Genomic DNA, 111,667 nt, shown 5'->3' on the forward strand with positions numbered 1-111,667 from the left:
CGAGGCTATGCAGTCGAAGTGAAGATACCGCTCGGGGAGTTGCCCGCACCGGTCGATCCGGCCGAGTTCGCGATGAACATCCTGGTCTACGACTCCGATACCGACGATAAGACCGGCCGAACCCGGCTGGCGTGGTCGCCATTCGGCAGCGCGCAAGCAGACCCCTACGTGTGGGGAACCGCAACACTCGCCGACTATCGACCGCTGGCCGACTCGTCGACGACCGACACACCCCCCGTCATACCGCAGACCGCAGCGCGTAGTGCCAGTTCGGCTGCCTCCCTGGCGCAGGCCGGGCGTATTGGGGTCCCGATCGCAGGCAGCCCGCGACCTAGCTCCTCCCGCTACAGCGTGTCTCCCAATCGGTGAGATCGGTAAACACCGTCCTCCTCGGACGTCCTGCACTCACACCAGTACGGCGTGAGTGTCGGTTCCCGCGTCATCCGGGCCGGTTTCACCCACACAAATGTGTGGGCCAGCGCCTTCCCGTCGGCGGACATTGATAACCGGGGCTCGCACTTCGGGCTCCCGAACCTGGGGGTGATGATGGTGCTCGCCCCAGGCGGCGAGGTTGGTAGCGGCGTTATGGTCGCGGTCGAGTTCGTGTCCGTTCCCGCACCGGAACACCCGGTCGGCGAGGGTGAGTTCGCGGTTACGGGTATCGCAGCGGGAACACATCTGACTCGATGGGAACCAGCGATCAGCCAACACGACGGTGCCGCCATGCCAGGCTTGCTTGTAGGAAACCATGCGGGCGAGCTCGGCCCACCCGGCGTCACTGATCGCGCGTGCCAAACACCGGTTGCGCAGCATGCCTGCGGTGTTCAAGTCTTCCAACACGAGTCGGTCGTGGTTTTTGACCAACTCGGTGGAGACCTGATGCAGGAAATGGTGGCGAATGTTCGCGACCCGCGTGTGATGGCGACCCAACCGGGCAGCGGAGTGTCGTCTGTTGTTGGAGCCCTTCATCTTTCGTGACACTGATCTGGCGAGGCGGCGTTGCTTACGCATCCCGGCCGCTAATGCTTTCGGTGGATCAGAGATTCGGGCGACTTCACAGCCATCGCTGGTCGCGGCGACCAGGAACGCCGACAACCCACGATCCACCCCCACCCAACCACCACGATCGGTGGTCTGGCGGGGCTGATGGTGCAGGCCCGGGTGCAGGTCGGCGGCCTCCACATTCAGCGTGACCCACCAGCGTCCGCCCCGCTGACCGAGGGTGGCGAACAGGATTTTCGCGCTCCCGGTTCCGAGCATCCGCCGCAACCGGCGGGTGTCGTCATGCACCTTGACCGTTCCGACCTTGGGCAGTGTCACAGACCGTGGGCCGTCATCGCCTCCTACCCGGATTACGGGGCGTTTTCCTCGGGAATGCTTGTTGCGCAACCGGAACGACCGAACGGCTACGGTCTTCTTCTTGAATCGAGGAAACCCGACCCGACGGCCTTTGCGGGTGCCACGCCGTGACTCCGCCCAACCCGTCAACGCCCGCCCGCAATCGATGGCTGCTTCCTCGAACACCTGTTGAGACACCCGATCACGCCACACCAAACCTGTCACCGACACGGCGACGGTCCCAGCCTGATCGACGACGAAGACCCGCCCGGCGTCCTCGGTTTTCTTCCATCGGTTGAAATGGTTTATCAGATCGAACCCAGACCACGGCACCACCACCGACGCATCCGTCTTGCGGGCGGTCAACGCCGACTTCACCGTATGCAGGCACTGGTTGAACGCGAACCGTGCCGCCCCAGCATGCCGCGACAGCACTACCTGTTGCTCGACCGTCGGGTCCAAGCAGAATCGGAATGATGTGTGCCGCACCACCACAGGAGCATCTCATCAGCCACCGACAAGAATGGCCCGCGTTGACTTCGCCGAGCAAGCTATTGGGAGACACACCCTAGCCTTCACCGATGTGATGGTCCGTTCCAACGGGAGTATCTAGGCTCGCTGCCCCCCAGCCAGGGCTCAGGGGAGTGGCGGTGGGCGGTCGGGGACCAGGAGCGTGGCGATCGCGGTGCCGATCGGGATGGCGTTTGACTCAATCAACGTGCCGTTACCTATTGAACGTGCCGTTATATAGCGGTATGGTGGGCCGCACGGGCTCTTCTCCGCTGAGGACATCGACGTCGGGCCCGCCGACTCGCGGAAGAACCCGGGTCGTCGATTGCCAAATGAACGATTCGTATCGAAATGAGGAAGTTCCGATGGATCGAGATAACCGCACAAACCGTGGGTGGACAGCCGTTGCCCGTATCGCAGTGGTGTCCGCGCTTGCGCTGATGCCGATCGCCGCCGTCGCGGCCCCCGCATTCGCCGAGGCACTGCCGCTGACGGAGATGGATCAGGTCGACGTGGCCCGCGGTGGCCACGGCCATGGGCATGGCGGCGGCGGCTACCGCCACGGTGGTGGCTACGGCCACGGTGGCTATGGGAACGGTTTCTGGAACCAGCCGCGTTTCCCGAGCTTCCCGAGCTACCCGCGTTACCCCAGCTACCCGCGTTACCCGAGCTACCCCACTTTCCCGAGCTACCCGGGATACGGCGGCTGGGGCATGCCGGGCACCGGAAGCGGATCCGGAAGTGGCGTGTTCTGAACAACGCCCCAAAAATCTGGCGATTGGCACCGCAGCGAAACCTGTCGAGCACCGGGCCGAACGGCCTGGTCCGGTGGGCTCGCTGTGGGGCGCGCGGGTGAGGTTCGTTTAGGCTCCTGCTCTTATGGCCCTCAGCGCAACGATGCACAACTTCGCCGTCCAACTGGCTGACGTCGATCGCAATGTCTACGAGGACCTGGAGTTGCGGATAGCGCGTCACCCGTCCGAAACCGCCGAGTTCATGATGACCCGTCTGCTGGCCTACTGCCTCGAGCACCAGGAAGGCATCGCCTTCAGCGAAGGCATTTCGACCACCGACGAGCCCGCGGTGCTGGTGCGCGATCTCACCGGACGCCTCACCGCTTGGATCGAAGTCGGCGCGCCGGATGCGGAGCGCCTGCACCGAGGCAGCAAGCTGGCAGGCCGCGCCGCCATCTACACCCATCGCGACCCGGCCAAAGTGCTGGCACAACTCGCGGGCAAGCGGATTCACCGCTCCGAAGCGATTCCGCTCTACAGCTTCGATCGTGCCTTCGTCGACTCCGCCGTCGCCGCGATCGAGCGTCGCAACACCGTCACGCTGTCGATCACCGAGCGCCTGCTGTACCTGGACATCAACGGCACCAACCTGAGCGCACCTGTCGAAGAGCACACACTCGGATAGCCGGTGTTACCGGCCGCCGCGCCGATACCGCCGCCCCGCCTCGATCGCTGTGCCGGTCCGAAGACCGCTCATCGGTCGGGGGACATGGCCAGCCTTCGAGCCAGTCTGTGGGTCCGAATGTCCAACTCGCGGCGGCTGGATACCGCGATGGCCATCGGGCGCATCGGGATGGGTTCTGTCCGGGGGAGTGGCGTAGTCGGCACGGTGGGCGGCACGCCGTGGGCGGATGCGGTGGACAGGAAGACCGTCATCGAGTCGGAGGTTGAAAGGTGGTGCGCACCCTGTCGTGCGCAGATCCCGGCCACCGCCGCCTGCGTCACCGCGACAGCGTCGACCACGCTCGGGGAGTCGACGCGGAAGGTCACGTAGGCGACGTCTTCGGCGCGTATCGGGTGTAGCCGCTCCTCGCGAGCGACGGCTTCGGAGGAAGATCGGGCGAGTTCGCGCTGGAATGCGGGGTCGTTGAGCATCAGCCACTGTGCTGAGCCGCGCAGGTTGCCCGCGCCCGCTGTCAGGCCGATCGCCGGCTTCCAGTCGGCAAGTAGTTGCGTGACATGTTCGGCGGCGGTGTTCGTGTCGACCACGATGAATCCCGCGCCGGTTTTGGCGACGGCCCACATCGCCGACACCGCCTCGATCGATGAGCCGATCGCCAGCGCGACGAGATCCCCTGGGCCGATGCCACGTTCGATCAGTAGTCGAGCCAACCGCGAGGACGCGCCGTCCAGCTCGCGATAGCTGAGCTCGGAGCGGCGGCACGACACCGCGGTGCCATCGGGATCGGCCTCGACGGCCGCCGCCAATAGTCGCGGCAGGTTGATCACCCGAGGTCGTCGCGAACGAGTCGGACGTACGCGTGTCGGTTCGCTCATCGGCCGCTGCTCAACGGACTACTGTCCATCACCATCGTTTACCAATCCACCGATATCGAAATCGGTCGTCTCTGCTGCCATTCCAGGCGTACCTCCGCCTTCGCTCCGGCCATGCGCGGTGCGAGGACGGTCTTCGTCCGGCTGCGTCTATCAGGCGTACCTCCGCCTTCGCTCCGGCCATGCGCGGTGCGAGGACGGTCTTCGTCCGGCTGCGTCTATCAGGCGTACCTCCGCCTTCGCCCCGGTGCGAGGACGGACTTCGTCGGGCTGCGCCTACTTGGCGTAGCTCCGGCCATGCGTGGCCTGGGACGGACATCGGTCGGCGCGCCCACTGGGGGAGTTGCTTCGCTGTTGCCCCCACTCTAGGTAAGGCCACTCCTGCCGTCGGCGCGTGGTCGCCCGCGTGTCGTCTCGATAGCTCGGTCGACCGGAGCAGTCCGGCGAAGATGATCGCGTTCCGGCGGCGATCGTCCGGGGCTGCTGGTCGAACCGGAAGTCGTTATCGGAGGGGGAGATCGATGCTGTCGCGCCGACGATTCATCACCCTTGCCAGGGTTGGTGGTGCGGTGACCGGGCTCGGGGTATCGGATGCGGCCGCCGTGGAACCGAATGTGGTCGAGGCGGGCTACCTCGAGTATCTGCCGTTGATCTCGCGCGGATACAACGGTCGGTTCTCGGCGCGTCCGGAGTAGATCTTCTTCCCGCGACAGCGGGGGACGCGCGGATCGCGGTCGCGCGTTCGATGGCCGAAGGTTTGCCGATCGCAGTCCGTTCGGGCGGGCACTGCTTCGAGGACTTCGTCGATAGCGCGCAGACGCAGTCGATCATCGACGTGACCCGGACGAACGAGGTGCGACGGGATGAGAACTATCGCGCGTTCTTCGTCGGTGCCGGAGCCGACATAAGCGCCGTTTACCAAGCGCTGCACCGTGGTTGGGGCGTGACGATGCCGCGGGTATTTGCTCCGGCGTCGACGTGCACATCAGTGGCGGCGGTTATGGTCCGTTGGCGCGGCGGTTCGGGCTCGTCGTCGACCATCTCTACAGGGTGGAGACTGTATGCGCCACTGAGTATTCGGACCGTCATCGATGGGTTCGCCGAAATATTGATCCTGTTCGACGCCGACAGTCCCGATGCGCGAGCGCGATTCGACGAATTCGTCGAATCGGCTCTCGATGGTGTTGTGCCAGGACCAGTGTTGCTGCCGGTGACCAAAGCAGCGTTTCATGCGGCCCGGCGGCTGCCCACCGACGAGCGGCATCTGGCGCGGGCGCGCGGCATGTATCGAGATGTCTACGCGGACACCGGCGGTGTGCCCGTGCCGAACGAATTCAACGGCGGCAGCCACATCAACTATCCGGACCCCGACCAGCCCTATTCAGCGGTGGGTTGGAGTTCGTCTTCGGAAGCAGGGGGCGGGGTTGTCGCCGCATCGATCTGCTCGCCGACGTAGCGGACCGTCACCGCGACGACCGCCGCGAACGGGACGGCGAGGAACGCTCCGATGATGCCGTAGAGCGATCCGCCCGCGGTGATGGCGAGCAGCACGATGACCGCGTGCAGCTTCATGCTCCGGCTCTGTAGAACCGGTTGCAGGACATTGCCCTCGAGCTGCTGCACGGCGATGATGATGCCGAGCACGATCAGCGCGGTGGTTAAACCATTGGCTACCAATGCGACAAGGACCGCGAGCGCGCCGGCGACGAACGCGCCGACGATCGGTATGAAGCCGCCGATGAAGGTGATCACAGCCAGCACGAGGGCGAGCGGCACCCCGAGGATCACCAGCCCGGCTCCGATGAATACCGCGTCGATCAGGCTGACAAGTGCTTGGGTGCGGATGAATCCGCCGAGGGTGCCCCAGATTCGGTTCAGCACTTCCTCGAGGTGGCGGCCGGTGCGGTTGCCGAGCGTGTTGTGCAGCCACGGCAGGAAACGTGGACCGTCCTTGATGAAGAAGAATGTCAGCGTGAGCACAAGCACCAGCGCGACTATCGCCGAGGTCGCCGTGCTCACTCCGCTGAAAACGCCGGACGCGATCCGGTCGGTGCTCGATTGCAGCCGCTGCACGATCGCGTCGACCCCTGAATCGAGTTGTTCCTGGCGGATATTCAGCGGCGGACCCTGGAGCCAGTCGCGCACCTGATTGACGCCCGCGGTCGTCTTTTCGGCGAGTTCGGGAGCCTGGTCGACCACCGAGGGCACGATCAGCGCGATGACGCCCGCGAGCACGCCGAGGAAACCGATCAGGGACACCGAAGCCGCTGCGGCCGGATGCAGACCGTGCTTGGTGAGCCACCGCGTCGGCGGCCACAGCACGGTGGTGACAACGATCGCGAGCAGGACAGGCAGCACCGCCACCCACAGCTTCGCGAGGATGTATCCGATCACCCACGCGCCCGCCGCGATCGCGACGATGCACACCGCCCACTTGGCGAGCCACAGGACTCCGGTGCCGATCACATCGCCGCGATCCGGCGTCGATTTACCTTCGTTCAGCTCGCTCACGGCCCCAGTCTTACATGTGGTCGATGGTCTAGCAGTGATTGTGCGGGTCGGTCGGTCGTAGGCCGTCGAGGACGAAATCCAGGCAACGACGCCAGGCCGGACCGGCGGACTCCCCGAGCAGCGACAGCGCCCAGAGCAGATTGACCACGTCTTCGTCCCGCGCGTCCGCGCGCATGGCTCCGGTTCGGCGAGCCCGGTCGAGCAGGGTCGACAGCTGTGACATTCCGCGATGGCATGCCTGCGTGAGTTGTTCGGCGGCGGGATGGTCGCCGGTGAAGGCCTCCAGCAGCCCGCGGTCGGTGGTGAGCTGGTCGAGCATGGCTTCGGCGAACCCGGTGAACGCGGTCCACGCGTCCGGCTCGTTCGCGGCGCGAGTGGCGAATTCGTCCAACGCGGCCAGCCGCGACGGGAGTAGCGCATCGATCAGTGCGTCGCGGTGGGGGAAATGGTTGTAGAGCGTCCCGATGCTGACGCCCGCACGCCGCGCGATCTCCTCCAGGGATCCATCGAGCCCCTGTTCGGTGAAGACGCCGGCGGCCTCGCGCAACAGCTTCTCGCGGTTGCGTACGGCATCGCGGCGCAGGGGTTTGGTCATGTACGCATTCTACAAAGTCGAGGGGGGCCTCGGTTTCATGCTAATTTTGAAAGCTGAGGCACCCCTCAATCTCTGAAAGGAATCCCATGTCCATCACACGAACAGCGGCGATCATCGGCGTAGGGCCCGGTCTCGGAATGTCCATGGCGCACCGTTTCGGCCGCGAAGGTTTCCGCGTTGCCCTGATCTCCCGAAGCGATGCCCGCCACGGCGTCTACCTGCGAGATCTGGCGTCACACGGGATCGATGCCACCGCGCACGTCGCCGACGTCACCGACCGTGAGCGGCTTCGATCGGTAATCGCCGAGATCGGGAACGACGGTGGCATCGAGCTGGTCTACTACGGGACCGGCGCGACGGTGCAGCCGGTTTCCATCACCGAAATAGACTCCGCGGCAGCGCGATCCGCATTCGAGTGGGTATGGCCCGCGATCGATGTGGTGAGTGACGTGCTGCCGGGAATGCTCGACCGCGGCGACGGCGGACTGTTCTTCGCCGGCGGCTTGTCCAGCGTGCGCCCGATGCCGATGCTCGGCCAACTCGCCCTGGCCTCGGCCGCGGTGCGGAACTACGCACTGACTCTGCACGCCGCACTCGCCGACCGAGGCGTCTACGCGGGAACGCTCACCATCGGTGGTCTGATAGAACGCGGCGATATCCACGCCATGGTGACCGCCGATCCCGAGCGATTCGGCGCATCGGACGGGCATACCCTCGACCCTGATCGGCTCGCCGACACGGCGTGGGAGATGTACAGCACGCGTGACCGCGCCGAGGAAGTATTCGATGTTTTCGGTAAGTGAGTTCGGCGGCCTCAGGTGCCTACGATGGCGTTCATGATGGTGCCCGCACTGGTAGCTACGATGCCGCCAATCATGGCTCCGGCGAGCATTTTCGGTGAATCGAGGGTGCCGCCGCTCCACTTCTCCCACGCGAACCTGCCGCCCGCATAGGTGATGCCGGTGACCCCCGACAGCAGCACGAACCAGGTGAGGTAGCTCACCATCTTCAGTACCTTCTCCGAGCCAGGAGGGGCTTCGGGGGAGGGGTCGTCGATTTGGGCGAAGACGATGTCATAGGCGGCGGTCAGGATCATGGATGTGCTCGTTCCGTGTCGATGTGGGCAGGAAGGGGCGAGCTCGAGCGAGTTTTCCAGATGATTGCCAGATCTATACCGGACAGTATGTGCGGCCATCGCCGTTCCCGTGGCGGGATCGCGCGACCTGTCGGGAATGTCCGATCCTGTCTAGGGGGATGAATAGGCAGGACAAGGCTATTCAGGTCGGGGGAACAGGTTTCGCAGTGCTGGGACGGCTTTGAATCGATCTTGACGACCATTGCCGATTACGATCCGGATGCGGTTTTCGCCCGATCTGACCGGCCGAATTGCGTGGGCGATGCGACCGAATAGCGGGGTGAGTGCTGTGATCGGGCCAGGCGTCGGCGGACCTGCTGCTGCCGGTCGCGCCGCCGCCCAGTTCGTGAGCCGCGCAATTGCAGAATTAGGAAGGGGCGCAAGCACGCAGATGCGGGCCATCTCGGGCGGTCTGCGAGAAAGGGGTGCTGTCCACTCTGATACCGACCGGCGGATCGCGATGGCGGTCGACCGCCATGGCCAGGTGTTTCACGAACATGTGGGCGAGGTCGGTGATCCGTACTCCTGCTGGATGCGGGAATTGAAAGGCCAAGGGGTTGATACGGATCGGATGATGTCCGACATGACGACGATCTGGGATTTCCTCCGACGTGATCCGAAGTGGGAACTCGATCGCGATCACAGCTATGGCGGGGTCGTCTTATTCGGCAGCGAGGACACCGGCGGTTCTGCTGTTGTCGTCAACCTGATGCGCGACCTCGAGTCGAGCGACATCCCGCTGGTGTGCTCGGGTTCGTATGGCGAGGCCGCGAAATTCAGGGTGGCCGTGGAGAAACTGGGCCTGGACTCCAACCGGATCATCGAGGAGCCGCTCGCCACGAACACCGAACAAAATGCAGTGAATTCCACCGAGCTGCTGAAACAGCGCGGTCATGATGTCGAATCGATCATCGCCGTCTGCACGCCGCAGCACGTGCGGCGCGTGGAGAGCACGATCAGGAAGCATTGTCCCGATGTGCGGCATATCGCCATGGTCGCGAAGGACATCCCTGTGGATACCTACATCCGCTACGGCTATCGGATGGTCCCTGAAGAGGCCCGTGTTCCGGAAGATGTGGTGTCGGCCATCCTGGGTGAGATCAAGCGACTGGATGAGTATCCGCTCGAGGGGCACATATTAGAGCAGGAAATACCGAGCGATGTGCGCGAAGCGTATGGCCGATTGACACAGACATTCCAGCCCACCGAGAAACGGTATTAGCAGGCGCACTGTGCCGGTGCCCTCCGCCCGAGCCGGACTTCGGTCACCCGAGGTAGTGAATGTCGGTGAGTTTCTCGGATACCTCCCACAGGGCGGCTTGCCGCTTGCGGTCATGGGAGTGGGTGCTGGATTTCACCGGGGCGGGGTAGCCCTGGATTTCGAATAGGCCTGCGGGGCCGTAGTACTGGCTGCCCGTCGCGTGGGGGTCGGTGGCGGCTCTGAGGGTAGGTAGAGCTCCCATGGCGGGGGTGCGGCCGAACAGGTGGGCGATGGCGAGGTTGGGGAGTCGGAATGCGGCAGGGGAGTAGCGGAATACCTCGGTGCTCGCGCCGCCGGGGTGGGCGGCGATGGCGATGGCGGCGGTATGCGCCAGGCGGTCGTCCAGTTCGTAGGTAAACAGGAGATTCGCGAGTTTCGATTTGGCGTAGGCGTTTCCGGTGGGGGCGGCGGGGTTGTCGGGGTCGATGCGCCCGAAGCGGTGGCCGATGCTGCTGACCGTGACGATGCGCGCGGCGGGTGCGGCGGCAATGCGGTCGAGGAGCAGGCCGGTGAGGGCGAAGTGGCCCAGATGGTTGATCCCGAACTGGACTTCGAAGCCGTCCTCGGTGACGCCGGACAGGCCGGTGACGCCCGCGTTGTTGATGAGTAGGTCGATGCGGTCGTGGCGGCCGCGAATCGCCTCGGCGGCGCCGCTGATGGACTCGAGGGAGTTCAGGTCGAGCTGTGCGGTTTCGATCGCGGCGCTCGGTGTGTTCTGGATGATGCGGTCGGCCGCGGCCTCGGCCTTCTCTCGACTTCGGCATGCGAGGACGACGGTCGCGCCGTGCTCGGCCAGTGCCCTCGCCGTTTCGAAGCCGATGCCGGTATTGGCTCCGGTGACGACGGCGACGCGGCCGTTCTGTTCGGGAATGTCTGCTTCGGTCCATTTGCTCACGCGCTGCTCCTAAGATGAACTACTGGTTCACAATTAAAGTGAACCAGTAGTTCATGTTCTGTGCAAGGTGGCCGAGAGGATCAGAGATGACCGGAAAACCCCGACTGCGCGCGGACGCTCAGCGCAACCGGGAGGCGATCCTCGACGCCGCACGTGAGCTCGTGGTCGGCCGCGGTCCTGCTGTCGGCATGGACGAGATCGCCGCTGCGGCGGGTGTCGCGGTCGGCACGCTCTACCGGCATTTCCCGACCAAGAAGGACCTTGTCGAAGCGATCGTCGCCGAATTGGCGGCGGTGGTCGGCGAATCTCTCGATTCGGCGCTGTCCAGGGTCGCGAGCGGTGCGAGCTCGGCCACGGACGAAATCATCGCCCTGCTGCGCAGCGTGGTGATCGACATGCGGCAGGAACGCGTGCTGAGGTTCGCGGTCACCGGGTTGGCCGACGATTCATTGCGCGAGCTGCGGCGTCGTGGCCGTAACGCGGTCGAGCAGCTGGTCACCGCGGCGCACCGAGACGGTGCGCTCTACCAGGACGTCACCGTCGATGACGTAATCCTGCTTCTGGCAACCTCGCCCGCCGATGCCGTGCCGGAGACCGAACAGCGCCGGTGGCTGGCCCTGGCGCGGCGCGCACTGTCCCCGACTGCCGAACGTGCGTGATATTCGTGGGGTAATCAGATGCCGGTGCCCTCAGCGCAGGGCGAGGGCGAGGAAGAAATCGACGCGGTCTTCCAGCCGGGAGAGGTCTCGGCCGGTGAGCTCTTCGATGCGTTGGATGCGGTAGCGCAAGGTGTTGACGTGCACGTGCAGCAGGTCGGCGGACTTGGTCCATGAGCCGGAGGCCTCGAGGAAGGTCTCCAAGGTGTGGACCAGGTCGGAACGGTTGTCCTGGTCGTAGTTGGTGAGAGGGTCGAGCAGGCGCAGGCGGAACATGCGACGGACCTCGTCGGGAACGCTGGCGAGCAGCAGCATGTGGGTCGCCAGTTCGTCGTGGCCGACCACACTGGTCGGCTGGTGCCGGTCGGCGGCGAGCCTGCGGGCGTAGCGCGCCTCCTCGACGGCACCGCGCAGGCCTTCGCCGTCGACGACTCCGCTGACACCGACCGACAATTGGCTGCCGCGCAGCCCGGGCTCCAAAGCGGCTACCGCACGGTGGATTTCGTCGATTACCGACCCGTTGGTGCCCGCGGGGATCAGTGCGATCGCCTCGCCTTCGACGACACCGGCGGCAGGTCCTCTGCCGTACAGGATTTCGCGCAGCAGGACGCGTAATTCGCCGGGGCGCAACGTATCCGCCTGTGCGGCCGCCACCACCGCGATGTAGGACTCGGCGGGACCGAGGCCGGTCAGTTCGAGGCGGGAGATGATCTCGGCGGGTTTGGCGTCGGAGACGATCAGTTCGATGAGTTCCTGCGCGAGGCGGCCCTCCGCGCTCTGACGGTCGTCCTGGCGGGCGCGTTCGAGGGAGACGACGGCGGCCAGTTCTCCGGTGAGAGCGCGGCGCTCTTCGGGCCAGTCGCCGACGTCGCCCTCGAAGACCAGGAACCAGTCCGCCGCCCGGGATGTGCTGTGCTCGTCGACGGCGAAGAGGGAGTAGCGGGTGCCGTCGTCGGTCAGCACGTGCGGTAGTCGCCGGGCATTGAGGAAGGCGGCCGTCACCTCGGTAGGCGGTGGGGGTGGACCTGCCACCACCCGCCCCGTCGAGGACATGACCCAGCAGCGCATGCCGAGGTCGCGCTCGATGAGCTCGAGCACCGAGCCGAGGCCGGTGCCCGCGACGAGTTGGCGGTGCCGGTCGAGGATCGCGGTCAGGTCTGCGGCGCGGCCGGTCGAGAGGTTTCTGGTGATTTGCTCGGTGACTGTCGCGAACGCGATTTTCTCCGGAACGCGGAACAGCGGTATGCCGTACTTGGTACATGCCTCGACCACGTCCGGGGGTGCGCCGCCATACTTCGCATCGCCCGCGGCGAGCCCTGCCACGCCCGCTCGAGCCAGTGCGCCGACGAATACCTCGCTGTCGGCGGGACCATCGCGCCATTGCAGGCCGGTCAGCACGAGCTCGCCGCCGGAGAGGTAGCGGCTGGGGTCGAGCATGTCCGTGGTTACCGCCCAGCGCACGAATCGATCGAGCTGATCCTCGCCGGTGACGAGCTCCAGCCCCAGGTCGGTCATGGTGAGTAGGGAACGTAGGCGCACGGTGTGGACGCTAACAGTCGAGGGGCTTGGACATACCTACAAAGAATCCGCTGTGAACTGGCGCACAGTTCGGATTTATCGTTTCTAGCTGCACAGATCCCCAGCGGGTGTACTAACCGGACACGTTGAACCCCCGATTGGAGACCGGATGTCAGGTGAGATCGGATGGCTCAACTCACTGCCTCTCGACCAAGCGGAGGCGGAGCTGCTGACCTGTTGCGCGTCCCGAAGGTGGGCGCGGAAGGTGTTGGCGCGCAGTCCCTATCAGAACAGCGAGAGCCTGATCGCGGCCGCGGTGACCGGAGTATGCGAATTGAGTTGGTCGGATGTCGAGGAGGCGCTCTCCGCGCACCCGCGGATCGGTGCGAGAGCCGAAGTGGCAGCGGCAGTGGGCCTTTCGGCCACGGGCGCGGAACAGGCGCGGCGCGAGGCGAATTGGTCGCGCAACGAGCAATCCGCCGCCGCGACCGCCGACCCCGCGGTGCTGCGAGAAATCGCCGAAGGAAATTTTGCCTACGAAGAACGGTTCGGGCATGTCTTCCTGATCCGCGCGACCGGCCGCAGCGCCCAGGAAATGCTCTCCGAACTACGTAAACGGCTGGATAACGGTGTCGAGGACGAACGCGTGGTGATCCAGGCGGAGCTCGCCGAGATCACCAGGCTGCGGGTCCGCAAGCTGCTGGAGGACCGATGAGCCTTTCCACCCACGTGCTCAACGCGGCCACCGGCCGCCCTGCCGCCGGATTACTTGTCCGGCTCGCGGTGGCCGACGGGACCGTGCTTGCCGAACATCGCACCGACGACGACGGCCGCATCAAAGACCTGCCTGCCGCTACGGCCGGTGTGCACCGTCTGACCTTCGAGACCAGCGACATCAGCCCGTTCTACCCGTCGGTCTCCATCGACTTCACCATCGCGGACCCAGCCGAGCACCACCACGTGCCGCTGCTGCTCAGTCCGTATTCCTACTCCACCTATCGAGGTAGCTGAACAATGTCGATCAAGCTAGGCCCCAATAGATATGGCAAGTCGGAGAACCGCGTCGTCAGGGTGACGAAAACCGGCGGTGTCCATGAGATCCGAGATCTCAACGTCAGCGTGGCGTTGTCCGGCGACATGGACGACACCCATATCACCGGCGGCAACGCCGCGGTGCTGCCGACCGACACCCAGAAGAACACCGTCTTCGCCTTCGCGAAGGAACACGGCATCTCCTCGCCGGAGGCGTTCGGCCTGCTGCTCGCCGAGCATTTCGTCGACTCGCAGCCGACCATCGACCATGCCAGGGTCTCCCTCGAGGAATACGCCTGGGAACGCATCGTGGTCGGTGCAGGCAACCAGCAGCACTCCTTTGTGCGTTCCAACCAGGAGATCAGGACCGCGCGCGTCCACAACAACGGCGACAACGCCTGGGTGGTCACGGGACTGAAGAACCTGGTGGTTCTCAACAGCACCGGCTCGGAGTTCCACGGCTATATCAAGGACAAGTACACGACCTTGAACGAAGCCTACGACCGTGTTCTCGCGACCGAGGTCAACGCGGAGTGGCGGCACAACACCATCCCCGATGACTGGGACAAGTCCTACCTCGATGCCCGTCGCTGCCTGCTGGAGGCATTCGCGCAGACCTACAGCCTGTCGTTGCAACAGACTCTCTACGCCATGGGCAACCGGGTGCTCGACACCTGCCCGGAGATCTGTGAGGTCCGGCTTTCGCTGCCCAATAAGCACCATTTCGTGGTGGATCTGTCCCCGTTCGGGCTGGAGAACGACAACGAGGTGTTCTGGGCAGCCGACCGGCCCTACGGCCTCATCGAAGGTTCGGTCCTGTGCGAGGACGCCCCCGACGCCGGGCCTGCCTGGGACTGAAGCGGGAGTGACAATGGAATTTCTACGACCAACCACCTGGGCACAAGCCCTCGAGCTGAAGGCCGACCGTCCGGAGGCCACCCCGATCCAGGGCGGCACCGACATCATGGTCGAGCTCAACTTCGACAAGGGCCGCCCCGCCGCATTGCTCGACCTCAACCAGTGCCGCGACCTTTTCGAATACGAGGAGCGCGACGGCAAGATCCGGATCGGGGCGGGCGTTCCCTACGTGCGGATCATCAACAGGCTCGGTGACCGGCTGCCCGGCCTCGCCCAGGCTTCCCGCACGGTCGGCTCGCCGCAGATCCGCAATCGGGGCACGGTCGGCGGCAACCTCGGCGGCGCTTCCCCCGCCGGTGACGCTCATCCCGCGCTGCTCGCCGGTGACGCGGTGGTCGAGGTGGAGTCTGCCGCGCGCGGCAGCCGCATGATCCCGATCGACGACTTCTACGTGTGGGTGAAGAAGAACGCGCTCGAGCCCGACGAGCTGATCCGCGCCGTGTGGCTGGCGCCGGCGCGGGGGCCGCAGTACTTCGCCAAGGTCGGTACCAGGAACGCCATGGTGATCGCGGTGTGCTCGTTCTCCGTCGCGCTGTATCCCGAGACCCGCTCGGCGCGGACCGGTATCGGTTCGGCAGGCCCGACCCCGCTACGTGCGAGACCGGCCGAGGACTTCCTCGCCACCCAGCTGAACTGGGACAGCCCGGCCCCGCTCACCGAGCGGGTGCTGCGCGAGTTCGGCGCCCTTGCCGCCGCTGCCGCGAAACCGATCGATGACGTCCGCGGCACCGCGGACTACCGCAAACATGCGCTGTCGGTGCTGGCGCGCCGCACCCTGACCTGGGCATGGAACGACCATCTAGCAGAGAGGAGGGCGGCCTGATGCGCGTGACCTTCGATGTGAACGGCTCGACGGAAACCGTCGACGACGTATGGGAGGGTGAGAGCCTCCTCTACATGCTGCGCGAGCGGATGGGTCTTCCCGGCTCGAAAAATGCTTGTGAGCAAGGCGAATGCGGTTCGTGCACAGTCTATTTGAATGGAACTCCGGTCTGCTCCTGCCTGGTGGCGGCAGGCCAAACGGAGGGCTGTTCGGTCCGGACGGTCGAGGGCCTCGCCACGGGCGACAAGCTCGACCCGATGCAGCAGGCGTTCGTCGAAGTGGGCGCGGTCCAGTGTGGTTTCTGCACACCGGGTCTCATCGTCCAGGCGCACGACCTGGTCGAGCACAACCCGGACCCGTCCGATGTGGAGATCCGCGAGGCGCTGGCCGGAAACCTGTGCCGCTGCACCGGTTACGAGAAGATCCTCGACGCGGTACGACTCGCGGCACGACGTAAGGCGGCGAAATGACCAGGGTCGTTATCGAGAACGCCTACATCGCACCGGTAGTCGGACCGGAAATCCGCTCGGGATACCTGGTCGTCGACGACGGCAGGATCGAGTCGCTCGGCGCGGGGCCCGCGCCCGTGACACCCGGTGCCCAGCGCATCGACGGCACCGGCTGCCTGATCACCCCCGGCCTGGTCAACACCCATCACCACCTCTATCAGTGGGCGAGCCAGGGCCTGTTCCAGGATTCGACGCTGTTCGAATGGCTGACCGGGCTCTACCGCACCTGGGCGCGTATGGACGCGGAGGTCGTCTACGGCGCTGCCTCGGCGGGCCTGGGCTGGCTGGCGCTGACCGGCTGCACCACCAGCAGCGATCATCACTACATCTTCCCCAAGGGGCGCGGCGATCTGTTCGAGGCCGAGGTGCGCGCCGCGCGTGAGATCGGCCTGCGCTTCCACCCGTGCCGCGGTTCGATGGACCGCGGGCAGGCCGACGGTGGCCTGCCACCGGACGAGGTGGTCGAGGACCGCGACGAAATCCTTGCCCACACCACCGAAGTCATCGACACCTACCACGATCCTTCCTTCGATTCGATGCTGCGGGTCGCCGTCGCGCCCTGCTCGCCGTTCTCGGTCAGCGAGGGTCTGATGCTCGATGCCGCCACCCTGGCGCGGGCCAAAGGCGTTCGGCTGCACACCCATCTCGCCGAGACCCTCGACGAACAAGAGCACTGCGTCGAGCAGATGGGCTGCACCCCTGTCGAATACATGGAAAAGCTCGGCTGGCTCGGTGAGGATGTCTGGTTCGCTCATGCCGTACACCTGCACGACGCCGACATCCGCCGGTTCGCTGAAACCGGTAGCGGCTCTGCGCATTGCCCCAGCTCGAATGCCAGGCTCGGCGCGGGAATCGCGCGCGTCACCGATCTGCTTGCCGCGGGCGCGCCCGTCGGCCTAGGTGTCGACGGTGCGGCGTCGAGCGAGCTGACCTCTCTTGCCGGAGAGATGCGCCAAGCCATGCTGTTCCAGCGGGCGGTGCACGGCCCGACGGCCTTCACCGCGCGGCAAGCGCTGGAGATCGGAACCCTCGGCGGTGCACGCAATCTCGGCCGCCACAACGAAATCGGCAGCCTGGAGCCCGGCAAGCTCGCCGACATCGCCATGTGGCGGGTCGACGGCTTCCGCGCCGCGGTCGAGGATCCCGTTTGCGCCCTCGTCTTCGGCCCGACGCCGCCACTGGTGCGACTGCTCGTCGGCGGCAGAACCGTCGTGGAGAACGACGAGCTGCGCACCGTCTCACACGACGCGGTCGGCAGGGCAGGCGCGGCGGCGCGGAAACGGTTGATGGGAGGAAAGTCTCGATGACTGCGGCACCTACTACCCGATTCCCTGGCGAGATCGCCGCGCCGGGCAAGGGCGGCATCGGCGAAAGCCCGCTGCGTCCGGACGGCACACTCAAGGTGAAGGGCGAATTCGCCTACTCCTCCGATCTGTGGATGGACGGCATGCTGTGGGGCGCGACCCTGCGCAGCCCGCACCCGCGCGCCAATATCCGGAGCATCAATATCGCTCCCGCGCTGGCCATCGCCGGTGTACACGCGGTACTCACCGAGCAGGATGTGCCCGGTCGCAAGAAGTACGGCCTCGACCACACCTGGGATCAGCCGGTCCTCGCCATCGGCGAGGTACGCCACCAGGGTGAACCCATCGCCCTGGTCGCCGCCGACCATCCCGAGATCGCCCGCCGCGCCCTCAGTGCCATCGAAATCGATTGGGAGGTATTGGAACCCATCACGGACCCGATGGCGGTGGTCTCGGCTCCGAAGCGGCTGAAGGTGCAGGAGCGCGGCGGTATCGCCCGGCACCAGCCGGTGCGCGTCGGCGATATTACGGTGGGACGCGCCATGGCCACTGTGGTGGTGACCGAGGAGTACGAGGTCGGCATCCAGGACCAGGCATTCCTCGGGCCCGAATCCGGCATGGTCATTCCGGCCGAGGACGGCGGCCTCGAGTTCTACGTCGCCACCCAGTGGATGCACAACGATCTCTCCCAGATCGGCCCGTGCCTCGGCCTGGCAGACGACCAGATCCGCATGACCATGGCCGGTGTCGGCGGAGCCTTCGGCGGCCGCGAGGACCTGTCCATGCAGATCCACGCGGGCATGCTGGCCATGCGCACCGGCAAGCCCATCAAGATGGTGTACAACCGCGAGGAGTCGTTCTTCGGGCACGTACACCGGCATCCGGCGAAGATGCTCTATGAATACGGTGCCAATGCCGCCGGAAAGCTCACCTACGCAAAGGTTGTCATTGTCCTCGACGGCGGCGCGTACACCTCGGCGACGCTGAATGTCACCGGTAACGCGTCCTCGCTCGCGGTGGGACCGTACGAGATTCCGCATATCGAGATCGACGCATACGGTGTCTACACCAACAACCCGCCGTGCGGTGCCATGCGCGGATTCGGCGCTGTCCAAGCGTGTTTCGCGCACGAATCGATGATGGACAAGGTCGCGGAGGCATTGGAACTCGATCCGGTGCATGTGCGCCAGATCAATGCCGTCTCGCAGGGTTCGAAGTTGGCGACCGGACAGGTGGTGCACGCGCCGGCACCGCTGGCGGAGATGCTCGATCAGGTGCGCGCGATCCCGCTGCCCGAGGCATTGGACGCCTCCGACATCAGGAACCTGCCTGGCGGGGCTTCGCAGACCACCCACGGCGAGGGCGTGGTGCGCGGCATCGGCTACGGCGTCGGCATCAAGAACATCTGCTTCTCCGAGGACTTCGACGACTTCTCCACGGCCCGTGTGCGTTTGGAGGTCATCGGTGGCGAACCGGTCGCTCTCGTGCACACCGCCGCGGCGGAGGTCGGCCAGGGCCTGGTTACCGTGGAAGCGCAGATCGCCCGCACCGAACTCGGCATCGAACGGGTGGTCATCCACCCTGCTGACCTCGGTGTCGGTGACGCCGGCTCCTCCTCGGCCTCCCGGCAGACCTACATGACCGGAGGTGCGGTCAAGACAGCGTGTGAGGCGGTGCGAGCGCGACTGCTCGAGCTCGCCGTCGCACAGGGCTACGGCACTGCCATACAGCTCATCGGCGGCAAGGTCGTTTCGGAGACGGGGGAGGTGCTCGCGGCGATTGTCGATGTCCTGAATGAGGGGGTCATCGAAGAGACCCGCGAGTACCACCACCTCCCGACCACCGGGATGGACCCGGTCACCGGCCAGGGCAACAGCCATACCCAGCTCGCGCTGTGTGTGCACCGCGCGGTCGTCGATGTCGATACCGAACTCGGCCTCGTCAAGGTCGTCGCTCTGGACGCGGTCCAGGACGTAGGCAAGATCATGAACCGCCTGTCGCTGGAGGGCCAGATCCATGGCGGCTCCGCTCAGGGCCTCGGCCTGGCAGTTATGGAGGAAATTCAGCTCGAGAACGGAAAAGTGCTGAACCCGTCCTTCACGGACTATTTGATTCCCACCATCCTCGATATGCCTCCGCAGAAGCTGGAGATTCTCGAAAACGCCGATCCGCATGCCCCGTACGGGCTGCGCGGCGCGGGAGAGCCGCCCACGCTCTCTTCGACCCCGGCGATCGCATCGGCCATTCGTGACGCGTGCCGATCGCAGGGCGGAAACGTGCACATCAACCGTGTGCCGGTGCGACCGGAAGACATCATCCGGAGCAGTTGATCAACAGGGGCAGCCTGCCTTCGAGGACAGACCCCACAACAGCAGTACCCGAACCGAGCGGTCCGGCAATACGGACCGTAGGTCGGCTACGCCCCGAGGAGGGCACGCCATGACCCAAATTCAGACCAAGCCAAGCGCACCAGATCCGGTTGCCGGAAGGTCCGCGCTAGACCGGTTCTTCCGGCTGAGCGAACGCAAGACCACGGTTTCCCGGGAAATCCGTGGTGGCATCACCACTTTCGTCGCGATGGCCTACGTCATCCTGCTGGTCCCGCTCATTCTGGGCGGTGTCGCGGATGTCAACGGCGATAAGTTGAGCATCGCTCAACTCACCACGGCCACCGCGTTTTCCGCTGGACTGAGCACCATCTTGATGGGCGTTGTCGGCAATGTGCCGCTGGCGCTCGCCGCCGGACTCGGTGTGGTTCCGGTGGTCGCCTTCCAGGCCGCGCCGCACATGAGCTGGCCACAGACCATGGGCTTGGTCGTGCTGATGGGCATCATCATCGTGGTGCTCGCCGCGACCGGTCTGCGGACGATGATCATCAATGCCATCCCGCTCAGTCTCAAGAACGCCATCGGCGTCGGGATCGGCATGTTCATCGCGATGATCGGCCTGGTCTCCGCCGGGGTTGTCGGACACGGCTCGCAGACCGGCCCGCCGGTCACGCTGGGAGCCAACGGTCACCTCTCGGGTTGGCCGGTGGTGATTTTCGCGGTCGGATTGCTGGTAATGCTGGCGTTGTTCATCCGCAAGGTGCCCGGCGCGATCCTGATCAGCATCGTCATCGCGACGGTGCTCGCCATCACGGTCAACTCGCTGGCGAAGATCGACCCTGCCACCTGGGGCCCGGTCGTGCCGGAGTCGCCGAAAGGCTTCTTCTCCGCGCCCGATTTCGGTCTGATGTTCGATCTCGACCTGTTCGGCGGATTCGCCGAGGCGGGCGGGCTCGTCGCGGGAGTCGTGCTGTTCACCCTGGTGCTGACCGGCTTCTTCGATGCCATGGGCACGGTTTTCGGGGTCTGTGACGAGGCGGGTCTGCTCGACGAGAAGGGCACCATGCCCGGCATCGGCAAGGTCCTCACCGTCGACGGGCTCGCGCAGATCGTCGGCGGGGCCAGCGGCGGCGCGGGGAACACGGTCTATGTCGAATCCGCGACGGGTGTCGGTGAGGGCGCTCGTACCGGATTGACCAGCATTGTGACCGGTGGACTGTTCTGTCTTGCAGTGTTTTTCACCCCGCTGGCCGCAGTGGTGCCGATCCAAGCCGCCGCTCCGGCGCTGGTGTTGGTCGGCGCGCTGATGATGACCCAGGCCCGCAAGATCGACTGGGCCGATCTGGAGGTGGCGGTGCCTGCCTTCTTGACGATCGTGCTGATGCCGTTCACGTACTCGATCACCAACGGTGTCGGCGCCGGCCTCATCGCCTACGTGGTGATCAAGTCCGCGCGCGGCAAGTTCAATGAAATCCATTGGCTGGTTTGGATTGTCGCGCTGGTTTTCGCGGGCTACTTCGGCATCTCGGCCATCGAACTCCTGTTGGGCGGATAAGACGATGCGCGACCTCGCGACAGAACTCCTGCAGTGGCATACGGCGGGTAAGTCCTACGCCATCGCCACCGTCATCGGTGTCACCGGCAGCGCGCCCCGGCCGGCCGGGGCCACCCTTGCCGTCGACGCCGAAGGTGTTGTCATCGGGAGCATTTCCGGTGGCTGTGTCGAAGGCGCGGTGTACGAGCTCTGTCGCGAGGTACTGCGCACCGGAGTAGTGCTGCGCGAAACCTTCGGATACAGCGACGAAGACGCCTTTGCCGTCGGCCTGACCTGTGGCGGTGAGATCGAGGTGTTCATCCAGCCGATCACACCAGATGAGCACGGGACCATTCAGGCGGTCCTGCGATCGACCGAGGCTGTCGCGCTCGTACGGGACCTGAGTACCGGTGCGGCAATGGCGCTCGGCACCTGGTGGACCCTCGGTGCGGCGTTCGACGAGGCGATCGTCGCGCAGGCGCGTGCGATGCTCGACACCGGATCGACGGGCCAGCGGGTCGTCGGCTGTGGTGCCGGTGAGCGCGTTCTCTTCGTCGAGTCCCACGTGCCGGCTCCGCGCATGATCGTCTTCGGCGCAATAGATTTCGCCGCTGCCGTCACTCGCATCGGACGCTTCCTCGGCTATCGGGTCACGGTCTGCGATGCCAGGCCGGTGTTCGCCACCCGTGCGCGCTTTCCCGACGCCGATGAGATCGTAGTGGACTGGCCGGACCGCTATCTCGCTCGTACCCAAGTGGATTCGCGCACCGTCCTGTGTGTGCTCACCCATGACGCCAAGTTCGACATCCCCCTGCTCGAAGTGGCGCTGCGGCTTCCGGTCGCGTATGTGGGGGCGATGGGTTCCCGTCGCACCCATGAGGATCGCAATGCCAGGCTGCGTGCGGTGGGGGTGTCGGAAGACGAACTCGCCCAACTACATTCGCCGATCGGCCTAGATCTCGGCGGGCGCACGGCCGAGGAGACCGCGGTGGCCGTCGCCGCCGAGATCGTCGCGGTTCGCCGTGGCGGCTCGACCCGACCGCTTGCCACCAGTGACGGCCCGATCCACCGGGAGCTCGTCCCGGTCCGGTGAGGGCTCCCCACCGCACACCCCGTGCCGCCGCCGTACACCCATCGCACGGGGTGTGTGGTGTGCCCGTGGCAGGTGTGGCGACAAATGAATTGCGCGGGCTGGAGCATCCTACGAAACGCGCTCCGAAATCCGCGAACAGCTCGGTGCTAATCGCTTCTATTCCAAGCGAACTGCTGCCCACATACTTGACGAAGTTTCGAACAAAGGACCCGAATAATGCCGTTGATATTTCTGAACGGTTCCGCGATGCGTGGCGGGCCGCTGAATCATCTACTCGGCGGTGCGCCGTTCGCAGGCGAAGTGAAAACTGCGCCGCGCTACCGATTCTTCTCGGTCGGAGACCGGTTTCCCGGCCTCGATCCCGCCGCGGACGGCGGCGACTCGATCGCGGGAGAACTCTTCGATGTGCCGCTCGACGTGCTGCGCAGCCGGTTGCTGCCCGCCGAGCCACCCGAACTCGAGCTCGGCGCCATCGAACTGGAGGACGGCCGTTCGGTCTTGTCCATGGTGCTGCGCCGCCCCCCTACGTCGTATCCGGAGCTGATCGACATCACCGCGATCGGCAGCTGGCAGAAATATCGCCGAAGGAGCTGAATGAATAACTACGCAGGGGGATCGAACCTCCCGAAATTCGATGTCAATTGTTCGATACTCTTCACCGACCTCCCGCTGCTCGAGCGCCCGGCCGCGGCGAAGCGGGCCGGATTCGACGCGGTCGAATTCTGGTGGCCGTTCGGAGGAAACCCCGCGCCCGGCGACAAAGAGATCGATGAATTCGTCCGAGCCATCGCTGATGCCGGTGTCGAGTTGGTCGGCCTGAACTTCATCGATCTGATCCCGGCGGGTCGCGGCCTGGTCTCGGTCCCGAGCGAAGTCACCAAGTTCAGGGACAACATCGATGTGGCCGTCGGGATCGCCGACAGCACCGGCTGCCGTGCGCTGAATGCCCTCTACGGGAACCGGATTGCCGGTGAGTCTCCGGAGAAGCAGGACGAACTCGGGTTGGAGAACCTGCGCATCGCCGCGCGGGCGGCGCACCGCATCGGAGCCACTGTGCTGCTGGAGGCGCTCAATTCCTTCGAGTCGCCGGACTATCCGATCGTGAGCGCCGAGCACGCCGTGCGGATCATCGAGCAGACCGGCGAGCCCAATGTGCGGTTCCTCTGCGACCTCTACCACCTGGCCAGGATGGACGAGAACCTGATCGAGGTGATCGAGACCTACGCGCCGCACATCGGCCACGTGCAGATCGCCGACGATCCCGGCCGCGGCAGGCCTGGCACCGGCGAGCTCGACTTTCCCAGGCTCTTCGACACCCTCGCCGCGAGTGGCTACGACGGCTGGATCGGCCTCGAATACAAAGACCCCGAGCTGGATTGGAACTGGATCAAATGACCACGATCGGATTTGTCGGACTCGGGATCATGGGCAGCCCGATGGCGGGCCACCTTGTCGAGGCCGGACACGATGTCACCGGTTACGACGTCGGCCCAACGGGCCTGGACAAGTTGAAGGCGGCAGGCGGCGCGGCCGCGGCGAGCGCGGCGGAAGCGGTGCGCGACAAGGACATCGTCATCACGATGCTGCCCCAGGACGAGCACGTCGAGCAGGTTTTCCGTGACGTCCTCGAACACGCGAACCCGGGGACGCTGTACATCGATTTCTCCACGATCACCCCGCAGACCGCACGATGGACCGCGCAAGAGGGCACGAAGAAGGGCCTGCGGGTCCTCGACGCCCCGGTGAGTGGAGGGGAGACCGGGGCGGTCAACGCGGCCCTGTCGATCATGGTCGGTGGCGCGGAAGCCGACTTCGAGGCCGCGCGGCCCATTTTCGGCGCGCTCGGCAAGACCGTCGCGCTGGTCGGCGGCAACGGTGCTGGTCAGTGCGTCAAGGCGGCCAATCAGCTGGTGGTCGGAGGCACGTATGCCCTTGTCGCCGAGGCGATCCTGCTGATGGAGAACCTCGGCGCGGACGCGGCGAAGGGCCTCGATGTGCTCGCGGGCGGTCTCGCGGGCAGCAAGATTCTCGAGCTCAAGCGCGAGTCGATGCTGGCGCGCAACTTCGTGCCGGGATTTCGAATCGACCTGCACCACAAGGACATGGGCATCATCTTGCAGGCCGCCCGTCAGGCCGAGGTGTCCATCCCGATGGGTGCGCTGACCGCCCAGTTGATCGCCGCGGCACGGGCCATGGGCTACGGCTCGCTCGACCATTCGGCGCTGCTGCTCGTCGCGGACGCGCTGTCCGGGCGGGCCGAGACAGACGGAGAGAGCTGACCATGGCACGCATGCGCACCGTGGACGCCGCCGTCCTGATCTTGGAAAAGGAAGGGGCGACACAGGCTTTCGGCTTGCCGGGTGCCGCGATCAACCCCTTCTACAGCGCGATGAAGGCACACGGCGGGATCAAGCACGTGCTTGCCCGCCACGTGGAAGCCGCGTCGCATATGGCCGAGGGCTACACCCGCGCCACCGCGGGCAATATCGGTATCTGCGTCGGCACGTCGGGTCCAGCGGGCACCGACATGATCACCGGGTTGTACGCGGCCAGTGCGGATTCGATTCCGATTCTGTGCATCACCGGTCAGGCGCCGGTGGCCAAATTGCACAAGGAGGACTTCCAGGCGGTCGACATCGCCTCCATCGCGGCACCGGTCAGCAAGTGGGCGGTCACCGTCCTCGAACCGGCGCAGGTGCCCGGCACGTTCCAGAAGGCGTTCCGGTTGATGTGTGAGGGTCGTCCGGGGCCGGTGCTGATCGACCTGCCGATCGATGTGCAGCTCGCCGAAATCGAGTTCGACATCCAGACATACACGCCGCTGGAGGTGCATCGGCCCGCCGCGACGCGGGCGCAGGCGGAGAAGGCGATCCGCATGCTGAACGCGGCGCGGCGTCCGCTGATCGTCGCGGGCGGCGGCATCGTCAATGCCGATGCCGCCGAGTTGCTCGTCGAATTCGCGGAACTGACCGGCGTTCCCGTGGTGCCGACCCTGATGGGTTGGGGCACGATTCCCGATGATCACACACTGCACGCGGGAATGGTCGGCCTGCAGACCTCGCATCGCTACGGCAATGCCACCCTGCTGGAATCCGATTTCGTGCTCGGTATCGGTAATCGGTGGGCCAACCGGCATACCGGCGGTATCGAAACCTACACCGAGGGACGCACTTTCGTGCACGTCGATATCGAGCCGACGCAGATCGGCCGGGTGTTCGCCCCCGACTTCGGTATCACCTCGGATGCGGGCGCCGCGCTCGCGGTGTTCGTCGAGGTCGCCCGCGAGCTCGCGGCGACAGGGGAGCTCGCCGACCGCGGCGATTGGGCGGGCCAGGTGCTGGCCAGGAAAAAACTCGGGCAGCGTAAGACGCACTTCGACAATGTGCCGATCAAGCCGCAGCGAGTCTACGAGGAGATGAACAGGGCGTTCGGACCCGACATTCGCTATGTCAGCACCATCGGTCTGTCCCAGATCCAGGCGTCGCAACTGCTGCACGTCTATCGGCCACGGCACTGGATCAACGCCGGTCAGGCCGGTCCGCTCGGCTGGACGGTGCCCGCCGCGCTCGGTGTGGCGACCGCGGTCCCCGATGCCACCGTTGTCGCGCTGTCGGGGGATTACGACTTCCAGTTCCTGATCGAGGAATTGGCCGTCGGCGCTCAGTTCAACATCCCCTACATCCACGTCCTGGTGAACAACTCCTATCTGGGCTTGATCCGCCAGGCGCAGCGGAACTTCTCGATGGACTACTACGTCCAGCTCGACTTCGAGAACATCAACAGCCCCGAGCTGAACGGCTACGGCGTCGATCACGTCAAAGTGGTGGAGGGGCTGGGCTGCAAGGCGATCCGCGTCAATGACCCGGCTTGGATCGGGCCCGCGCTGGAAGACGCGAAGAAGCTGATGGCCGAATTCCGGGTGCCGGTGGTCGTCGAGGTCATCCTCGAGCGGGTGACCAATGTGTCGATGGGGCTGGAAATCGACAACATCAACGAGTTCGAGGACATGGCGAGCTCTGCCGCCGACGCGCCGACCGCGATCGCGCCGATCGAGGAACCGGAACCTGTCGGAGGCGGCAATTGAAGCCGGGCGCGGCTAGGAAACAGTGGCGTGCGGGACATTGCGTGCTCGCACCCGACAAGTTCAAGGGCTCGCTGACGGCTCCACAGGTCGCCGCGCACCTGGCGGCGGGTCTTCGACAGGTCCGGCCGGATATCCCACTGGTGACCATGCCGGTGGCCGACGGTGGAGACGGGACCGTCGACGCGGTAGTGGAGTCGGGCTTCGCCCGGTTCTCGACGACGGTCAGCGGCCCGGTGGGTGACCGGGTCGTCGCGTCGTTCGCGATCCGCGACCACACCGCCGTCGTCGAGCTCGCCGAGGCGTCGGGTCTTCGCCTGACCTCGGGCAAGCCCGACGCCACGATGGCGCTGACCGCGAGCAGTCTCGGCACCGGTGAGCTGATCAAGGCAGCTGTCGAGCGTGGTGCGCGTCGGGTCGTTCTCGGACTCGGCGGCAGTGCGTGCACCGACGGTGGGACCGGGATGCTCGCCGCGCTCGGCGTCCGCTTCCTCGATGAGCACGGGCACCGGCTGCCGCCGGGTGGTGGGTCGCTGCGCAGGCTGGCCCGCATCGATGCCAGTGCCATGATCAGGGTTCCTGTGACAGTCGCCTCAGATGTCGACAACCCGCTGCTCGGGGTGCGCGGTGCGGCGAATGTGTACGCGAGGCAGAAGGGTGCCGGGACGGCCGATATCGACGAACTCGAAAGCGGCCTCGCCCATTTCGCGTCGATCGTCCGGCGTGATCTGGACGTCGATGTGGTAGACCGGCCCGGCGCGGGAGCCGCGGGCGGTGTCGGTTACGCCGCGCTCGCCTTCCTGGGTGCGCAGGTTCGGCCGGGCATCGAGCTCATACTCGAGCAGCTCGGTTTCGCCGAGCAGGTGACGGGCGCGAGGCTGGTGATCACCGGCGAAGGCTCATTGGATCGGCAAACCCTGCACGGTAAGGCCCCGGTCGGGGTGGCACGGGCCGCGGCAGCCGCTGGGGCACCGGTCATCGCGGTCGCCGGACAGCGCGCGCTCTCCGACGAACAGCTGCGCCATGCCCATATCGAGCAGGCGTACGCGCTGACCGATATCGAGCCGGATCCCGAGATCTGCATGGCGCAGGCGGGGCCGCTGCTGGAGCAGCTGGCGCGCGACATCGCCGCGAACTGGCTGGGAGACAAGGCAATCAGCGATGAGGCAGGCATTCATGCATGATCTGGTCATCCGATCGCGGCGCGTCGCGCTGCCCGAGGGGATCCGGCCCGCCGCGATAGCCGTGCAGGACGGGCGAATCGTCGCGCTGGCGGACTACGACACGGTGTTGCCCTCGGCCACGATCACCGATCTCGCCGATCTCGTCGTGCTGCCCGGTCTTGTCGACTCGCATGTCCACGTCAATGAGCCGGGGCGCACCGAGTGGGAGGGTTTCGCCACGGCCACCAAGGCCGCCGCGGCGGGCGGCGTGACCACCATCGTCGACATGCCGCTGAACTCGCTGCCGCCGACGGTCTCCGTTGCCGACCTGGCGACCAAGCGGGCGGCGGCGGACGGGCAGTGTCATGTGGACGTGGCCTTCTGGGGTGGTGCGATTCCCGGCAATCTGGATTCGCTGCGGCCGCTGCACGAGGCGGGCGTGGTCGGCTTCAAGTGCTTCCTTTCCCCGTCCGGGGTGGAAGAATTTCCGCCGCTCACCCTCGACGAGATCGACAAGGTGATGCGGGAGCTCGCGTCCTTCGACGGGCTGCTTATCGTGCACGCCGAAGATCCGGTGCAATTGGACGAACCCGTCGACGGTTCCTACCGCGCATTTCTGAATTCCCGGCCCGGCGCGGCCGAAAGCGCTGCGGTGCAACAGGTCATCGCGCTCGCCGAGGCGACGGGCACTCGCACACACATCCTGCACGTCTCCGCCGCGGATTGTCTCGAGCCGCTCGCGGCCGCCCAGGCGCGCGGCGTGCGCATCACCGCGGAGACCTGTCCGCACTATCTGACGCTGTCGGCCGCGGAGGCGTACACGACGGCGTTCAAATGCTGTCCGCCCATTCGCGATGCGGCCAACCAGGACGCGCTGTGGCAAGGCCTCGCCGACGGTGTGCTCTCGTGTGTTGTCTCCGATCATTCGCCATGCCCGCCCGCCATGAAGGAGGGTGATTTCGCCAGCGCATGGGGTGGCATTTCGTCGCTCCAGATCGGGCTGCCCGCGGTCTGGACCGCGGCGCGGGCACGGGGATTCGGCCTGACCGATGTCGTGCGATGGATGGCCGCGGCCCCCGCCGACCTGGCGGGGCTGCGTCGTAAGGGGCGGATCGCGGTCGGCTGCGACGCCGACCTGGTCGCCTTCGATCCGGCGGCGTCGTTCATCGTCGAGCCGATTTCGCTGGCGCACAAGAACCCCATCACGCCGTACGGCGGACGCGAGCTGCTCGGCGTCGTCCACTCCACCTGGCTCGGCGGCCGGGTCGCGTGGCACGGGCACCCGCCTGCTGGTCGCCATTTGGTTTCCGACAACCGTTGAGAGAGAACACATGTCAGACTTCACCAGCTTGCCCGACCTGGCCCTGCGCAGCAATCGCGCGAGCGTGATCGCCGCGAGCGACGAATCCTTCGAAGAGCGCGAGAATCTCATCAATCCGTGGGAACCGCGCTTCCAGGAGCACACCTTCGGCCCCAAGGGGCAGGAATACGACGGCTGGGAAACCCGCCGCCACCGCGGCCCAGGCGACGACTGGGCCATCATCCGGCTCGGCATGTCCGGTGTGATCCGCGGCGTCGTCGTCGATACGGCTTGGTTCAAAGGCAATTACCCGCCGCACATTTCGGTCGAGGCATGCCGGGCAGCGGACTACCCATCGGTCGAGGAGCTGAGCGCCGCGGAATGGGTGAATATCGTCGCGCGCAGTGCGATCGGCGGTGATGCGAAGCACGAGTTTCCGGTATCGGAGGAGCACATCTTCACCCACGTTCGCCTGAACATGTATCCGGACGGCGGTGTGGCCCGGCTGCGCGTACACGGCGAGGTGGTACCGGATCCGGCCCTGCTCACCGGGCTCACCGTGAACCTCGCCGCCTTGGCGAACGGCGCACGCGCGGTGGCATGCTCCAATATGTTCTATTCCGCCCCTGACAACATGCTCGCCCCCGGCCTGGCACGCAACCAGGCAGAAGGGTGGGAGACCGCCCGCCGCCGTGACGGCGGAAATGATTGGGCGACAATCCGTCTCGCCGCCCAGGGCTTCCCGGAAATGATCGAACTGGACACCACCAACCTGCTGTTCAATGCCCCGGGATCAGCTCGCGTTGTCGGAATCGATCACCACGGCGACGAACCGCTTCCGCCGCTGGATGACCCCGCGTGGTTCGAGCTGCTGCCCGACACGGCCCTGCAACCCGACACCCCGCACCGCTTCCGCCTGCCGAATGTCCCGCGCCGCCCCGTCACCCACGTGCGCGTCGACATCTACCCGGATGGTGGCATCGCCCGCCTCGCAATCCTGGGCACTCTCACTCCTGCCGCCGAGCGAAAGGTGAACTACCGCTGGTCGACCCCCTGCGAGGAGTGACGCACGGCCACACAGTGGCGTTCTGCGATCGATCGATTACGCGGATGCTATTTTGCCCAGGGCGGCATCGAGTTCCGCGAGTAGGCGGGATTTCGAGCGTGCGCCCACGAATGCCTGTACCGGTTTACCGTCGCGGAACAGGATCAGGGTGGGCAGTGACATGACCTGGTAGTCGCGCATAACGCCAGGGTTCGCGTCGGTGTCGATGGCGCGGATCGTGAGTGTTTCGGCGCGTTCGTCGGCGATCTGCTCGAGTACCGGCGCGATCATGCGGCACGGCGGGCACCACGCTGCCCAGAAGTCCACCAGGACGGGTTTGTCGTGCTCCAGGACATCGCGTTCGAAGCTTTCGTCGGTGATGGCGGTGATGTTCGCGGTGGCGTGTGTGGTCGGCATGAGATCTCCAGGGGTTCGTCGAGTTCACCGATTCGAATGCGATCGACGGTAAACCTTGCCCCGGACGTCAAGGCAATACTTTCTCGCCGATCGTGAGCGCGGTAACGGAAGGCGCCTCGAAGCGGACCTCATGCTTGACCGATCCCTCTTTTAGAACGTACGCTCTAAATCGTTCTAGAGGGAACATTCCAGTTGGAGGTGTCGAGATGGCGGTACTCAACATCCACACGCGGCGGTTGCCGGTGTCGGAAGCCGAGGTGGGGGCGCTGATAGACGACCTCGCGAGTAACCGTGACCGCCTGTGGCCCCGAGAAAACTGGCCCGCCTTGCGATTCGATCGTCCGCTGGGTTTCGGTGCTGTCGGCGGGCACGGTCCCGTGCGCTACATCGTCGAGGCGTATGAGCCGGGTCGGTGGATCCGGTTCCGCTTCACCGCGCCGCGCGGGTTCCGCGGGTTCCACGAGTACTCGGTACGGCGTGCGGCCGACGGCGCCACCCTGCTCAGTCATGTGCTGGCGATGAAGGTGCGTGGTACTGCGCGAGTGTCGTGGCCGCTGATGTATCGCTGGATGCACGACGCGCTGTTGGAGGACAGCCTGGACTGCGGGGAGCGCGCGCTGACCGGCGCGGTTCGAACTCCCGCCCGGTGGAGCCGATACGTTGTGCAGCTGCGTGCGATCGGTCAGCGCGCGAGTCGACGAAAGGCTCGGCCGGAGACTGTGGCTGTCGCGGGTGGAGCCTGAAGCCACCGATTCGGCTGGGTTGCGAGCTGTCGGTATAGTTGCCGCGGATGAGTAGCGTGACCACCCGAGACGAACCGAGGACACCGAACCGTCGATTCGGGCGCTTGGTGTGGTTGTTGCCGCCACTATTGGCGGGATTCGCCACTCTATGTCTGATGGTGCCGCTGTGGCCGTTCCAGAAGATCACCGGGGGGTTTATCGACCTCCAGGTGTATCGGCTCGGGATCGAGGCGCTGCGGGACGGCGCCGATATGTATGGGCAGCTGCCGCAGACCACAATCGGTATCGGGCTGCCGTTCATCTATCCGCCGTTCGCCGCGGTGGTGTTGAGTCCGTTCGCGTTGCTGCCGTGGGACGCCGCGGCGTTCACCTTCTTCATCACCTCAACGATCGCGTTGGCGCTGACGCTGTATCTGGTCGCGCGGCGGCGGTGGCCGGAGCAGTCGGGCAGCAGGCTGGCGCTGCTGGCGGCCTCCTGTGCGACGCCGCTGGCGATGTTGCTGGAACCGATCCGCTCGACGTTGGACTTCGGCCAGGTCAACCTGCTGTTGATGGCACTGGTCGCGGCCGATTGCCTGGCCGAGAAGCCGAAGTGGCGTCGCGGCATGCTGATCGGCATCGCCGCCGCGATCAAGCTGACCCCGGCGGCCTTCGTGCTGTATTTCCTGGTCCGCCGCGACTACAAGGCCGCCGCGACCGCCGCGATTACCGGTGCCGGAGCCACTGCGCTCAGTTTCGCGGTGCTGCCACACGAATCCGTCCAGTATTGGTTCGGCGGGCTCGGCAACGTTTCGGGGCTCAGCGGCTCGTCTTTCCACACCAATCAGTCGATCCAGGCTGTACTCGCACGGTTCGGGATCGAGAAGCCACTGTTCACCCTGCTGTGGCTGTTGCTGAGCGCCGCATTACTCACCCTGGTGGTCGTCGCTATGCGGCGGGCGGCCGACGCGCCCGCGTTGGCGTTGGCGATCAACGCGGTCTTCACGCTGCTGGTGTCGCCGATCTCCTGGTCGCATCACTGGGTGTGGGTCGCGCCCGCGCTGTTCGCGATGATCGGTTACGCCACGCGCCTGCCGCTGCGGCAGGCGATCGGCTGGTATGTGGCGATCACCGTCTCCGCGGCGGCTTTCGTATACGGGCCACAGAACTGGATGCCCGGCGACAAACAGCGCGAATTGTCGTGGACGCCATGGCAGCATCTGGTCGGCAACACCTACGTCTGGCTCAGCGTGCTACTTGTCGCGCTGTTCGTCGCCACGACCAGGCGCACGAAATCGGCCCCGGAGCCTCGTGTCCCCGCCGTCGATTCGACACCGGCGCCCGTAGCCCTCACGGCTCCTCGCCCGATCGTCTGATACAACGAGCTCAAACGAGCTCAGGTGACCGGCCGTAGCCCGGATTCGGATACCTCGCGGGCAGCACGCACAAATCGTTACCCGTGGGTAACACGGACGTGGGTGCCGCGCTGCTCGAACCTGCTGTGCTCGCAGCAGGATTCGGGGGCAGCGACGCTGGTCGGGAATGCCCTACTATGCGGAACTCGAAGCGCTGCGGCGTATTCCGAAGAGGGAGGTCGCGGCATCGATCGGGGGTCACGCGAATGTCGCGGAAGAGCCTAACGACTCGGGGGCAGGATTTTGAGGGTCAGTGCCAGCCCCGCGACGATGCAAAGGGTGGAAATTGCTGCGGTGGTCAAAGATTGGGTGATCGCGGCGATGCCGGCGGTGAACGTGAAGCAGGTTGCCAAAGCCAGCAGTGCCGATCCCCGCTCCACACCGGCGATCCGGTGAGTTCGGTTCCTCGTCACTGTCATGCTGTTGTTATACCCAGTCGCCCGGTTTACCAAACCGTTATCCTCGCGGGCGCTCTGCACACCCCGGTCGCTCGAATCCATTGTCGAACCTTCCGTACCCGTCACGCCTTGGTGGCGCATCACAGGTACGACACGGCGATATCCCGAAACGGCATGGACGCGGATGTGAGGCAACGATCACGCCACCCGCAGCGTGACGATTCCCGATCGCAGGTGTCAGGTCGGCCGACATGTTTAGCCGAAGCTGCCCGGGTACTCGCTGTCCAGGAGGTGTGGACATGCCGAAGGAGTGGAGCAACAAGGACGAGCGGCAGTACAAGCACATCAAGGACTCGGCGAAGGATCGGGGCACGAACACCGATCGTGCCGAGGAGATCGCCGCCCGCACCGTCAACAAGAACCGCGCTCGAGCGGGCAAGACCAAGACCGCGAGTCGATCCTCGACCGAAGACATGTCGGCGCAACGCCGCGGTGGCTTGCGATCGGGAACCAAAGGGCCGAAGGGGCCCACGCGTGACCAGCTCTACAACGAAGCGAAGCAGCGCGGTATCGAAGGCCGCTCGAAGATGACGAAGGGCCAGCTAGCTCGCGCGTTGGGCAAGTGATTCATTGGGGCTGTCCGCATCCGAAAACGCGGCATCGGCCGCACTGAGGGATATTCGGCGCTGATCGAGTGCGTACAGCACGGTCGCGCCGATAATCGCACAAGTCGTGCCGAGGATGGCTCCCGCGACGATATCGGTGAGCCAATGCACGCCCAGGTAGAGCCTCGTGGTCGCGACGAGAGTGATGAGTAGGGCCGCGGCGGCTGCGAGCAGCGCGCGGACCCGTCGGCTACGCCCGATTGCCAGGACGGCGACGGTTATGCCGACTACCGCTGAGGTGCTGGTGACGTGCCCGGACGGGAACGAGTAGTTCGTCTCGAGAACCTGTTGCGTCTGGATCGGTGGGCGCGCCCGTCCGACCAACAGCTTCATCGTGGTGCTGACCGCCCAAGCGGCGCCGGTTGTCGCGACCATCACGACGACCGGGAGCGCGGTTTGCGCGCGCCACGACACCCGTGCCCCGATCAGGACGGCCAGTGTCACGGCCGCGACGGGGCTGCCGAGATCGGTGATCACCAGTGCCGCGATATCCGCCGAGTGTGTGCGATGGGCAATGAACCAGCTGTGCGTCGACCCATCGCCGCCGGTCAGCCACCCGTTGTCGGATATCTGGATCGCGAGTGTCGCGAACGCGATGAGCAATCCGCAGACATACAGCGCCGCTGAGAGATATCGACGGCCCGCCTGGACCGCTCCCGCGGTCAGCGCGGCTCCCGCGATGACCAGTTCGGTGAGCGCGACATCCTTTGCCGCGGGTTCGGTGACGGCGTCGACGATGGCGCCGTGCAAGATGCCGAGGGGATGCATCAGCCGAGTATCGCGGAGGCGTGCTGTGTGGAAGCTGAGAACATGGATTCCGGCACATAGACAGGACTGTTCGCAACCGATGAGTTCTCGGGGTGTGCTCGGTCTGATCGGATCGGGAGCTTTAGGGTGGACATCAACAGCAAATCGGAGAGAGGCATACGACATGCGGGCGATTGCGTTCGACGAGTTCGGTGGTCCTGAGGTGCTGAAGATCGTTGATGTCCCGATCCCCGAGCCGGGGGAGGGAGAGGTTCGCGTCGCCGTGCGTGCGGCTGCGGTGAATCCGGCGGACTGGAAGATTCGCTCCGGCACACTGACCTTCGGTGATCCGGTGTTTCCGCAGTATCCCGGTGGCGAGGTCGCCGGGGTGGTCGACGCGGTCGGCCTGTCGGTGACCGAGGTTGCGGTCGGTGACGAAGTGTTCGGATGGGCGCGCAGCGGTGGTTACGCCGAGTACGCGCTGAGCGGTGCTGTCGCCCGCAAGCCCGCGGGGCTGGATTGGGTGGATGCCGTCGCGCTCCCCGTCGCCGTGTCCACCGCGAGCAATGTGCTGACGTCGTTGCAGCTGCACGCCGGTGAAACCCTGCTGATCAACGGCGCGGCGGGCGCCGTTGGTTCGATCGCGGTGCAACTCGCCGTCGCCGATGGCGTCACCGTCGTCGGCATCGCGTCTGCGGCCAACCAGGATGTCGTGCGCGCCCTCGGCGCTATCCCGACCACCTACGGCGACGGTCTCGCCGACCGGGTACGCGCACTGGCGCCCAAGGGTGTCGATGCGGTGTTCGATGCCGCGGGCCATGGCGTTCTGCCTGCTGCTATCGAACTGCGCGGCGGTACCGATCGCATCGTGACCATCGCGGATCCAGCGGCTTTCGAGCTCGGCGTGACTTTCACGAGTGCCGGCGGCGCCGAACGTCCCACCGAACTCGCCGCGCAGGTCGCCGAGCGCGTCGCGAAGGGGGAATTCCGGCTCCCCGGAGCGGCCAGGACCTTTCCGCTCGACCAGGCCGCCGCCGCTCAGCAGGAGAGCGAAACCGGTCGAGGTCCCGGCAAGGTCGTGCTTCTGGTGCGCTGAATTCGGCGCCTCAGCTCATTGGGGAAGCTTCAGTTCAGCATGGACACAGTCGAATCGGCCACGCGCGGCGTGATCTCCAGCTGTGATGAACCGAGTGCGTCTGGATCGGGGTGGTTCAGGCGTATTCTGTGGTGGCCGCAGGGCCGCTCGGGAGCCTGGTCGATACTGTGGCGCGCTGAGCGAGGAGGGCTGGCGCGGTGGTCGCAGAAGCGCAGACCGAGAGTGCGGGACGCGGCGTGCTCGAGGCCGGGTTCCAAGTGTTGCAGGCGATTTCGGCGGCTCCGGAAGGTTGCGGTCTCTCGCAACTCGCACGCACGACGGGGCTTGCGAAGGCGACGGCGTACCGGCTTGCCGAGCAGCTGGTCACGCTCGGTGCGGTGCAGCGGGTGGAGCAGCGGTACTTCGTCGGTGCTCGAATGGCGCAATTGGGTCGGCAGTGGCAGGCCGCGCCGGTATTGCGCCAAGCCGCGCAGCGGCCGGGAAGGACGCTGGCTGCCCTGACCAATGCGACTGTCGCAGTGTGTGTTCTCGAGGGTGACGAGGTGCATCTGATCGCCGGTTTCAAGGGCGCGGAGGTATTCATCGCGGCCGAGTCCGAGGCCGAGCTCGCCTTCCGGACCGCGATGGTGCAGGTGCTGCTAGCGTCGCGGACCGACGGAGTGCCGACGCCGCCGACGTATTCGGCCGGTGAATGGCGGCGCATCGGGAGGGCCATCGCCGACGACGGCATGATCGCGGTCGATCGCCACGAATTGATATCCGGAATCTGTTGTGCGGCAGCGGCGATCAAACACCATGCGACCGCAGCCGCGATCGGCTGTATGTCGGTGGTGCCACGCTTTCCGCCGAACCTTCCGAGCCTGGTGGCGCACGCGGCCCGCGAGATCGAGAAGAATCTTCGCTGATCGGTTCGTTCAGTGGACCGACCCGTTTCGGGTTGACCACACCCGGCTCACGATGAATGGTTGATATACATCGTGAGTAAGGGCTGATCCGCAGATGACCGACTCCAATCTTTGGGGCCACCGCTATGTTTCGTTGTCCGTAACCGAAGGAGGCCGCCGCAGATACCTAGTCGGCGGCACCCGGATCACCCTGTGGTTCGTGGCCGAGACCCGCAGACTCTCGGCACACGCGGGGTGCAATACGGTGCTGTTCGACGTCGACACCGACAGCGGCGTCATCAAAGCCAGGTCGCCGTTCTCGACCGTGCTCACCTGCTCGGCGGAGTTGACACGGCAGGACAGCTGGCTGAGCGAATTCCTACTGCTCGCCCCGAGCTGGGAAGCCGACGAGGACACGTTGGTCTTGACCGGCGACGGCACCAGGATCGTGCTCCAGCGAACCCGTGCCAACCATGATTGACCGGGCTCTACTAGGACGGTGCCACGAGGAAGCTCTCGACGACGCGGCGCACCTTGTCCACGACATCGGTGTTGCCCAGCCGCAGTGCGATATTCGCGGCGCCGAGTATCGCGTCGATCTGGAAGGCGGCGAGATCGGTATCCAGGTCGGTGATTTCGGCCGCGGTGATGGCGTGCCGTAGTTCGGCGGAGATGGTGGCGACCCAATCGTTCTGGTCGCGGACCAAGGCGTCGCGAACGGGGCCGGGGTGGCTGTCGAAGTCGGCGATGTTCGCCATGCGCAAGCAGCCTCCCGCGAACAGCGGTGTCGTGGCGTAGACGATCCAGTGCTCGATGAGCGCGCGCAGCCGCGCCGTCCCGTGTGGTTGCGTGCGGGCAGGGCGAATCACCGCGTCTATGAACATCTCACGTGCGTGGTCGACCGCGGCAACCTGGAGGATCTCCTTGGTCTTGAAGAGGGTCTGCACGCCTGCCTTGCTCAGGCCGGTGTCGATGGCGAGCTTGCCGAAGCTCAGCCTGTCGAGCCCGTCGAGCGATGCGGTGTCGACCGCCTGGCGCAGCACGATCTGGCGAGACCTCGCACCGCGCAGCAGGCGCTTGTCCGAGGTCATTCGGGCACCCGCTTTCCGAGCTGGTGTGCGAGCTTCTTGACGACCTCGGCGGCCAGCACCGCCTGGCCCGATACGGAGAAGTGAATGCCGTCGGCGCTCAACAGGTTTGCGCGATGATTGATCGGGTGGTCCCACATGTCGATGACGAGTGCGCCGTATTCGGCGGCCAGGCGGCGGGTGATGTCGTTGACCGTTCGCACCCGCTCGTCCCAATCCGGAAAGGTCGCGACGACATATGCCTGACCGTAGGTAAAACTCATCAGCTGCGCCCCGGTGCCTGCCGCGAGTTGGTAGACCGCGCGCATGGTGTTCTCGATGTCATCGAAATCCGGGGTGCGCCTGACGATGTCGTTGGCGCCGGAGGGTACGTGGAGCAGGTCGGGCGCGAAGGCGCGGATGCGGGCCGCCTGGGTCTCTAGCGCTCGGGCCGTCGTCGCACCCGGCTCCGCGGTATTGAGATACGCCAGGTCCGGGTGCACCCTGCGTAGTGTGTCCGCGACGCGGTCGGCCCAACCGATGGTCGCGTACCCCGGGGTCGGGTCGCCCATGCCCGCCGAGAGGCTGTCGCCGAGCACCCCGAATCGTCGCCACGGCGCGTCGAAGAGCAGTGCCGCCGCATCGAGGGGAGGCAGGCAGTACGGATCGGTTTCTTCGGCCGAAGGGAGAATCGCGGTAGTCATGAACAAAGAATACGTCCGATCGTATGCTTAAGCAAGAGTGTTCGACGCCGACCGGCCGTTTGCGCGCGTCCGACCGGCGCGTCCTCGGGCGATGGGTCGAATCAGATTGCTGCGCAATCTTTCTCGGAATGACCCGCTATCATCTAGCTAGGCGTACCTCCGCCTTCGCTCCGGCCATGCGCGGATCGAAGACGGGCTACGCCCGACAGCACCAATCAGGCGTACCTCCGCCTTCGCTCCGGCCATGCGCGGATCGAAGACGGGCTACGCCCGACAGCACCAATCAGGCGTACCTCCGCCTTCGCTCCGGCCATGCGCGGATCGAAGACGGGCTACGTCGGCGGCACTTTTCAGGCGTTCGACAGCAGAACCGGCATTCGAAGAGGGGTACGACTGTGAGCATGATTCTCGCTGCGGCACAAGACATGTACGGAACAGTCCTCGCCCAGGTCGCGAACCCGACTCCAGAGGCGCCCCCGATCTCGGACAAGATTTTGAAGATGGTCCGCTACCTGACCTGGTTCGTACTGTTGTCCGGCGTTGCGGCCATCACCTACGCGGGTGGCCGATTCGCGTGGGAGAAGTGGTCCGGCGGCGGCCTCCAGTCGCCGAAGATGGTGGCGGGAGCCATGATCGGCGGTGTCGTCGCGACCAGCGCGGGCACCATCATGAACGCGGTAATCGGGACCTGACCGCGGGAATCCGGGCCAAGCCTGTCTTCAGATCAGGCATGGCCGGAGCGAAGGCGGAGGTACGCCTGAACAGGTGTAGCCGGGCGAAGTCCGTCCTCGATCCGCGTACGGCCGGAGCGAAGGCGGAGGTACGCCTACCTCATCAGGTCTGTGGGATCGGTATTGGCGCCACACAATACGACGCAGACCCTTTCGTCCGGGCCCGGCCGGTATGCCCGGCCGGGGCGTTGATCGTCGGTGGTCAGGGCGGCGAGTGCCGTCGCGGCGGCGTGCTCGACGGCAAGGCGGCGGTCGTGCCACAGCGCGTGCCGGGCGGCGATGATCTCGTTGTCGGAGACCAATAGCGATTCGACGTCGTAGTGCCGCGCCGCGAGTAATGCCAGCTCGGTGACGCGCCTGGCGCCGAGGGAGTCGGCGGCGACGGAGTCGGCCGGGCCGTCGACGACCTGCCCCGCTTCGATCGCGGCACGGAGGGCGCAGCAGTTCTCCGGCTCCACCGCCACGGTGCGGATGCCGTAATGGTCGGCGGCCGTGGCTATCCCGGCGAATAATCCGCCGCCGCCGACCGCGACGACGATCGTGTCGAGCCCGGGGAGCTGGTGGTGGATCTCCTCCATCAGGGTTCCCGCGCCCGCGGCGATGAGTGGATTGTCGTAGGCGTGTGACAGCAACGCACCGCTGGTTTCTGCGTATTCCAGGCACGCGCCGAGCGCGTCCGTGTACTGGTCGCCGACCAGCCGTACCTGCGCGCCGTAGCCGCGCAGTTTGTCGACCTTGACCGCGGGCGCCGTTGTCGGTAGGAACACCGTCGCGGTCACGCCCTGTTGCTGTGCCGCCCACGCGCACGCCAGGCCCGCGTTGCCGCCGGAGGCGATGGTTACCCCGGCCGTGGGCAGCGTGCCCTCCTCTCGATGCGCCTGGATGAAGTTCTGCGCACCACGCGCCTTGAATGTGCCGGTGTGCTGCATGAATTCGAGCGCGAACCACAGCTCGCCCGACGCGGTCCCCGCCGGGCGATCCCCTGGTGCGAGGGCGACCGGTCGAACCCGGCCGGTGACGCGGTCGGTGGCTGCCTTGATGTCGCGGTAGGTCAATTCCATTGCGCTCCCTGTGCCGTGGCGTCGGTCGAGGCGATCCTAATGGGAGCCGCCGGACGAGTCTTTCCCATCACCGCGCACGGCCGGAGCACAGGCGGAGGTACGCGGCGCGAGGTTGAACCGAACATGTTCGGGCGGAACGAATTCTCGTCGAGGGCTTGTGGTTACGCGTCATATTTATCGGAGCGACAGCACCGTGGTTTTCCGGAACATCCGAACTCGGCCGCACCGACTCTATTTGCCGATCAATTGCCAACTTTCATGCCATGTAGTCTGCATTCACCTAAAAGTTGTCATGCTCTGTTCGATCGCTGATCCATACCGACGCCTGGTAAGTGGGCGCGAAGAGAGGTTTGACCTGTGAAACTGATCTGTATGACGGCGTCCGCCCTTGTGGTCGTAGCCGTCGCGGGTTGCTCCGATGACAAATCGTCGAGTTCCGCGGCGACGTCGACAGTTGCCTCGACAGCGAACCCGGTGACCGCCACTCCCGACCCGAGCGACATTGCCGAACCGGAGGGCGGCATGCGGATAACACTGGGAGAGAACGAGAAAGTAGTCATACCCGCCGACGCGGTCATGGATATCAAAGTGCCCGCCGAGTGGGGCCCCGCTTCATCGAGCCTGCGCTGCACGGTAACCGACGGCACCGGACGAAACGAAGATCTCCGCTCCTCGGATGTGAAAAAACAGGAATCTTTCGACGGCAAAGACTGGATGACCATCTGGACCTTTTCCTCGCCGCCCGCCGCGGACGTCACCGTCGGGTGTAAGGATCCTGATTCCAAAATAACCGCTACCGACATCGACTACATTCGCGTCGTACCTCGCGGACTCAGCCCGCACTGAGGCCACCGCGGGCCGGAGGTAGCCTCGAAGTGTGGTTGAGGCAACGGTGGCCATCGGATATCGCGAGCGGCCGTCGCGGTTGGACGGTGCGGTGCTGTGGACACGTACCGTTACCGGCGATGACCTTGAGCTGCCGGTATTGCCCGACGGGTGTATGGACCTGCTGTGGGCCGGCGGCACGCTGTCGGTCGCGGGCCCCGACACCGGCGCCTACCGACCCGCTGTGTCGGTGGGCACCCGTTTCGCGGGGATTCGATTCTTTCCGGGTACCGCGCCCGCGCTGTTGGGGGTACCCGCACACGAATTGCGTGATCGGCGTGTCGAACTCGCGGATTTGTGGTCCTCGGCGACGGTTCGGCGGCTGACCGAGCAGATCGACGCGGCGCCGGATAAGGCCGCCGCTCTCGAGGCGCTGGTGCTGCGGCGCGCGGCCGAGACCGAACCGCCCGATCCGGTCCTGCGCCGGATCGCTCTCGCCCTCGATGCGGGGTGGTCGGTGAGGGCGACGGCGGAAGCTGCCGGGTTCGGTGCGCGGCTGCTGCACCGCAGGTCACTCGCGGCGTTCGGGTACGGGCCCAAGACATTGGCCAGGGTATTGCGATTGCAGCGGGCCCTTGCGGTGGCCCGCGGCGGGGTGCCGTTCGCGGACACCGCGGCCCGCACCGGTTACGCGGATCAGGCGCACCTGGCCCGCGAGGTGCGCGAGCTGGCGGGCATGCCGTTGCGCGAGTTGCTCACTCGGTAGCGGGGGATGGAGCGGTCGGCAACGGAGCGTAGAGATCGACGCCGTTGCCGTCGGGGTCCGCCAGCGACGCGTAGCGCTGTCCCCATACGGCATCCCATGGCTTCAGCTCGCCGTGGTAGCCGGCGTCCACGAGCTCGGCGAAGACCTGGTCGACCTCGGCGGGGTCGGCGCACCGGAAGGCAAGGCCGGTGCGGCCCGCGGACGTTGGCGGCTGCCACTGGGGATGGAATGACTTGATCACGGCCTCGGTGTCGAACGCGAGGCGCACCCCACTCGGGAGCGTGGCCTCGACATGCGGCTGGTTCTCGGCGTCCTCGGGAAAGACCAGCCCGAGGCGTCGGTAGAAGTCGAGTGTGGCGGGCATATCGCTGACCACGATGCCGATGAAGTCGAGTTGAGGAGTCATATCCGCAGCTTAAGACCCCGCGGCATGGCTGGTCTTGAACAAATCGGACGCTCTGTTGTTTCGAGCGACCTGCAAGCAGTCGCTAGCGACGGTGCTGTTTCGAGCGACCTGCAAGCAGTTGCTAGCGACGATCAACTCGCGGTGGCCGGAATGAGTTCGGCGATCAGGTTCTCCACCAGAATGCGGATCCGGTCGCGGATCGAGCGCACGATGGCGATGTCCTCGCCCGAGGGGGCGGGCAGCACCCAGTCCCGGTAGCTGATTCCCGGGAAGAACGGACAGGCGTCACCACAGCCCATGGTGATCACGACATCGGACATGGCGACCGCGTCGACGGTCAGGATTTTCGGCGCCTGGCCGGAGATGTCGATGCCCGCATCGGCCATGACGGTGATCGCCGCCGGGTTGATGGCATCGGCCGGTGCGCTGCCCGCGGTCCTGACCTCGATGCGGTCACCGGCGAGCGCGCTGAGAAATCCGGCGGCCATCTGCGATCGGCCCGCATTGTGGACGCAGACGAACAGCACGCTGGGCTTGTGAGCCATGTGCGGGAATACCTTTCGAAGGGGTGAATCCAGCGATGCTGGACGCGAGGTCGGGCGACGTGGGTGGTTCGAGCCGGTCGGGACGCCCGAACGGCGCCGAAGTGTGCGTGATACGTATACCAGGGCGCGCGGGGGCCGGATGCACGCTCACCGGGTTGCGGCACCCGCAGTGCCGCCGAATTCGATCATCAATGTGTTCGAGAGTTGTTGCAGCGCTTCGGGTATGTCTCGATAGTAGACACACGAAAGGGCCCGAGGGAGCCGGGTAGGCTACCCACGGGCCGTTGCCGTGACGCACGCAAGACTACGTTCACATAGGGCGCAGGTCGATGATCTTTCGCAGCCGGACGCGGTCGCGTTCGAGGCGACGGGCCTCGTAGGCAATCGGGAAGTAGCGCAGGCGTTCCGGGAGCAGTGGTACCGTGCGGCCGATCAGCCACCCGAGTCTCCGCAGCTTGCGTTCGTCGGCCGCGGTCCAGGTCAGGCCGAGCTTGCGGCGGGCGGATTCCGGGGTGGTTCCGACCGTGAAGAAGTATTGGAGTTTCCCGACCGGTGCCACAGCGCGCCGCCAGATCGGTCGCAGGGCACGTGGCAACTGCGCGGGCGGTGCGACCGATCGGATCACCCGCAGGTAGTCGTGCGCGGTGTCGGTCGCCTGTAGATGGTTGTCGACCATGTCCTCGAAGAACTTCTCGAATGCGGCGTAGTTCTCCGGAATCTCCTTGGGTGCTACCGAGAAGTTGCGCATCAGCTGCACCGTTTCCTGGTAGTACGCCTCCTTGTCCGCCGTGGTGAGCGGGCGGCGGGCGAAGTACTTCGAACCCTCGGTGAAGGCGAAGGTTCCGGTGTGCAGCACCCAGGCCCACGGTCCCGACGCCAGCGCCTTGTGCCGGACGCCCGCGGCATCGGTGGTGTTGAGCGAGGCGTGCATCGCGCGAAGGCGATCGGCTTCGGCGAGTGCTTCGTCGCCACCGTAGATCCACATCATCACCGAGCCCAGGCTGCGCACGGCGCGGCCCATCGGGTCGGTGCGGAAGGTCGAGTGTTCGTCGACGACCGCGGAGATGGTCGGTTCCATAGTCTGCATCAGGAAGGCGGACCCGGCGGTCAGTGAGAAGGTGACCAGTCCGGTCTCGTCCCACATCCGGGTGCCCGGCTCGATCGGGCGGCGGGCGGGCAGCGGGTGCTGGCCGCTGGTCTCGACTGCGACGGACGCCGACATTGCGATCTCCTTTGATCGACCTGCGCAAGAGCGTGAGACGTTTAGGGTACCAACCTCTCACCGTCTTGGCATCTCGAAGGGGGCCTCGTGGTTCGCCGCACTACACGGCCGACGCGCGGCCGCGTATCGGGCGCAGCCGGGACGGATGCGCTCATCGGTAGGGGACACGGCCGCATCCAAATGAGCATCCGGCAACTACTGAGACAACGATCACGCCATAATCCATCGTGACGATAGGCCGACGGGCGGTGTCTAGTCGTCGAGTGGTGGAGGAGGTGCTGTGACCACGGCAAGTACGGTGCCCGCGACCTCGCCGGACGACGCGACTCTGGTCAGTCGCGTCCGCGACGGCGATGTGCGAGCCTACGAGCAGCTAGTTCTGCGCTACCAAGGGCAGATGTTCCGTCTTGCTTCGAAAATGCTCGCCGACTGGACCGAGGCCGAAGACGTGGTCCAGGAGGTCTTTCTCAACGCGTGGCGCAGACTCCATCAACTCACCGATGACGCCGCGTTCGTCGGCTGGCTGTACCGGATGACGACCAACCGCTGTCTGAACGTGATTCGCGCGCGTCGCCCCAAGGTCGATGTGGACCTCGATACCGCCGAATCGCCGCGCACCGACACAAGGCCGGAGCACGCCGTGCAGGTGAGCACGCAAATGGCGGCGCTGACCGAGGCGCTGCAAGAGTTGACTCCCGAACAGCGGGCCTGCTGGCTGCTGCGGGAAGTGCACGGTCTGTCCTATGAGGAGATCGGTGTCATTGTCGCCGCGAATGCCACAGCAGTACGCGGTCGTATAGCGAGGGCGCGAGCCCACTTGTCCGAGGTGATGAAGCCATGGCGATAAACGAAAAGACAGCAGAGGATTACGCGCTGCCTTGCGGTCGCGCGCTGGAACAGGTCTGGGAACGGCTCGACGCGGTCGAGGCGGGCTTCGGTGACGAGCACGAGGTGAGCTGCCCGCACTGCGCAGACGCCCGTGACAGCCTGCTTGCGTTGCGCGCGGTGACTCGCGAACTGATCGATGAGCCGGATCCGACGCCGCCGGATCTGGTCGGCCGCATCATGTCCGCGGTGCGCGCCGAGATGCGGCGCGGGCACATGCTCGAGCTGTCGACACCGCTGCCGGGCGCAGTGGAGATCAGCGAGCAGGCCGTCGCGGCGGTGCTGCGCTTCGCGGCCGACTCGGTGCCGGGCGTGCGGGCCAGGCATTGCCGGGTGCGCGGCGTCGGGACAGGGCCGGACGGTGAGCGGATTGTCGAGGTGGAACTTTCTGTCGCGGTGCGGTTCGGCATGGCCAGGGTGAACGAGGCGTTGCCGGTGGTGCGCGAACGGATCGCCGCCGCGCTCGGTGCGCGGGTGGGCCTGGTAGTGGAGCGACTGGATCTGACGGTCGCCGATGTGTACGAGGACAACGCGGAGGGCAACCGATGACCGAGGGCCCGACGTCGGTAACGGTCGTCGAACCACAGGTGGTCGCCGCCGTTGCCGCGTGGGCCGCGGCGGCGACCATCGGGGTGACGCGGCTCGAGCCGGGTGTGCGCGGCTTGTTCACCACCTTGGTTCGCGCGGGCAGGCACCGGTGGACAGAGGTGGACCCAGCGCCCACGGAAGGGGTGCGGGTGCGCCGAAGCACGGGCGGTGCGCTGAGGGTGGATGTCGATGTGGTGATCGCCGCGGATACCCACGCCGGCGACGTCGGGCGGGCGGTGCAGCGGCAGGTCGCCGCGACGGTGCTGGAGCAGACCGGGCAGAGCGTGGCCGAGGTGACGGTCGCGATCCTCGATATCGAGCAGGAGCGAACATGAAGGTGGCCGATGTGACGGTGCAGGGGGAGATGATCGAGGCGATCGTCGGTGCGATCGAGTCGGTCGACGGTTTGCGGCCCGCGACGCCGATCGGCCCTTCGAACTCGGTCTGGTGGCCGGGCGACGCCAGAGGCTATGCCATCGATCTCGCGCAGGCGGCGATCGAGGTCAGGCTGGTTTCCTCGGCATTGCCGCTACCGCCGCTGCTCGAGCGGGCAAACGCGGCGATTCGTGCCGTGCTCGCCGAAACCGAGTGGGCCGCAGCCGCATTGCGTCTTGTGGTCACCGAGCTCGACGCGGCCGCTCTAGCCGATTTGGAGGTTACCGAGCTCACCTGACACCGACCGTGACGACCTGCTCGGTGCGGGTGTCGAGATAGCAGAAGGTCCGATATCCGCTGTATCCAATGGAAATCAGGAGGAACCATGACGTCGACCACCACCGACAAGGACGGGGCGAACGACAAGGCGGCGGTAGGCGAGAAATCCGCGACCAACCCGCCTGCCAAGAAGGAAAACGCGCTGGTGACCGAGCAGGGCACCACCACGATCTCGGACATTGTCGTGCAGAAGGTCGCCGGTCTCGCCGCTCGCGAAGTGCGCGGCGTGCACGATCTCGGTGGCGGAGCCGCTCGGGCTTTCGGCGCGATCCGCGATCGGATCCCCGGGGCCTCGGCCAGTATCGGGCAGGGTGTTTCGGTCGAGGTCGGGGAGACGCAGGCCGCTGTCGACCTGGAACTCGTCGTCGAATACGGCGTCGCCATAGCGGAATTGGCGCGTGCGGTGCGGCGCAATGTGATCACCGCGATCGAGCAGATGACGGGGCTCGATGTGGTCGAGGTGAATATCAACGTCAACGACGTGTACATCCCGGGCGAGGACGATGACGACGGCCAACTGTCCGCACCGAGCCGCGTGCAGTAACAAGCGATCCCGAGTAGAGGAGACGGTTGTGAATGCCACCCAGATATGCCTGGCCATCGGCCTCGCCCTCGGATTCGCCGCAGCCTTCGGTGGATTCGGAGCCTTCACCATCGTGCTGGTCTTCGCCGCGCTCGGCCTGCTGATCGGCCGCTGGCTCGACGGCGAGATCGATCCGGCCGAGCTGGTCCGGTCGGCACAGCAGCGGGGCAAGCGTTGACCGCGGCGGTGGAGGCCGCCGCCGCGGAATTACCGGGAGTCACCACCGTCGGCAGGCGCGCGGTCGGGCGGATCGCGGCGCAAGCGGCCCGCGAGGTGGCCGGGGTCGACCCGGACGTGCAGGTGGATGCTCGGGTCAGCGGTGCGCTCACCGCGCTCGATGTGCGGCTTCCGGTGCGGTATCCCTTACCGGTCGCGCGGGTCTCCGAGGCGTGTCGCGAGCATCTCGTGCGGCGCACGGCCGAACTCACCGGGCTCGCGGTGAGCAGGGTGGACATCGTGGTTTCCGCGCTGAACGCCGAAGTGGCCGTGGCAACGAGGATCCCGTGATCCGCAGGCCGCGCCGCATACTGCCCGCGATCGTGATCGCGCTCGTGGTGTTCGCGGCGTGTGCGGCGGTGCTGGTCTCGCTCGTGCAAAGACTGGTCGGCGCACACGAATTCGTCTCCTACGACAGCGTCGCCGACGAGCTGCACGGATTGGCGTGGACCGATGCCGCGGTGCTCATCGCTGGTGTTGTCGCGCTCGTGCTCGGTGCGGTGCTGTTCATGCTCGCGGTCCTGCCCGGCCGTGCCGTTGTGCTGCCGTTGACGGCCGAGGACGAGGTGCGCGCCGGGCTGACAAGGGCCGGTCTGCACTCGACGCTGCGGTGGTCGGCGGGCACCGTCGACGGGGTGACCTCGGCACGGATTCGTTTGCGGCGCAAAGTGGTCAAGGTATCGGCGCGGACCGATCAGGGGCAGTCGGAGGGCCTGGCCGAGCAGGTGTGCGACACGGTCACCCGACGCATCCAGGAGCTCGGCCCCGCGCCGGTACGACGGGTCCGAACCGCCGTGCGTCGTTCGAAGAAGAAGTCCGCGAGAACGGCGTTGGGGACCAGGACCACGACGACGGGAATGACGTGATGAGCCGCATCAATCGACCGGCCGCGTTGAACCGGACACTGATCGGGGCGAGTGGGCTGCTGTTGCTCGCCGCGGGCGGGCTGACTGTTGCCGCGCACTACGGCAGGTTGAGCTGGGTGGATCAGGACCGGCGGTTGGTGCCCGGCACCGCAGCGCCACCGGCATGGGTGCTGTGGGCGGCCGCGGCGTGCGCGATAGTGCTCGGACTGCTGTGCCTGCGCTGGCTGTTCGCCCAGCTGTTCCGGATGCCACGCTCGGTGTCATGGCAGCTTGCCGACGAACCGTCGGCGGGCGCCACCGTGCTGGAATCCTCGACAGCAGCCGACCCGGTCGTCGCCGATATCGAAAGCTATACCGGCGTGCGATCCGCGTCGGCCTGGTTGGCAGGCGCGCGGTGGGCCCCGGAGCTGCATTTGGTGGTGACGGCGGAGCCGAACGCGGATGTGGTGCACCTGCGCGAGGAAATTCTCGGCCACGCGGTGACCCGGCTGCGTCAGGCGCTGGAGGTCGAGGTCATTCCGGTCACGCTGGAACTGCGCTTTGCTGATGAGAAGCGGGCCGATGAGAAGCGGGCCGGTGCCAGGCGCGTCGACAAGAAGCGTGTCGACGGGAAACGGTCAGCTCGCAAGCGAGTTGCCCGGGTACATCGACCGCCGCGCTGACTCGGCAATCGACCACCAGGGAGCGAGTCTTACGAACGACGTTCGCGGCCGCCGCAAATCAAACACTGCCCAGTACCCGTGTCGAATAGGCGTTGCTGAAGCGGCCTTTGGGGTCGAAGCGGCGGCGGACTTCGGCGAAGCGGTCCCAGTCGGGATAGCGCGGCCGGAGGGTTTCGGCGGTCTGGAAGTGGCGCTTACCCCAGTGCGGGCGGCCGTTGTAGCGGTCGAAGACCGCTTCGCAGGCGCGGAAATACGGCTCGAAGTCCATGCCGTGGTACTGGTGCACGGCGAGGTAGCAGGTGTCGCGACCGCCTGCGGGGGAGAGGAACGCGTCGTCGGGCGCGACCCAGCGGACCTCGATGGGCATCGTCGTATCGAATGTCGCGGAGAGTTCCTTGATTTCGCGAATCGCCGCGACCGAGTGTTCGCGCGGGATCGCGTATTCCATTTCGGTGAAGCGAATCAGGCGGGGAGAGGCGAACACTCGGTACGAGCGGTCGACCTGACGGCGGTAGCTGCCCGCGTATGCGGCGCCACGATGGATCCACGGCACCAGGCCCGGTTGCCATTTGCCGAGGCGGCACAGCGCATCGAAGGCGTAGTTGGACATGAGGATGTCGGCGAACCAGTCGGCGGCCTTGCTACGCGGCTGCTCGGGCAGGTCGACGGGGTTGTTGCGTTTGGTCATGGCCAGCGGGCTGTGCGCGAACATGTAGAACTCGAAGTGCTCGTTGCCATCGACGTAGGAATCCAGGTCGGCGAGGATGTCTTCGACCGGGACCGGCCGTTCGATGCCCTCGAGTACGAATGACGGAACCAGTTGCAAGGTGGCGGCGGTGACGACGCCGAGTGCGCCGACGCTGACCCGCGCGGCGCGCCAACCCTCGGGGTCGGATTCGGCGTTGAGCTCCACCTGGCTGCCGTCGGCGAGCATCAGTTCGATGGAATGCAGTGCGGCCGAAAGGTTTTGCAGTGTGGCGCCGGTGCCGTGGGTGGCGGTGGCGGTGGCGCCCGCGACGGTCTGCGCGTCGATGTCGCCGAGGTTGGGGAAGGCCAGCCCGTGCGGGTGCAGTGCATTGCTCGCCGCGTTGAGGGTGATGCCCGCCTCGACTCGGACGCGACCGGTGGTCCGGTCCACGTCGAGGACTCGATTCATGTTCGCGAGGTTCACCAGTACGCCGTCGGTGAGGACGGTATCGGTGAAGGAATGGCCCGCACCGGCGACGCGTACAGTCTGTCCGGTCGATGCGGCGCGGCCGAGGATCTCGGCCAGCTCATCGGTGTCGAGCGGGGCGGCGACCGCTGCGGGCGCGCATTGCTGGTCGCCCGCCCAGTTCACCCACGAGTTGGTCATATGTCCAACTGTAGGGGATTGTCTGTGACACGCGCTACTTCTAGTCGGTTTTTGCGACTACCTCTTGCGACCCGAGCAGACGTGGGACTTGGCCAGCTCGACCTCTTCATCGGTCAAAGCGGGCACGTTGAGCGGCTGCCTCGGCATGGAATCGGCACGCACCCCGTTGAGCGCGATCGCCATATACCGTTGCCAGACATCGGGATTGACCGGTCTGGAGAACTCGGCGAGCGCGTCGACCATGTGGATAAGGGCGAAGAAATCCGAGGTCTGCACATCGGGGGCCAGGGCGCCTGCGTCGCGGGCTCGGTCGATGATGGCGGCGACCGTCGGCTTGAGTCGATCGCGGACGGCGGCGAAACGCTCCATGTCGTTCTCGAGCTCGAGCATTACTTCGCTGAAGCCGCGATTAGTGGCCAGGTGCGTGCAGGCGTACTCGAAGAACCGAACAAGACCCTGCCATGGGTCGGGATGTGCGACGGCGGCGTCCGCGGCGTCGCCGAACTCGGCGATGTTCTGCTCGAAGACCTCGGCGATCAGCTCCTTCTTGTTCGCGAAACGCCGATAGACGGTACCGACGCCGACGCCGGCACGTTCGGCGACGTCATCGAGGGTGATCTCGAGTCCGTGGTCGGCGAAGAGTTCGCGCGCCGCATCGACGATCCGCTGCTGATTGCGCGCGGCATCGGCCCGTAAGCGCCGGGGAGGAGAGAGGGCCGTGGCGTGATTCACACCCACATCCTAACAAGTATCGGGATTAAGCGGAGGCATTGCCTCCGTTACCATGGTAGCTTCTTTCGTAAGCGGAGGAAGGTTCTCCGCATCAAGACATGAGACAAAGGGGACACCATGACTACGGCGCTCGACCGTGGGGCACCCGCCCCCGAGAAAACGGATAACGGCAGGCGTGGCTCGCACGCACTGCGTTGGTGGGTGCTCGCCGTCCTCGGCGTCGCACAGCTCATGGTCGTGCTCGACGCGACCGTCGTGAACATCGCGCTGCCCGCGGCGCAACAGGATCTCGGCTTCAGTGACGGCGACCGCCAGTGGGTGGTCACCGGTTATGCGCTGGCTTTCGGCAGCTTGCTGCTGCTCGGCGGACGACTCAGTGACCTCTTCGGTCGCCGCAATACCTTCATCGTCGGCCTGATCGGCTTCGCAGGCGCCTCCGCGGTCGGTGGCGCGGCAACCAGCTTCGAAATGCTCGTCGCAGCCCGCGTCGGGCAGGGTGTGTTCGGCGCGCTGCTGGCTCCAGCCGCACTGTCGCTGCTGACCGTCACCTTCACCGAACCGTCCGAGCGGGCCAAGGCCTTCGGCATCTTCGGTGCGGTCGCGGGTACCGGCGGCGCCATCGGCCTGCTGCTCGGCGGCATGCTCACCGAATGGGCCTCGTGGCGCTGGGTGATGTTCGTCAACCTCGCCTTCGCCGCGGTCGCACTGATCGGCGCGGTGCTGCTGCTCGCCAAGCATGTGGTCGCCCAGCGACCCAAGCTCGATATCCCCGGCACCCTCGTGGTGACCGCCGCGCTCTTCGGCATCGTGTACGGCTTCTCGCACGCCGAGTCGACCAGCTGGACCAACCCGGTCACCCTCGGCTTCCTGATCGGCGGCGCCGCACTCCTCGGTGTGTTCGTGTGGCTGGAGACCAAGGTCGCGCACCCGCTGCTTCCGCTGCGGATCGTGCTGGACCGCACCCGTGGCGGATCCTTCCTGACGGTGTTCGTCATGGGTATCGGTATGTTCGCGATCTTCCTGTTCCTCACCTACTACATGCAGCTGAGCATGGGGTACTCGCCGATCAAGACCGGTCTCGCGTTCCTGCCGATGGTCGCGGGCATGGTCTTGTCCTCGACCACCGCGCCCTCGCTGCTGCTGCCGAAGGTCGGTCCGAAGATCGTCATCTCCGGTGGCTTCCTTGTCGCCGCGGCGGGTATGGCCTGGCTGACCCAGATCAGCCTGGACAGCGGCTACGTCACGCACATCCTGCCTGCCCTCGTCCTGATGGGTCTCGGCCTCGGTGGTGCGATGTCGACCGCCTTCCAGGGCGCGACGTCCGGTGTGCACCACGACGACGCGGGTGTCGCCTCGGCGATGATCAACACCAGCCAGCAGGTGGGTGGTTCGATCGGTACCGCGCTGCTGAGCACCATTGCCGCGTCGGCCGCGACGGACTTCCTGTCCTCGCACCAGCCCGGACCGCTGGCCGTGGCGCAGGCCCAGGTCGAGAGCTACACCACCAGCTTCTGGTGGGCTACGGCGATCTTCGTCGCGGGTGCCGCGGTTACCGCGTTCCTGATGCCGAACACGGTTCCGGCTCCCTCCGAGGGAGAGCCTGTGCTCGCGCACTGAGTATCGAAAAGCAACAGCGCCCGCGTCATTTCGACGCGGGCGCTGTGCTGTGTCCGGTGAACGCTGTGTCCGGCGAACCTCAGCAGTTCCGGATGATCGGGGACCGCGAGCGCCCACCCGCGCGCGAGCAGCAGATTCAGCGCCGGCCCCTCCTCTGCATACTGACGTTGAAGATGCTGTGCGACGGCGCGCATTCCATCAAGACGGCCGCCGAGGCGATAGGTGGCACTCGCCGCCGTGATGGATACCGCGACGATGGTGAGCCGTCGCGGCGATCGGCTGCCACCGGAGGTCATCGGATTTCGTCTGCCGAACAGTTGCTGTAGCCCGGGTCGGCGCGGTTTCGCCGTCTCCCGGTACATCGTGGGTACTGCTCGTCGTGCCGCCAGCATCGCTCCCGACCTCAGTCTGTAAGAGGGTTGGGTGGAACCTCGGTCGGCATTCGTACGTCGTAGGTGCGCACATGTCAACGAACGGTGCTGTTCGTTATTCGTGGCGTCGTGCCGGACAAACCGAGCGCACGGTAGAGCCGATAGCATTGCGCCGGTGGCATCGGCTCGGCAGGAGGTCAACGCATGGGTCAGCGGACCGAGGCCCCTGCCGTCGAACCGATGGCGCTAGTGGTGATCTCCCTCGGCGGCGCGATCGGCGCCATGCTGCGCTTCGGCATCGGCGTGTGGTGGCCGCCGCGACCGGGACACGTCCCCTGGTCGACCTTCGCGATCAATGTCATGGGATGCTTTGCGATCGGAATTCTGATGATTCTGATTACCGAAGTATGGGTAGCCCACAGACTGCTCCGCCCGTTCCTCGGCGTCGGCGTGCTCGGCGGTTTCACCACCTTTTCCACCTACAGCCTCGAGGTTCGTAGACTGCTCCAATCGGGCGCGACGGTCGAGGCGCTCGGCTACCTGGGGGGAACGGTGGTGGCGGCGCTGGTCGCGGTTGTGCTCGGAATGGGCGCGGCGCGATGGCTGACCGGACGGGCTCGACGGACATGACGGCACGACGGAAGGGGGTCGGACGATGAGTGATTCACCGGCGGGCGCGCGTCCGACGGCGGGACAGTGGATGCAGGCCGCACGACTGATGGTGTTGCTCGACGAGGACGACAAGTGGAAACACGGCCCCCTCTACCACGCGATCGTGCAGCGGGCTCGTGACGCCGGACTGGCAGGCGCGAGTGTGTGGCGTGGAGTCGAGGGCTACGGCGCCTCCTCGCGCATCCACACCAGCCGGATACTCGATCTGGCCGAACACCTACCCGTGCAGGTGATGGTCATCGATGAAGCCCAACGACTGCGGTCGTTCGTCGAGCAGAATGCCGACATGCTCGCCGAGGTGAACGTCACGCTGTCCGAGGTCGCCGTCTGGCAGCCGACGGGGGTGCGTCGATGAACGTTGTGTTCGTCGTCGTCGGCGCCATGCTCGGCGCACCCGCTCGATACCTGATAGACCGTGCTGTAGCAGCACGTTTCGGATCTCTGCTGCCGCTGGGCACATTGACCGTTAACATTGTCGGTTCGGCGTTGCTCGGTGGTCTGGTCGGCGCGGGTGCGAACAGCTGGCTGCTCACTGCTGCCGGTACCGGCTTCTGCGGTGCGTTCACCACGTTCAGCACCTTCGGCTACGAGACCATCAGGCTGGTTATCGACGGCGCCTACGCCTTTGCCGTGGGCAACGTCGTGATCAGCGTCGTGGCCTGCCTGGTCGCGGTCTTCGCCGCGGCGTCCGCGACACAGTGGTTGTGGACATGATTCTGATGACGAGCCGGGCGCAGCCGATCCGGAAGGGAGACCCGAGCATGGCCCATGATCGAGCCGGGCGACCCGCGCGACCCACCGACCTGGAGGACATCGCACATCTGGTGACGGCCTACTACAGCCGCATCCCGGATGCGCAGGATCCCGCGCAGCAGGTCGTCTTCGGTACCTCCGGGCATCGAGGTTCCAGCCTGGACACCGCGTTCAACGAGGCGCACATCCTTGCCATCACCCAGGCGATCATCGAATACCGTGCCACCAGGGGCATTACCGGTCCGGTGTATCTGGCCAGGGATACGCACGCGTTGTCGGAGCCCGCGTGGACCACCGCGCTCGAGGTGCTCGCCGCCAACGACGTGACCGCGATCATCGACGCCCGCGACCGGTACACCCCGACTCCCGCGCTCAGTCACGCGGTGCTGCGCCACAATCGCGGCGGCACCAGGCATCAGGCCGACGGCATCGTGGTCACCCCGTCACACAATCCGCCGCGCGACGGCGGCTTCAAATACAACCCACCGCACGGCGGTCCCGCCGACACCGTCGCCACCGATGCCATCGCCGCCCGTGCCAACGAACTATTGCGCGGCGGCCTGGCCGGCATCCGGCGCACCACGTTGCAGCACGCGATGGAGACCAGCGTCGAACGCTACGACTACCTCGACCACTACATCGCGGACCTGCCGAATGTGTTGAACCTCGACGCCATTCGCGGCGCGGGGATCCGGCTCGGCGCGGATCCGATGGGTGGGGCGAGCGTCGACTACTGGGAGGAAATCGGCCAGCGTTACGACCTCGAGCTCGAGGTCGTCAACCCGTTCGTCGATCCGACCTGGCGGTTCATGACCCTCGACAGCGACGGCAAGATCCGGATGGATCCGTCCTCGCGCTACGCCATGGCCTCGCTGATCGCGATCAAGGACGACTACGACATCTCTACCGGCAACGACGCCGACGCCGACCGGCACGGCATCGTCACGCCCGACGGCGGCTTGATGAACCCGAACCACTTCCTCGCGGTCGCCATCGAATACCTCGTCGCGAACCGGATGGGCTGGGACGCGCTGACCAAGATCGGCAAGACGGCGGTGAGCTCGTCGATGATCGATCGGGTGGTCGGTGTGCTCGGCCGCGACGTGCACGAGGTTCCGGTCGGCTTCAAATGGTTCGTGCCCGGATTGTTCAGCGGCAGCCTGGCTTTCGGTGGCGAGGAGAGCGCTGGCGCGTCGTTCCTGCGGATGGACGGCACGGTCTGGACCACCGACAAAGACGGCCTGCTCATGGCACTGCTCGCCGCGGAGATCGCCGCGGTCACCGGCCAGAGCCCGTCGGCCCGTTACGTCGAACTCGAGAAGCGCTACGGCAGCCCCGCCTACGCGCGGATCGACGCCGCGGCCACCGGGGAACAGAAAGCGCTGCTCGCGAAGTTGACTCCGGACATGATCACCACACAGGAGGTCGCGGGCGAGCCGGTCACCGCGGTACTCACCCGGGCAAGGGGCAATGGCGCGCCGCTGGGCGGGCTGAAGGTGACCACCGAGAACGCGTGGTTCGCCGCGCGCCCGTCCGGTACCGAGGACAAGTACAAGATCTACGCGGAATCGTTCCTCGGCGCCGAGCACCTGACACAGGTACAGGCCGCCGCGGAGGAGATGGTGGGGCAGGCGCTGTCCGGTGAGTAATAGATCCAAGGCCCTGCCCATCGAGATCTGGGTGCTGGTCGGGGCCGCCTTCGTCATTGCCATCGGATTCGGGTTGGTGGCACCGGTACTCCCGCAGTACGCGCGCAGTTTCGGGGTCGGTGTCGCGGCGGCATCGGCGATCATCAGCGCATTCGCCTTGATGCGGCTGCTGTTCGCCCCGGTGAGCGGGCGGTTGGTGCAGCGCCTCGGCGAGCGCTCGGTGTATGTGAGCGGCCTGCTGATCGTCGCGGTGTCGACGGGTGCGAGTGCCTTGGCCCAGAGTTATTGGCAGTTGCTGGTTTTGCGTTCGGTCGGCGGCATCGGGTCGACGATGTTCACCGTTTCCTCACTGGCACTGGTGATTCGGCTTTCGCCGCCCGCGCAACGCGGCCGGGTGTCCGGGCTGTGGTCGACCAGCTTCCTGATCGGCTCGGTCAGCGGTCCGCTGGTCGGCGGTGCGCTGGCCGGACTCGGGTTGCGGGCGCCATTCCTGATCTATATGGCCGCGCTGCTCGCGGTGACCGCGGCCGTCTACCTGAGCTTGCGGAATTCGCACCTCGCCGCGCCGGAAGCGACCGGAGCCGTGCGGGTGATGACCTTCCGCCAGGGCTGGGAGCGCCCGGAGTATCGCGCGGTGCTCTGGTCGAACTTCGCCAACGGCGCGGCGGTCTTCGGCGTCCGGATGGCGTTGGTGCCGTTGCTCGTGGTCGAGGTGCTGCATCAGCCGCCGGGGATGGCCGGTGTCGCGTTGACGGTGTTCGCGGCGGGCAATGTCGCGGTGCTGTTCATCTCCGGTGGGTTGTCGGATCGTTGGGGGCGCAGGCCGTTCCTCATCGCGGGATCGCTGGTGTGCGCGGTCGGCACGATCGGACTCGGTTTCGCGCCGAATCTGTTGTGGCTGATGGCGAGTTCGGTCGTGGCCGGGCTCGGTTCCGGCATGCTGAGCCCGACGCAGCAGGCGGCGCTCGCCGATGTGATCGGGCCGAACGCGCGGGGCGGGCCGGTGCTCGCGGGCTTCCAGATGTCGGCCGATCTCGGCACCGTCATCGGTCCGGTCGCGATCGGTGCGCTCGCGCAGCACGTCTCCTACGGTGTCGCGCTTTCGGTCACCGGTGCGCTGCTTGCGGTCGCGGGTGTGGTGTGGGCGCTGACGCCGGAGCCGTTGCAGCCGCGGACCCGCGTCGCCGAGCCTGACCACATCAGCGGTGTGCCCTGTGATGACGGCGAATACCAGCTCGCGCACCTCGCGGCGGAATCGTGCGGCGATGATGCCACCGAGCGATTGTTCGACGACGGCCGCGCCAAGGTCTGACGGACACGCGCTCGCACCCGGCGCGGGTCGACGCGGACGGTTGCGGCAGAGTATTCGGGGTGAGCGAATCGCGTTCGAACTACACCCCACGACCGATGTCGAGCAAGACCACCTATGCCCTCGGTGGCGTGGCTCTCGCGCTCATCGTGGTGATCGTGATCCTGGCGCTGCGATGGGGTCGCGACGAAACCGCCGTGCGCAACGACGGATACGGTCCGGTGCACAACGCGGCGGTGGTCGTGGCGGTGCAGCCCGACGGCGTGATCCTGGTCGGCCGCCCCGACGCGCGCAAGACGCTCGATGTGTATGCCGATCCGCTGTGCCCCGGCTGCGGTTCGATGGAGCGCGTCTACGGTCAGGAAATCGCGCAGCAGCAGGACGAAGGCACCCTCGCGTTGCGCTATCACCTGGTCAATTTCCTCGAATCCAAGTCGGGAAGCAAGAACTACTCGACGCGTGCGATCGCCGCGAACGAGTGTGTCGCCGAGGCCGGTTCGGGTCCGGTGTACTCGAAATTCCACGCCTTGTTGTTCACCACCAAGCAGCCGAAGGAGGGTGGCTCGGACCTGAGCAACGAGGAACTCGCCGCGGTGGCACGGGAGGTGGGCGCCTCCGATCAGGTGGCCGAGTGCATCGCTTCGGGCGCGAAGGTCGACGCCGCGCGTGCGCATGCTCAGGGCACGCTGGCCAAGCTCAATGAACTGCTCGACGGGCGTGCGGCAACGCCTTCGGTATTCGACGGTAAGACCAAACTGGATGTCAATAACGAAGAGTGGGTTGTCGAGGCCGCACGCTGATCGCCCGAATCGACTAGCGTCGTACGGGTGGCAACCCTCGATGATGCCGCTGAGATCGCTCTTCAGCTCCCCGAAGTTACCGAAGGCTTGCGCTACGACTACCGAACGTGGTCTGTCGCGGGTAAGGCTTTCGCGTGGGAACGACCCTTCAGCAAGGCCGATATCAAGCGTTTAGGCGATGCCGTGCCGCCGGAGCCGCCGATCCTCGCGGTGCGGCTCGCTGATCTCAATGACAAGGAAGCCGTGCTCGCCGAGGAGCGCCCAGGCGTGTTCACCATCCCGCACTTCGATGGTTACGCCGCGGTCCTTGTCGAATTGAACCTCACCACCGTGCAGCGGTTGGAAGAGCTCATGATCGAAGGCTGGTTGGCTTGCGCCCCAACCCGTCTGGCCAGCAGCTATCTAGAGGGCCGCTGACCGATAGTCGCAGCGCCCGGCTCGGGCGACGCCATCGCGACGCCCGATCCGGTACTGCTTGCAGGTCGCTCGAACTACACCTCACTCGGTGTCGACAGCGTGGCGAGTTCGCGCTCGACGATTTTGTCGTGCTCGTCGGCTTCGGCCGCGGCCTTCTTCGGGTTCCAGTGTCCGGCCATCAGGAAGATGAACGGCAGGAAGGCCACCTGCGCGATAAGGCAGACCCACCACCAGCGCTTCCACTGGGAGGGTGAATCGGCTTGCGCCTGCTGTACTTCCGTGGCGTGCTCGGCCAGATACGCCTGGTCGTCGGCGGGGATGGTGCCGACCGCCTGTAGCTTCGCCGCCGCCTGCGCGAGCGCCGGTCCCACCTTCGCGGCCACCGCGAGATCGGCGGGTGGAATCTGCTGGACGGCGGTCAGGCGGGCGATCGCCTGGTCCACCGGTATCGCGAACTTCTTGGCTACCTGGCCGACCGCCGCGAGCCCGGCGTTCGCATCGGTGGGGTTGGCCGCGAGCGCCGCGGTGGTCGCGGGTTCGATCGCTTGCAGCGTCGCGAGTTCTTGCGGGTACTTCATGCTCAGCCCGGCTGCCGTCTGTATTTCGGCAGCTGTGGCGCCGGTCAGTTTCGTCATCGCCGCGAGCTGCGCGGCCTGATCGTTGGGGTTGGCTTGGAGTGCCGCAAGGGTTTCCGGTCCGACCTGCTGGATGGTTGCCAGCTGCGGTCCGAACTCGTGTTGGATTTCCTGGAGCCTGGGGCCGTAGTTGACCAGTGGACCCGCCGCGTTCACCACGATGAGCAGACCGAACAAGACGACGGTGACGACACCGCGCAGGGTGCCGCCCCATACCGCGAGCCCGACGGCGGTCGCGGCCGGGTTCTGGGCCTCGACGGTCTCGGTGAAGCTGGCCATCCAGGTGGAGTAGGCGATGCCCGTACCGACCGCGATGACCACGAAAACCGTTGCGAACGCGTAGTAACCGGTGTCGGGTTTGTCGGTGTAGCCGATGAACACGTACATGCCGACGATGCTGATGAGCGCACCGACGATCATGAACGGCTTGCGCACCTTGAGTTTGTCCGAGGCGATACCGGCCAGCACGAGAGCGACCGCGTTGGCGGTCCAATACCAATTGCCGAGTGCGTTCGCTTTGGCGGGACTGAAGCCGAAGTTCGTGGCCATATAGACCGGCAGGAACGACACGATCGTGTAGAAGAATGCCAAGAAGAGGCTGATTCCAAGGGCCGATCCAACGATGTTGAGGCGCAGCATCTTTCGCCACTGTCCCTGCTCCAGCTCACCGACATTGATACCGCGGGCCCGTGCTTCGATCAGCGCCCGGTCACGCAGCGACACCATGATCTGGTCGCGCAGTTGAGGACTGAGCTCACGCAGTCCGACCACCGCGATCACGGCGATGACCAGACTGATCACGCCACACAGCCGGTAGTGGAACTGCCAGTCCGGGTGAGCATCGAGGGTCCGCGTGGAGATCTGGGTGGTGACAAGGGCGCCGATGACGGGTCCGAGCGTCCAGAAACCCATCGCCGACGCGCGATCGAGCTGTGGTGAGAAGTCGCGGATCAGTGCCGGTGTCGCGACCAGGACGGCGCCCTCGACGATGCTCACCAGGATGTAGACGGCGAGGTAGGCCTCTTTCGAGGTCGTCGCGGGTACCGCGAACAGTGTCAGCAGTGAGCAGATCACCACGCCGTAGGCGACGATATTCGCCCGCCCCCACCGATCGAGCACACCCGCGAGCACCGAAGCGACCGCGCCGAACGCGGCGCCGATAATGAAAATCCACACGAAGTACGCGAAAGAGAGATCGAAGTAGGCGATGAGCTCATTGCCGACCGCGCCGGTGACGAACAATTGGTAGTAGAGGGCGATCGAGGCGATGACCACCACGGCCAAGTACCAGGAGCGGGCAGGGGTATCGGGATAGTGCGGTAGCTTCCGCTGCCACAACCCGGTGATCAGGGTCGGCGGGGCCGCAGTCGTGGTCGAACTCATGGTCGAGATGCCTTTCTGGCCACGGCGTTTCGCAGAAGCCTGAACCATCCGCAGTTCAGGACGATTAGCCGGGTGGAAACAATGTAGCGAGCGACCGTGATTTGCATCACTGTTCGGGAAACAACTGCTTGGGCAGTTTCCCACTGCTGGGCATCCGGTGACCCGGGCGAGATGAGATTCGACCTCCAAAGCATGCAAACTGAATCATGCATATGGCCGACAGCCTGGCACGATGTCGGAATCGGGGCCCTAGGGAATCCGTCCGGTCGGCATGAGCGAGCAATGCGCCAAGGACGTCACGTGGTCAGGACGATTGTTCCGTCCTGAAGAAATATTGACTCAGGAATGGCTGACGGCGGCGCATGAGGTCGGCGAGCGGTCGGGGCCCGCGACGATGGTTTGCCGTCCGGCAGGTGCGCGGCTGTTGATCCGCGAGGGGTTCGTCCGGTCTGGGTGTGCGGCTGTGCTCGGCGAGGGGTTCGTCCGGTCTGGGTGTGCGGCTGTGCTCGGCGAGGGTTCGTCCGGTCTGGGTGTGCGGCTGTGCTCGGCGAGGGTTCGTCCGGTCTGGGTGTGCGGCTGTGCTCGGCGAGGGTTCGTCGGTCCGTCCGTGTGTGCGCTGTTGAACTATGAGGGGCTGTTCGGTCCGAATGTGCGACCTGTTGATGTGCGACGCGGTCATTCAGCTGCCCATCGAGGGACTTATGGACAAGGCTCCGTATCGAGCGAACGGAATTGCTCGTTGCGGCGCGGCGTTCTGGGCGACGAACAGTGGTCGGTGCGTATGGTTCGGCGGTTTGGTATGGCCCTGTGAGCAAGGCTTCGTCCTGATGGCGTGGAATTTCTCCTCGCGGCGCGGCGTTCTGGGCGACGAAGTGGTCGGTGCGTATGGTTCGGCGGGTTTGGTAAGGCCTTGTGAACAGGGCATCGTCCCGATGACGCGAGCCGCTCGGTCGCGGCGTGATGTTCTGGGCGACGAGCACTTGTCAGTGCGCACGGTTTCGGGCGGGTTCGGTTCTGTCATCGGGGATTTCGTCCTCGGGCGGGATTCGGCGGAGCTGACCGTGGACGACGACGTAGCCGTTGAGCGGGTACGCCATGTCCTCGGCGGTGGGGCGATCGGGGAGGGCTGCGGGTGGGTCGAGGAGTGGCGTTTCCGTCGGCTCGGATCGGTGGACGCCCGTGTACGGGGCGGTGGGTGCGCCGATATCCGTGCACGGGAAGAGGTATCGAGCGCCTTCGCGGACGGTGGTGTGGATGTCGCCTGTCGGTGCGGTCCACTGCAAGCGGTCCAGGTCCGCACGCCAGACCTTCCAACGGAGTTTCTCCTTGTCCGCCAACGTCTTCAGACGATGATGACGACCGCAGAGCACGGCCGAATTGGTCCGTGCGGTCAGACCGCCGCGAGCTGGTCGCTGGTGGTCGAAGGGGTGGTTGTGGTCCAGTTCGGATTCGGCGGCAGGCATCGCGCAGCCCGGGAATCGGCAGATTCCGTCTACTGCGCGGACTTCGCGCTCCAGCCGGGGCGCGGGCCGCCATTGTGCCGCCCCCTCGGGGGACGATGAGTCTTCGGCGTCCGACTGCTCCGGAATCACCTGGAAGCGGGCATGTTCGGCCAGCATGCGCGCCAGCGCCGCATCGATGGGCCCATAACCTGCCAGGAACGCGGGCGCATCCTGGATCCCGAGCAGGGTATCGGCGGGAACACCGATCTGAATCAACGCCCGCCGCGGCCGCTCGATCGGCACCCCGAACTTCGGGCACCGCTCGCCACGCTCGCATCGGCACCGCAACCGTCCCGACCCATCGGCAAGCGCGACCAGCGCATCGGCGCGACGCTGCGGCATCGTCCGCGGATCCGCCGCGCACACCTGCATACTCATCTCCCGCAGCCGCATCGCCACCGTCTGCGCCCCCGGCGCGGGCAGTAGCCCATCGAAAACTGCCATGCTGTCCTGCACAGCGCGCAGCCGGACGTCCCGTTCCTCCTGCCGCCGCTCCCGTCGCCGCTGGGTGCCCAAGGGATCCAGCCGAGCCGCCCACCGCCGAGCCGCCTGCCGCAGCCGCACCGGATTGGTCCGCCCCGCCGCCTCCAGAAGCCGCGGCTCCAAATCCTCCAATACCTCACGCGCCACCGCGCGCGTGCTGTCCACAATCACCCGCACCTTCGCAAGATCGATCCGCCCCGCCGCGAACGCCTCCCGCGTCCGCGGCAACGAATCCTCCAGCGCCAGACCAATATCGATCAGTGCCCCCGCTGTCCCCTCATCCACCTGCAACGCCACCGCCGCCTCCGTAGCCGCGAACTCCCCACCACCTGGCCCCGGATCCGCACTGTCCGCCCGATGCCTCCGATACAACTCCCGGACCGCGAACACCTCCGCCGCCTGCGCGGCCGCCGCCGCCCCATGCGCCGCTCGAAGAGCATCGATAAGCCCCTCATCACTAACGGCACCGAAGTCCACCACCGAAAGATCATCGCTATCGAACATATGTTCGATTCTACGACCACTCCACCCCCTCCGCTACCCCCGAATCAAGGCGATTTGGTCGCTACCACGCCCGTGGTGTAACTTCGTTCAGGCAGTCAGGGAAACCTGTCAGCATCAACCAGGGGCTATGGCGCAGCTGGTAGCGCACCACACTGGCAGTGTGGGGGTCAGGGGTTCGAGTCCCCTTAGCTCCACAAAATTAGCAGGTCAGGCCCGGTCTTAGACCGGGCCTGACCTGTTTTTTCATGTCTGGCCCCGCGTTTACCCCCCGTTTTTGCGGTAGCGGAACTGAGCCGATGCCTGTGGCAAAAGGTGGTCGCAGGTCGGCGTCCCCGGCGGGGCACATTGAAGTTGGGAACGCGGACGACCTGCGAATTTCAGGTGGGCGGTTGGTGATCGAATCCGATTACCCGCTGTAGGGGTTTCGGTAGTAATCGCGCGAAAAACAACGAAAATGGCTTGACCAGCAGGTATGCCACCTAGCAGCTCGGGCTGCGGATCGGCTCGGTTGGTGCTTGGCTTGGCATCCGATGACGTCGATCGGTGTGCTGGAGGTCAGGTTTCGTGGCAACGCAGGTGTTCGCGGATGAGGAGTTGGCGCGTCTTCGGGAGTTTCCCGATATCAGCCGCGAGGAGTTGTTCCGGTTTTTCACGCTTACTCCGGCCGATATCGCGTTCGTGACGCCGGGGCGGGGCCGTGGCCCGGCGGAGCGGCTCGGTCTGTCGGTGGCGCTGTGTTCGCTGCCGTGGCTGGGGTTCGTGCCGGATCGGGTGGCCGACGCGCCACCGGTTGCGGTGGCGCGACTGGCGGACCAGTTGGAGGTGGATGCGTCGATCATCCGCTCGTACGGCAAGCGGGCGCAGACGCGCACCGAGCATCTGCGGTTGGTGGCGCAGTATCTGGGGTGGCGCCCGACGAGCGCGATGGAGCTGAAGCAACTCGACGAGTTCCTTCTGGCGCGCGCGATGGAGCATGACTCCCCGGGACAAGCGCACCGGCTACCTGGACTGCTTCACCCACGCCGGCGGTAAGCAGACCCGTACGCCGGAGTTGAAACGGAACTTGATCGCTGTCCTTCTGGCCTACTCCACCAACCTCGGGCTGACGAACATGGCCGAAGCGTCCGGCATCTCCTACGACATCTTGACCTGGACAGCGGAATGGTATGTGCGGGAGGAGACGCTGCGGGCGGCGAATCTGGCGATCATCGGGTACCACCAACGACTGTCGTTGACCAGCTCTTTCGGTTCCGGCACATTGTCTTCCTCTGATAGGCAACGGTTCCCGACGCGTGGCAAGTCCACCACCGCTCGGGTGGCGAATCAATGGTTCGCCGATGAAGGCCTGTCGACCTACACCCACGTCACCGATCAGCACACCACCTACGGCACGAAGGTCATCGTCACCACTCGCCGTGAAGCGCACTACGTGCTGGACGAGATCCTGGGCAACGCAACGGATCTTCCGATCACCGAGCACGCCACCGACACCCATGGGGTGACGCTGGTGAACTTCGCGTTGTTCGATCTGCTCGGCATGCAGCTCTCACCCCACATCCGCGATCTGGGGCCGGGTGACTCTGTACCGGCCGGGCTCACGTTCCGATGCCGAGGCCCGGTTCCCTACTGCGGGGCCGCTGCTGACCCGAAAGTTGAATCTGGACTTGATCGCCGAGCATTACGACGACCTACTGCGGCTGGCCGGGTTGTTGAAGTCGGCACGCGACCGCGTCGCTGCTGGTGGGCAAGTTATCCGCGTCGACCAGGCAAAATGCGCTGGCCGCTGCTTTGAAGGTACGGCGCGATGCGGCGGACGATATATGCGGCCAGGTACCTGTCGGATCCGGACTATCGGCGCAAGATTTCCCGCCAGCTCAACAAGGGCGAGTCGATCCACGCGCTCAAGCGCGACCTGATCTACGCCCACGAAGGCGCCTTCCGGGCGCGCCACCTGGAAGCCCAGACCGAACAGGCGTGGTGCCTGACTTTGGCCACGAACGCGGTGATCGCGTGGACCACAGAGTATTACGGGCTCGCGGTCGACCAGATGCGCCGCGAGGGCCGCCGCATCGACGAGGATGTGCTGTCGCACATCTCGCCGGCACATAGCGAGAACATCAACTTCTTCGGTGCCATCGAGGTCGATATCGACGCCGAGCTCGCACAGCTCGGCCCGACCGGGTACCGGCCGTTGCGGGTGCGTGACACGCTGTTCTGATCCGCGCGCGAGTTCAGGGGGCCAGCGGACTACGACGGGATGCTCACCGCCGAGGACGAACGCGGCCTCACCCCCGTTGTTTTGGTCGCACGTCCTGACGTACGGGCAGGTGAAACTCAATATGAGCAGCCGGCTCGTCCCTCGGCGCATGCCACGCGACGTACACATCCACTCGCATCATCACCGACGGCGCCGTGTCTGCCCTCCATCCAGCCGCCGATCGGCGCGTGACACCACGAATCCGCAGGTCACACTCATCACACGACGGCTTTGCCGGGCCCATGGGACCACCTGGATCGTCTGGATGTGGGCGGGTTACTCCTCGTAACGCGGCAGGATCCTACTGTCCTTCACGTAGGTGAGGGCCGTGGCGACGTCGTAGGCGTGGATCGCCGACACGTGCGGGGCAAGCAAGGTCGACAGGCCCGGGGCATGGGTGGTGTAGAACGCGTCGCGGGCAGTGTCGTCGGCGAAGCCGAGGATCACCGACGCGTGCAGGTGCTGGTCCTTTGGGTTGTCGTGGGCGACGTTCGGGGTGTCCCAGGTCTTCTCGTTCCACGGTAGGAACACCTGGGTGCGCAGCTCCTTCAGTTCTCCGGTGGCGATGAGCGCGGGAGTGAGCTCCTTCTTGAGGAACTTGTGGAACCCGACCGTGCCCTCGTCCTTCGCGTGACGCAGGTAGATGATGGCCCGGGAACCGGTCTTCTCGCCGGGGGCGACGGCATACCAGCGGGAGGTTCGAGGAGGGCCGGCGTGCAGGAGCGTGCGGCGGAAGATGTTGACTTCGTCGTCGAACGCGAGCGCGGTCTGCTTGCGCCCGGCCAGTGGGGACAGCGCGTTCTCGAAGGTGACTTCGGCGATGCCGTCGATCTTGCGATCCTCGGGGATCGTGGTTTCGACGCCCTCGATGGCGGGCCAGCGCCCGGGGTTGTGTTCGGCGAGGTGGATCTGCCGGTACTCGGACAGTCCGGGGGTGGCGGAGATAATGCCCGAGTGCGGGCCCTTCCATCGGTCCATGCCCTGCTGACGTGGCTTGTCGGTGCGCATCCACAGCAGGATCGACGAGGTGAAATGCTTCGACACGTCAGGTTTAATCGTCATGGTCTCGCTCATCGTCATGCCCTTCCGTTCTCTTGGTGTGCGCACGGCGGGTCAGGGGGCGAGGAATTTCGCGGCGATAGGGGCGAACTTCTGCCAGTACTGGAAGATGCCGCCGTGTCCAGAGTTCGGGTAGATGATCAACTCGCTGTTCTTGATCCGCTGGTGCAGGTCCTCGGACAGAACGGACGGGACCATGCGGTCGTTGTCGCCGTTGGCGATCAGCGTGGGCTGGGTGATGACAGACAGGTCGGAAGGAGTGGAGCGTCCGTATTCCGCGATCGCCTTCAGCTGGGTCTGGAGCGCGGAGACCTTTATGTTCTTGTCCCGGTCCGTGGTGCGTTCCTTGAGCCGCTTCACGAATGCCTTGCCGGCCCTCTTGCCTTCGTCGTCGCGGTTGAAGAAGAGGAACTCCTTCGGGTCGGAGAAGGTCACGGCAGCGCGGAGCATGTCCCAATAGGTGGTGCCGATGACCTTGTCCATGTCCTTCCCGCCGCGGGGGCCGGTGCCGGTGAGGACGAGCTTGCGGACCAGATCGGGGTGCTTGACGACGAGGTCCTGGGCGATCATGCCACCCATGGAGAAGGAGAAGATGTCGATCTTGTCGTACCCGAGGCCCTTCGTGATGAAGGTGTAAGCGTCGTCGGCCGCCTTTTCGAGGGTGTCGGGTACGCGGCCGCTGGATACGCCGACACCGAGCTGGTCGAAGGCGATGACTCGACGGTTCTTCGCGATGGCGTCCACGATGCGCGGGTCCCAGTTGTCGAGGGTGCCGGCGAGGTGCACGAAGAAGACCACCGGGATCTCCTCTACGGGGCCGAGCTCGCGGTAGGCGAACGTGTCGCCTCCCGCGATGAGGGTCTTCGCGGGTGCGTTCGCGTACGAGGTGATGACGGGTTCGTCGGCGGTGCTCATAGTGCTTCTCTCTTCCTGGGGTCGGGTTGAATGCAGTTGCTGACTTGGCGGTGGGTGCGGTGGTCGGAGCACCTCGACGTGTGGTCGGTGCGGGATGTGTTGCCATCGAGCTGATCGCTAGCAACTTCGCGCGTCACGCCTCGGCTGTGGCTCCGGTACGAACGTCGATCAGGGCGGCGGCAGGTCGAGAGCTTCCGACATCAGCTTCGGACCAGCGGGAAGAAGTAGTCACTCCAACCATCCTGACTCCGTAGGTGGGTTGCGGTGCCCTCGTTAAAGGCCATGCTTATGCATTCTTCTGGTAGCCGGATGGTTACTCGGCGAGGAATCGCAACGCGTCGGGCACGAAATTCTGGTGGTGCTGGAAGATGCCGCCGTGCCCGGAGTTCGGGTAGATCTTGAGTTGTGCGTTGGGCAGCCGGCGCGCCATATCGGCGGAGTGGCTGCTGGCGACCATGAGGTCGTTATCGCCGTTGGCGACCAAGACGGGTTGGGTGACGACGGACAGGTCGTCGGGCTGGGATCGGCCGGCGTGCCGGATGGCCTTGATCTGGGCGATGGCGGCCTGGATCGAGATTCGCTTGTCGCGGTCGGCAGCGCGTTCTTTGAGGCGGCGCAGGTAGTCGGCCGCGGCCTTTTTGCCTTCGGGATTGCGGGGGAAGAACAGGAAGTTGCGGGGATCGCTGAGGGTGAGCAACGCTTTGAGGTAGGCGCCGCCGACGATGGAGCCCATCTTGTCGATGCCGCCGCCGCCGCGGGGCCCGGACCCGGCCACGATCAGGCGGCGGACCAGTTCGGGGGCTTGCAGGACCACCATCTGGGCGACACCGCCACCGAGCGAGAACCCGAGCAGATCGACTTTCTGCAGACCGAGTGCGCGGATGAACGCGATGGCGTCGGTGCCCATCTGTTCGACGGTGGATGGCACTGACCCTGCGGTGGCGCCGACGCCGCGGTTGTCGAAGGCGATCACGCGATGGTGTACGGCGATGCCGTCGATGACGCGGGGGTCCCAGTCGTCGAGGACCGCGGTCAGGTGGTGCAGGAACACCACGGGGACCTCGGAGGGTTGGCCGAGTTCGCGGTAGGTGAAGGTGGTGCCGTTGACGTCGATGGTGCGGTTGGGTGCGTCTTTCCAGGTGGTCATTGCGGGCCTTTTCAGTAGATCCTGTGTATGTGTCGGGCGAGGGCCGGTCAGGGGGCGATGGCGCTGCGTGCGTCGAGTTCGGTCAGTGCGGCCAGGATTCGCGTGTTTCGTGCCAGTTGGGGGTCCAGGGCCGGGGCGAGGAGTCCGCGCAGCGCGGAGATGGGTTTCCAGCGAGACGGTGCCATGACCTGGGGCGATCGGTGCACGAGTCCTTCGACGAGTGCTGTTGCTGCAGCGGTCGGCTGGAGTCGTTTGCGCAATGGCCGCGGCAGGGCCGCGAGCAGTTCCTCGACGAGAGGATCGGCGTCGACGCCATGTTTGATCATGTCGGTGTCGATCAGGGAGAAGTAGGCGATCGTGGTCGAGACGCTGTACGGGGCCAGCTCCACTCGCAGCCCGCGACCGAGTTGTTCCACAGCGGCTTTGCTCATCGCGTACGGGGTGGTGCCTAATCCGTTGAGGAACGCGAACACCGAACTGATGAGCGCGAATTGGCCGCGGTGCGCGATGACCTGATCGGCGGTTGCCTGCACGGTGTTGACGACACCGTCGACATTGACCGCCATGACCGCATCGATCGATGTGATCGGTGTGGTGCGCAGGGTGGCGGTGCGGGGCAGGATGCCAGCGTTGGCGATCGCAATGTCGATCCGTCCGAAGCGGTCCACGGCCTCGGCGACGGCAACGTCGAGGGTGGCGCGTTCACGGACATCGGCGACCACCCCCAGCATCGAATGCGCGGACGTGTGTTCAGCGAGTTGCGCGGTGTCGGGGTGGATGTCGGCGATGACCACCTTTGCGCCACGGCGCAGTAGTTCACGGGCGGTGGCGTGGCCGATTCCACCGGTGCCGCCGGTGATCAGCACGACCTTGTCACGCAGGTCGTAGGGTGCACGGGTCACCGGATACTCCTCTTCGGGCGCAGCGTTGTCCGGCCGTTGCGGGCCAGCATGGCCACCGTGGTCGCGAGCCGGCCCCGGTGGAGGTCTGGTTCCAGGCCTGCACCCAGGCGGTGCAGTTGGTCGGTGTTCCAGCTGATGTTGAGCACCCCGTCGAGCGCCTTCACATCGACGAATCTGCCCAGGACACGGCGCATCCCGTACCGCAGCTCGTGTGTCTGCAGCGCGGCGATCCGCTCCGACAGAATCGCCGCGGCCGCGTCCGGGGTCGTGACGGTCGGTCGAGCCAGTCCCACGACATCGCAATCGTTGGTGAGAAGGGCGCCCTCGATGGCCGCGCGCGACCGGAACCCTCCGGTGACGGCCAGTGGCACCGCACCGGCCAGTTCGCGCACCGTGCGGGCGTAGTCGAGGAAGTAGGCCTCGCGGTCGCGGGTACTGGCCGCTGCTGATCCCGACATGGCCGGCGACTCGTAGTTACCGCCGCTGATCTCGATCAGGTCCAGGCCCTCACCGGCCAGAGCGGACACGACCGCGCGTGACTCGTCCTCGCTGAACCCGCCGCGCTGAAAGTCCGCCGAGTTGAGTTTGACGCTCACCGCGAAGCCCGGTGACACGCGGGCGCGGATCCGGCGGACGATCTCGATCAGGAACCGCCTCCGACGGATCGGGTCGCCACCCCACTCGTCGTTGCGCAGGTTGGTCAGTGGGGACAGAAACTGGGTGACCAGGTATCCGTGGGCGCCGTGGATCTGCACACCGTCGAATCCGGCCGTCTCGCAGACCACCGCGGCCGTGGCGAAGCGTTCGATGATGTCCTCGATCTCGGGCGCGGTCAGCGCCCGTGGCGTCGGTGACCCGGGCAGGCTCATCGGCACGGCACTCGGGGCCACCGGGGTGTGGCCCAGCGCCAGGGGGTTGGACTGGCGCCCGGGGTGGTTGAGCTGAACCCAGATCGGCACGCCGGCGTCATGGGCGGACTTGGCCCATCGGGTCAGTGCGTCCAGGTCGCGGTCGTCCTCGATCGCCACGTTGCCGGGTTCACCCAGCTGGGTGCGATCGATCATCACATTGCCGGTGACCAGCAATCCGTAGCCGCCCTGGCTCCACCGCCGGTACAGCCGCTCGAGGCGGCCGTCGGGTGCGTGCGCCGGGTCGGCGAGCGCCTCGCTCATCGCGGCCTTCATCAGCCGGTTCGGGAGTACCTGCCCGCACGGCAAGGTCAACGGGTCATTCGGTGACGTCATAGCAAGTGGGCCCTTCGGATTTCCGCAAGTTAACTTATGAACGTAATATTATGACCGTAAGTCAATGTGGTAGGCTTTGGCAAGTACGAGATTTCGACGGCGATCGGGAAGTCAGTAGCAATGCCGAGATATGACACGGAACACAAAGCCGAAACCCGGCGCCGGATCATCGATACCGCCAGTGCGCGCTTCAAGCAGGGCGGCATCGACGCATCAGGCATCGCGACACTGATGTCGGATGCGGGCCTGACCAACGGCGCGTTCTACGCGCACTTCGGCTCGAAGAGCGATCTGGTGGCCAACGTGATGGCCGATCAGCTGCGCATCCAGCACGAGACCCTGAGCGTGCTACCGGCCGGACGCGCAGCAATCGAAGAGTTCGTGCGCGAGTATCTTTCGCCGTTCCATCGCGACCATCCCGAATCGGGCTGCCCCAACGCCGCCCTGCTCGACGAGGTCGGCCGCTGCGACGATGCCGTGCGCCAGAATTACACCCACGGCATGCAAGCCATCGTCAACGAGATCGCCGTGCGCTTGCCCCCGGATGACCCCGCCGCAGCGCGCACCACGGCACTGGGACTGTTCACCATTCTCGTCGCCACCCTGCAACTTGCCCGCGCCGTCTCCAACCCGACCCTGTCCGACGAGATCCTGGCCTCTGGGATCAGCAATGCCCACAAGCTCCTCGAAACCTGACGCGCACAGCCACCTTCACTCTTCAGGCGGCCCCAACAAGAAGAAGCAACCTCATGAAGGGGTTTCGTCGACACGCGATACGGCCACACAAGATACCCACAACGGCCTTGACGCCGCAGCCCCTGCGGGGGCCAACAGAAAGGCAGATTGTCATGAAGGCGTTCGTCGTCCGGAAATACGGCAAGGACGGCCTGGGTCCCGCAGTGGTGCCGGAGCCGACCGTGGGCCCTACCGACGTGCTGGTCAAGGTGAACGCGGCGAGCATCAACCCGTTGGACGTAATGATCCGCAACGGCGAATTCAAGCAGCTGCTCAAGTATCGCAAGCCATTCGTCCTCGGACACGACGTCGCGGGGGTGGTCACCGAGGTCGGTCCGGCGGTACGAGGTTTCGCGGTGGGCGACGAGATCTATTCGCGGCCCCGTGACCTGCGTATCGGAACCTTCGCCGAGTACATCGCGATCGATCAGGCCGATCTGGCACCCAAGCCGGTCTCGTTGAGTTTGCACGAAGCCGCAGCGGTTCCGCTGGTCGCTCTCGCCGCCTGGCAGATCCTGGTCGACCGCGCACACGTGCAGCCCGGTCAGAAAGTCCTCATTCACGCTGGCGCCGGGGGCCTGGGATCCACCGTCATCCAGCTCGCCAAGCACCTCGGCGCACACGTCGCCACGACCGCCAACGGTCGCGACACCGACCGCCTGCGCGCGCTCGGCGCCGATATCGTCATCGACTACACCAAGCAAGACTTCGCGCAGATGCTGTCCGGGTACGACTTCGTACTGGACTCGCTCGGCGGGACGAACCTCGAAAAGTCCGTCACCGTAGTCAAACCCGGAGGCCTGGCAATCGGGGTCGCGGGCCCACCCGACGCCGGGTTCGCTAAGCAGTTGGGCCTGCCCGGCTTCATGAGGCTGCCGCTGGGTCTGCTCAGTCGAAAGATCCGCAACGCCGCCAAGAAGCGGGGTGCACGGTACGAGTTCTTCTTCATGCAAGCCAACGGCACGCAACTGCGCGACCTGGCCGCCCTCTACGACGCCGGCGTCCTGCGGCCGGTCCTGGACCGGACCTTCCCGTTCGACCGAACCCTGGAAGCCCTCGCGTTCGTCGAACAAGGCAAAGCCCACGGCAAAGTCGTCATCACAATGGACTGAAGAACCTCCCCGCCATCACGAAAGTTACGACCGCGGTAGCTCGATGGCCTGTCTATGCGGCGTCCACGTGTGTACGTGCCGCGCGCGGTCGGTGTGGTCGGGTGGGGCAAGGCCGCGGTTGCTTCGCCTGCTGGGTGGTTGTGGGCGCGCCGCTTCGCGGCCACCTGGGCGCCCCGGGTCGAACAGGAGATTGCCGGGCGCGATGCCCGGTGACAGTGATGATCCGCGGCCGCTTCAGGAGCCTGGCGAGGTAGACCGGGTGAGCGCTATCTGGTGAGAGGCTTTCGCGGCCTTGGGATCGTCGCCGAGGCCGACGCAGAAGGTGACGCCCATCGGCACCAGAACCTGACTGACCGGGTCGTCGAACTCGTCGAAATGGTTTGCCAGCTCCAACATTATGTAGCCGTGGACGTAGCTCCACAGTGCGCCTGCTACGGCCTTGGGATCGGTCGCCGCGACGCGCTCTGAACCGACCAGCCGGGTACAGGCATCGGTGATGTGGGCGTATACCGATCGAAAGGCGGCAGAGTGACCTGCCAGGCGTACGTCTTTGTCGGAGGCGGGGCGGTAGGTCGATCGAGTGGACAGACCGAACATCGCATCGTAGAGGTGTGGATTGGCGCGGGCGTAGGCGACAGTGATGAGCGCCATCGAGAAGAGGTCGGCCACGGAGTCGTCGGTGCTGGGCAGTTCGGCGAAGGCGGTACCGAGCTGGTCGAATCCGTGGTCGGTGAGGGCTTTCACCAGTTCGGGTACGCCGCCGAAGTAGTTGTAGACGACCATGCTCGACATGCCGGCCTCGGCGGCCACGGTCCGTGCTTTGATCGCCGACGGACCTTCGGTGGCCAGGAGCCTGATCGCGGCATCGATCAGGCGTTCGGCGATGCTGTTCGACGGGGTGTCTTTCGGGCGCGGTGCTTCGGCCATAGTCGGTCATTGTCCCATTCGCGAGGGTTGGTCAGAATGCGGCTGGTTCGCGGTCGGCGCAGTGCGATACATGCTGCATGGCATGCTCGGCCAGCGCTGTGATCGTCAGCGCCGGGTTCACGCCGGGATTGGCGGGGAATGCGGCGGCATCGCACACGATCATGTTCCGGTAGCCGAATACCGTCATGTGTGGGTCGACGACGCCGGTTTCGGCCGTTGACCCGATAACGGCTCCACCGACCACGTGGGCGGTCATAGGGCGGTTGCCGAGAACTTCGAAAACACTGGCTTGCGCGATGCCGCCGGTCCGTTCGGCGAGCCAGGTCGCCACCTGGTGGCCGATAGCGAGATGGGTTGGCGCAGGCCGCTTCGCGTCGATCCGCGTGGTGAGCCGGTAGCCGCGACCGAAGCGGCGTCTGACCGGGGTGAACGCGATCGCATTGTCGCGTGCCTGCATGACGAGCATCATGAGCGTGCGCCGGCTCCACCCGCGACGCAGTGTCGCTGCCCATCGTCTCGGGTGGCTCAGCACTTCTCCGGCCCACTCGATGACGCGGCGGCGGCCGTCGCCGTGCCCGCTCAGCACGGTGAAGAGCAGTCGCATGAAGTCACCATTGGGCCCGTAGGTGAGCAACTCGATCTGGGTGTCCCCGTCGATGAGGACCCGACTGCTGGCAGTCACATCGCGCCAGGTCTGCATGTCCTCGGGCAGCAAAACAGTCAGGACCGCTTCGCTGTTGGTGCGCACCAACTCGCCGAGTCGGTCGCTGATCCGTGGTAGCGAACCGCGGTGTTTACAGTCCGCCAGCAGCTCGTTGGTCCCGACCGCCCCGGCCGCGAAAACGACGCCGCGGGCGGTGAGTGTGCGTTGATCGCGACGCGGCCCGACTCCTGGTCGCCGGGTCGTGATTCGGTATCCGTCGCGACCGTCGCTACTGCTGGCAGGCCCGAGCGGGGCGACATCGACAACTTCTCGCTCGGCGAGGATCTGCGCGCCGCGCTTTTCCGCGAACCACAAGTAGTTCTTTGTCAGTCGATTGGCGGCACCTACGCGACACCCGATCACGCACTCGCCGCATCGCGTGCACCCGGTGCGCGCAGGCCCTTCGCCGCCGAAGTACGGGTCGGGCACAGTTTTGCCGGGCTCGCCGAAAAACACCCCAACGGGGGCGGGGGCGAAGTCGTCCGGGCTCGCGAAGCGCGCTGCCACCGCGCGGGTCAGGTCCATCGTCACCGACTCCCATGGGGTCTGCTGCACGCCGAGCATGCGCTCGGCGGTCGCGTAGTGGGGTGCGAGCGTGCGATCCCAGTCTCCGAGGTCCCGCCATTGCGGGTCGGCGAAGAACCCGGGCTGAGCACGAAACAGCACACCCCCGTACACCAGGCTGCCGCCGCCCACGCCGGTCTGACTCGAGCTGAACACGTGTGGCAGAAGGATGTTGCGCATGATGCCGCGCAATCCGATGGCCGGTGCCCAGAGAAACCGCCGCCAGTCGGAGGCTGAAGTCGGGAGATCGGCGTCGGCGTACCGACGGCCGCGCTCGATGACCGCGACGCGGTATCCCTTCTCGGCTAGGCGGAGCGCGGCCACGCTGCCACCGAAGCCGGAACCGACCACTGCCCAGTCGAAATCGAAATCGAACTCACGCCCTCGGCGTTCGATATCGCTCTCGACCGGTGTCGACGTATCCATGGACTGCCTCCTGTGGGTGCTTGCGCGTCTACAATAACTTCGTTATTGTCGGGTGGCAAGCCACCCGTATGCGCCAAGGCACGGCGCGCGGACGGTGGTCCACAGTGTGGAGTCGAACGCATGTGCTCGGCCATCCGATCGCATGTGTGCGACCGATGCACTTCACGACTCGATAGGTGGAGCGCGCACAACCATGACGTCACTCAAAGGCGCCGTCGTCCTCGTCACCGGTGCGAACGGCGGCATCGGTACCCACTTCGTCCGCGAATCCCTTGCTCGCGGTGCTGCGAAGGTGTACGCCACGGCCCGAACTCCGCGCGACTGGGACGACGATCGCATCGTCCCGTTGGCCCTGGACATCACCGACCAGCAATCCATCGAGGCGGCGGTCCAAGCAGCACCGGATGTGACCATCCTGATCAACAACGCGGGCGCATCCGTATCCACGCCGGGCATCCTCACCCACACCGGAGAGGAGATCCGGCGCAACGTCGAGACCAACTTCCTCGGCCCGCTGTTCCTCGCTCGTGGATTCGCGCCGATTCTCTCCGCCCACAGCGGGAGTACGGCGATCATCAACATTCACTCGGTGCTGTCGTGGTGGGCAGTCCCGGGATCTACTCCGCCACCAAGGCGGCCCTGTGGTCGTCGACCAATTCCTTGCGCTTGGAGCTGCAACCGGCCGGGGTCCAGGTCGTCGGAGTGCACGTCGGCTATGTCGATACGCCCATGGCCGCGCACGCTACCGGCCCCAAACTCGACCCCGCGGACCTGGTGAACCAGGTCTTCGACGCCACCGAAGCCGGCGAGTACGAGGTGCTGGCCGACGAAGGCTCCCGGCAGCTCAAACAAGGCCTCAGCGCCCCGCTCGAGGTCGTCTACCCCCAGCTCGCCGGCCAGCAGTGAAACCGGCACGACAAGAAAGCAGGGATGGCGCGATGACAGAAGAAGTACGAGGACGCCTCGACATCGAACACCGTGATTCGGCGCTGCTGGTCCACGTCGATGGCGGACCACTGGGACTGTTCGGCAACGACATCGCCGAACAACTCGACCAACTGGTCGACCGCGCTGACGCGGACCCCGACATCAACGCGGTCGTTTTCACCGGCACCCATCCCGGCCGCTTCGTCAGCCACGCCGAAGTCCGCTGGCTACAAAAGGGCGGCGCCGCAGTACCACCCGTCGGAGTCCACGGCGCCTCGACATTGGCACGCGCGGCCAGGGGAGTGAACAACGTCGGTGGGATGCAAGCAGTGCTCGGCAAGAGCCCGCTCTGGCCGGCCGTCCAGCTCGAACGAGTCCATCAGACGTTCTTGAAGATGAACCGCAGCGGGGTGATCTTCATCGCCGCACTCAACGGTTCCGCACTGGGGCTCGGCGCAGAGTTCTGTTGGGCCAACGACCTACGCATCATGGCGGACGGCGACTACTTCATCGGGCAGCCGGAGATCCTGCTCGGCATCATGCCCGGGGGCGGTGGTAGCCAGCGACTGCCCCGGCTGGTCGGAAATCACCGGGCACTCATGGCGATCCTGTCCGGCAAACCCTTCACTCCCACTGAGGCATTGGAGATCGGTGCCGTTGACGATGTCACCGCTCCTGAGAAGCTGCTCGATCGAGCATTCGAACTAGCCGGATATTTCGGGGCACGGCCCAAGTCGTCTCGCGCGGCGATCAAACGCGCGGTGTATTTCGGTGGTTCGTCGAAACTCGAAGACGGGCTGCACATCGAACGGTCGGAATTCCTCGCGACCGCGTTGTCGAAGGTCGGCCAAGAATTGATGCTCGACTACATGGCCAACACCGACGCCAGCGGCGAACTCCCGCTGTACCAGCCCGGCGTCTTCGAGCAGGTGCTCGAGCACGGCAACACCCGTGGTGCCGGCGCAAGTACAAGGCAGGAGCAGTGATGACGTCCCATACTGTCACCCGCCACGACGTCACCTTCGGGTCGGGCGGCGACACCTGCGCGGCCTGGCTGTTTCTGCCTGACGGCGTGGAGAACCCGCCCGTCGTCATTCTCGGCCACGGTCTCGGCGCTACCCGGGAAATGCGCCTCGACGCGTTCGCCGAACGATTCGCTCAGGCAGGCATTGCCGCCCTGGCATTCACCTACCGGCATTTCGGGGACTCCACCGGCCGACCTCGCCAGCTGCTGTCGATCAAACGCCAGCTCGCAGACTGGGACGCCGCTATCGCCCACGTCAAGACCCGCCCCGACATCGACAACACCCGAGTTGCCGTGTGGGGCAGTTCGTTCGGTGGAGGTCACGCCGTCATCGTCGCCGCCCGCCATCCCGAGCTGCTCGCCGCGATCGCCCAGTGCCCCTTCACCGACGGCCTCGCATCAGCGCGCGCGCTCGGCCCGAAGGGCACGATGCGGGTGCTTCCCGCCGTCGCGGCTGACATTCTCTCCCATGTCAGAGGCAAGGCTCCGGTCCTGCTCACCCTCGCCGGTGCGCCGGGGGAGAAGGCGCTGATGACCGCGCCCGACGCGCTGCCCGGCTACCTCGCACTTGTACCCGAGGGCGGCACGTTCGTCAACGAGGTCGCTGCGCGGGTCGCGCCAACCATCACCTGGCACCGCCCGGGTAAGGCGGCAAAAGATGTCCAGATGCCGATTTTGTTCTGCATCTGCGATCACGACTCGGTCACACCGCCCGACGAGACGATCGCCTACGCCCTAACCGCACCCAAGAATGAGATCAAACGGTACGACGCCGGCCATTTCGACATCTACCTCGGCGAGCCGTTCGAGGCTGTGGTCGCCGACCAGACCGAATTCCTCACCCGACACCTGAAGGCCTGAACAATGACGTTCGCCACCTTGCCCGATCAGCGCAGCACCTCCGAGCCCGGAGCTCTCGCTGTCACCGATTCCAGGCAGTCTTTGGCCAATGCTGAACTGCACCGCCGAGTGGAATCGGTCGCCGCCCAACTTACCGAGTACGGCGTTGCCAGTGGCGACGTCGTCGCCCTGCGACTGATCAACCGCGTCGAGTTCGTCGTCTTGCTGTTCGCGGCGTGGCGCATCGGCGCCACGATTACGCTGGTCAACCCGGCGCTGACGACGGTAGAGGTCGACCGACAGCTCAGCGATTGCAGTGCCCGAATCCTGGTCACCGAGGACGGCGACGACACCGTCCCCGGGTTCCGGTCACTTGCCGTGTCCGATTTGCGCTACGACCTCGTCGCGGAGCACGAGCCCGTCGACGATCCGGATGCCCTCGCACTCCTGATCTACACCTCGGGCACCACCGGGGTTCCCAAGGGCGTCATGCTCGATCATGCCAACCTCGATGCGATGACCGAAATGGGTCGCGGCGCACTGCAACTCGGCCCCACCGACCGGTGCCTTCTGCTCCTGCCACTGTTCCACGTCAATGGAATCATCGTCAGTATCCTCTGCCCGCTCCTGGTCGGAGCGAGCGTCACCATCGCCGACCGATTCGACCCACGGACCTTCTTCGACACCGTCGAGCAGGTGCGACCCACCTACTTCTCCGCAGTGCCCACGATCTACAGCATGCTTGCAGCCCTGCCCGAGGAACTGAGCCCTGACGCCTCGTCGATCAGATTCGCCGTCTGCGGAGCAGCCCCCGCGCCTGCCGAATTGCTCACCAGGTTCGAGCGCCGGTACGGATTCCCGATCATCGAGGCGTACGGCCTGTCCGAGGGCACCTGCGGCTCGACGATCAACCCGATCGACGGCCCCCGAAAGGCAGGTACCGTCGGCGTTCCGTTCCCCGGCCAGGAACTCCGCGTCATCGGTTTTGATGATCACGAGCTGCCTCATGGGGTGAACGGCGAAATCGTCGTCCGCGGGCCGAACGTGATGCGCGGCTACCTCGGTCGTCCCGCAGAGACCGCCGCGACCATTGTCGACGGTTGGTTACACACCGGGGACATCGGTCACTTCGACGCCGACGGCTACCTCACGATCGTCGGTCGTAGCAAAGAGATGATCATCCGCGGGGGCGAGAACATCTACCCGAAAGAGATCGAAGACGTTCTCACATCTGCACCGGATGTGCTCGAAGCCGCCGTCGTCGGGGTGCCGGACGCGAAGTGGGGCGAGATCGTGATTGCCTACGTCCAACCTCGGCCCGGGACGATCATCGACCCAGAAGCGCTCGAGGCCCACTGCAAGGACAATCTCAGCAGCTACAAACGGCCGAAGCGTATCCACTCGATGGAGACCCTGCCCAAAAACGCGGTCGGCAAGCTCGACAAAGTCGCACTCCGAACCATCGCTTTGCGTGCAGCAGTTTGATTCGGTCTACAGTCGCCCAGTGGGGAGTCGGCCTTCGAAGGCATTGAGTGCGCTTTTCCACCGGGTGGCATTCGGCGTGGTCTCGAGCCTCTTCATTCCATGAAGGCGAGCGCGTTGTGTGCCTTCCTCGAGAACCTCGTCGGAGAGTTTCTTGTCTGACAGGGCGCGGGACAGCCGCAATGTTCCGACCATCACGGTGTACAGCCCGAGCGCTTTGCCCCGTGCGGATTGTGGGTTCTCTGGCGCGAGATGAGCAGCGATCACGTCGACTATGAAGCGTGCTCCCTCGGTGTAGGCGCGCCTTACGGCCGACTCGAGCGTCTCTACCGAACCTGGAGCGAGGGCGGTTACGGCTTGCTCGTCACCGGCAGCGTGATGGCGATGGGTAGGGTCTGGACGACTGGAACGCGCACCATGTGCTCGCAGGCTCAAATCCTGTCAGCCCGCAGTGAAATCCTTTCCGACCTCGGTTCCTCGGCCCTTTCTCGCTGCTGCCGACCCTGGTCGACGCGAGCGAAGTCGGACGTCAAGTCATCAATCCGGGCGTGTGGATCCCGTGAACAACGCATCGAGATCGGTGTTGGGTGGTAGGACCTCCGGATTGGCGTGCTGTTGACACCGACCGGATGTCGAACTCGATGTGTGCAGGATGATCCGGACGGAGGTCCGCAGGCTCACACAAAATCGGAACATCATCTGGCGGAGTCTGCTACAGGGTGGTGTCGATCGTCCGGCCGCAGCAGTGCGATCCTGCATGAGTCGAATCAAAATGACCGGAGTGGCACCGGTCCCGCGCAACTCACCTGTGTGACCGCGGTTTCAAGATCTTGTGGAATGACCGGGAGCTGTTCCGGTCGAGACTCGAGCTCACCCCCCGGTTGCCCCGCACTTTCGTCGCCGAGCTGAGCTGTGGTGCATCCGGCGGACGACTGCCCACCGACTGAGGGCATCGGTGAAGGATTCGTGTTTCCGCTGCTCAGCGACCCCTTCGATAGCGCTGCCCAGCCCGGTCGCAGTGGGGCGGAGTGCAGTGGAGCGGTCGGTCGAATTCGACGTTCTGACTCGAGATCAGTGAGGGTCGAGTATCGGCTTCGAGTTTCGGTGCAGCCCGAGGAGCGGCGCCGCGAGGTTCGGTCCCGACCGGGAGCTTCCGCTGGCACGTCGTAATTCCATTGTGGCAGAACGTGATTCGATAACACGGCGGCCAACTGTCCGGCCGCGTCTGTTGCCGTGTCGAGCGTGATCGCTGGCTGTGGGCGCCGAGGTTCGGTCTTTTCCGGACCGATGAGCTCATGACGCTCTAGGTGGGGGTCAGGGGTTCGAGTCCCCTTAGCTCCACAGAAATAGCAGGTCAGGCCCAGTCTCAGACCGGGCCTGACCTGTTTTTTGCGTCTAGCCCCCCGTTTTGGTCCCGCTTTCCGTCGATACAGCTCGGGGCCGTCGACGGCGGGTCGGATTCTACCGGGTCGGATTCTACGATGCGGGCATGCCAGCGCGTGGTGTGCTGGTCGGGATTGCCCGCGCGGCCAGCGCGGTGTGCAGCGCCTGACTGCCCTCCAGTTCGGCTCTGACCAGCCGGATACCCAAGGAGTCGGCAACCGCGGCGATGCCGGAGAACATGCCGCCGGCGCCGACTGCGCATACGACAGTGTCCAGCATCGGGCAGGCTGCGGCGAGTTCGAGCAGGATGGTGCCTGCGCCAGCGCTGGTCAGGATGTCGTCATGGGTGTAGGCGTCGATGGCCCCGGTGTGCTCCCGAAATCGCCGGGCGACCTGCTGCGCTTCGGCTTTGGACGCACCCGCCACGTGTACGTCGGCGCCGAGGCCACGCAGACGTTCGACCCTGGCCGAAGGTGTCGAACGATCGAGGAACACCGTCGCGGGAATACCGAGGCGCTGGGCCGCCCACGCGAATCCGATGTCGGCATTGCCGCCGGTGGCCGAGACGATGCCGACGGCAGGCATTCGTCGCGCCTGCACGAGGGCAACCATCAGGTTCGCCGCACCCCGGGCCTTGAAAGAACCAGTGTGCTGGAGGAATTCCAGGGCCAGAACGATCTTCGCGTCCGGAACGAGATCCGCATCTGCATCGATCACCGTCAGAGGTCGGAGTGTTCCTTCGATTCGACCGGCAGCCGCCGCGACGTCGTCGATGGCAGGACGGCACGGACCCATCGGCAGCCGGGCTCCTCCAGGGAAGGCTCGATCATGGCCTCCAGGGCGGTGCTAAGCCGGTCCTCCTGCCCGGGCGCGGCCAGGTACTCGGCGATGAGGGTCAGTGACATGGCGATCTCCTGTGCGGTAGGGGTTTTCACGGCTGTGCGGGGCCGGTGCCTGCGCCGGAGGCGGTGATTGCGGCGGTGATCTCGGTCAGGTCCGAGGGGGTCAGCGCCAGCGAGTCCGCGCCGATCCAGCCGTCGACCTGGTCGGATCTGCGTGCACCGACGATGGCTCCGGTGATACCTGGCCAGGCCAGCACCCAGGCGATGGCCACCTTGGCGACGGTGGCGTCGTGTCGTGCGGCGATGGGGAGCAGCGCGTCTGCCAACCGGAGGTTGGCGGTGAGGCCGGTGGTGAAGTCGTATGGGCTCTGCGCCAGTCCTCAGCGGGTAGACCGGCCACACGCTCAGCGGAAAAGGCCCCTGTGAGCAGGCCGGATTGCAGTGGCGAGTAGACGATCACGCCGGTCTCGTGTGCGCCCAGGCGATCTCGGCGGCGGACGACCGGTTGATCGCCGAGAACGGCGGCTGGATGACATCGACATGAGCGATCTTCTCCGCGGCCTCGAGCAGGTCGGGGGTGTGGTTGGACAATCCGATCGCCCGAACCTTGCCTTCAGGTCGGCCATGACCTGCCAGTACTCCTCCAGCGGAGTCGCATTCGGCGATACCGCACCGAAACCGCCACCGGCATATTCCAATGATTCGCCGGTATCGGGATAGTGGACCTGATACAGGTCGATGTGCTCTACCCCCAGCCGCCGCAGCGAGTCTTCGACCTCGCGGCGCACGCTGGCGGACTTCATGATTCGACGCGGCGCGGTCGACGGATTCTCCGGGTCCCAGACCAGGCCGAGCTTGGTGAAGAGGTACGGGCGTTCGGCTTCCGGTAGGCCGGCGATGGCTTTGCCGACCAGTTCCTCCGAGTGGCCGAGGCCGTACACCGCGGCGGTGTCGATCCAGTTGACGCCCGCATCGAGTGCGTGGCGGATAGCGGCGACCGACTCGGCGTCGTCGGTGGCGCCCCAGCTGAAGGTCCCGCCGGAGCCTGATACGGCCCACGAACCGAAGCCGAGATGGGTGATGTCCATGCCGGTAGTACCGAGCGGGATGGCGGTCAGATCGGTCATTGCGCAGTGCTCATTTCTTCGCTGCGTTGTTTCGGTGTGTCCACCCTTGGTGGCCGTGTGCCGGGTTACCCAGTGCCGGCCGGAGCCTGGGCACCGCCTGACCAGGCTCGCGTCCAGCGGGTGCGGGGATGCTTGCCGTATGCCACTGGACAGACGGCCAGAGCTCGGTGAATTTCCTGCGATCCCGGCGGGCCCGATTGCGGCCCGAGGAACTCGGCCTGCCGGACTACGGCGGTCGGCGCCGCGTTCCCGGGCTGCGCCGGGAGGAGCTCGCGCAGCTCGCCGCGGCCGGTCATCTGAGACCACTCGCCGTCGCGATACACCGGGTGTCAGACTGATCGTCCTCGACTGCGACGAAACCGGCTGCACCACAACATTAGCGGCGCTCGCCGCCTTGCCGAACCCCAATTCCGTTGACGCATACCGGTGTAACGTCGGAGACGACACCCTGCGCGCGGGCACGAATTCGTCAACCGCACCTTCAACTGTGTGCGGGTCGGCTCCGCTCGGCGACCCAGGCGGCGATCTGGGCGCGCGAAGTGAATCCGAGTTTCGTCAGGATGTGTTCGACGTGTCCCTCGGCGGTGCGCTGGGAGACGTGCAGGCGGGTGGCGATGGCCTTGTTGGTCAGGCCGTCGGCGACGAGGTCGGCCACCTCCCGCTCCCGTCTGGTCAGCTCCGCCGGACCAGCAGCCGCGGCCCTCGGTTGCTCTCCTAGGGCGTACTCGATCGCGGTGTCGAGATCCAGTGCGGCGCCCTCGCGGTAGGCAATGTCGAAGGATCGCCGGCCGAGCGTGTGACGGGCGGCGCGCTCGCAGTCCTCATGGTGGACCGCCAGGTCGGGGAACAGTATGACGGAGCCGCCGATCGACTGAGCCAGTGCCTGTGCGGCGCCCATCAAGACGGCAGCGCGCCGCGCGCTCCCCTGGGTTCCCACAATCCAGGCCAGTGTTTCCTGGGCTGACGCGGCCATGAGCGGGTCTTTCTGTCGCTTGGCCAGTTGCAGCTCCTGCCGCAGCAGCCGCAGCGCACGATCGCGATCACCCTGGCGCCACGCGGCAACCGCCGCCCCCAACAAGGCAATCGACCGATGTGCGGATTCGCCATGGGATTCGATGATCGCGAGGGCCTTCTCGAAGTAGGAGAGAGCGGCTGCGCCGTCCTCCTGTAATGCGTGCACCCATCCGAGCCCGATCAGGGCAAAGACCTGCCCGTAGACGTCACCTTGCGCAACGAACAACTCGAGGGCGGCCTCCGTGGGGGCGCGGGCGCTCGGAGAGTCGCCGATGCGGCCCGCGTGCAGACCTTGGGTGATATTCGCGTACGCGTGCACGATCGGATGCTCGGTCTGTTCGGCGAGCGCCTGCGCCTGCATGACCAGTGCGGATGCCGCGGGGAGATCACCAGGGGATTCGGTCACCAGTCTGGCGCGCCACAACGCCTTGGCGCGTACCGGCGTGGCAGTAGCGGGCCCGCTGGCGAGGGCGCGGTTGAGCCAGTGCCGTGCCTCACTGAGTTGGCCTCGGGCGAACCAGAACAGTTGCATCGCTGCCGCGAACGACAACACGGCGTCGGATCCGGTTTGGGTGTCGGTGAGGTAGAAGTCCAATGCCTCACGCAGGTTGGGTTGTTCGCGGTCGAGGCGGGCGATCCAGTCGAGTTGGCGGGGGCTGATCCAGTCGGCCTCGGCGTCCTCGGCCAGCTGCCGATACCAATTCGAATGTCGGCGCCGCAGTTCTGTGTACTCGCCGACCTGCTCGAGCTTGTCGCGGCCGTATTCACGCACTGTCTCGAGCACACGGAACCGGACAACCAAGTCCGACTCCTCGCGAATCAGGATGGACTTGTCGACCAGGGCGGCGAGCACATCGAGCAGATCCTCCGCTGCGAGGTCGTCACGGCACACCTGCTCGGCGGCATCGATCTCGAAACTGCCTGCGAACACCGACAGCTGTGCCCAGACCGCTTGTTCGACCGGGTTGCACAGTGAGTAACTCCAGTCGATGCAGCACCGCAGGGTCTGCTGGCGGCTCGGCGCGCTGCGGCTGCCCTGGGTGAGCAGCGCGAGCCGGTCGGTGAGCCGCGCCAGGATCTGCTCCGGTGACAGCGCCCGCAGCCGAGCTGCAGCCAACTCGATCGCCAACGGCAGTCCGTCGAGGTGGCGGCAGATCTCGGCCACCGGGGCGAGGTTGTCCTCGGTGAGCACAAAGCCGGGCACCGCAGCGGTGGCCCGTTCGACGAACAGGGTGACCGCGTCGTAGCGGGGCGCGCCCCGCAGCGACGGTTCCCGATGCGGATCGGGAACGGCCAGCGGCTGCACCCGCAGTACAGATTCCCCGCCGATGCCCAGAGGCTCGCGGCTGGTGGCCAGGATCCGCAGCGTCGGGCACGCCCGAAGCAAATTCTCGACAACCTTCGCTGTCGCATCCACGATTTGTTCGCAGTTGTCGAGCACGAGCAGCAAATGCCGTGGTGCCAGGTAGTCGATCAGCACGTCGAGCACCGACTGTCCGCGCGCGCGCAACCCCACAGCGGCGGCGATCACCCCGGGCAGCAAGCCACCGTCGTGCAGCTCGCTGAGCTCGACCAACCACACCCCGTCAGCGAAGTCGCGTTGCGCACCGGTCGCGACCCGCAACGCCAGCCGGGTCTTACCCACCCCACCGATCCCGGCCAACATCACCAGCCGGGAACTCGCCAGCAGACTCTTGGCCTCGGTCAACTCGACGCGGCGGCCGACGAAGCTTGTCAACTCCAGAGAAAGAGACGCCGTCGCGCTGACCGACGAACCCAACGACACGGGCTCCCGCGCCGGCGAGGGGCCGGTGGTCCGCGGAATCAATGGAACCGGAGCGCTCTCTTGCCATTCGGCACCCGCTGCGGCCCCCACCGCCATCTCGTCGACCGGCAACCCGCGCCCCACCTGCAACTGTTGCAGCTGCTCGCCCAAAGCTGTCGCGGACGGTCGCTGCTCGGGAGCGCGGGCCATAACGTGTTCGATCAACTGCGAGAGATCCTCATCGACGCCGTGCTCGCTTAGGTTTGGCGTCGGCTGCGTGGAGATGCGGAGAAACTGGGCCACGATCTGCTCGCCGCTGCGCCGCTCGAATGCCGCGTGCCCGGTCAGCGCGGCGAACAATGTTGCGCCGAGTCCGTAGACGTCCGCTGCGGGGGTGGGTGCCTCGCCTGCCAGCACCTCCGGTGCGATGAACGCCGGCGAACCGGTGACCGTCCCGGTAGCCGTGTGGAACCCGTCGGGGATGCGCGCGATCCCGAAATCGGTCAGCGCCGGCTCACCGTAATCGGTGATCAGAATGTTGCTGGTTTTGACGTCCCGGTGCAGGATGCCGAGCCGATGCGCAGCCTCCAGCGCCCCGGCAACCTTCACACCCACTCGCAGCGTCTCCTCCACCGACAGCGGACCATGACGACGGATTCGGGCGTCGAGGGAATCTTGCGGGTAGTAGGGCATCACAAGATAGGGCAGACCGGACGCGGTAGTGCCCACTTGCAGCACTCCCACGATGTTCGGGTGCCCGGTCAGCCGGCCCATCGCCCTTTGCTCCCGCACGAACCGTTCCCGGTTCCCCTCGTCCAGGTCGGTGGTCAAAACCTTCACCGCCACAGTCCGATCCAAGGCCGTCTGCGTGCACCGATATACCACGCCAAAGCCGCCGCGCCCGATCTCCTTGGCCTCGGCGAATCCAGCTCCTGCCAACTCCGCCGGGACCGTGGAGATCACGTCGCGCTGAGTTTCGAACGAATCGGTTTCGCCCATATGCCGGTCCTGCTCGGTGGTGTACCTCAGCATATAACGCCGGGGCAGTGCGGTGGCCTCACCCTTCGACCCCCTATCCGCAGTTGGGCGACGCCGTCAGGGAACGTCGGAGTCGCGATACCAGCACTACGGGTTCGCGCACATGTACTGAAGAAGCATCGACACCTCCGCCTGTGGAACGGGGCAGCGAAGGCGGCTGGACTCAAGGGACTGACTCCGCACGAAATGCGGCATACGGCTGCGTCGCTCGCCGTGTCGCAGGGTGCGTCGGTGCTTGGTCTACAGCGAATGCTGGGCCACGACAGGCCGAGTGCGACGCTCGACTTCTACGCCGATTTGTTCGATGACGACCTGGATGACGTGGCGGCGAAGCGGTACTCCCTGCGTACCCAACCGGTGGTGGCGGTTGTGGACCTGAGTAAGAAAACGGCCTGACCTGCGGTCGAACTTGTGCCCTCGGCAGGATACGCACAACATGGGCAACTGAAAACGCCTGGTCATCGTGGGTACATATCCCGTCTGAGGAATCGTGATGCCTTGTCGAAGTTGGTTAATCGGCCCTACGACTGGCGGTCATCTGCCCTGCGCCCTTCCCTCTGCCTCCCGCACCCGGCCCGGGTGGGGGACGGTGCGGTTCCTCCGTGTGGTCGAGCGCCGAATCTGTGGTGTGCCGCTGGCGACCCCTGTGAGTCAGACAACCGGCCATAGACGAGCCACCTCGAGTACATCAGCGAGAACCCCTACTCCGGTAGGGTAGCTGCGCCGTACCTGGCAACTGCGGTACGACGTCGAGAGTGTACGAAACTCCGGGGCTGATTCAACCGAAGAGGGGATCCGATGGATGGTCTCGATGACCGAGATCTATGGGGAGCGGCCTCGGTTGGTGGGTCGGCGGGTTCTCGGGGAGCCGTGACTGCTCGTCAATGGCAACTAGTCCACGGGCGGGCCACGGTGGAGTGGATGCGTGCGTCAGGGGTCGCTGAGCGAATGCTGCTCGATGTCTGTACCGCTGTTGAGACGACGGTTCGGTGGTATGTGGGTGAGGATCCCGGACAGGCACGTCTGGTGTTGACTCAGTTTCCGGCGGTTCTGAAACGCTGCGATGACCTTCGGTTCGATGATCCGAATCAGGCTCTCGCCTATTTGATTCTGCATCTGCCTGATCGATTCACCCGGATGGTCCAGGTACTGGAACGCTCGGTGGAATACGGTCGACTCCCGCTCGGCCGAAGCGACAACTTCGCCGCTATAGATATCGGTGCAGGAACCTCGCGTTGCAGGCAGGCGGCCAGGAACTCCTCGTGGCTCCAGTTCTCCGATCGGGCGCGTTCAGCCAGTCGCTCAACCGCGCTGCCCAGCGTCGGCGCTTTGAGTGCTCTTGCGAGATAGGCGATTTCGGAAGTGACATTGCGTGAACCGTTCGTTGCGGTCTTGGTGGCCATCAGGCGATTCCCTAGTGCCGGACCCACTTGGACTGAATCGCCAGGACGCCGGACGCAACTACCGCCCGGAGACCTCCGAAGCAAACGCGCACATCGGCATGTGCGTGGTTCGGGTTGACCGGCCGGATACATTGTGCAACAACCGATCAGCAGCTAGTTACAGGACGTTCCGTGCGCCGACCGCGGCAAAGCGATGGCAGCTATGCCATCCGAAACGGTGTCACCTCTGCGTTTCGGCCCCCAGCTTCGGATGGTCCAGGGCGCGCTCTCTTGCCGTGTGATTCCATGCCTTCGAATTCGAAGGCTACGCAACATCTTCCGCTGGTGGCGAAACCGGCTCCGAGCACGCAGCCGTAGATTTACCGTGGCCGCATGCACTCACCGATCACAGGCACAGCCGCTGGCGTACCGTTCACCGCGTTGCCTCCAGTCGACCACAGCCGCGCGCCGCTGATCGTCACCTGGCACATGCTGGACGCACCGAGGTCGGACGCGGCGTTCGCTGCCGCGTTGCCAATGAACGACCTGCCCGCGTGGCGGGTGCACCTCGGCATGCCGATGTGCGGGGCGCGCATGGTCGACGGCAGCATGGACGCCGGTTTGGAGTTGATCCGCGAAGACGTCCTGATGTCCTTTCTATACCCGTTCGCCCGAAAGGCGGCCGAGGAGTTCCCGGCCGCGCTGGCCTCGATCCGTGCACAACTGCCGGTCGACGACGGCCCGATCGGCGTGCTGGGCGGGTCGCTGGGCGGTGCCGTCGCGCTGCGGATTCTTGCCGACACCGAGATCCCGGTCTTCGCTGGTGCTGTCGTGAACGCCGCCATCCGGGTGCGGTCCGTCGTCGACCTTTTTCCAGGCGACTACCCGTATGACGCCGAGTCCGAGAAAGCCGCCGACAGCATGGATTTCGTCGCCAAGGCCGGCGCCATCGCCGGTCGAGCGCCGCTGCTGGTCGTCAGCGGCGAGCTGGATCACCCGGCGTTACGTGCCGACGCGTTCCACCTCGTCGACGCATTAGGGAAAGGGTCCGAACTGTTGTCGATCCCTGGTTTGGCCCATCCCCTCGCCGACGAGCCCGGCATCGACCCCGCGCCACAGCTGCCAGCGGCCCGGGAGGTGGACGCCGGCCTGACGACGTGGTTCCGACGCCACCTGCCGGATGTAGGCTAGATGATGTCAGGGACGAACACGGTGCACGACCGCTTACCGTGTCGAAACTTGGATTAGCGGGGGGCACTCGCCCCAGCTCCTTACGCCCCACCCTGACCTGTTCCCCGACCAGGACCGAATGCACGGAAATCACCCAGTCAGCCTTCTCCTCGGGAACAACAACAAGGACGACGAACATGGTCCCTTGGTATTTCTTCCACTTTTCAATCCATTGCGGCTCGAGCGGAAACCGAATCTGAGACCGATGGGTGCTGGAGCACTTCAGCTGGACGCGAACGTCACCCTCCTCGAACACAACAGTGGCATCGGTGGCGTGAACGTCGGAGTCCCGCGCCGTCTCCTTCACAGCGCATCCAGCCTGAGAGCACACCGAATACAGGTAGGACCGGCTGTACCGCGACTTAGCGCTGTTGAGGTCCAGTCCGTAGTGGGGATGCGGTATCGCCAGCACGGTCATGTCCCGACCTCATCGACAGCCCGCGAGGAGTTGCCGCGGATCAGGTCGTACTGCCATACGTCGAGTGGCATCTTCTCACCCACCCTCCCTCTTCATCACCACACGATTCTCGCCGAATCGCAAGCCTTACAGGCGATTTCCGAACACTTACCTCCGATTCGGTTCACTTATGGAGGTCGGGAGTCAGAGATGTAGAGGTCCTGCCGAGGGCGGTGACATCGTTCATATCAATGCGACCGTCCTTGGACAGACGTACTGAAATCGGCATGATGATGCGTTGCCGAGGCTGAGATGATCACGGCCCGTTGATCTTCGGGCGTATCCCGTGGCCGTTTCGAACCGCACGGGTCGCGGCATTACGAGTGCGTTCTCGTAGCCGCGAGCAGACCACCCGTCAATTTGTCAGCGCGGCATGCAAACTAGCCGCCCCCTTCCCGGCCGACCAGGCCAGCACACCCCCGACCTGGTGGCGGTGACCACTGGGGAGATTGAGCGCACAAGCCCGCGGGCCGCGAGCGCTGCCCGCGCCCCGGCTACGCTGAGAGGGGTGTTCCTCCTCTTCGGATACGGCCGCAAGCAGAAGCTTCTCGGCCCGGGCGGGACCCGGACCTGCCCGCGCTGCCACAACACCACGCAGTGGATCCGGCTGCGCGAGTACACGCAGCTCACGATCTTCCTCATCCCGGTGCTGCGCTGGGGTCGCAAGCAGTTCGAGTCCTGCGGGATCTGTGGTGCCGCAATCGTCGTCTGAAGCACCTGGATCGACGGCGGCACCGGCGGAAGGGCAGCGGAATTGGCGGGTGTCGCCACCTACGCACCGGGGGTCTCCTGGGATTTCATCCGAGCATCGCTCGACGCCCTGGAAGCGCTGTTGCCCCGGGGGTGGACGGGTACTGGGACAACGGCGTCGACCGCGAGTTCTGGAGCAGGTCGGGCTCGAGCGCGGCAAGATCAACCCCTTCTCTACGTTCAAGCGCGCATACGATCAACCTGGGTACCTGCGGTAGCGGTACGAACTCAGCGTCGGCGAGTGGGACATCGTGCTGACTTCATGACTCGACCATGCTGCCGATCCGGAACCCCGTACCTTCTGGCTACACTCCTGCACTACACCGACGACCGCTCGCGGTCCGACCGATCCGCCTATCAGAGTTTCCTGAGTAGAGGGGTTCGAAGAATGAAGCTCGGAAAAACGACCGCTGCTGTTCTCGTGACAGCCTCGGCCATGGCCGTCACGATGGCAACCGCCCACGCAGGACCCGCCGCACCGACCGAAACCCGCTGGGAAGCAACAATTTCGGGCGTCGATAACGGGATCGGCTACCGGATCGTCGTTTCGCCGGCGGACGAGGTCGTCACCGCCACCGTAGAGAACGGCAGCTTCGAACTCGCGGGCAACGGCGCGGTGATGCTCGAGACGAGCGACGGAGCGGCGGTCCTGGAAGTGCCGCGGTCGTACGCCGCCGACGGCCGCTCGATCACCATGGCGCACCACATAGCCGCCGACGGCCGTACCTTGACGCTGACGCCACCCGTGGAAGGTGTTGCGCAAGTGAAGGACATCAGCTCCTACGACCGGCTCGTGGAGCAGATCAACAAGAACATGCCCGGCGTCGTCGGCGGCGCCATCGTGGGTGGCCTCCTCGGAGCATGCCTGTTCCTGATCTGGGGCGTCAGCATTCCCTTGGGTGTGCTGGTCGGCGGAACCGTCGGAGGTTCGATCATGGGCGGCCCGGAGTTCTTCAACGCTGTACAGGCGTTCGTCACCGGTCAGCCCTGATCAACCGTCTGCCGACGCCGTGTGAAGCAGTGCGGCCGGTTCCCTGCGGCACCGTGTCGCAGCAGTTCCCCGCGAACTACATGGGCGGGTGAGTCGCCAGGGCAGAGTCCGGCCTCGGCACGAGATCCTGAGTTGCCCAACGATCTTCACGTTTCCGAACCGACCGGTTCGCGGCATTTCCGGATGTGCGTTCGGGTGGCATGCCACCGTCGCAGCTTCATGCCTTCGACACGTTCTTATCGACACCGCGTCAGCAAGGCTGGCCCGGCGGTTGTGTCGATGTTCGAAGTCGGGACGTTCGAATTCGTGTGCAGTGGTGCATCGGTTGCGGCCGAGACGGGCGGGGCGGTGTTGACCGGCCCCGCCGGCCCCGATAGCGGTGTGGCTAGTGGCCTCGATGGATGCAGAAGATCTGGTCCTCAGTGGCGTTCTGGTCACCCGCGCCTTGACACGAGAGGGGAGCCTACTTACCGCGCGTTCGAGGTAACTGGTGGTGCAGGTTGCGTATCGTTTGGTGGTGGTTCGCGGGTGTGGGCGCAGACTCGAGCTGGCCCCACGGTTACCCCACTCTTTCGTCGTCGATGTGATGTCGGTGTCGGGTGCCTACAGGGGGAGGACTGCTCATGGAGCCGAAGTCCCGTGGGCTGGTGTGGATGCGGCCAATAAGGTCAGGTACCTGGTTAACCCGAATTGGGCGATCGGGCACCACATAGCCCTGGCCGTCCAGCTCGATCTGGCCGCCGGCGCGGACTATGCGCAGACCGCTGGGGTCGCGATGGTCGCCGCGGCGGTGTGGGCGGGCGGCACCGCCGCGGATGGCGTGATGGCGCTGAGGTTGTTCGACGAATCCCTGTCAGCAACCCGAACCGAGCCCCAGCGATGATTTTTGCGGTGAGCTCGCCTCTATATAGGTATGAGCTCATCGCACCAGTTACAGACCACGGCGGTGGTCACCGGAGCCAGCCGCGGCTTCGGATCGGCGATCGCCGCCGTGCTGATCGACCAAGGTCATCAGGTCGTCGGCGTTGCGCGCACCGCCGACGCATTGGCGGACGTGCACCGGCATTTGGGTGCGGCGTTCGTCCCAGTGGTCGCCGACGCGACCGACGCAGAGACCGCCCGCACTCTGATCGAGCAACACCAACCGACGTTGCTCGTGCTCAACGCGGGCGCGACGCCCGCCATCGGCCCGGTACAGGAACAGTCGTGGGAATCGTTCAGCCGCAACTGGCAGGTCGACACCCAACACGCTTTCCATTGGATCCGCGCGGCACTGCAGCACCCGTTGACGCCAGGCAGCCTGGTGGTGGCGATATCCAGCGGCGCTGCCCTGCGGGGCTCACCGCTCAGCGGCGGATACTCGGGCGCAAAGGCGATGATCCGCTTTCTCGCCGGATACGCCGCCGATGAATCCCGCCGCGCCCAGCTCGGCATCGGCTTCGCCACCGTGCTGCCGCAACTGACACCTGCCACCGAACTCGGTGCCGCCGGGGTCGCCGCATACGCCCAGCGGCAGGGAATCGACACCGACACATTCGCGGCGGCACTGCAACCGGTGCTCACGCCGGCCATCGTCGGCGCCGAGATCGCGCGGCTGTGCCAGGACACCGGCCACCAGGACGAGCACCGGGTTTACCAGCTCACCGGACACGGACTTCACGCGATGGCGTGAACAACCAGAAAGAGAAGATCATGTTGCTGGAGAACAAGAATGTCGTCGTCTACGGCGCGGGCGGCGCGGTCGGCAGCGCGGTGGCCCGCGGTTTCGCTCACGAAGGCGCGACAGTGTTCCTGACCGGGCGAAATCTCGACGTCATCGACACGGTCGCCAAGGAGATCTCCGCCACGGGCGGAAAGGCCCAGACCGCTGTGGTGGACGCCAGGGACGAGGAAGTCGTGACCGAGCACCTGGACGCGGTCGTCGCCGGCGCGGGCAGCATCGACGTGTCGTTCAACGCGATCGGAATCTCGCCGGTGGGATTGCAGGGCATCCCGCTCACCGAACTGCCGGTCGAGAATTTTTTGCGCCCGATCACCACGTATGCCCAGGCTCATTTCATCACCGCGAAATCTGGCGCGCGGCACATGATCCCCCGGCAGTCAGGGGTGATCATGATGCACACACCCGAACCGGCCCGCCTGCCCATGCCCCTGGTGGGCGGCATGAGCGTCGGCTGGGCGGCGATGGAAGGTCTGAACCGAGCGTTGTCGGCCGAATGGGCGCAGCACGGTGTTCGCGCGATCTGCCTGCGCACTACGGGCATGGTGGAGACACCAGTCATCCACACCGTGTACGGGCTGCACGCGGATGCGATCGGTGTCACGAAGGATCAAATGATCGAAATGGCGAGTGCGATGACCCATCGCAAACGCTTGACCACCCTGGCGGAACTCACGGCGGCGGCAGTATTCCTCGCCTCCGACCGGGCATCCGCGATGACCGGCACCGTCGCCAATCTGACCGGCGGAATCATCGTCGACTGACCCCGACTCGCCGCGGCCGCCGGATCGGGGGCCGCGACATCCTACAGAGGAGCAAAGGCAATGAACGATCTACTCGCGAGCGCTGTCGCCGCGCACGGCGGCATGGACCGGTGGAACCGGATCCACACGATCGCCGTCGACGCCGCTGTCACCGGGGCCTTCTGGCAGATCAAGGGCAAGGCCGACACGCTCACGAACATTCGCTTCGAAGTTGACACCACGCGGGAGCGGTTGACCATGGACTTCGTCGGCCAGGACCGACGGTCGATCTTCGAGCCCGACAGGGTCGTCCTGCAACAGCCGATCGGCACGGTGGTCGAGGCACGCGACGACCCGGAGCGGTCGTTCGACGGCCACCAATTCGAGACACTGTGGGACGACCTGCATCTCGCGTACTTCACCGGGGAAGCACTCTGGACGTACCTGAATACGCCGTTCCTGTTCACCTGGCCGGGGTTCGTCTGCGAGGAGATCGCCCCGATCGACGTCGACGGCGAAACATGGCGGCGACTGAAAGTGACATTCCCCGACCACATCAAGAGCCACACCCGCACGCAGGTCTTCTGCTTCGGCCCGGACGGGCTGCTGCGCCGCCACGACTTCACCATCGACATCGTCGGCCACACCGTCGAGTCACAGCTGTACGCCACCGACTACCGCGACGTCGACGGCATCATGATCCCCGCCACCCGACAGGCCTACGCCGACATGGGCGGGGACCAGATCGTCTTCGTTGCCATCGACATGGCTGACATCGCCGTCCGTTGATCCGAATTCCTTCTCACAAGGGACATCACGATGAACAGCCCGGCCCCGGTCGTCACACCGACCGACCACGCCGTCACCACAGAATTGGCGGATCATGCACTGACTGAAGCCAAGGCCGGCAAGGATTTCGGAAGGCTGAGCGAACCGTTCCGGCGTGAGTTGCTCGCCTACTGCTACCGCATGCTCGGCTCGGTCGACGAGGCAGAAGAAGTGGTGCAAGACGTCTACCTCGATGCCTGGCGCGCGTACGACGGGTTCGAGGGGCGGTCGTCGCTGCGTACCTGGCTGTACCGTATTGCGACCCGGGCGTGTTTCAAGGCGCTGGAAAAAAGTAGACGCAGGCCTCTGCCCGCGGATCTCGGCGCCGCCCAGACAGATCTGGATGCGGCGCTCGGCGCACAAGCTCGGGAGGTGCCGTGGCTCCAGCCGATACCCGATTTCCTGTTCACCGCCACACCGGCCGATCCGGCGACGGTTGTGGTGGAACGACAGACTATGCGGCTCGCGCTGGTGGGAGCGCTCCAGCAGCTGCCGCCGCGACAGCGCGCCGTGCTGATTCTCCGCGACGTGCTGCAATGGCGTACCGCCGAGGTAGCGCAACTGCTGGGAATGACCACAGCGGCCGTCAACAGCGCACTCCAGCGCGCCCGAGCCCGGGTCCCGCTCGGCCAAGACGACCTGACCGAACCGGCCGAGCCACAGCAGCGGGCCCTGCTCGACCGATACGTCACCGCCTTCGAAACCGCGGACGTCGATCAACTCGTCGCGGTATTGACCGAGGACGCCAGATGGGAAATGCCGCCGATCGCGACTTGGTTCGAAGGCCGCGACACCATCCTCGCCTTTCTGGCCAAACAGATGCGAGTGATCGGGCCAGCCACGCTGGTCGCCACCTCCGCCAACGGACAACCCGCCTTCGCGGTGTACGCCGGAGGCCGCGACGGCGCACGGCACCCACACGCGCTGCACGTCCTGACGCTCACAACCGAGGGCGTCGGCCGGATCGTCGCTTTCCACGGCGCAGGACTGTTTCCACTGTTTGGGCTCTGACACGGCCAACGGCATGTCCGAACCGGAAAAGATCACCCAGCACGACAAGGAGCTTCACCGACAGCTGTGGCTGTTCTGCCACCTCATGCTCGGTTCAGCCGACGCCGCCGACCGCATGACGCGGCAGATCTACCGTCGCGCGCTCGATCAGCAAGACGATCAACAGCATCGGCAATCGGAACGCGTCCGACTATTCCGTATCGCCGCCGAACTCTGCTCGGCCAGCGGTCGTTCATCGCACGAATAAGGAGAACCATGCACATCGGAGTTATCGACGACAGTTCACCCAGCGCTGTCGTCGACCGAGTCGAACAGGGTGTCCATCGAATCCAGGGCGTCACGCTTCACGGCCTCGATCACCTCCAGGTAGATACCCGTGGTCACCGAGATCGAACTATGGCGCAAGATCTTCTGCACGTTCGCCGCCCGCCGACCTCGATCGCGGTGCTGGTGTCGGTTGGTACGACTAGACTCCGCCCGTTTACACAGGTCAGGCCCGGTATCATACCGGGCCTGATTTGCGTTTTCTGAGGCAACCCCGCGTTTACCCCACGGTTTCGCTTCAAAATTGTGGCGAGCTGGGCGAGCGTACGCGGCTGTTCACCCCGTGTCCACATGTACGGGCGCTGGATCATTGAGGGTCCCCCGCTTTCTCGGAGGGCTCTGAGCATGGTCCGATAGGACCAGAAAGGAGTCCCTTGTGGCAGCACAACGCGGCGTATGAACTGAGCGGCAAGAACATCCACTTGACTCCGAACGCCGGGTGCAGGTGGCGCTGTTCAGCGGATGCGTGCTTCCTGCGGTGTCAATCCGAACTGCCCCTTGAAGGAGGCGCCGAAGGCACTGAGCGAGGTGAAACCACTGGCGTACGCGATCTCGGCGACAGTGCGGTCGGCAGAAGCCTCGCGGAGGAAGCGGCGTGCCCGGTCGAGCCGCTCGATGCGGATCAGTTGACTCGGTGTCGCACCTGTGCCGTGCAGTGCCAGTTGGACCTGTCGCAGGGACCAACCGAGGTTATGCGCGATCATTGTCGGGGTGAGTTCGGGGTCTGTGGCGTGTCGGCGAATGTAGTCACGGACCGCGGCGTCGACCGCTGCCAGAGTGGTCGGTAATTTCTCGCCGGAGCGCAGGCACAGTCTGAGCAGATCAATCGTCACGTCGCACGTGGTAGCGAAGCCGAGCCCATCGAGGATCTTGCGCTGCTTGCTGAGCTCGCCGATCATGCCCGACGCGACCGATCCCAGGCCCTGCCTCAGGTCGATCAGCGCAGGCCCGGTGCCGTCGTCGAGAGGCAGCGCACCAGCGGGGATCTTCATCACCCATCCTTGTGCGCGCTGCGTTTGTGCGAAATCGAACGGGCGGGCTTTCGTGACCAGTACGCCCCATCCGGGCAAGACCGCAACCGCGCTGTCGTCTTGTCGAAAATTCATTGCGCCCCCGGTTGGAACGACCATGCGCAGGCTCGCATCGTCATCCCGGCGGATATCTGTGCGCGTTCGTGAGTAGGTGATGCTGTCGGACCGAAAGCCGATCAATTGGTAGTCCGCATAGTGTTGGACCATCGTGCTGCCGTGGAATGTCGGCGCACTGCCGAAACTGAACCGCAGGGTGCCCTGATTACGCAAGATGTGCTCAGCCCAGAAGTCGGCGGACTCGCGGGCCGAGACAGCGGCGGTGTCGGCTCCCTCCACGAGGTACGGCTCAGGAACTGCCATGAGCAGCCCTCCATCAGCTTGCGCGAATCCGTGCATCACATGCGCGGACAAGGTCGAACGAGCGCAGCCGCGCTCATAACGTTGAAACAGCGTACTGATACCGATCACAACAAGGAAGACACCGTGCCCCTTTCGTAACCTGCCAATAGGTCGGTGAAGACCAGTAGGTGAGAGACCGATTACGGCCCCTGCGGTGCACAACGGCGTGCATCCGATTTGAGCAACGGCGCTCGGTGGGGCCGCGATCGCACTGACCGATAGTTGTCGACATGACAGTTACCTCGAGTCGACGTCATTCGGAAAACTCAATACGCAGGAATGCGACACGCCGAGCTCGACTGCACGCCGAGCCGACAGCACACAGGGGCGCACATGACGCGCTGCGATGAACAGACCCGTCCGGCTGCCAGAGGTAACCTCCTATCGCCGGCCAACCGGAAGCCGGATCATCCGATGACTACTCTCTTACCTCTTGCCTACGGATACTTGCGCGACGATTTGCTCCGCGACCCGAATTCGAGCGAAAACAGACTGCGGACCGTCGCCTGCTCGCTGGGGTATGCGCTGGGCGCCGTGTTTCACGAGCCCTCACCACAGAACGGGACACTGCCCCCGGCGTTCGTCAATCTCGTCCAGGAATGTCGGCGAGCCGAAGCGCGCACCGTGTTGACGTTGCACGGACACCTGTCAGGCATGGCGGTGTGCCGGATGGTCCTCCTCGCGATCCTCGACGTGCGAGCCGAGGTCGCAGTACAGGAGGTCGAGCCCTGAACCCATCCACTGGGGTAGCGACCTAATCCAGGCAAACAGGTTTCGGACTGTCGTTGTTCCGGCGTTGAGGTCGGGGCCTGACCATCCGACCGTCGCGGGTGCGATTCGTTCCTGGCATGCTCACCTTCTGTCGTCCCAAAGCGAGGAGAGGCCGGGCGATTTCGAGGGGCTGGCAGCGGTGATGACCCACGTCGACGACTCTGACCTGGACTGGATGGACGGGAGCCCACCGCTGGAAAGTCCTTGCGACACTGGCAGTGTGAGGGTCAGGGGTTCGAGTCCCCTTAGCTCCACTTTTTGGTTCGATAGTGGCATTGATCAGGGACTTTATATCGAGCCCCTCACGGATGTAGGGCCCGCTCTTCTATGGATTTTCCTTGTTCAGTGGCCCGTTTTCGTGTTCTATTCCTGCAGGGTGTTTTGCTTTCGCCTGGTGTTGATCGGGTCAGGAGTTGTTGGTGTTCGGCTGGCTGACTGAGTGTGTGGGTTTGCTTGCGATTCTGTGGACATCAGGACCGGGCTCGTCCGTGGGTGTCGCGGGTACGGACGCCGCGTTCGCGCAGCCGATTTAGCACAGTGACCGGATCGACGGCGAGGTTTCGGGCGACTCGGACGAGGGACCAGCCTCGGTTGTAAAGGTCGATTGCTTCGTCAACGTGTCCGGGGGATAGGCCACGCCGCCGCATCGGAATGTTGTGCCGATGGAGGATCGCGCCGACGGTTCGGTGGTCGATACCAAACCTGTCTCCCAGCTCATATGTCGTCGCGCCCGCAATATAGCCCTGGATCAGGACCCGAACTTGGTCCTGATCGAGTCGACGTGCCCGCCGTGGCGGAAGCCGGTCGGCGGACATCGGCGGTAGCGGTGAACTCTTGTCGTTGATTGCCGCTGGATCGTTATAGGCACTGGGGTGGTCGGCCGTCTGCTGTCGTGCGAGTTCGATGAGTACCGTCGCGATCGTCTCGGCATCGGGCGGGTCACGACGGACGCCACGCACATGAAGCTCGCCCCATCGAGTAGCGGCCTTGTTCGAAGTTGTCATACGACCACCCTCGTCACGCACCACAAGGACGGCAACGCTGTCCGCTCTTTGGCTGACCTGCCCCATCCCTTGGGTTCCGGTTCCAGTGGCTAACTGACAGCCTTTACGAAAGGCTGAACGCCGTGCCCCGCCCCTACCCTCCCGAGTTCCGTGCGCGACCACTCTGCGGCGATAGCAGAATGAGTCGTGGCAAGGTCATTCACTCCTGGTAGTACTTGGTGACCAGCGCAGACCGCGCACCCGCTCCCTCGGCGGCGCTGGTCGACGGTAGCGATGTACGGATGCCCGCATTTGCCGAGCCACCAGATGAGGCGTCCGGTGCCGGCAGTCACGTCAGCCGCTGTGAGTTCGCCGTTGAAATTGGGATGCCAGTCGGCAGCGAGGACGAGGTTCAGTGTCGCGAGATCATTATGTCCCTTCAGAACTGTTTGACCTGCCCCGACGACGCAACCCCTGCCGCCTATCGTCCGCTTCGAGATCGTGTTCTCGTATTCGTGGCCTTGAAGGCAGCGCCACCACACCCTTTTATCCGAGCCCGGCGACACCTTGGTCGGCAACCTCGTTCGTACTTGGTTGACACTCACCCAGACATCGCAGCTCAGTACCATCCGCGATACAACACGATCGAGCTCGCATCCTTGGGCACCGGATCTAGCATGAAGGTTTGGTGGTGCCACAGGGCCAAGGACGGGCGGATGCACGAATGGCCAGCCACCCCAGCACATCGAACCTCTGGCCGTGGCTGCACGATTTGCACAGGCAAGCGAGTCCAGCCTGGGATCAATGACTTGGCGACCAACCATCCTGATATAGCTAAGGATTGGCATCCTGACCGGAACGAACTGAGCCCAGACGCAAGAGCGTGATCGCCTCGGTCGAGGCGAGCCTGCGCCGTCTACGCACCGACTGCCTCGATCTGTTCTACCTGCACATGTGGGATGGTCGGTTGCGTGACCGTTCTGGTCTGGTTGCCGCTGCCGTAGGTTCATGCCCCCGACAAGGCACGACGTGGCGCTCGATCGCGTACATTCCGGGTCGGCGGCGTGGGCGTCGGCGGCCGCCCAACAATCCACTAGTGCATCGGAGGCAGACTGCTGTGTCAGCGACCCCCGCCTAACGCGGCGGGCGTAAGCCGATGTAGCGCAACGGATTTCGCCACTACGAGAGCGGGTCGGCGGCTGAGGCCCGAGCCGGACGCAGTTGCGTTTAGGCCACTAGGACCAGCCAGGTCCAACGATCGGCCGCGTCAGGATTGTGCAGGCGGGTCGGGTTCCAGCCGTGGGTTTGTTCGAGCATTCGGAACATGTGCTCGATATCGAAGCGGCGCAAGAACATTCACCAGGAGCTTCGATGCCTTCGGCTGTGCCGTTGGCGCCGGACTACCACAGTCGAGATCGATATTTCATCGGACCCGGCCTGCTTTTCCGACAGGCCTCATGCGTCTCGAACTACCACGGACGTGCCCAGGACGGTTACCGTCAACGGATATTCGCCGTCACCGAAACGGGCACGGGATCCGCCGACGTCAGCGTGGATCTTGCTGGGGTGGACGCCGAGCCGACGGCCGATATGGTCTTTCATTGCGATCTGCGCAAGTCGGTCCGTACCGCTGAGGGCGTAGATCTCGGCGACGGTGCCGGGGAGCCAGTCGAGCTCGTCCACCTGGGCACGAGTCAATCGGGTCACCCCATTGTCGGTTCGGGAGAGACCGGCGCCGGCGACGAACACCCGGTCACGCAGGAATGCCCGGCGCTGCGCATGATCAAGTGCCGCCATGGGCCCGGTTGGTACGAGCGCGTCGACCAGATGGAATGCGACGAGGACCCGGTCGTCCCGACATACCTGCACGTCGAAGGCGGGATGTATAGGGTCGTCGGCCTCGAATCCGGCGAAACGGGCTCGGACGGTCACGGTACCGTGTTCCGGCAGGGACTCGTACAGGTCGAGCACCGTGATGCGGTGCGGGTATCCGACGTGACCGCGATGAATGTCCGGCGACCAGCGCCAGAGTTCGGCGTGCGGAATGACGTGGGTGCACGCGTCGAGGAGCCCCTGATGTAGCTCGCCGCGAGGAACGCTACCGCGGGCCGCATCCAGAATGCCGACCGCCGCCGTCGCACCCGAGCGCAGCGAGACGAGATACCGGAAACGTGGGCCGTGGCTCAGCGTGCCCGAGGCGTACGGATCAGGTTCGGGGTGCAGGTCGGCGGGGTCCGGCCACGGGTCCGGCCGGGGCGCCGTGTGGGATGGGACGAGAATCGCGGTAGCAGTCCGCTCGAATCTGGACAGACGCGGATCCCTCACCGCACGCCACACCGAGGTCGTCACGGCGAATCCCTCGCCGGTCCGCTTCACCTCGGTGCGCAACGTCGTCGGGCCCGGCACCGGAATCCACCGCTGCAGCCGCAGTTCGCGCAGCGCGCCTACGGTTCCCACCCGACGACCCGCCGCGACCATTCTGTCCATGGTCGACATGAGCGGAAGTGCGGGCACGGTCCAGGTAGGACGATGGTCTGACACCCAGTCGTCGACGATCGGGTCGAGAACCTCCTCCGTCGAGTATGGATCCGCCGCCACCAACCGGACCGACAGATTCGGAACCCGGTAGATCTTGGTCCCGTCGACCCACAGTGCGGCGTCCGCGACGGCAAGGCAGGTGGCGCCGGTCCGCTCGATGCGCGTCACCGTGAGCTCGATCGTCACGAGTTCATTGTCCGGGGTGACCTGCCCGCGGTACTTCCAGGACAGACGTTCACCGAGGGCCACCGACTCGAAGCGCATTCCGGCAGCCAGGCCGCTGTCCCGGAGCACGAACTGCAGCAACCGGACCATGGCTTCGACACCGAGTGAGCCCGGTTGCACCGGGTCCTGGAAGAAATGCGCGCGGAAGTACCATTCACCACCGGTGATCTGCTTGACCGCGACGATTCGGCCGAGCCCTGCGGGCCCGCCATTCGGGTAGTACCCGGTTATCCGGTCCCACATGCGCAGTGTCGGTTCGGACGGGGGCAGTGTGTCCGCGTCGATCACCGGATCATCGGCGGCGGCCAGACCGGCGCGTTCCGCATCCGTTGCCGGTAGCCCGACCTGATCAGTGAAGGCACGCCGCGGGAAGAACCCGAACACTGTCGATGCGGACAGAATCTGCTTACCGGCCGCGTCGGACTCCACATCGAACGCGACGACGATCATACCGGCGTGCGTCGAGATGTCGCGGAGGGTGGCCGTCGTCCGCACGATCCCGGTCATCGGTGTCACCTCGGCCAGTACGGTGGCGGTGCCATCGAGGTTGCGGAAAAGCACGTCCTCCGCAGTGGACAACGCGCAGCCCGCGTAGGAGGCCAGCCAGCCGCACGGCTGCAGTGCGACCTCCATCAGCACCGACACCGGCATCACCGGGTAGCCGTTGGCCTGCCAATACCAAGCGTCCGGTGGCACGTCGTATTCAGCGACCGCCCGGGTGCCCACCCGCATCGCCCCCGCCGGCGCGTCGACCGAGACGATCCTGGATACGAATTGGTATGGCGGTCCCGGCAGGCGGGCCGCGCGACGGGTGCCGTCGAATGTGACATACATCGGGCCGAACGCCGCGCTCGGCCGGCCAAGGGCCGAGGCCAACAGGGCCGCTCGATCAGCGACGACCGCATCGGAATCCCGATTCTCGGCCGCCATCGGCACGAGTTGGGCCAGCGGCCAGTCCGGCACCAAGCGGAGTCCAACGCGGCGAGCGTGAAATGCCCTGACCCCGTCGACGGTGCACAGCACATCGGCTGTCAGCGTGGGCTCGGCACCGGCACGGACCTCCGCGACGAACACCTCGTAGACAATTTCCCGGCTGTCCGGGGTGACCTGGCCACGGCACCGCATCGGCACCGCAATATCGGTCACCGGCTCGAAACGGTACCCGTCGGTGTCTATCGTATGGCCGAGCGCGGCCAGGTAGAAGGCCATCGCCTGTAGGCAGCCCTCGAGCATTAGGGTGCCGGGCATGCACGGATCATTCTCGAAATGGCCGTCGAAGTACCAGTCGTCCGGCGCCACCGGAGCAGAGGCTCGCAGATATCCCCGCTCCCACGGCCCGCCGCCGGGCGCGAACTCGGTGATCTCGCGAAGGAACAGCATGCGTCCATCGGCGATGCGTGGGGTGCGCACATGCGCCCGGGTACGACGCCACCCGGGGCCGAAACACAGACCCGGCCGCCCGGCCGCGAACGCGGCGACCTGGTCGGCGGAAAAGGCGCCGGCCGCGGTCTCCAGCATCGGCGGATCGCATGGACGGGCGCGGTCCGGCGCGTCGGACCGCGGATCCCACAACACGCCGCCACTAGCCGCGAGCTCGGCGTCGCTGAAAAAGCCGGCCTGGCCGCCGCGGACACTCAGGCGGAGTTCGCCCTCGACATAGCAGTCATAACGGAAGAAGAACAGGCGCATGCCTGTGTGTTCCCCATGACCGTCGATGTCGATATCGAACGTCAGAGTCTGTCCGGGGACCGGCGGACTGCCGTGGAAGGTGACCTCACAACCGAGTAGCCGGTACACGCGCTCACCTCGGTTGAGCAGGTCGATCCCCATCCAACTGATGAGCAACAGATCCGCCTGACCAGCCTCGATCATCAGGCTCGCGGGCATGCGGCCGGCCGGGTCGAGGTACCAGCTGTCGGCGGTGACATCGGTCTCGGTGTGAATCGATCCTGTGCCGAGACGCCCCTGCTCGGCCTCGATCCCGGTGACCCGGTCGGCGAGCAGCATCGGTGGCGCTGGCATCCGCACCTGCCGCCGAAATTCATCCTGTGCCCGGAAGAACGGTCCCAGAACCGCCGAGATCGGTCCCGTCGCAAGCGCTTCCAGCTGGGCGCGGTCCAACGACGGCAGCCGCCGCAGCGCAACCGGGACGGCCCCCTCGGCCGACACTACCGTCTGGGCACCGGTCGATACCGGGCTCAGCAAGAGGTGCTGTGCTTGCGTGATTACCACCAGATAGCGCCGGTGCATTACGGCCTGGTCCTCGAGAAAGCGCCGGTGTGCTCGCACAATGTCCGAAAACAGCGTGTTCGGCGGCGGATCGGAGACCGGAACGAGCGAGACCTCGGCCGCGGCGGAAACCGCCGGCAAGGGGTGGGTGGAAGCGACCGGCCGCACGATCGTAGGAGCGAAACTCACCGGCGGTAGGGCCGGTGCGGGGGCCATCGCCTCCGCGGGGAATAGGTCAGGCAGTGCGACGCTCGGCCAGTGCGCGGCCACGCGGACAGTCCGACCCACGGGCTGGGGCCGGGAGTCGCGTGCGCCGAGCCGCTCGAGCAGGTCATCGTAGCGCAGATCGATTCCGGCGGAGCGCAATTCGGCGACCGCCCGGACCATGCTGCGCTGTCCTCGTCCGTCGGCGGAATCCAACGCCACGGTCAGATGTTCCCGATCACCGAGGATCTGGGAGATCCAGCCGGTGCACAGCGCGCGTGGACCGTGCTCGATGAACACCCGAACCCCGTCGGCCCATGCTTTCTCCACCGTGGCAACGAAATCGATGGTCCGCACGGCCTGTTCGGTGATGGCGTCTGCGGCGGACGTCCGGGACACGACGTAGGACGACGAGGTCGCACAGGAATAGAAGCGAACATCGGGCAACTGCGTGGTCGGCCGGTCGTGCAGCCGCCACCAGGCGTCCCGGACCCGTTCTACTTCCGGAATATGGACGGCGATGTCGTACCCGAGTGCGAGTGCATGGACCTCTCCGAGCCGGGACAGCACGCGGGCACAGCCCTCGGCCTCCCCGCCGATCACACATGCCTGCGGTGCACTTATCGCCATGAGGCGAACGGTGGGCTCGTCACCCAGTGCCGCGCGCACGGCCTGCACGTCGGCGCTGACCAGAAAACTGGTCCACCGACCGTCGTCGATACCACGTTCGCGCCAGGCACTGCGCACGACGTCGAGGTTGCCCGCTACCTCTCGGGTGAACAGCGGTGACCGGTGGGCATCGGCAACCAGTCGCGGCACCTCGCCCCATGCGCCCATCGCGACGAGGGAGGTGGTCTCTCCAGACGAATAGCCCAGCACCGCCGCCGGTTCGAGGCCGAGGATGCCGCGGGTCAGCTCCGTGTGGAGCTGACCCAGCAGGGAGGCACCCCAGATCTGGTTGAGCACATGCGGCACGTCGGTCCCGGTGCCGGTGTAGGCCCAGCCGGCGAAGTCGCGGAGCGGACCGCAGCGGCGTTCGAGGCGATCGACTATCTCCGGAAAAGCCAGCAGCACGTCGCGTCCCATCCGGGGGTAACACGCGGAACCGTTGGTGTAGACGAACGCGACCTCACCTTCGACCGCCCGGTCCCGGAAGGCGACACCCTCCGGACGCACCCCCCGTCCCGCGAGCCAGCGCGTCGCGGCTGCCAGGCGGGTGGACAGCTGGTCCGCGTCCACGGCGGATACGACCAGCCGGGCCGGACCGTGGTCACCTTCGGTTCCGGCGCGGGCGGCGGCGAGCACGCTCGCGGCGTCCGCGCCGGAGTAGACATGATGACGCACTGTGGGTTCCGTGCTCCACGGTGCTATCTCAGCAGCGATCAGCGCGGTCACGGCGGGGGCGGCACCGAGCGTCCGGACGGCGACCGTTGCGTGCCGGATTCCCAGCGACGGGTCCGCCGCACGCCCCGCACGAGGCACGGCGCCATGGCGCAGCGCGACGGTGGCGCAGGCAACGGCAAGCAGGCCCTTCGCGGCATGGGGGGCACCGAAAAGCGTTGCCGGATCGAATCTTTCGCATCCTGCGGCGTCGTCTGCCGGTGCGTCCCCGACAATCAGTTCGCTCACGTCACCGGGATCAGCGACGAGGGCAAGTACCTCGTCGCCGTCGTTGCGGGCATCGGCGGCTCGCTTGAGGACGAGCACGATTGCCGCATCGCCGGGGGCGGCGTCGACGCCCACTGCTGTCGCCGAGCTGCGATGGACGGGTTCGTGCGAGAGATCTACCGCTCCGACGAGCACGGCGTCGGCCGAACCGTCCCGCAGGGCACGGCAGCCCAGCTCCAGTGCCACGATTCCGGAGGCTTCCTCGGCCGAGACCGTGAAGCCGGGCCCGCGCAGGTCGAGCTGGGAGTTGATCCGGTTGGCGACGATATTGGGCATCGTGCCCAACACAGCGGGCGCCGTTAGCGGCGCGGCAAATGCGTCCGCGACACCATCCCGTGCGTCGGCTACATGGTGCGCGGCGACGCGAATACGCGCTGGATGACGGGCGACCTCTGCGTCACAGCCCATCCCGATCAGCACAGTCGTTCGTTCCTGGGGCAGGGCGACGCGGCTGGCGGCCTCCCGAGCCGCCTCGAGGACGGCGACCTGCTGGCCGAGTGCCTGTCGCAGATCGGCCGGCGGCGTGCGGAGGCCATCCAGCGCCACGTCGTAGTCCGCGGCAGGCTCGGCATGCCATGTGCCACCCAGCAGGCTCTCGCGGAATTCGGCATAGCTGCGGCAGGTCCCGACCCGAGCGCCGATCGCGACGATCGCCACTGCCGTAGCGGCGGGCATGGGAGGCGCCGGTGGCGGGGCAAGTGCCGCGGCGCTGTCTCCCGGACCAGGATCGATCACGAGGTGGGCATTGTTGCCACCGAAGCCGAAGGCGCTGATTCCGGCACGCCGCGGGCCGTCCCAGGGCTCGGCTTCATGGAGCAGCCGCAGGGTCGTGCCGCGGAGAACCGTCACAGGTTCCTCGGCCGAGAGGGTTGGCGGTCGGACGCCGGCGTCGAACGCGCCCAGGACTTTGAGCAGCCCGGCCACGCCGGCGGCGGTAACCAGATGTCCCGTATTGGACTTCACCGAACCGATCGGAAGGTCCGCGGCGTTTCCGAACACATCGGCCATCGCACGCACCTCGGTCGCGTCGCCCAGCGGCGTACCAGTGGCGTGACATTCCAGCAGCGACACCGACTCCGGTGCGACTCCGGCCATGGTGTGGGCCTGCCGTATCGCCTCGAGCTGCCCGGCCTGCGACGGCACGAGGAGCCCGGCGCCGCGGCCATCGTTCGACAGGCCGATCCCGCGGATCACCCCGAATATCCGCATGTCCGCCGCCAGCGCATCGGACAGTCGCATGAGCGCCACGAACCCGCAGCCCTCGGCCGGCACCAGGCCATCGGCGCCACGGTCGAACGGCCTGCTACGGCCGGTGGGGCTGAGCGCGCCGAGGGCGCTGAACGCCAGGTGCACCGCGAGATCGTCGACGCGGTTCACCGCACCGGCCACCATCATGTCCGCGGTGCGGGCGTGGAGCCGGTCGCAGGCGAGCTTGATCGCATACAACGCGGATGCGCACGCCGCATCCAGCGCGAACGCACCGCCGCCGAGTCCCAGGGCGGCGGCGGCGAAGTGCGCGGGCATGGCCGAGGAGAATCTGTCGCGGGCTGCCGGGGAGCCGGGCAGCGCCGTGCGCAACTGCGCGGGTTGCTCGGCAAGCCACACGCTTTCTGCATACCGGACCAACCCGTCGGTTGGCATGGACAAATTTCCCAGAACCAGGCCCGTCCGGTCACGGGGCCGGTCTTCGCCGGCTTCCCGCAGGGCTTCGCGCACGCCGTGGAGCACCCAGCGGAACGCGGGGTCGAGCGCTGCGATCTCCTCGCGACCGACCCGGAAGCCATCCGGTCGAAAAATATCGTCGAAGCCGTGCACGTAGCCGCCGGCAGCGCTGTGAACCGGGGCCGAGGGCCCGACGATGTGCGCCATGGCCTCGCTCGGCAATCGCCATCGCTCCGCCGTCGCCAACGAGACGCTGAGTCGGCCGGTGACGATGTTGTGCCAGAACGAATCGGGCGTCAGTGCGTCGGGCAGCACACAGCTTCGGCCGACCACCGCGACGGGTTCGAACACTGTGGTTACTCCTAACCGGTGATGTCGGGCCGGGCGATGAGCCGGACCCCGCCCAGTTCGAAGAGCGGGCGTCCATTCGTCGTGCAGACCTGGACATCACAGTCGGCTTCGCTGCCGCCTGCTCGGCCGGCAAGCACCACTACTCGCGCGTCGCTGTCCAGCGGGCCGGGGACGAAGAGGCGAAACTCCGTAATTCCCATGGGCAGGACCGCGGCCCCGAGGACATGCTCAGCCCACAGCGTCGCGAGCTGCAGTGCGCCGTCGACTGCGGCCGGGTCGGTATTCCGGTCCGCCGTGGGCCAGTTCCGGCCGCGGGTGCCGGTCACCATGCCCGCCGCCCCGTGCCGCGCGATGCCGTCGACGGCGGTGAGCACCTGGAACGCGGGCCCATGGAAGAGCACCCGCCCGTCATATGTCTCCCGTCCCAACGGCTGTAGGCCGGTCGGTTCGGTCCAGCGCCTCGGTGTCGTGCCGCGGCCTGCTGCCCGCGCCCGGAAGTGCTGTCGGCCCTCCGGCCCGGATACGGTGAGCGTTAGCGGGCCCACGGGGTCCGGCCGGTCGACCGTCAGGCGCAAGGGCCTGCCGCGTGCCGCGAAATCGTCCAAGGCGATCTTGCTCAGCACTTCGATGCCCGACAGGGTGATATCCCCGCCCGGTAGCGCTGCCCGCACCACCCCGGTAAACCATTCGAGAACCAGCGCAACTGGGACCACCGGCAACCCGCCGATCCGATGGTCGAACAGGTAACTGTGATCGCGGGCGGTCACAGCTAGCTCCCCACTGATGTCGGAGGCGGAACCGGGGTGACCCGCCGCCCGTAGGACGCACACCGGTCCGGCGTCGTCACACAATTCCTCGATGAATGCCTTGGCACCGGCCGCCAGCGACATCAGTGGCATGCCCGTGGCACGGAAGTGCGCCGCGAGCGACTCGTCCACCATGCCGCCGTCCCAAGGGCCCCAGGCAATGGCTCGCACCAGGCAGTTTTCGCGCCTGCGGTGTTCCGTCGCGGCGAGTTGCGTGATGATCTCGTTCGCCATGGCGTAGTCGCTCTGGCCCGCGTTGCCGTAGCACGCCGCCACCGAGGAGAACACGCACAGCAGTTCGAGCGGGTCGTCGGCCACGGCAGCGAGTAACGAGCGCAGGCCGCCGACCTTGGTGTCGAAGACCCGGTCGAACTGCTCGTCGCTCTTATCGCGGATCGCCTTGTCGGCGAGCACACCCGCTCCGTGCACAAGCCCGGTGATGGGCCCCCACTCGGTGCGGATGTCCGCCAGCGCGGTCCGCACAGCCTCGGTGTCGGTCACATCGGCCGTCACGTAACGCACCGGTGACCCCGCGATCTGCAGGGCACGCAGCGTCTCGCGGACCTCCCTGGCGGCAAGGACCGCGGCGGTCTCACTCCGGATGCGCCGGGGATCGGGAGTCTCGCCACCGGCACGCAGTTGCCCGACGACCGCGTCACGTACTGCCGTCTCGCCGCGGGCGTCCCGCAGCCACGACGGTTCATCGGTGAGCGGCGTCCGGCCGATGAGAACCAGTCTGGGCGAGTCGGCTTCGGCGAGTGCGTGAAGGGCCGCAGCGGTGACCCCGCGCGCTCCGCCGCTCACCACGATCACCGAATGCGGTCCCGCCGGTTTCCTGGTCGCCGTACCGGGTGGGAGTGCCACGGTATCGAGCACGGTGCGACGGCCGTCCGCGGTCAGCCCGACATCGGTCGACGCGCCGCCGTCGAGCAGTTCCCGCGCGATCGCCCGGGCAATGGCGGCGTCGGTGCGGCCTCGGGTGTCGCAATCGATCGCCTTGACGGTGATGTCTCGCCACTCCCGGGCGGCTGTGCGCGCCAAAGCGGCGAGACCCGCCGGGGTCGGCGCGGCACCCGACCGGCCGAAGTCACTGCCTGTGTCCTGAACGGTGACGAAGATCCCGGGCCCGGTCGTCCGCTCCGTGACGAAGGTCCGTGCCAGCCGGAAGGCGTCCCGGTCGGCGGTGAGCGCCGCGTCAGCGGTGGTTGCCGTGCCCAGGGTGCCGAGATGGATCAGGCCTTGGATATCGGCAGCGGGTTCGATGTCGACACGGGCGTCGACGCCGGATTCGATGAGTTCTGTCGCCAGCAGTTCGGCGAGGCCGGACTTACCGCCGGTAATCGCCACCCGGCTACTGCGCAGACCGGGCAGGGCAAGCCCGGACGCCGCACGCGGCACGGGCCGCACGGTCAGTCGCACGGCGGGTTCGGTGTCGACCGGGGATGTGTTGGCGGGCACGCCGAGGGGTGTGGGGTCGGAAATCATAGTGGCATCGGACGGCGGCGGTTCGCCCGCAGGCCGGGATGCCTCCGGGGATCCGCCGGCGCCGAGCAGATCGGCCACCTCCGCGAGGGTTCGTGCGGCGCCCAGGGTCGCCGCATCCACCTCACGTACTCCGGGGAACCGCTGGCGGACCGCCGACAGAATCTCCACCCGCTTGATCGAATCGATACCGAGGTCCGATTCCAGCTCCATGCCGACATCGAGCACATCGACGGGATATCCGGTCTTCTCCGCCACGACCGACAGCAAACCGGCCACATCGGCGGAGGAGCCTGGGGGAGAAACCATGTCGGACAATGAATCCGAGGTGTGGGGTTCGCGTGTGGTGGCACGGATATCCGGCGCCGGCGGCATCGGCGCAGAGTCGAGAATGCTGTGGCCGATCATGGCAGGTGCGGCGATGCTGTTGGTCACCGAATATTCCGGAACCGGTACGGCAGTGCCATTCGGCAGCGGATGGTGGGCGATCGGCGCCGGGGCGGGCAGTGTCGCTGTGGGTGTGCCGCCGGCCAGGCCGACGAGTGCCGCCTCCGACAGCCGCAGAAACGCCAGATGCGATTCGGCCATCATTCGCTGATAGGCGATGTGGGCTTCGCTTGCGAGCCGCTGTGTCTCCCGCAGTGCCTCGAGCCAGTCGGAACCGGCCGCGGTAGAGAGGCTCGGTGGCTGTGCCATCAGCGCACTCTCGGCCGGTGGAGCCGGAGTTGGCGAGTTCGGCGGTGACAGTGCGGCCGAGCCATCTGCGGGTGGGTAGGGCTTGCCGTAGTTGGCGCCGAGTAGTTTCACGGTCGCCGGAGATTGTTCCTTGCTCATTGTTTCCTCGTCCGGTCGCAGGTTGTAGGCCCTCCACAAAGCCGTGAAGTCCAGGCGTAGCCCCCCAACGGCCAATCGCGCCATGGCATCGTGCGCGGCTTGCATTCCCCGGGCTGTCGCTCGGTCGAGGCTGACCGCCAGGTGTTCGCGCCCGGCGAGAATCTCTCCCACCAGCCGCGTGAGTGTCGCGCCCGCACCTACCTCGATGAACGTCCGGATGCCGTCCGCGTACATCGCTTCGATCTGATCGACGAATCGGACCGGAACAATGAGTTGCTCGGCAAGACCAGCCCGCACCGCGTCCGGATGGGCCGGGTACGGCGTGCCTCGGCCGTTCCCATATACCGGAATCCGCGGTGCCTGGAGGTCGGCCGCATCGAGGACGTCCCGCCATGGCGTCGCGGCTGCGGCGACGAGCGGGGTGTGGAATGCCCCGGCCGCTTCGAGGCGCCGTACGGTGTGTCCAGCCTCGGTCGCCTGCCGCTCGAACGCCGCCACCGCGCTCGTCGCACCGGACACGACGACCTGCTCGGGCGCGTTGTGATTGGCCACCCACAACCGACCGTCCGCGGCCGATTCGACGAGCGCCTGAACCTCATCGAGGGTGCCGATCACTGCGGTCATGGCACCGGGCTCGGTGGCGGTGTCGCGCATCAGCTCGCCTCGCCGCCGGGCGAGGTATAGCAATGTCGCACGGTCGAAGCATCCCGCCGCGTGCAACGCGACCAGCTCACCGAAACTGTGCCCGCCCACGGCATCCGGGCGTATATCGAGGGCTCGTAGTAACGCCAGCGTGGCGAGGCTCTGGGCGGCAAGTGCCGGTTGCGCCTGTTCGGTAGACCTGAGTCGGGCCTGCTGTGCGGCACGTTCTTCGGCGCTGAACGTCGGCGGCGCGAAGACGACCCGATGTAGTGCTTCGTGGTCGGACCGGTCCTGTGCGGCAACCGCGTCCCAGCTCTCCCGCGCGGCCGGCAATACCATCGCCAACTCGGCGCCCATCCCGACGTACTGGCTGCCCTGACCGGAGAACAGGAACCCGATCGGGCCCGGTTCCGCGACAGTGGCACGGTAATGGACGCCGCCAGGACCCGCGAACGATTCCGCCGGGGCCGCGACGATCCGGTCGGCTACGGCATGCAGTGTCGTCGCGAGGTCACTCGCCTCGGTGACGATGACGCCGAGGCGGACCGCTGCCGCCGGGTCGAAGGCTTCCTGGGTCTTTCGTGCGACGGTGACGATTCCGTCCGTCGTATCGGTGAGCGCGCGAGCCGCGGACACCAGCGCACTGGGCGAATCCGCGGACAGCAGTACGAGTTCGCTGCCGGCGGCGCGCAGGAAAGGAGCCGCCGATCCGGTCGCCGGCACATACTCCTCGAGTGTGATGTGAAAGTCCGTGCCGCCGAAGCCGAAACT

At 65.7% G+C, this 111,667-nt stretch carries 108 protein-coding genes, 1 tRNA gene and 4 pseudogenes (2 of these 113 only partly in view); 74 read left to right on the top strand and 39 right to left on the bottom strand.

Annotated elements, in window-relative coordinates:
* Window positions 1-369 carry the end of a sugar-binding protein gene (locus tag ACLMAJ_RS23965; RefSeq protein ID WP_412016055.1) on the top strand. The gene continues 1,452 nt to the left of window position 1, outside the view, so only the last 369 of its 1,821 coding nucleotides appear in the window; the start codon falls outside the window, past its left edge; it ends in the stop codon at window positions 367-369.
* Window positions 370-405: 36 nt separating this feature from the next.
* Here the strand turns inward: ACLMAJ_RS23965 and ACLMAJ_RS23970 are convergent, their stop codons facing one another.
* Entirely contained in the window at window positions 406-1,830 is a 1,425-nt protein-coding gene (locus tag ACLMAJ_RS23970) for an RNA-guided endonuclease InsQ/TnpB family protein (RefSeq protein WP_412016056.1), read from the bottom strand.
* A 383-nt stretch (window positions 1,831-2,213) separates the two neighbouring features.
* Here ACLMAJ_RS23970 and ACLMAJ_RS23975 point away from each other — a divergent pair, with 383 nt between their 5' ends.
* Both ACLMAJ_RS23975 and ACLMAJ_RS23980 read left to right on the top strand, forming a co-directional pair.
* Entirely contained in the window at window positions 2,214-2,603 is a 390-nt protein-coding gene (locus ACLMAJ_RS23975; RefSeq protein ID WP_412016057.1) for a hypothetical protein, read from the top strand.
* Between the two features lie 124 nt (window positions 2,604-2,727).
* Complete coding sequence (locus ACLMAJ_RS23980; protein ID WP_412016058.1) at window positions 2,728-3,267, top strand: YaeQ family protein; 540 nt, start codon at window positions 2,728-2,730, stop codon at window positions 3,265-3,267.
* Window positions 3,268-3,335: 68 nt separating this feature from the next.
* Here the strand turns inward: ACLMAJ_RS23980 and ACLMAJ_RS23985 are convergent, their stop codons facing one another.
* Window positions 3,336-4,139, bottom strand: coding sequence for an AMP-binding protein (locus ACLMAJ_RS23985; protein ID WP_412016059.1), 804 nt, complete (start codon window positions 4,137-4,139; stop codon window positions 3,336-3,338).
* A 518-nt stretch (window positions 4,140-4,657) separates the two neighbouring features.
* Between ACLMAJ_RS23985 and ACLMAJ_RS23990 the strand changes: the two genes are divergently transcribed.
* Window positions 4,658-4,831: a hypothetical protein gene (locus ACLMAJ_RS23990; RefSeq protein ID WP_412016060.1), complete on the top strand. Its 174-nt coding sequence runs from the start codon at window positions 4,658-4,660 to the stop codon at window positions 4,829-4,831.
* Window positions 4,832-4,893: 62 nt separating this feature from the next.
* Window positions 4,894-5,592 carry a hypothetical protein gene (locus ACLMAJ_RS23995; protein ID WP_412016061.1) on the top strand — a complete coding sequence of 233 codons (699 nt, stop codon included), beginning with the start codon at window positions 4,894-4,896 and terminating at the stop codon, window positions 5,590-5,592.
* Here ACLMAJ_RS23995 and ACLMAJ_RS24000 read toward each other — a convergent pair.
* Both ACLMAJ_RS24000 and ACLMAJ_RS24005 read right to left on the bottom strand, forming a co-directional pair.
* Entirely contained in the window at window positions 5,514-6,647 is a 1,134-nt protein-coding gene (locus ACLMAJ_RS24000) for an AI-2E family transporter (protein ID WP_412016062.1), read from the bottom strand. The two genes, ACLMAJ_RS23995 and ACLMAJ_RS24000, sit on opposite strands and share 79 nt — an antisense overlap.
* A gap of 28 nt (window positions 6,648-6,675) precedes the next feature.
* Window positions 6,676-7,242, bottom strand: coding sequence for a TetR/AcrR family transcriptional regulator (locus ACLMAJ_RS24005; RefSeq protein WP_412016063.1), 567 nt, complete (start codon window positions 7,240-7,242; stop codon window positions 6,676-6,678).
* A gap of 86 nt (window positions 7,243-7,328) precedes the next feature.
* Here ACLMAJ_RS24005 and ACLMAJ_RS24010 point away from each other — a divergent pair, with 86 nt between their 5' ends.
* Window positions 7,329-8,045, top strand: a complete 717-nt coding sequence (locus tag ACLMAJ_RS24010) for an SDR family NAD(P)-dependent oxidoreductase (protein ID WP_412016064.1) — start codon at window positions 7,329-7,331, stop codon at window positions 8,043-8,045.
* An 11-nt stretch (window positions 8,046-8,056) separates the two neighbouring features.
* Here ACLMAJ_RS24010 and ACLMAJ_RS24015 read toward each other — a convergent pair whose 3' ends face one another.
* Window positions 8,057-8,338 carry a hypothetical protein gene (locus ACLMAJ_RS24015; RefSeq protein ID WP_412016065.1) on the bottom strand — a complete coding sequence of 94 codons (282 nt, stop codon included), beginning with the start codon at window positions 8,336-8,338 and terminating at the stop codon, window positions 8,057-8,059.
* Window positions 8,339-8,657: 319 nt separating this feature from the next.
* Here ACLMAJ_RS24015 and ACLMAJ_RS24020 point away from each other — a divergent pair, with 319 nt between their 5' ends.
* Window positions 8,658-9,599: a YdcF family protein gene (locus tag ACLMAJ_RS24020; protein WP_412016066.1), complete on the top strand. Its 942-nt coding sequence runs from the start codon at window positions 8,658-8,660 to the stop codon at window positions 9,597-9,599.
* Window positions 9,600-9,642: 43 nt separating this feature from the next.
* Here ACLMAJ_RS24020 and ACLMAJ_RS24025 read toward each other — a convergent pair whose 3' ends face one another.
* Entirely contained in the window at window positions 9,643-10,533 is an 891-nt protein-coding gene (locus ACLMAJ_RS24025) for an oxidoreductase (protein ID WP_412016067.1), read from the bottom strand.
* Between the two features lie 86 nt (window positions 10,534-10,619).
* Here ACLMAJ_RS24025 and ACLMAJ_RS24030 point away from each other — a divergent pair, with 86 nt between their 5' ends.
* Complete coding sequence (locus ACLMAJ_RS24030; protein WP_412016068.1) at window positions 10,620-11,192, top strand: TetR/AcrR family transcriptional regulator; 573 nt, start codon at window positions 10,620-10,622, stop codon at window positions 11,190-11,192.
* Between the two features lie 30 nt (window positions 11,193-11,222).
* Here the strand turns inward: ACLMAJ_RS24030 and ACLMAJ_RS24035 are convergent, their stop codons facing one another.
* Window positions 11,223-12,728, bottom strand: coding sequence for a PucR family transcriptional regulator (locus ACLMAJ_RS24035; protein WP_412016069.1), 1,506 nt, complete (start codon window positions 12,726-12,728; stop codon window positions 11,223-11,225).
* A gap of 148 nt (window positions 12,729-12,876) precedes the next feature.
* Between ACLMAJ_RS24035 and uraD the strand changes: the two genes are divergently transcribed.
* From uraD to alc, 16 genes are all read left to right on the top strand, one after another.
* Window positions 12,877-13,422 (top strand): 2-oxo-4-hydroxy-4-carboxy-5-ureidoimidazoline decarboxylase, encoded by a 546-nt coding sequence (gene uraD / locus ACLMAJ_RS24040; RefSeq protein WP_412016070.1) that lies wholly within the window; start codon window positions 12,877-12,879, stop codon window positions 13,420-13,422.
* The gene (uraH, locus tag ACLMAJ_RS24045; RefSeq protein WP_412016071.1) at window positions 13,419-13,718 is read left to right on the top strand and encodes a hydroxyisourate hydrolase; all 300 of its coding nucleotides are present in this window, start codon (window positions 13,419-13,421) and stop codon (window positions 13,716-13,718) included. Before uraD ends, uraH begins: the two co-directional genes overlap by 4 nt.
* 3 nt (window positions 13,719-13,721) lie before the next feature.
* Entirely contained in the window at window positions 13,722-14,597 is an 876-nt protein-coding gene (pucL, locus tag ACLMAJ_RS24050; RefSeq protein ID WP_412016072.1) for a factor-independent urate hydroxylase, read from the top strand.
* Window positions 14,598-14,610: 13 nt separating this feature from the next.
* On the top strand, window positions 14,611-15,480 hold the full coding sequence (locus tag ACLMAJ_RS24055) for an FAD binding domain-containing protein (RefSeq protein WP_412016073.1): 870 nt from the start codon (window positions 14,611-14,613) through the stop codon (window positions 15,478-15,480).
* Window positions 15,480-15,950 (top strand): (2Fe-2S)-binding protein, encoded by a 471-nt coding sequence (locus tag ACLMAJ_RS24060; protein ID WP_412016074.1) that lies wholly within the window; start codon window positions 15,480-15,482, stop codon window positions 15,948-15,950. Before ACLMAJ_RS24055 ends, ACLMAJ_RS24060 begins: the two co-directional genes overlap by 1 nt.
* A complete protein-coding gene (locus ACLMAJ_RS24065) occupies window positions 15,947-17,296 on the top strand; it encodes an 8-oxoguanine deaminase (RefSeq protein WP_412016076.1) in 1,350 nt (449 codons plus the stop codon). The genes ACLMAJ_RS24060 and ACLMAJ_RS24065 overlap by 4 nt, the downstream gene beginning before the upstream one ends.
* Complete coding sequence (locus ACLMAJ_RS24070; protein WP_412016077.1) at window positions 17,293-19,623, top strand: xanthine dehydrogenase family protein molybdopterin-binding subunit; 2,331 nt, start codon at window positions 17,293-17,295, stop codon at window positions 19,621-19,623. The genes ACLMAJ_RS24065 and ACLMAJ_RS24070 overlap by 4 nt, the downstream gene beginning before the upstream one ends.
* Window positions 19,624-19,732: 109 nt before the next feature.
* The gene (locus ACLMAJ_RS24075; RefSeq protein WP_412016078.1) at window positions 19,733-21,175 is read left to right on the top strand and encodes an NCS2 family permease; all 1,443 of its coding nucleotides are present in this window, start codon (window positions 19,733-19,735) and stop codon (window positions 21,173-21,175) included.
* A gap of 4 nt (window positions 21,176-21,179) precedes the next feature.
* Window positions 21,180-22,247, top strand: coding sequence for an XdhC family protein (locus ACLMAJ_RS24080; RefSeq protein ID WP_412016079.1), 1,068 nt, complete (start codon window positions 21,180-21,182; stop codon window positions 22,245-22,247).
* A gap of 216 nt (window positions 22,248-22,463) precedes the next feature.
* Window positions 22,464-22,841: an allophanate hydrolase-related protein gene (locus ACLMAJ_RS24085; RefSeq protein WP_412016080.1), complete on the top strand. Its 378-nt coding sequence runs from the start codon at window positions 22,464-22,466 to the stop codon at window positions 22,839-22,841.
* Window positions 22,842-23,642 (top strand): hydroxypyruvate isomerase family protein, encoded by an 801-nt coding sequence (locus ACLMAJ_RS24090; RefSeq protein WP_412016081.1) that lies wholly within the window; start codon window positions 22,842-22,844, stop codon window positions 23,640-23,642.
* Window positions 23,639-24,526: an NAD(P)-dependent oxidoreductase gene (locus ACLMAJ_RS24095; protein ID WP_412016082.1), complete on the top strand. Its 888-nt coding sequence runs from the start codon at window positions 23,639-23,641 to the stop codon at window positions 24,524-24,526. Before ACLMAJ_RS24090 ends, ACLMAJ_RS24095 begins: the two co-directional genes overlap by 4 nt.
* Before the next feature lie 2 nt (window positions 24,527-24,528).
* Window positions 24,529-26,331: a glyoxylate carboligase gene (gcl, locus tag ACLMAJ_RS24100; protein WP_412016083.1), complete on the top strand. Its 1,803-nt coding sequence runs from the start codon at window positions 24,529-24,531 to the stop codon at window positions 26,329-26,331.
* Window positions 26,332-26,372: 41 nt separating this feature from the next.
* Entirely contained in the window at window positions 26,373-27,512 is a 1,140-nt protein-coding gene (locus ACLMAJ_RS24105; protein ID WP_412016084.1) for a glycerate kinase, read from the top strand.
* Window positions 27,490-28,812, top strand: coding sequence for an allantoinase AllB (gene allB, locus ACLMAJ_RS24110; RefSeq protein ID WP_412016085.1), 1,323 nt, complete (start codon window positions 27,490-27,492; stop codon window positions 28,810-28,812). Before ACLMAJ_RS24105 ends, allB begins: the two co-directional genes overlap by 23 nt.
* A gap of 10 nt (window positions 28,813-28,822) precedes the next feature.
* Complete coding sequence (gene alc, locus ACLMAJ_RS24115; protein ID WP_412016086.1) at window positions 28,823-29,857, top strand: allantoicase; 1,035 nt, start codon at window positions 28,823-28,825, stop codon at window positions 29,855-29,857.
* Between the two features lie 36 nt (window positions 29,858-29,893).
* On the opposite strand, the gene trxA is transcribed toward alc, so the two are convergent.
* Window positions 29,894-30,253 (bottom strand): thioredoxin, encoded by a 360-nt coding sequence (trxA, locus tag ACLMAJ_RS24120; RefSeq protein WP_412016087.1) that lies wholly within the window; start codon window positions 30,251-30,253, stop codon window positions 29,894-29,896.
* A gap of 206 nt (window positions 30,254-30,459) precedes the next feature.
* Here trxA and ACLMAJ_RS24125 point away from each other — a divergent pair, with 206 nt between their 5' ends.
* Window positions 30,460-30,996, top strand: coding sequence for an SRPBCC family protein (locus tag ACLMAJ_RS24125; RefSeq protein ID WP_412016088.1), 537 nt, complete (start codon window positions 30,460-30,462; stop codon window positions 30,994-30,996).
* A gap of 47 nt (window positions 30,997-31,043) precedes the next feature.
* The gene (locus ACLMAJ_RS24130; protein ID WP_412016089.1) at window positions 31,044-32,351 is read left to right on the top strand and encodes a glycosyltransferase 87 family protein; all 1,308 of its coding nucleotides are present in this window, start codon (window positions 31,044-31,046) and stop codon (window positions 32,349-32,351) included.
* A 260-nt stretch (window positions 32,352-32,611) separates the two neighbouring features.
* Here the strand turns inward: ACLMAJ_RS24130 and ACLMAJ_RS24135 are convergent, their stop codons facing one another.
* Window positions 32,612-32,890: a hypothetical protein gene (locus ACLMAJ_RS24135; protein WP_412016090.1), complete on the bottom strand. Its 279-nt coding sequence runs from the start codon at window positions 32,888-32,890 to the stop codon at window positions 32,612-32,614.
* A 197-nt stretch (window positions 32,891-33,087) separates the two neighbouring features.
* Here ACLMAJ_RS24135 and ACLMAJ_RS24140 point away from each other — a divergent pair, with 197 nt between their 5' ends.
* Window positions 33,088-33,414, top strand: a complete 327-nt coding sequence (locus tag ACLMAJ_RS24140; protein WP_412016091.1) for a plasmid stabilization protein — start codon at window positions 33,088-33,090, stop codon at window positions 33,412-33,414.
* Here the strand turns inward: ACLMAJ_RS24140 and ACLMAJ_RS24145 are convergent.
* Window positions 33,391-34,221 carry a phosphatase PAP2 family protein gene (locus ACLMAJ_RS24145; protein ID WP_412016092.1) on the bottom strand — a complete coding sequence of 277 codons (831 nt, stop codon included), beginning with the start codon at window positions 34,219-34,221 and terminating at the stop codon, window positions 33,391-33,393. The two genes, ACLMAJ_RS24140 and ACLMAJ_RS24145, sit on opposite strands and share 24 nt — an antisense overlap.
* A 163-nt stretch (window positions 34,222-34,384) precedes the next feature.
* On the opposite strand from ACLMAJ_RS24145, the gene ACLMAJ_RS24150 reads away from it, so the two are divergent.
* From ACLMAJ_RS24150 to ACLMAJ_RS24160, 3 genes are all read left to right on the top strand, one after another.
* Window positions 34,385-35,296, top strand: coding sequence for an NADP-dependent oxidoreductase (locus tag ACLMAJ_RS24150; RefSeq protein ID WP_412016093.1), 912 nt, complete (start codon window positions 34,385-34,387; stop codon window positions 35,294-35,296).
* 197 nt (window positions 35,297-35,493) lie between these two features.
* A complete protein-coding gene (locus ACLMAJ_RS24155; RefSeq protein ID WP_412016094.1) occupies window positions 35,494-36,201 on the top strand; it encodes an IclR family transcriptional regulator in 708 nt (235 codons plus the stop codon).
* Window positions 36,202-36,295: 94 nt separating this feature from the next.
* Window positions 36,296-36,661, top strand: a complete 366-nt coding sequence (locus tag ACLMAJ_RS24160) for an META domain-containing protein (protein ID WP_412016095.1) — start codon at window positions 36,296-36,298, stop codon at window positions 36,659-36,661.
* Between the two features lie 10 nt (window positions 36,662-36,671).
* On the opposite strand, the gene ACLMAJ_RS24165 is transcribed toward ACLMAJ_RS24160, so the two are convergent.
* Window positions 36,672-37,271 carry a TetR/AcrR family transcriptional regulator gene (locus ACLMAJ_RS24165; protein WP_412016096.1) on the bottom strand — a complete coding sequence of 200 codons (600 nt, stop codon included), beginning with the start codon at window positions 37,269-37,271 and terminating at the stop codon, window positions 36,672-36,674.
* Window positions 37,268-37,951, bottom strand: coding sequence for an SGNH/GDSL hydrolase family protein (locus tag ACLMAJ_RS24170; RefSeq protein WP_412016097.1), 684 nt, complete (start codon window positions 37,949-37,951; stop codon window positions 37,268-37,270). The genes ACLMAJ_RS24165 and ACLMAJ_RS24170 overlap by 4 nt, the downstream gene beginning before the upstream one ends.
* A 401-nt stretch (window positions 37,952-38,352) precedes the next feature.
* On the opposite strand from ACLMAJ_RS24170, the gene ACLMAJ_RS24175 reads away from it, so the two are divergent.
* Window positions 38,353-38,643 carry a hypothetical protein gene (locus tag ACLMAJ_RS24175; protein WP_412016199.1) on the top strand — a complete coding sequence of 97 codons (291 nt, stop codon included), beginning with the start codon at window positions 38,353-38,355 and terminating at the stop codon, window positions 38,641-38,643.
* Between the two features lie 134 nt (window positions 38,644-38,777).
* Here the strand turns inward: ACLMAJ_RS24175 and ACLMAJ_RS24180 are convergent, their stop codons facing one another.
* Window positions 38,778-39,743: a threonine/serine dehydratase gene (locus ACLMAJ_RS24180; RefSeq protein ID WP_412016098.1), complete on the bottom strand. Its 966-nt coding sequence runs from the start codon at window positions 39,741-39,743 to the stop codon at window positions 38,778-38,780.
* A 372-nt stretch (window positions 39,744-40,115) separates the two neighbouring features.
* Between ACLMAJ_RS24180 and ACLMAJ_RS24185 the strand changes: the two genes are divergently transcribed.
* Together ACLMAJ_RS24185 and ACLMAJ_RS24190 are read left to right on the top strand one after the other, a co-directional pair.
* Entirely contained in the window at window positions 40,116-40,589 is a 474-nt protein-coding gene (locus tag ACLMAJ_RS24185) for a hypothetical protein (protein ID WP_412016099.1), read from the top strand.
* Window positions 40,590-40,620: 31 nt separating this feature from the next.
* The gene (locus ACLMAJ_RS24190) at window positions 40,621-41,334 is read left to right on the top strand and encodes a helix-turn-helix domain-containing protein (protein ID WP_412016100.1); all 714 of its coding nucleotides are present in this window, start codon (window positions 40,621-40,623) and stop codon (window positions 41,332-41,334) included.
* On the opposite strand, the gene ACLMAJ_RS24195 is transcribed toward ACLMAJ_RS24190, so the two are convergent.
* From ACLMAJ_RS24195 to ACLMAJ_RS24205, 3 genes are all read right to left on the bottom strand, one after another.
* Complete coding sequence (locus ACLMAJ_RS24195; protein ID WP_412016102.1) at window positions 41,324-41,740, bottom strand: VOC family protein; 417 nt, start codon at window positions 41,738-41,740, stop codon at window positions 41,324-41,326. The two genes, ACLMAJ_RS24190 and ACLMAJ_RS24195, sit on opposite strands and share 11 nt — an antisense overlap.
* Window positions 41,741-41,871: 131 nt before the next feature.
* A complete protein-coding gene (locus ACLMAJ_RS24200) occupies window positions 41,872-42,285 on the bottom strand; it encodes an arsenate reductase ArsC (protein WP_412016103.1) in 414 nt (137 codons plus the stop codon).
* Window positions 42,286-42,595: 310 nt separating this feature from the next.
* Window positions 42,596-43,507, bottom strand: a complete 912-nt coding sequence (locus tag ACLMAJ_RS24205) for an oxygenase MpaB family protein (protein ID WP_412016104.1) — start codon at window positions 43,505-43,507, stop codon at window positions 42,596-42,598.
* A gap of 280 nt (window positions 43,508-43,787) precedes the next feature.
* On the opposite strand from ACLMAJ_RS24205, the gene ACLMAJ_RS24210 reads away from it, so the two are divergent.
* The 9 genes from ACLMAJ_RS24210 to ACLMAJ_RS24250 all read left to right on the top strand — a co-directional run bounded on the left by ACLMAJ_RS24210 (window position 43,788) and on the right by ACLMAJ_RS24250 (window position 48,021).
* Window positions 43,788-44,354 carry an RNA polymerase sigma factor gene (locus ACLMAJ_RS24210; RefSeq protein WP_412016106.1) on the top strand — a complete coding sequence of 189 codons (567 nt, stop codon included), beginning with the start codon at window positions 43,788-43,790 and terminating at the stop codon, window positions 44,352-44,354.
* Window positions 44,345-44,941, top strand: a complete 597-nt coding sequence (locus ACLMAJ_RS24215; RefSeq protein WP_412016107.1) for an Asp23/Gls24 family envelope stress response protein — start codon at window positions 44,345-44,347, stop codon at window positions 44,939-44,941. Before ACLMAJ_RS24210 ends, ACLMAJ_RS24215 begins: the two co-directional genes overlap by 10 nt.
* Window positions 44,938-45,315: an Asp23/Gls24 family envelope stress response protein gene (locus ACLMAJ_RS24220; protein WP_412016108.1), complete on the top strand. Its 378-nt coding sequence runs from the start codon at window positions 44,938-44,940 to the stop codon at window positions 45,313-45,315. Before ACLMAJ_RS24215 ends, ACLMAJ_RS24220 begins: the two co-directional genes overlap by 4 nt.
* Entirely contained in the window at window positions 45,312-45,653 is a 342-nt protein-coding gene (locus ACLMAJ_RS24225) for a hypothetical protein (RefSeq protein ID WP_412016109.1), read from the top strand. Before ACLMAJ_RS24220 ends, ACLMAJ_RS24225 begins: the two co-directional genes overlap by 4 nt.
* Before the next feature lie 87 nt (window positions 45,654-45,740).
* Window positions 45,741-46,238 (top strand): Asp23/Gls24 family envelope stress response protein, encoded by a 498-nt coding sequence (locus ACLMAJ_RS24230; protein WP_412016110.1) that lies wholly within the window; start codon window positions 45,741-45,743, stop codon window positions 46,236-46,238.
* A 28-nt stretch (window positions 46,239-46,266) separates the two neighbouring features.
* Window positions 46,267-46,455 carry a hypothetical protein gene (locus tag ACLMAJ_RS24235; protein ID WP_412016111.1) on the top strand — a complete coding sequence of 63 codons (189 nt, stop codon included), beginning with the start codon at window positions 46,267-46,269 and terminating at the stop codon, window positions 46,453-46,455.
* Window positions 46,452-46,784, top strand: coding sequence for an Asp23/Gls24 family envelope stress response protein (locus ACLMAJ_RS24240; protein ID WP_412016112.1), 333 nt, complete (start codon window positions 46,452-46,454; stop codon window positions 46,782-46,784). The genes ACLMAJ_RS24235 and ACLMAJ_RS24240 overlap by 4 nt, the downstream gene beginning before the upstream one ends.
* Window positions 46,781-47,359 carry a DUF6286 domain-containing protein gene (locus tag ACLMAJ_RS24245; RefSeq protein ID WP_412016113.1) on the top strand — a complete coding sequence of 193 codons (579 nt, stop codon included), beginning with the start codon at window positions 46,781-46,783 and terminating at the stop codon, window positions 47,357-47,359. The genes ACLMAJ_RS24240 and ACLMAJ_RS24245 overlap by 4 nt, the downstream gene beginning before the upstream one ends.
* A complete protein-coding gene (locus ACLMAJ_RS24250; protein WP_412016114.1) occupies window positions 47,359-48,021 on the top strand; it encodes an Asp23/Gls24 family envelope stress response protein in 663 nt (220 codons plus the stop codon). The genes ACLMAJ_RS24245 and ACLMAJ_RS24250 overlap by 1 nt, the downstream gene beginning before the upstream one ends.
* A 58-nt stretch (window positions 48,022-48,079) precedes the next feature.
* On the opposite strand, the gene ACLMAJ_RS24255 is transcribed toward ACLMAJ_RS24250, so the two are convergent.
* The gene (locus tag ACLMAJ_RS24255) at window positions 48,080-49,375 is read right to left on the bottom strand and encodes a D-arabinono-1,4-lactone oxidase (protein ID WP_412016115.1); all 1,296 of its coding nucleotides are present in this window, start codon (window positions 49,373-49,375) and stop codon (window positions 48,080-48,082) included.
* A 57-nt stretch (window positions 49,376-49,432) separates the two neighbouring features.
* Window positions 49,433-50,107 (bottom strand): TetR/AcrR family transcriptional regulator, encoded by a 675-nt coding sequence (locus tag ACLMAJ_RS24260; RefSeq protein WP_412016116.1) that lies wholly within the window; start codon window positions 50,105-50,107, stop codon window positions 49,433-49,435.
* Between the two features lie 117 nt (window positions 50,108-50,224).
* On the opposite strand from ACLMAJ_RS24260, the gene ACLMAJ_RS24265 reads away from it, so the two are divergent.
* The 8 genes from ACLMAJ_RS24265 (at window position 50,225) to ACLMAJ_RS24300 (ending at window position 57,695) form a co-directional block, all read left to right on the top strand.
* Complete coding sequence (locus tag ACLMAJ_RS24265) at window positions 50,225-51,724, top strand: MFS transporter (RefSeq protein ID WP_412016117.1); 1,500 nt, start codon at window positions 50,225-50,227, stop codon at window positions 51,722-51,724.
* Between the two features lie 575 nt (window positions 51,725-52,299).
* Window positions 52,300-52,725 carry a fluoride efflux transporter CrcB gene (gene crcB / locus ACLMAJ_RS24270; RefSeq protein WP_412016118.1) on the top strand — a complete coding sequence of 142 codons (426 nt, stop codon included), beginning with the start codon at window positions 52,300-52,302 and terminating at the stop codon, window positions 52,723-52,725.
* Window positions 52,726-52,750: 25 nt separating this feature from the next.
* Window positions 52,751-53,122 carry a DUF190 domain-containing protein gene (locus tag ACLMAJ_RS24275; RefSeq protein ID WP_412016119.1) on the top strand — a complete coding sequence of 124 codons (372 nt, stop codon included), beginning with the start codon at window positions 52,751-52,753 and terminating at the stop codon, window positions 53,120-53,122.
* The gene (locus ACLMAJ_RS24280) at window positions 53,119-53,481 is read left to right on the top strand and encodes a fluoride efflux transporter FluC (protein WP_412016120.1); all 363 of its coding nucleotides are present in this window, start codon (window positions 53,119-53,121) and stop codon (window positions 53,479-53,481) included. The genes ACLMAJ_RS24275 and ACLMAJ_RS24280 overlap by 4 nt, the downstream gene beginning before the upstream one ends.
* Before the next feature lie 47 nt (window positions 53,482-53,528).
* Entirely contained in the window at window positions 53,529-55,169 is a 1,641-nt protein-coding gene (gene pgm / locus ACLMAJ_RS24285; RefSeq protein WP_412016121.1) for a phosphoglucomutase (alpha-D-glucose-1,6-bisphosphate-dependent), read from the top strand.
* Window positions 55,162-56,481 carry an MFS transporter gene (locus ACLMAJ_RS24290; RefSeq protein WP_412016122.1) on the top strand — a complete coding sequence of 440 codons (1,320 nt, stop codon included), beginning with the start codon at window positions 55,162-55,164 and terminating at the stop codon, window positions 56,479-56,481. Before pgm ends, ACLMAJ_RS24290 begins: the two co-directional genes overlap by 8 nt.
* Before the next feature lie 59 nt (window positions 56,482-56,540).
* Window positions 56,541-57,278: a DsbA family protein gene (locus tag ACLMAJ_RS24295; RefSeq protein ID WP_412016123.1), complete on the top strand. Its 738-nt coding sequence runs from the start codon at window positions 56,541-56,543 to the stop codon at window positions 57,276-57,278.
* A gap of 27 nt (window positions 57,279-57,305) precedes the next feature.
* Window positions 57,306-57,695, top strand: a complete 390-nt coding sequence (locus ACLMAJ_RS24300; RefSeq protein ID WP_412016124.1) for an MmcQ/YjbR family DNA-binding protein — start codon at window positions 57,306-57,308, stop codon at window positions 57,693-57,695.
* Between the two features lie 74 nt (window positions 57,696-57,769).
* On the opposite strand, the gene ACLMAJ_RS24305 is transcribed toward ACLMAJ_RS24300, so the two are convergent.
* Together ACLMAJ_RS24305 and ACLMAJ_RS24310 are read right to left on the bottom strand one after the other, a co-directional pair.
* The gene (locus ACLMAJ_RS24305) at window positions 57,770-59,713 is read right to left on the bottom strand and encodes an MFS transporter (protein WP_412016125.1); all 1,944 of its coding nucleotides are present in this window, start codon (window positions 59,711-59,713) and stop codon (window positions 57,770-57,772) included.
* A gap of 983 nt (window positions 59,714-60,696) precedes the next feature.
* Window positions 60,697-62,202 (bottom strand): HNH endonuclease signature motif containing protein, encoded by a 1,506-nt coding sequence (locus tag ACLMAJ_RS24310; protein ID WP_412016126.1) that lies wholly within the window; start codon window positions 62,200-62,202, stop codon window positions 60,697-60,699.
* 121 nt (window positions 62,203-62,323) lie between these two features.
* Between ACLMAJ_RS24310 and ACLMAJ_RS24315 the strand changes: the two genes are divergently transcribed.
* The 3 genes and pseudogenes from ACLMAJ_RS24315 to ACLMAJ_RS24325 form a co-directional block, all read left to right on the top strand.
* Window positions 62,324-62,396, top strand: a tRNA-Ala gene (locus ACLMAJ_RS24315).
* A gap of 382 nt (window positions 62,397-62,778) precedes the next feature.
* A complete protein-coding gene (locus tag ACLMAJ_RS24320) occupies window positions 62,779-63,234 on the top strand; it encodes a DUF4158 domain-containing protein (RefSeq protein WP_412016200.1) in 456 nt (151 codons plus the stop codon).
* A pseudogene (locus tag ACLMAJ_RS24325) lies at window positions 63,188-64,420 on the top strand (transposase); the annotation flags it as partial. The gene ACLMAJ_RS24320 and the pseudogene ACLMAJ_RS24325, both read left to right, overlap by 47 nt.
* A 315-nt stretch (window positions 64,421-64,735) precedes the next feature.
* Here the strand turns inward: ACLMAJ_RS24325 and ACLMAJ_RS24330 are convergent.
* From ACLMAJ_RS24330 to ACLMAJ_RS24350, 5 genes are all read right to left on the bottom strand, one after another.
* Complete coding sequence (locus ACLMAJ_RS24330; RefSeq protein ID WP_412016127.1) at window positions 64,736-65,521, bottom strand: strictosidine synthase; 786 nt, start codon at window positions 65,519-65,521, stop codon at window positions 64,736-64,738.
* A 51-nt stretch (window positions 65,522-65,572) separates the two neighbouring features.
* Window positions 65,573-66,433, bottom strand: coding sequence for an alpha/beta fold hydrolase (locus ACLMAJ_RS24335; RefSeq protein WP_412016128.1), 861 nt, complete (start codon window positions 66,431-66,433; stop codon window positions 65,573-65,575).
* A 313-nt stretch (window positions 66,434-66,746) separates the two neighbouring features.
* A complete protein-coding gene (locus ACLMAJ_RS24340) occupies window positions 66,747-67,580 on the bottom strand; it encodes an alpha/beta fold hydrolase (RefSeq protein WP_412016129.1) in 834 nt (277 codons plus the stop codon).
* A 47-nt stretch (window positions 67,581-67,627) separates the two neighbouring features.
* Window positions 67,628-68,482 (bottom strand): SDR family NAD(P)-dependent oxidoreductase, encoded by an 855-nt coding sequence (locus ACLMAJ_RS24345; protein ID WP_412016130.1) that lies wholly within the window; start codon window positions 68,480-68,482, stop codon window positions 67,628-67,630.
* Window positions 68,479-69,726 (bottom strand): NADH:flavin oxidoreductase/NADH oxidase family protein, encoded by a 1,248-nt coding sequence (locus ACLMAJ_RS24350; RefSeq protein WP_412016131.1) that lies wholly within the window; start codon window positions 69,724-69,726, stop codon window positions 68,479-68,481. The genes ACLMAJ_RS24345 and ACLMAJ_RS24350 overlap by 4 nt, the downstream gene beginning before the upstream one ends.
* Before the next feature lie 120 nt (window positions 69,727-69,846).
* Between ACLMAJ_RS24350 and ACLMAJ_RS24355 the strand changes: the two genes are divergently transcribed.
* From ACLMAJ_RS24355 to ACLMAJ_RS24365, 3 genes are all read left to right on the top strand, one after another.
* Window positions 69,847-70,422 carry a TetR/AcrR family transcriptional regulator gene (locus ACLMAJ_RS24355; protein ID WP_412016132.1) on the top strand — a complete coding sequence of 192 codons (576 nt, stop codon included), beginning with the start codon at window positions 69,847-69,849 and terminating at the stop codon, window positions 70,420-70,422.
* Between the two features lie 152 nt (window positions 70,423-70,574).
* Window positions 70,575-71,573 carry an NADP-dependent oxidoreductase gene (locus ACLMAJ_RS24360; RefSeq protein WP_412016133.1) on the top strand — a complete coding sequence of 333 codons (999 nt, stop codon included), beginning with the start codon at window positions 70,575-70,577 and terminating at the stop codon, window positions 71,571-71,573.
* Between the two features lie 54 nt (window positions 71,574-71,627).
* On the top strand, window positions 71,628-71,786 hold the full coding sequence (locus tag ACLMAJ_RS24365) for a hypothetical protein (protein ID WP_412016134.1): 159 nt from the start codon (window positions 71,628-71,630) through the stop codon (window positions 71,784-71,786).
* A 21-nt stretch (window positions 71,787-71,807) separates the two neighbouring features.
* Here ACLMAJ_RS24365 and ACLMAJ_RS24370 read toward each other — a convergent pair whose 3' ends face one another.
* Both ACLMAJ_RS24370 and ACLMAJ_RS24375 read right to left on the bottom strand, forming a co-directional pair.
* Window positions 71,808-72,500, bottom strand: a complete 693-nt coding sequence (locus ACLMAJ_RS24370) for a TetR/AcrR family transcriptional regulator (protein ID WP_412016135.1) — start codon at window positions 72,498-72,500, stop codon at window positions 71,808-71,810.
* Window positions 72,501-72,531: 31 nt separating this feature from the next.
* The gene (locus ACLMAJ_RS24375) at window positions 72,532-74,193 is read right to left on the bottom strand and encodes a GMC oxidoreductase (protein WP_412016136.1); all 1,662 of its coding nucleotides are present in this window, start codon (window positions 74,191-74,193) and stop codon (window positions 72,532-72,534) included.
* A 193-nt stretch (window positions 74,194-74,386) separates the two neighbouring features.
* Between ACLMAJ_RS24375 and ACLMAJ_RS24380 the strand changes: the two are divergent.
* The 4 genes and pseudogenes from ACLMAJ_RS24380 (at window position 74,387) to ACLMAJ_RS24395 (ending at window position 78,469) form a co-directional block, all read left to right on the top strand.
* Window positions 74,387-75,099, top strand: a pseudogene (locus ACLMAJ_RS24380) (SDR family oxidoreductase).
* A gap of 32 nt (window positions 75,100-75,131) precedes the next feature.
* Window positions 75,132-76,106, top strand: coding sequence for an enoyl-CoA hydratase/isomerase family protein (locus ACLMAJ_RS24385; protein WP_412016137.1), 975 nt, complete (start codon window positions 75,132-75,134; stop codon window positions 76,104-76,106).
* Window positions 76,106-77,005, top strand: a complete 900-nt coding sequence (locus ACLMAJ_RS24390; protein ID WP_412016138.1) for an alpha/beta hydrolase — start codon at window positions 76,106-76,108, stop codon at window positions 77,003-77,005. Before ACLMAJ_RS24385 ends, ACLMAJ_RS24390 begins: the two co-directional genes overlap by 1 nt.
* 3 nt (window positions 77,006-77,008) lie before the next feature.
* The gene (locus ACLMAJ_RS24395) at window positions 77,009-78,469 is read left to right on the top strand and encodes a class I adenylate-forming enzyme family protein (protein ID WP_412016139.1); all 1,461 of its coding nucleotides are present in this window, start codon (window positions 77,009-77,011) and stop codon (window positions 78,467-78,469) included.
* A gap of 1,473 nt (window positions 78,470-79,942) precedes the next feature.
* On the opposite strand, the gene ACLMAJ_RS24400 is transcribed toward ACLMAJ_RS24395, so the two are convergent.
* From ACLMAJ_RS24400 to ACLMAJ_RS24415, 4 genes are read right to left on the bottom strand one after another with little or no spacing between them, the layout of a single operon-like run.
* Window positions 79,943-80,566, bottom strand: a complete 624-nt coding sequence (locus ACLMAJ_RS24400; RefSeq protein ID WP_412016140.1) for a pyridoxal-phosphate dependent enzyme — start codon at window positions 80,564-80,566, stop codon at window positions 79,943-79,945.
* A 2-nt stretch (window positions 80,567-80,568) separates the two neighbouring features.
* Window positions 80,569-80,754, bottom strand: a complete 186-nt coding sequence (locus ACLMAJ_RS24405) for a putative quinol monooxygenase (RefSeq protein ID WP_412016141.1) — start codon at window positions 80,752-80,754, stop codon at window positions 80,569-80,571.
* A gap of 26 nt (window positions 80,755-80,780) precedes the next feature.
* Window positions 80,781-81,068 (bottom strand): aldo/keto reductase, encoded by a 288-nt coding sequence (locus tag ACLMAJ_RS24410; protein WP_412016201.1) that lies wholly within the window; start codon window positions 81,066-81,068, stop codon window positions 80,781-80,783.
* A gap of 27 nt (window positions 81,069-81,095) precedes the next feature.
* Window positions 81,096-81,818 carry an aldo/keto reductase gene (locus ACLMAJ_RS24415; RefSeq protein WP_412016142.1) on the bottom strand — a complete coding sequence of 241 codons (723 nt, stop codon included), beginning with the start codon at window positions 81,816-81,818 and terminating at the stop codon, window positions 81,096-81,098.
* 128 nt (window positions 81,819-81,946) lie between these two features.
* Here ACLMAJ_RS24415 and ACLMAJ_RS24420 point away from each other — a divergent pair, with 128 nt between their 5' ends.
* Complete coding sequence (locus tag ACLMAJ_RS24420) at window positions 81,947-82,156, top strand: hypothetical protein (RefSeq protein ID WP_479725042.1); 210 nt, start codon at window positions 81,947-81,949, stop codon at window positions 82,154-82,156.
* Between the two features lie 143 nt (window positions 82,157-82,299).
* On the opposite strand, the gene ACLMAJ_RS24425 is transcribed toward ACLMAJ_RS24420, so the two are convergent.
* On the bottom strand, window positions 82,300-85,596 hold the full coding sequence (locus ACLMAJ_RS24425) for a protein kinase domain-containing protein (RefSeq protein WP_412016143.1): 3,297 nt from the start codon (window positions 85,594-85,596) through the stop codon (window positions 82,300-82,302).
* Here ACLMAJ_RS24425 and ACLMAJ_RS24430 point away from each other — a divergent pair, their 5' ends adjacent.
* Window positions 85,597-86,031 carry a tyrosine-type recombinase/integrase gene (locus ACLMAJ_RS24430; RefSeq protein WP_412016144.1) on the top strand — a complete coding sequence of 145 codons (435 nt, stop codon included), beginning with the start codon at window positions 85,597-85,599 and terminating at the stop codon, window positions 86,029-86,031. It begins immediately after the preceding gene.
* 824 nt (window positions 86,032-86,855) lie between these two features.
* Here the strand turns inward: ACLMAJ_RS24430 and ACLMAJ_RS24435 are convergent.
* Window positions 86,856-87,038, bottom strand: a pseudogene (locus ACLMAJ_RS24435) (IS21-like element ISAau2 family helper ATPase IstB); the annotation flags it as partial.
* Window positions 87,039-87,410: 372 nt separating this feature from the next.
* Between ACLMAJ_RS24435 and ACLMAJ_RS24440 the strand changes: the two are divergent.
* Complete coding sequence (locus ACLMAJ_RS24440) at window positions 87,411-88,208, top strand: alpha/beta hydrolase family protein (RefSeq protein WP_412016145.1); 798 nt, start codon at window positions 87,411-87,413, stop codon at window positions 88,206-88,208.
* Between the two features lie 142 nt (window positions 88,209-88,350).
* Here ACLMAJ_RS24440 and ACLMAJ_RS24445 read toward each other — a convergent pair.
* A pseudogene (locus ACLMAJ_RS24445) lies at window positions 88,351-88,665 on the bottom strand (DUF4365 domain-containing protein); the annotation flags it as partial.
* Between the two features lie 547 nt (window positions 88,666-89,212).
* Here ACLMAJ_RS24445 and ACLMAJ_RS24450 point away from each other — a divergent pair.
* The 8 genes from ACLMAJ_RS24450 (at window position 89,213) to ACLMAJ_RS24485 (ending at window position 94,994) form a co-directional block, all read left to right on the top strand.
* Window positions 89,213-89,416, top strand: a complete 204-nt coding sequence (locus ACLMAJ_RS24450) for a zinc-ribbon domain-containing protein (protein ID WP_412016146.1) — start codon at window positions 89,213-89,215, stop codon at window positions 89,414-89,416.
* A 426-nt stretch (window positions 89,417-89,842) separates the two neighbouring features.
* Window positions 89,843-90,445, top strand: coding sequence for a DUF8020 domain-containing protein (locus ACLMAJ_RS24455; RefSeq protein WP_412016147.1), 603 nt, complete (start codon window positions 89,843-89,845; stop codon window positions 90,443-90,445).
* Window positions 90,446-91,094: 649 nt separating this feature from the next.
* Window positions 91,095-91,328, top strand: a complete 234-nt coding sequence (locus ACLMAJ_RS24460; RefSeq protein ID WP_412016148.1) for a hypothetical protein — start codon at window positions 91,095-91,097, stop codon at window positions 91,326-91,328.
* A gap of 30 nt (window positions 91,329-91,358) precedes the next feature.
* On the top strand, window positions 91,359-92,117 hold the full coding sequence (locus ACLMAJ_RS24465; RefSeq protein ID WP_412016149.1) for an SDR family oxidoreductase: 759 nt from the start codon (window positions 91,359-91,361) through the stop codon (window positions 92,115-92,117).
* Window positions 92,114-92,929 carry an SDR family NAD(P)-dependent oxidoreductase gene (locus tag ACLMAJ_RS24470; RefSeq protein WP_412016150.1) on the top strand — a complete coding sequence of 272 codons (816 nt, stop codon included), beginning with the start codon at window positions 92,114-92,116 and terminating at the stop codon, window positions 92,927-92,929. Before ACLMAJ_RS24465 ends, ACLMAJ_RS24470 begins: the two co-directional genes overlap by 4 nt.
* A gap of 60 nt (window positions 92,930-92,989) precedes the next feature.
* Entirely contained in the window at window positions 92,990-93,697 is a 708-nt protein-coding gene (locus ACLMAJ_RS24475) for a hypothetical protein (protein ID WP_412016151.1), read from the top strand.
* 30 nt (window positions 93,698-93,727) lie between these two features.
* Window positions 93,728-94,747, top strand: coding sequence for a sigma-70 family RNA polymerase sigma factor (locus tag ACLMAJ_RS24480; RefSeq protein WP_412016152.1), 1,020 nt, complete (start codon window positions 93,728-93,730; stop codon window positions 94,745-94,747).
* A gap of 13 nt (window positions 94,748-94,760) precedes the next feature.
* On the top strand, window positions 94,761-94,994 hold the full coding sequence (locus ACLMAJ_RS24485) for a hypothetical protein (protein ID WP_412016153.1): 234 nt from the start codon (window positions 94,761-94,763) through the stop codon (window positions 94,992-94,994).
* 532 nt (window positions 94,995-95,526) lie between these two features.
* On the opposite strand, the gene ACLMAJ_RS24490 is transcribed toward ACLMAJ_RS24485, so the two are convergent.
* The gene (locus ACLMAJ_RS24490; RefSeq protein ID WP_412016154.1) at window positions 95,527-96,462 is read right to left on the bottom strand and encodes a helix-turn-helix domain-containing protein; all 936 of its coding nucleotides are present in this window, start codon (window positions 96,460-96,462) and stop codon (window positions 95,527-95,529) included.
* A gap of 453 nt (window positions 96,463-96,915) precedes the next feature.
* Here ACLMAJ_RS24490 and ACLMAJ_RS24495 point away from each other — a divergent pair, with 453 nt between their 5' ends.
* A complete protein-coding gene (locus tag ACLMAJ_RS24495) occupies window positions 96,916-97,233 on the top strand; it encodes a hypothetical protein (protein ID WP_412016155.1) in 318 nt (105 codons plus the stop codon).
* Window positions 97,234-97,742: 509 nt separating this feature from the next.
* Here ACLMAJ_RS24495 and ACLMAJ_RS24500 read toward each other — a convergent pair.
* Window positions 97,743-98,276: a hypothetical protein gene (locus tag ACLMAJ_RS24500; protein WP_412016156.1), complete on the bottom strand. Its 534-nt coding sequence runs from the start codon at window positions 98,274-98,276 to the stop codon at window positions 97,743-97,745.
* An 89-nt stretch (window positions 98,277-98,365) separates the two neighbouring features.
* Window positions 98,366-98,884 (bottom strand): zinc-ribbon domain-containing protein, encoded by a 519-nt coding sequence (locus ACLMAJ_RS24505; protein ID WP_412016157.1) that lies wholly within the window; start codon window positions 98,882-98,884, stop codon window positions 98,366-98,368.
* Between ACLMAJ_RS24505 and ACLMAJ_RS24510 the strand changes: the two genes are divergently transcribed.
* Window positions 98,771-99,142, top strand: a complete 372-nt coding sequence (locus ACLMAJ_RS24510; protein WP_412016158.1) for a zinc-ribbon domain-containing protein — start codon at window positions 98,771-98,773, stop codon at window positions 99,140-99,142. The genes ACLMAJ_RS24505 and ACLMAJ_RS24510 overlap by 114 nt on opposite strands.
* Window positions 99,139-99,393, top strand: a complete 255-nt coding sequence (locus ACLMAJ_RS24515; RefSeq protein ID WP_412016159.1) for an aldo/keto reductase — start codon at window positions 99,139-99,141, stop codon at window positions 99,391-99,393. Before ACLMAJ_RS24510 ends, ACLMAJ_RS24515 begins: the two co-directional genes overlap by 4 nt.
* A gap of 317 nt (window positions 99,394-99,710) precedes the next feature.
* Here ACLMAJ_RS24515 and ACLMAJ_RS24520 read toward each other — a convergent pair whose 3' ends face one another.
* Window positions 99,711-107,132: a beta-ketoacyl synthase N-terminal-like domain-containing protein gene (locus ACLMAJ_RS24520; protein ID WP_412016160.1), complete on the bottom strand. Its 7,422-nt coding sequence runs from the start codon at window positions 107,130-107,132 to the stop codon at window positions 99,711-99,713.
* Window positions 107,133-107,143: 11 nt separating this feature from the next.
* Window positions 107,144-111,667 carry the 3' portion of an SDR family NAD(P)-dependent oxidoreductase gene (locus ACLMAJ_RS24525; RefSeq protein ID WP_412016161.1) on the bottom strand. Its footprint extends 1,344 nt past the window's final position, so only the last 4,524 of its 5,868 coding nucleotides appear in the window; the start codon falls outside the window, past its right edge — the gene reads right to left on this strand; its stop codon occupies window positions 107,144-107,146.

Source organism: Nocardia arseniciresistens (genome assembly GCF_046764875.1).
GTDB classification, from domain to species: domain Bacteria; phylum Actinomycetota; class Actinomycetes; order Mycobacteriales; family Mycobacteriaceae; genus Nocardia; species Nocardia arseniciresistens.

What these genes read in the sequence shown, in the direction of transcription:
- ACLMAJ_RS24355 (WP_412016132.1), top strand. Translation starts at nt 69,847, where the DNA reads ATGCCGAGATATGACACGGAACACAAAGCCGAAACCCGGCGCCGGATC.
- ACLMAJ_RS24165 (WP_412016096.1), bottom strand. Translation starts at nt 37,271, where the DNA reads ATGACCTCGGACAAGCGCCTGCTGCGCGGTGCGAGGTCTCGCCAGATC.
- ACLMAJ_RS24015 (WP_412016065.1), bottom strand. Translation starts at nt 8,338, where the DNA reads ATGATCCTGACCGCCGCCTATGACATCGTCTTCGCCCAAATCGACGAC.
- ACLMAJ_RS23985 (WP_412016059.1), bottom strand. Translation starts at nt 4,139, where the DNA reads ATGAGCGAACCGACACGCGTACGTCCGACTCGTTCGCGACGACCTCGG.
- ACLMAJ_RS24135 (WP_412016090.1), bottom strand. Translation starts at nt 32,890, where the DNA reads ATGGATTCGAGCGACCGGGGTGTGCAGAGCGCCCGCGAGGATAACGGT.
- ACLMAJ_RS24030 (WP_412016068.1), top strand. Translation starts at nt 10,620, where the DNA reads ATGACCGGAAAACCCCGACTGCGCGCGGACGCTCAGCGCAACCGGGAG.
- ACLMAJ_RS24495 (WP_412016155.1), top strand. Translation starts at nt 96,916, where the DNA reads ATGACTACTCTCTTACCTCTTGCCTACGGATACTTGCGCGACGATTTG.
- ACLMAJ_RS24130 (WP_412016089.1), top strand. Translation starts at nt 31,044, where the DNA reads ATGAGTAGCGTGACCACCCGAGACGAACCGAGGACACCGAACCGTCGA.
- ACLMAJ_RS24090 (WP_412016081.1), top strand. Translation starts at nt 22,842, where the DNA reads ATGAATAACTACGCAGGGGGATCGAACCTCCCGAAATTCGATGTCAAT.
- ACLMAJ_RS23975 (WP_412016057.1), top strand. Translation starts at nt 2,214, where the DNA reads ATGGATCGAGATAACCGCACAAACCGTGGGTGGACAGCCGTTGCCCGT.
- ACLMAJ_RS24425 (WP_412016143.1), bottom strand. Translation starts at nt 85,596, where the DNA reads ATGGGCGAAACCGATTCGTTCGAAACTCAGCGCGACGTGATCTCCACG.
- ACLMAJ_RS24335 (WP_412016128.1), bottom strand. Translation starts at nt 66,433, where the DNA reads ATGAGCACCGCCGACGAACCCGTCATCACCTCGTACGCGAACGCACCC.
- ACLMAJ_RS24250 (WP_412016114.1), top strand. Translation starts at nt 47,359, where the DNA reads ATGAGCCGCATCAATCGACCGGCCGCGTTGAACCGGACACTGATCGGG.
- ACLMAJ_RS23980 (WP_412016058.1), top strand. Translation starts at nt 2,728, where the DNA reads ATGGCCCTCAGCGCAACGATGCACAACTTCGCCGTCCAACTGGCTGAC.
- ACLMAJ_RS24175 (WP_412016199.1), top strand. Translation starts at nt 38,353, where the DNA reads ATGATTCTCGCTGCGGCACAAGACATGTACGGAACAGTCCTCGCCCAG.
- gcl (WP_412016083.1), top strand. Translation starts at nt 24,529, where the DNA reads ATGGCACGCATGCGCACCGTGGACGCCGCCGTCCTGATCTTGGAAAAG.
- ACLMAJ_RS24490 (WP_412016154.1), bottom strand. Translation starts at nt 96,462, where the DNA reads ATGGCAGTTCCTGAGCCGTACCTCGTGGAGGGAGCCGACACCGCCGCT.
- ACLMAJ_RS24455 (WP_412016147.1), top strand. Translation starts at nt 89,843, where the DNA reads ATGAAGCTCGGAAAAACGACCGCTGCTGTTCTCGTGACAGCCTCGGCC.
- crcB (WP_412016118.1), top strand. Translation starts at nt 52,300, where the DNA reads ATGGGTCAGCGGACCGAGGCCCCTGCCGTCGAACCGATGGCGCTAGTG.
- ACLMAJ_RS24350 (WP_412016131.1), bottom strand. Translation starts at nt 69,726, where the DNA reads ATGACGTCACCGAATGACCCGTTGACCTTGCCGTGCGGGCAGGTACTC.
- ACLMAJ_RS24475 (WP_412016151.1), top strand. Translation starts at nt 92,990, where the DNA reads ATGAACGATCTACTCGCGAGCGCTGTCGCCGCGCACGGCGGCATGGAC.
- alc (WP_412016086.1), top strand. Translation starts at nt 28,823, where the DNA reads ATGTCAGACTTCACCAGCTTGCCCGACCTGGCCCTGCGCAGCAATCGC.
- ACLMAJ_RS24205 (WP_412016104.1), bottom strand. Translation starts at nt 43,507, where the DNA reads ATGTCGGCGTCCGTCGCAGTCGAGACCAGCGGCCAGCACCCGCTGCCC.
- ACLMAJ_RS24480 (WP_412016152.1), top strand. Translation starts at nt 93,728, where the DNA reads ATGAACAGCCCGGCCCCGGTCGTCACACCGACCGACCACGCCGTCACC.
- ACLMAJ_RS24415 (WP_412016142.1), bottom strand. Translation starts at nt 81,818, where the DNA reads ATGACCGATCTGACCGCCATCCCGCTCGGTACTACCGGCATGGACATC.
- allB (WP_412016085.1), top strand. Translation starts at nt 27,490, where the DNA reads ATGAGGCAGGCATTCATGCATGATCTGGTCATCCGATCGCGGCGCGTC.
- ACLMAJ_RS24080 (WP_412016079.1), top strand. Translation starts at nt 21,180, where the DNA reads ATGCGCGACCTCGCGACAGAACTCCTGCAGTGGCATACGGCGGGTAAG.
- ACLMAJ_RS24430 (WP_412016144.1), top strand. Translation starts at nt 85,597, where the DNA reads ATGCCGGTCCTGCTCGGTGGTGTACCTCAGCATATAACGCCGGGGCAG.
- ACLMAJ_RS24395 (WP_412016139.1), top strand. Translation starts at nt 77,009, where the DNA reads ATGACGTTCGCCACCTTGCCCGATCAGCGCAGCACCTCCGAGCCCGGA.
- pgm (WP_412016121.1), top strand. Translation starts at nt 53,529, where the DNA reads ATGGCCCATGATCGAGCCGGGCGACCCGCGCGACCCACCGACCTGGAG.
- pucL (WP_412016072.1), top strand. Translation starts at nt 13,722, where the DNA reads ATGTCGATCAAGCTAGGCCCCAATAGATATGGCAAGTCGGAGAACCGC.
- ACLMAJ_RS24275 (WP_412016119.1), top strand. Translation starts at nt 52,751, where the DNA reads ATGAGTGATTCACCGGCGGGCGCGCGTCCGACGGCGGGACAGTGGATG.
- ACLMAJ_RS24200 (WP_412016103.1), bottom strand. Translation starts at nt 42,285, where the DNA reads ATGGCTCACAAGCCCAGCGTGCTGTTCGTCTGCGTCCACAATGCGGGC.
- ACLMAJ_RS24225 (WP_412016109.1), top strand. Translation starts at nt 45,312, where the DNA reads ATGAAGGTGGCCGATGTGACGGTGCAGGGGGAGATGATCGAGGCGATC.
- ACLMAJ_RS24360 (WP_412016133.1), top strand. Translation starts at nt 70,575, where the DNA reads ATGAAGGCGTTCGTCGTCCGGAAATACGGCAAGGACGGCCTGGGTCCC.
- uraH (WP_412016071.1), top strand. Translation starts at nt 13,419, where the DNA reads ATGAGCCTTTCCACCCACGTGCTCAACGCGGCCACCGGCCGCCCTGCC.
- ACLMAJ_RS24055 (WP_412016073.1), top strand. Translation starts at nt 14,611, where the DNA reads ATGGAATTTCTACGACCAACCACCTGGGCACAAGCCCTCGAGCTGAAG.
- ACLMAJ_RS24280 (WP_412016120.1), top strand. Translation starts at nt 53,119, where the DNA reads ATGAACGTTGTGTTCGTCGTCGTCGGCGCCATGCTCGGCGCACCCGCT.
- ACLMAJ_RS24170 (WP_412016097.1), bottom strand. Translation starts at nt 37,951, where the DNA reads ATGACTACCGCGATTCTCCCTTCGGCCGAAGAAACCGATCCGTACTGC.
- ACLMAJ_RS24065 (WP_412016076.1), top strand. Translation starts at nt 15,947, where the DNA reads ATGACCAGGGTCGTTATCGAGAACGCCTACATCGCACCGGTAGTCGGA.
- ACLMAJ_RS24265 (WP_412016117.1), top strand. Translation starts at nt 50,225, where the DNA reads ATGACTACGGCGCTCGACCGTGGGGCACCCGCCCCCGAGAAAACGGAT.
- ACLMAJ_RS24485 (WP_412016153.1), top strand. Translation starts at nt 94,761, where the DNA reads ATGTCCGAACCGGAAAAGATCACCCAGCACGACAAGGAGCTTCACCGA.
- ACLMAJ_RS24140 (WP_412016091.1), top strand. Translation starts at nt 33,088, where the DNA reads ATGCCGAAGGAGTGGAGCAACAAGGACGAGCGGCAGTACAAGCACATC.
- ACLMAJ_RS24095 (WP_412016082.1), top strand. Translation starts at nt 23,639, where the DNA reads ATGACCACGATCGGATTTGTCGGACTCGGGATCATGGGCAGCCCGATG.
- ACLMAJ_RS24160 (WP_412016095.1), top strand. Translation starts at nt 36,296, where the DNA reads ATGACCGACTCCAATCTTTGGGGCCACCGCTATGTTTCGTTGTCCGTA.
- ACLMAJ_RS24075 (WP_412016078.1), top strand. Translation starts at nt 19,733, where the DNA reads ATGACCCAAATTCAGACCAAGCCAAGCGCACCAGATCCGGTTGCCGGA.
- ACLMAJ_RS24010 (WP_412016064.1), top strand. Translation starts at nt 7,329, where the DNA reads ATGTCCATCACACGAACAGCGGCGATCATCGGCGTAGGGCCCGGTCTC.
- ACLMAJ_RS24060 (WP_412016074.1), top strand. Translation starts at nt 15,480, where the DNA reads ATGCGCGTGACCTTCGATGTGAACGGCTCGACGGAAACCGTCGACGAC.
- ACLMAJ_RS24440 (WP_412016145.1), top strand. Translation starts at nt 87,411, where the DNA reads ATGCACTCACCGATCACAGGCACAGCCGCTGGCGTACCGTTCACCGCG.
- ACLMAJ_RS24230 (WP_412016110.1), top strand. Translation starts at nt 45,741, where the DNA reads ATGACGTCGACCACCACCGACAAGGACGGGGCGAACGACAAGGCGGCG.
- ACLMAJ_RS24215 (WP_412016107.1), top strand. Translation starts at nt 44,345, where the DNA reads ATGGCGATAAACGAAAAGACAGCAGAGGATTACGCGCTGCCTTGCGGT.
- ACLMAJ_RS24085 (WP_412016080.1), top strand. Translation starts at nt 22,464, where the DNA reads ATGCCGTTGATATTTCTGAACGGTTCCGCGATGCGTGGCGGGCCGCTG.
- ACLMAJ_RS24145 (WP_412016092.1), bottom strand. Translation starts at nt 34,221, where the DNA reads ATGCATCCCCTCGGCATCTTGCACGGCGCCATCGTCGACGCCGTCACC.
- ACLMAJ_RS24150 (WP_412016093.1), top strand. Translation starts at nt 34,385, where the DNA reads ATGCGGGCGATTGCGTTCGACGAGTTCGGTGGTCCTGAGGTGCTGAAG.
- ACLMAJ_RS24255 (WP_412016115.1), bottom strand. Translation starts at nt 49,375, where the DNA reads ATGACCAACTCGTGGGTGAACTGGGCGGGCGACCAGCAATGCGCGCCC.
- ACLMAJ_RS24390 (WP_412016138.1), top strand. Translation starts at nt 76,106, where the DNA reads ATGACGTCCCATACTGTCACCCGCCACGACGTCACCTTCGGGTCGGGC.
- ACLMAJ_RS23990 (WP_412016060.1), top strand. Translation starts at nt 4,658, where the DNA reads ATGCTGTCGCGCCGACGATTCATCACCCTTGCCAGGGTTGGTGGTGCG.
- ACLMAJ_RS24370 (WP_412016135.1), bottom strand. Translation starts at nt 72,500, where the DNA reads ATGGCCGAAGCACCGCGCCCGAAAGACACCCCGTCGAACAGCATCGCC.
- uraD (WP_412016070.1), top strand. Translation starts at nt 12,877, where the DNA reads ATGTCAGGTGAGATCGGATGGCTCAACTCACTGCCTCTCGACCAAGCG.
- ACLMAJ_RS24340 (WP_412016129.1), bottom strand. Translation starts at nt 67,580, where the DNA reads ATGACCACCTGGAAAGACGCACCCAACCGCACCATCGACGTCAACGGC.
- ACLMAJ_RS24195 (WP_412016102.1), bottom strand. Translation starts at nt 41,740, where the DNA reads ATGACTCCTCAACTCGACTTCATCGGCATCGTGGTCAGCGATATGCCC.
- ACLMAJ_RS24385 (WP_412016137.1), top strand. Translation starts at nt 75,132, where the DNA reads ATGACAGAAGAAGTACGAGGACGCCTCGACATCGAACACCGTGATTCG.
- ACLMAJ_RS24070 (WP_412016077.1), top strand. Translation starts at nt 17,293, where the DNA reads ATGACTGCGGCACCTACTACCCGATTCCCTGGCGAGATCGCCGCGCCG.
- ACLMAJ_RS24220 (WP_412016108.1), top strand. Translation starts at nt 44,938, where the DNA reads ATGACCGAGGGCCCGACGTCGGTAACGGTCGTCGAACCACAGGTGGTC.
- ACLMAJ_RS24330 (WP_412016127.1), bottom strand. Translation starts at nt 65,521, where the DNA reads ATGACGATTAAACCTGACGTGTCGAAGCATTTCACCTCGTCGATCCTG.
- ACLMAJ_RS24180 (WP_412016098.1), bottom strand. Translation starts at nt 39,743, where the DNA reads ATGGAATTGACCTACCGCGACATCAAGGCAGCCACCGACCGCGTCACC.
- ACLMAJ_RS24185 (WP_412016099.1), top strand. Translation starts at nt 40,116, where the DNA reads ATGACGGCGTCCGCCCTTGTGGTCGTAGCCGTCGCGGGTTGCTCCGAT.
- ACLMAJ_RS24365 (WP_412016134.1), top strand. Translation starts at nt 71,628, where the DNA reads ATGCGGCGTCCACGTGTGTACGTGCCGCGCGCGGTCGGTGTGGTCGGG.
- ACLMAJ_RS24125 (WP_412016088.1), top strand. Translation starts at nt 30,460, where the DNA reads ATGGCGGTACTCAACATCCACACGCGGCGGTTGCCGGTGTCGGAAGCC.
- ACLMAJ_RS24500 (WP_412016156.1), bottom strand. Translation starts at nt 98,276, where the DNA reads ATGACAACTTCGAACAAGGCCGCTACTCGATGGGGCGAGCTTCATGTG.
- ACLMAJ_RS24375 (WP_412016136.1), bottom strand. Translation starts at nt 74,193, where the DNA reads ATGGATACGTCGACACCGGTCGAGAGCGATATCGAACGCCGAGGGCGT.
- ACLMAJ_RS24465 (WP_412016149.1), top strand. Translation starts at nt 91,359, where the DNA reads ATGAGCTCATCGCACCAGTTACAGACCACGGCGGTGGTCACCGGAGCC.
- ACLMAJ_RS24005 (WP_412016063.1), bottom strand. Translation starts at nt 7,242, where the DNA reads ATGACCAAACCCCTGCGCCGCGATGCCGTACGCAACCGCGAGAAGCTG.
- ACLMAJ_RS24405 (WP_412016141.1), bottom strand. Translation starts at nt 80,754, where the DNA reads ATGTCACTGACCCTCATCGCCGAGTACCTGGCCGCGCCCGGGCAGGAG.
- ACLMAJ_RS24310 (WP_412016126.1), bottom strand. Translation starts at nt 62,202, where the DNA reads ATGTTCGATAGCGATGATCTTTCGGTGGTGGACTTCGGTGCCGTTAGT.
- ACLMAJ_RS24305 (WP_412016125.1), bottom strand. Translation starts at nt 59,713, where the DNA reads ATGAGTTCGACCACGACTGCGGCCCCGCCGACCCTGATCACCGGGTTG.
- ACLMAJ_RS24505 (WP_412016157.1), bottom strand. Translation starts at nt 98,884, where the DNA reads ATGGTACTGAGCTGCGATGTCTGGGTGAGTGTCAACCAAGTACGAACG.
- ACLMAJ_RS24420 (WP_479725042.1), top strand. Translation starts at nt 81,947, where the DNA reads ATGCTTGCCGTATGCCACTGGACAGACGGCCAGAGCTCGGTGAATTTC.
- trxA (WP_412016087.1), bottom strand. Translation starts at nt 30,253, where the DNA reads ATGCCGACCACACACGCCACCGCGAACATCACCGCCATCACCGACGAA.